Origin of the sequence: Mucilaginibacter sp. UYP27 (genome assembly GCF_040547175.1) — a bacterium.
Lineage (GTDB): Bacteria > Bacteroidota > Bacteroidia > Sphingobacteriales > Sphingobacteriaceae > Mucilaginibacter.
In genome coordinates, this window is the sequence record NZ_JBEPPE010000002.1 from 1 (window position 1) to 115,343 (window position 115,343).

Annotated in this window: 101 protein-coding genes and 6 tRNA genes (1 of these 107 running past the window's edge); 78 read left to right on the forward strand and 29 right to left on the reverse strand. The window is 42.9% G+C overall.

Translation table 11 applies throughout. The features are described 5' to 3' along the window. The coding region (locus tag ABIB39_RS07830; protein ID WP_502916188.1) for a type I restriction endonuclease subunit R, EcoR124 family at positions 1 to 1,488 on the forward strand (1,488 nt) is incomplete at its 5' end. Between the two features lie 363 nt (positions 1,489 to 1,851). Here the strand turns inward: ABIB39_RS07830 and ABIB39_RS07835 are convergent. The 4 genes from ABIB39_RS07835 to ABIB39_RS07850 form a co-directional block, all read right to left on the reverse strand. Further along, a complete protein-coding gene (locus tag ABIB39_RS07835; RefSeq protein WP_354428806.1) occupies positions 1,852 to 3,345 on the reverse strand; it encodes a Fic family protein in 1,494 nt (497 codons plus the stop codon). 79 nt (positions 3,346 to 3,424) lie between these two features. Beyond that, complete coding sequence (locus tag ABIB39_RS07840; RefSeq protein WP_354428808.1) at positions 3,425 to 3,880, reverse strand: helix-turn-helix domain-containing protein; 456 nt, start codon at positions 3,878 to 3,880, stop codon at positions 3,425 to 3,427. 1 nt (position 3,881) lies between these two features. After that, positions 3,882 to 4,214: a type II toxin-antitoxin system HigB family toxin gene (locus ABIB39_RS07845; protein ID WP_354428810.1), complete on the reverse strand. Its 333-nt coding sequence runs from the start codon at positions 4,212 to 4,214 to the stop codon at positions 3,882 to 3,884. A 52-nt stretch (positions 4,215 to 4,266) separates the two neighbouring features. Next, positions 4,267 to 5,508, reverse strand: coding sequence for a tyrosine-type recombinase/integrase (locus ABIB39_RS07850; RefSeq protein WP_354428812.1), 1,242 nt, complete (start codon positions 5,506 to 5,508; stop codon positions 4,267 to 4,269). A gap of 548 nt (positions 5,509 to 6,056) precedes the next feature. Here ABIB39_RS07850 and ABIB39_RS07855 point away from each other — a divergent pair. The 7 genes from ABIB39_RS07855 to ABIB39_RS07885 all read left to right on the forward strand — a co-directional run bounded on the left by ABIB39_RS07855 (position 6,057) and on the right by ABIB39_RS07885 (position 15,007). After that, the gene (locus ABIB39_RS07855) at positions 6,057 to 7,397 is read left to right on the forward strand and encodes a sigma-54-dependent transcriptional regulator (protein WP_354428814.1); all 1,341 of its coding nucleotides are present in this window, start codon (positions 6,057 to 6,059) and stop codon (positions 7,395 to 7,397) included. Between the two features lie 282 nt (positions 7,398 to 7,679). Next, positions 7,680 to 7,757 carry a K(+)-transporting ATPase subunit F gene (kdpF, locus tag ABIB39_RS07860; protein WP_169611101.1) on the forward strand — a complete coding sequence of 26 codons (78 nt, stop codon included), beginning with the start codon at positions 7,680 to 7,682 and terminating at the stop codon, positions 7,755 to 7,757. 3 nt (positions 7,758 to 7,760) lie between these two features. Beyond that, a complete protein-coding gene (gene kdpA / locus ABIB39_RS07865; RefSeq protein ID WP_354428816.1) occupies positions 7,761 to 9,476 on the forward strand; it encodes a potassium-transporting ATPase subunit KdpA in 1,716 nt (571 codons plus the stop codon). A gap of 17 nt (positions 9,477 to 9,493) precedes the next feature. Then, a complete protein-coding gene (gene kdpB / locus ABIB39_RS07870; RefSeq protein WP_354428818.1) occupies positions 9,494 to 11,524 on the forward strand; it encodes a potassium-transporting ATPase subunit KdpB in 2,031 nt (676 codons plus the stop codon). Between the two features lie 16 nt (positions 11,525 to 11,540). Continuing rightward, entirely contained in the window at positions 11,541 to 12,107 is a 567-nt protein-coding gene (locus ABIB39_RS07875) for a K(+)-transporting ATPase subunit C (RefSeq protein WP_354428820.1), read from the forward strand. 60 nt (positions 12,108 to 12,167) lie between these two features. Further along, positions 12,168 to 13,298, forward strand: a complete 1,131-nt coding sequence (locus ABIB39_RS07880; protein WP_354428822.1) for a sensor protein KdpD — start codon at positions 12,168 to 12,170, stop codon at positions 13,296 to 13,298. Between the two features lie 2 nt (positions 13,299 to 13,300). After that, positions 13,301 to 15,007, forward strand: coding sequence for a HAMP domain-containing sensor histidine kinase (locus ABIB39_RS07885; protein ID WP_354428823.1), 1,707 nt, complete (start codon positions 13,301 to 13,303; stop codon positions 15,005 to 15,007). A gap of 34 nt (positions 15,008 to 15,041) precedes the next feature. On the opposite strand, the gene ABIB39_RS07890 is transcribed toward ABIB39_RS07885, so the two are convergent. After that, entirely contained in the window at positions 15,042 to 15,887 is an 846-nt protein-coding gene (locus ABIB39_RS07890; RefSeq protein WP_354428825.1) for a hypothetical protein, read from the reverse strand. Between the two features lie 180 nt (positions 15,888 to 16,067). On the opposite strand from ABIB39_RS07890, the gene ABIB39_RS07895 reads away from it, so the two are divergent. Both ABIB39_RS07895 and ABIB39_RS07900 read left to right on the forward strand, forming a co-directional pair. Then, positions 16,068 to 16,886 carry an SDR family NAD(P)-dependent oxidoreductase gene (locus ABIB39_RS07895; protein ID WP_354428827.1) on the forward strand — a complete coding sequence of 273 codons (819 nt, stop codon included), beginning with the start codon at positions 16,068 to 16,070 and terminating at the stop codon, positions 16,884 to 16,886. Positions 16,887 to 16,962: 76 nt separating this feature from the next. After that, positions 16,963 to 17,859, forward strand: coding sequence for a helix-turn-helix domain-containing protein (locus ABIB39_RS07900; RefSeq protein ID WP_354428829.1), 897 nt, complete (start codon positions 16,963 to 16,965; stop codon positions 17,857 to 17,859). A gap of 48 nt (positions 17,860 to 17,907) precedes the next feature. On the opposite strand, the gene ABIB39_RS07905 is transcribed toward ABIB39_RS07900, so the two are convergent. Continuing rightward, positions 17,908 to 18,174, reverse strand: a complete 267-nt coding sequence (locus ABIB39_RS07905) for a PAS domain-containing protein (RefSeq protein WP_354428830.1) — start codon at positions 18,172 to 18,174, stop codon at positions 17,908 to 17,910. 99 nt (positions 18,175 to 18,273) lie between these two features. On the opposite strand from ABIB39_RS07905, the gene ABIB39_RS07910 reads away from it, so the two are divergent. After that, the gene (locus tag ABIB39_RS07910; protein WP_354428832.1) at positions 18,274 to 19,116 is read left to right on the forward strand and encodes an SDR family NAD(P)-dependent oxidoreductase; all 843 of its coding nucleotides are present in this window, start codon (positions 18,274 to 18,276) and stop codon (positions 19,114 to 19,116) included. Positions 19,117 to 19,186: 70 nt separating this feature from the next. After that, complete coding sequence (locus tag ABIB39_RS07915; RefSeq protein ID WP_354428833.1) at positions 19,187 to 20,107, forward strand: helix-turn-helix domain-containing protein; 921 nt, start codon at positions 19,187 to 19,189, stop codon at positions 20,105 to 20,107. 113 nt (positions 20,108 to 20,220) lie between these two features. Here the strand turns inward: ABIB39_RS07915 and ABIB39_RS07920 are convergent, their stop codons facing one another. After that, a complete protein-coding gene (locus tag ABIB39_RS07920; protein ID WP_354428834.1) occupies positions 20,221 to 20,529 on the reverse strand; it encodes a DNA alkylation repair protein in 309 nt (102 codons plus the stop codon). Positions 20,530 to 20,647: 118 nt separating this feature from the next. Here ABIB39_RS07920 and ABIB39_RS07925 point away from each other — a divergent pair, with 118 nt between their 5' ends. The 3 genes from ABIB39_RS07925 to ABIB39_RS07935 all read left to right on the forward strand — a co-directional run bounded on the left by ABIB39_RS07925 (position 20,648) and on the right by ABIB39_RS07935 (position 24,543). Beyond that, entirely contained in the window at positions 20,648 to 21,226 is a 579-nt protein-coding gene (locus ABIB39_RS07925; RefSeq protein ID WP_354428836.1) for a Crp/Fnr family transcriptional regulator, read from the forward strand. 93 nt (positions 21,227 to 21,319) lie between these two features. Further along, the gene (locus tag ABIB39_RS07930; protein WP_354428837.1) at positions 21,320 to 22,219 is read left to right on the forward strand and encodes an SDR family oxidoreductase; all 900 of its coding nucleotides are present in this window, start codon (positions 21,320 to 21,322) and stop codon (positions 22,217 to 22,219) included. Positions 22,220 to 22,389: 170 nt separating this feature from the next. Then, positions 22,390 to 24,543, forward strand: a complete 2,154-nt coding sequence (locus ABIB39_RS07935) for a GH92 family glycosyl hydrolase (protein WP_354428838.1) — start codon at positions 22,390 to 22,392, stop codon at positions 24,541 to 24,543. Between the two features lie 37 nt (positions 24,544 to 24,580). Here ABIB39_RS07935 and ABIB39_RS07940 read toward each other — a convergent pair whose 3' ends face one another. Beyond that, positions 24,581 to 24,883 carry a hypothetical protein gene (locus tag ABIB39_RS07940; RefSeq protein WP_354428840.1) on the reverse strand — a complete coding sequence of 101 codons (303 nt, stop codon included), beginning with the start codon at positions 24,881 to 24,883 and terminating at the stop codon, positions 24,581 to 24,583. A gap of 113 nt (positions 24,884 to 24,996) precedes the next feature. Here ABIB39_RS07940 and ABIB39_RS07945 point away from each other — a divergent pair, with 113 nt between their 5' ends. Further along, positions 24,997 to 26,862 carry a M1 family metallopeptidase gene (locus tag ABIB39_RS07945; protein WP_354428842.1) on the forward strand — a complete coding sequence of 622 codons (1,866 nt, stop codon included), beginning with the start codon at positions 24,997 to 24,999 and terminating at the stop codon, positions 26,860 to 26,862. 212 nt (positions 26,863 to 27,074) lie between these two features. Beyond that, positions 27,075 to 27,668 carry a 2OG-Fe(II) oxygenase gene (locus ABIB39_RS07950; RefSeq protein ID WP_354428843.1) on the forward strand — a complete coding sequence of 198 codons (594 nt, stop codon included), beginning with the start codon at positions 27,075 to 27,077 and terminating at the stop codon, positions 27,666 to 27,668. Between the two features lie 9 nt (positions 27,669 to 27,677). Here ABIB39_RS07950 and ABIB39_RS07955 read toward each other — a convergent pair whose 3' ends face one another. Continuing rightward, entirely contained in the window at positions 27,678 to 28,928 is a 1,251-nt protein-coding gene (locus tag ABIB39_RS07955) for a Na+/H+ antiporter (RefSeq protein ID WP_354428845.1), read from the reverse strand. A 68-nt stretch (positions 28,929 to 28,996) separates the two neighbouring features. Here ABIB39_RS07955 and ABIB39_RS07960 point away from each other — a divergent pair, with 68 nt between their 5' ends. Beyond that, positions 28,997 to 29,968 carry a hypothetical protein gene (locus ABIB39_RS07960; protein WP_354428846.1) on the forward strand — a complete coding sequence of 324 codons (972 nt, stop codon included), beginning with the start codon at positions 28,997 to 28,999 and terminating at the stop codon, positions 29,966 to 29,968. A 76-nt stretch (positions 29,969 to 30,044) separates the two neighbouring features. Here ABIB39_RS07960 and ABIB39_RS07965 read toward each other — a convergent pair whose 3' ends face one another. Continuing rightward, positions 30,045 to 30,842, reverse strand: a complete 798-nt coding sequence (locus tag ABIB39_RS07965; protein ID WP_354428848.1) for a DoxX family protein — start codon at positions 30,840 to 30,842, stop codon at positions 30,045 to 30,047. 78 nt (positions 30,843 to 30,920) lie between these two features. Beyond that, a complete protein-coding gene (locus ABIB39_RS07970) occupies positions 30,921 to 31,529 on the reverse strand; it encodes a DUF1684 domain-containing protein (RefSeq protein ID WP_354428850.1) in 609 nt (202 codons plus the stop codon). A 131-nt stretch (positions 31,530 to 31,660) separates the two neighbouring features. On the opposite strand from ABIB39_RS07970, the gene ABIB39_RS07975 reads away from it, so the two are divergent. The 18 genes from ABIB39_RS07975 to nagB all read left to right on the forward strand — a co-directional run bounded on the left by ABIB39_RS07975 (position 31,661) and on the right by nagB (position 56,996). Next, positions 31,661 to 32,896: a hypothetical protein gene (locus ABIB39_RS07975; protein ID WP_354428851.1), complete on the forward strand. Its 1,236-nt coding sequence runs from the start codon at positions 31,661 to 31,663 to the stop codon at positions 32,894 to 32,896. Positions 32,897 to 32,906: 10 nt separating this feature from the next. After that, entirely contained in the window at positions 32,907 to 33,329 is a 423-nt protein-coding gene (locus ABIB39_RS07980) for a QcrA and Rieske domain-containing protein (RefSeq protein WP_354428853.1), read from the forward strand. A gap of 6 nt (positions 33,330 to 33,335) precedes the next feature. Next, the gene (locus tag ABIB39_RS07985) at positions 33,336 to 34,403 is read left to right on the forward strand and encodes an imelysin family protein (RefSeq protein ID WP_354428854.1); all 1,068 of its coding nucleotides are present in this window, start codon (positions 33,336 to 33,338) and stop codon (positions 34,401 to 34,403) included. 26 nt (positions 34,404 to 34,429) lie between these two features. Continuing rightward, entirely contained in the window at positions 34,430 to 35,824 is a 1,395-nt protein-coding gene (locus ABIB39_RS07990) for a di-heme oxidoreductase family protein (RefSeq protein WP_354428855.1), read from the forward strand. Between the two features lie 154 nt (positions 35,825 to 35,978). Then, the gene (locus tag ABIB39_RS07995) at positions 35,979 to 37,415 is read left to right on the forward strand and encodes an FISUMP domain-containing protein (protein WP_354428857.1); all 1,437 of its coding nucleotides are present in this window, start codon (positions 35,979 to 35,981) and stop codon (positions 37,413 to 37,415) included. A 276-nt stretch (positions 37,416 to 37,691) separates the two neighbouring features. Continuing rightward, complete coding sequence (locus ABIB39_RS08000) at positions 37,692 to 38,726, forward strand: LacI family DNA-binding transcriptional regulator (protein WP_354428859.1); 1,035 nt, start codon at positions 37,692 to 37,694, stop codon at positions 38,724 to 38,726. Positions 38,727 to 38,991: 265 nt separating this feature from the next. Further along, entirely contained in the window at positions 38,992 to 42,006 is a 3,015-nt protein-coding gene (locus tag ABIB39_RS08005) for a SusC/RagA family TonB-linked outer membrane protein (protein WP_354428861.1), read from the forward strand. A 30-nt stretch (positions 42,007 to 42,036) separates the two neighbouring features. After that, complete coding sequence (locus ABIB39_RS08010; RefSeq protein ID WP_354428862.1) at positions 42,037 to 43,554, forward strand: RagB/SusD family nutrient uptake outer membrane protein; 1,518 nt, start codon at positions 42,037 to 42,039, stop codon at positions 43,552 to 43,554. A gap of 30 nt (positions 43,555 to 43,584) precedes the next feature. Beyond that, positions 43,585 to 44,454, forward strand: coding sequence for a PKD domain-containing protein (locus tag ABIB39_RS08015; protein WP_354428864.1), 870 nt, complete (start codon positions 43,585 to 43,587; stop codon positions 44,452 to 44,454). A 54-nt stretch (positions 44,455 to 44,508) separates the two neighbouring features. Further along, positions 44,509 to 45,633: an acyltransferase family protein gene (locus ABIB39_RS08020; RefSeq protein ID WP_354428865.1), complete on the forward strand. Its 1,125-nt coding sequence runs from the start codon at positions 44,509 to 44,511 to the stop codon at positions 45,631 to 45,633. A gap of 26 nt (positions 45,634 to 45,659) precedes the next feature. Further along, on the forward strand, positions 45,660 to 47,207 hold the full coding sequence (locus ABIB39_RS08025) for a DUF4832 domain-containing protein (protein ID WP_354428867.1): 1,548 nt from the start codon (positions 45,660 to 45,662) through the stop codon (positions 47,205 to 47,207). 14 nt (positions 47,208 to 47,221) lie between these two features. Then, positions 47,222 to 48,826, forward strand: coding sequence for a glycoside hydrolase family 31 protein (locus tag ABIB39_RS08030; RefSeq protein ID WP_354428869.1), 1,605 nt, complete (start codon positions 47,222 to 47,224; stop codon positions 48,824 to 48,826). Between the two features lie 31 nt (positions 48,827 to 48,857). After that, positions 48,858 to 50,417: a hypothetical protein gene (locus ABIB39_RS08035; RefSeq protein WP_354428870.1), complete on the forward strand. Its 1,560-nt coding sequence runs from the start codon at positions 48,858 to 48,860 to the stop codon at positions 50,415 to 50,417. 68 nt (positions 50,418 to 50,485) lie between these two features. Then, the gene (locus tag ABIB39_RS08040; RefSeq protein ID WP_354428872.1) at positions 50,486 to 51,610 is read left to right on the forward strand and encodes a phosphotransferase enzyme family protein; all 1,125 of its coding nucleotides are present in this window, start codon (positions 50,486 to 50,488) and stop codon (positions 51,608 to 51,610) included. After that, positions 51,610 to 52,269: a carbohydrate-binding family 9-like protein gene (locus tag ABIB39_RS08045; protein ID WP_354428874.1), complete on the forward strand. Its 660-nt coding sequence runs from the start codon at positions 51,610 to 51,612 to the stop codon at positions 52,267 to 52,269. Before ABIB39_RS08040 ends, ABIB39_RS08045 begins: the two co-directional genes overlap by 1 nt. A 23-nt stretch (positions 52,270 to 52,292) precedes the next feature. Further along, a complete protein-coding gene (locus ABIB39_RS08050; protein WP_354428876.1) occupies positions 52,293 to 53,588 on the forward strand; it encodes a sugar MFS transporter in 1,296 nt (431 codons plus the stop codon). A 26-nt stretch (positions 53,589 to 53,614) separates the two neighbouring features. Then, the gene (locus tag ABIB39_RS08055) at positions 53,615 to 54,964 is read left to right on the forward strand and encodes a Gfo/Idh/MocA family protein (protein ID WP_354428877.1); all 1,350 of its coding nucleotides are present in this window, start codon (positions 53,615 to 53,617) and stop codon (positions 54,962 to 54,964) included. Positions 54,965 to 55,076: 112 nt separating this feature from the next. Further along, positions 55,077 to 56,996, forward strand: coding sequence for a glucosamine-6-phosphate deaminase (nagB, locus tag ABIB39_RS08060; RefSeq protein WP_354428879.1), 1,920 nt, complete (start codon positions 55,077 to 55,079; stop codon positions 56,994 to 56,996). Positions 56,997 to 57,068: 72 nt separating this feature from the next. Here nagB and ABIB39_RS08065 read toward each other — a convergent pair whose 3' ends face one another. The 3 genes from ABIB39_RS08065 to ABIB39_RS08075 all read right to left on the reverse strand — a co-directional run bounded on the left by ABIB39_RS08065 (position 57,069) and on the right by ABIB39_RS08075 (position 59,038). Continuing rightward, a complete protein-coding gene (locus ABIB39_RS08065; protein ID WP_354428881.1) occupies positions 57,069 to 57,968 on the reverse strand; it encodes a helix-turn-helix domain-containing protein in 900 nt (299 codons plus the stop codon). A 5-nt stretch (positions 57,969 to 57,973) separates the two neighbouring features. Further along, positions 57,974 to 58,390: a DUF1348 family protein gene (locus tag ABIB39_RS08070; RefSeq protein WP_354428882.1), complete on the reverse strand. Its 417-nt coding sequence runs from the start codon at positions 58,388 to 58,390 to the stop codon at positions 57,974 to 57,976. A 93-nt stretch (positions 58,391 to 58,483) separates the two neighbouring features. Beyond that, a complete protein-coding gene (locus ABIB39_RS08075; RefSeq protein ID WP_354428884.1) occupies positions 58,484 to 59,038 on the reverse strand; it encodes a carboxymuconolactone decarboxylase family protein in 555 nt (184 codons plus the stop codon). Between the two features lie 137 nt (positions 59,039 to 59,175). Between ABIB39_RS08075 and ABIB39_RS08080 the strand changes: the two genes are divergently transcribed. After that, positions 59,176 to 60,030 carry a helix-turn-helix domain-containing protein gene (locus ABIB39_RS08080; protein ID WP_354428886.1) on the forward strand — a complete coding sequence of 285 codons (855 nt, stop codon included), beginning with the start codon at positions 59,176 to 59,178 and terminating at the stop codon, positions 60,028 to 60,030. A gap of 75 nt (positions 60,031 to 60,105) precedes the next feature. Next, a complete protein-coding gene (locus tag ABIB39_RS08085; RefSeq protein ID WP_354428888.1) occupies positions 60,106 to 60,822 on the forward strand; it encodes an SIP domain-containing protein in 717 nt (238 codons plus the stop codon). A gap of 4 nt (positions 60,823 to 60,826) precedes the next feature. Here ABIB39_RS08085 and ABIB39_RS08090 read toward each other — a convergent pair whose 3' ends face one another. After that, positions 60,827 to 61,291, reverse strand: coding sequence for a hypothetical protein (locus ABIB39_RS08090; protein WP_354428890.1), 465 nt, complete (start codon positions 61,289 to 61,291; stop codon positions 60,827 to 60,829). Positions 61,292 to 61,376: 85 nt separating this feature from the next. On the opposite strand from ABIB39_RS08090, the gene ABIB39_RS08095 reads away from it, so the two are divergent. After that, positions 61,377 to 62,135 (forward strand): DUF72 domain-containing protein, encoded by a 759-nt coding sequence (locus tag ABIB39_RS08095; RefSeq protein WP_354428892.1) that lies wholly within the window; start codon positions 61,377 to 61,379, stop codon positions 62,133 to 62,135. A gap of 87 nt (positions 62,136 to 62,222) precedes the next feature. Then, positions 62,223 to 62,915 (forward strand): DUF4890 domain-containing protein, encoded by a 693-nt coding sequence (locus tag ABIB39_RS08100; protein ID WP_354428894.1) that lies wholly within the window; start codon positions 62,223 to 62,225, stop codon positions 62,913 to 62,915. A gap of 149 nt (positions 62,916 to 63,064) precedes the next feature. Here ABIB39_RS08100 and ABIB39_RS08105 read toward each other — a convergent pair whose 3' ends face one another. From ABIB39_RS08105 to ABIB39_RS08120, 4 genes are all read right to left on the reverse strand, one after another. Continuing rightward, positions 63,065 to 64,525, reverse strand: a complete 1,461-nt coding sequence (locus ABIB39_RS08105; protein WP_354428896.1) for a glycoside hydrolase family 30 protein — start codon at positions 64,523 to 64,525, stop codon at positions 63,065 to 63,067. A 71-nt stretch (positions 64,526 to 64,596) separates the two neighbouring features. Next, positions 64,597 to 65,439 carry a ThuA domain-containing protein gene (locus ABIB39_RS08110; protein ID WP_354428898.1) on the reverse strand — a complete coding sequence of 281 codons (843 nt, stop codon included), beginning with the start codon at positions 65,437 to 65,439 and terminating at the stop codon, positions 64,597 to 64,599. 121 nt (positions 65,440 to 65,560) lie between these two features. Beyond that, positions 65,561 to 65,944, reverse strand: a complete 384-nt coding sequence (locus ABIB39_RS08115) for a DUF3037 domain-containing protein (RefSeq protein ID WP_354428900.1) — start codon at positions 65,942 to 65,944, stop codon at positions 65,561 to 65,563. Then, positions 65,922 to 66,716 (reverse strand): HipA family kinase, encoded by a 795-nt coding sequence (locus tag ABIB39_RS08120; protein ID WP_354428901.1) that lies wholly within the window; start codon positions 66,714 to 66,716, stop codon positions 65,922 to 65,924. The genes ABIB39_RS08115 and ABIB39_RS08120 overlap by 23 nt, the downstream gene beginning before the upstream one ends. 169 nt (positions 66,717 to 66,885) lie before the next feature. Here ABIB39_RS08120 and ABIB39_RS08125 point away from each other — a divergent pair, with 169 nt between their 5' ends. Continuing rightward, complete coding sequence (locus ABIB39_RS08125; protein WP_354428903.1) at positions 66,886 to 69,315, forward strand: AsmA family protein; 2,430 nt, start codon at positions 66,886 to 66,888, stop codon at positions 69,313 to 69,315. Between the two features lie 35 nt (positions 69,316 to 69,350). Here the strand turns inward: ABIB39_RS08125 and ABIB39_RS08130 are convergent, their stop codons facing one another. Together ABIB39_RS08130 and ABIB39_RS08135 are read right to left on the reverse strand one after the other, a co-directional pair. Next, positions 69,351 to 69,803: a hypothetical protein gene (locus ABIB39_RS08130; protein WP_354428905.1), complete on the reverse strand. Its 453-nt coding sequence runs from the start codon at positions 69,801 to 69,803 to the stop codon at positions 69,351 to 69,353. Positions 69,804 to 69,874: 71 nt separating this feature from the next. Then, entirely contained in the window at positions 69,875 to 70,861 is a 987-nt protein-coding gene (locus tag ABIB39_RS08135; protein ID WP_354428907.1) for an aldo/keto reductase, read from the reverse strand. A 275-nt stretch (positions 70,862 to 71,136) separates the two neighbouring features. Between ABIB39_RS08135 and ABIB39_RS08140 the strand changes: the two genes are divergently transcribed. From ABIB39_RS08140 to ABIB39_RS08155, 4 genes are all read left to right on the forward strand, one after another. After that, positions 71,137 to 72,270, forward strand: a complete 1,134-nt coding sequence (locus tag ABIB39_RS08140; RefSeq protein ID WP_354428909.1) for an alpha/beta hydrolase — start codon at positions 71,137 to 71,139, stop codon at positions 72,268 to 72,270. A gap of 134 nt (positions 72,271 to 72,404) precedes the next feature. Beyond that, positions 72,405 to 74,156, forward strand: a complete 1,752-nt coding sequence (locus ABIB39_RS08145) for a family 43 glycosylhydrolase (RefSeq protein ID WP_354428911.1) — start codon at positions 72,405 to 72,407, stop codon at positions 74,154 to 74,156. 746 nt (positions 74,157 to 74,902) lie between these two features. Then, on the forward strand, positions 74,903 to 75,397 hold the full coding sequence (locus ABIB39_RS08150) for a hypothetical protein (RefSeq protein WP_354428912.1): 495 nt from the start codon (positions 74,903 to 74,905) through the stop codon (positions 75,395 to 75,397). 55 nt (positions 75,398 to 75,452) lie between these two features. After that, positions 75,453 to 76,409 (forward strand): acetyl-CoA carboxylase carboxyltransferase subunit alpha, encoded by a 957-nt coding sequence (locus ABIB39_RS08155; protein ID WP_354428914.1) that lies wholly within the window; start codon positions 75,453 to 75,455, stop codon positions 76,407 to 76,409. A 260-nt stretch (positions 76,410 to 76,669) separates the two neighbouring features. Here ABIB39_RS08155 and ABIB39_RS08160 read toward each other — a convergent pair whose 3' ends face one another. Together ABIB39_RS08160 and ABIB39_RS08165 are read right to left on the reverse strand one after the other, a co-directional pair. After that, positions 76,670 to 78,046 carry a serine hydrolase gene (locus tag ABIB39_RS08160; RefSeq protein WP_354428917.1) on the reverse strand — a complete coding sequence of 459 codons (1,377 nt, stop codon included), beginning with the start codon at positions 78,044 to 78,046 and terminating at the stop codon, positions 76,670 to 76,672. Positions 78,047 to 78,154: 108 nt separating this feature from the next. After that, the gene (locus tag ABIB39_RS08165) at positions 78,155 to 81,295 is read right to left on the reverse strand and encodes a protein O-mannosyl-transferase family (protein ID WP_354428918.1); all 3,141 of its coding nucleotides are present in this window, start codon (positions 81,293 to 81,295) and stop codon (positions 78,155 to 78,157) included. Between the two features lie 212 nt (positions 81,296 to 81,507). Between ABIB39_RS08165 and ABIB39_RS08170 the strand changes: the two genes are divergently transcribed. The 31 genes from ABIB39_RS08170 (at position 81,508) to rfbA (ending at position 108,456) form a co-directional block, all read left to right on the forward strand. Further along, a tRNA-Gln gene (locus ABIB39_RS08170) sits at positions 81,508 to 81,578 on the forward strand. A 154-nt stretch (positions 81,579 to 81,732) separates the two neighbouring features. Further along, the gene (locus ABIB39_RS08175; protein WP_354428919.1) at positions 81,733 to 82,677 is read left to right on the forward strand and encodes a ribose-phosphate pyrophosphokinase; all 945 of its coding nucleotides are present in this window, start codon (positions 81,733 to 81,735) and stop codon (positions 82,675 to 82,677) included. A gap of 42 nt (positions 82,678 to 82,719) precedes the next feature. Beyond that, positions 82,720 to 83,298: a 50S ribosomal protein L25/general stress protein Ctc gene (locus tag ABIB39_RS08180; RefSeq protein WP_354428921.1), complete on the forward strand. Its 579-nt coding sequence runs from the start codon at positions 82,720 to 82,722 to the stop codon at positions 83,296 to 83,298. Between the two features lie 171 nt (positions 83,299 to 83,469). Continuing rightward, the gene (locus ABIB39_RS08185; RefSeq protein ID WP_354428923.1) at positions 83,470 to 85,326 is read left to right on the forward strand and encodes a DUF5005 domain-containing protein; all 1,857 of its coding nucleotides are present in this window, start codon (positions 83,470 to 83,472) and stop codon (positions 85,324 to 85,326) included. Positions 85,327 to 85,425: 99 nt separating this feature from the next. Then, a complete protein-coding gene (gene pth / locus ABIB39_RS08190) occupies positions 85,426 to 85,986 on the forward strand; it encodes an aminoacyl-tRNA hydrolase (RefSeq protein WP_354428925.1) in 561 nt (186 codons plus the stop codon). A 77-nt stretch (positions 85,987 to 86,063) separates the two neighbouring features. Then, on the forward strand, positions 86,064 to 86,261 hold the full coding sequence (locus tag ABIB39_RS08195) for a DUF2683 family protein (RefSeq protein ID WP_354428926.1): 198 nt from the start codon (positions 86,064 to 86,066) through the stop codon (positions 86,259 to 86,261). Further along, on the forward strand, positions 86,237 to 86,518 hold the full coding sequence (locus ABIB39_RS08200; RefSeq protein WP_354428928.1) for a Txe/YoeB family addiction module toxin: 282 nt from the start codon (positions 86,237 to 86,239) through the stop codon (positions 86,516 to 86,518). Before ABIB39_RS08195 ends, ABIB39_RS08200 begins: the two co-directional genes overlap by 25 nt. Before the next feature lie 45 nt (positions 86,519 to 86,563). Next, positions 86,564 to 86,908, forward strand: a complete 345-nt coding sequence (locus tag ABIB39_RS08205) for a Spx/MgsR family RNA polymerase-binding regulatory protein (RefSeq protein WP_354428930.1) — start codon at positions 86,564 to 86,566, stop codon at positions 86,906 to 86,908. Between the two features lie 148 nt (positions 86,909 to 87,056). Further along, entirely contained in the window at positions 87,057 to 89,009 is a 1,953-nt protein-coding gene (locus ABIB39_RS08210; RefSeq protein WP_354428931.1) for a M1 family metallopeptidase, read from the forward strand. A 106-nt stretch (positions 89,010 to 89,115) separates the two neighbouring features. Next, complete coding sequence (locus ABIB39_RS08215; protein WP_354428933.1) at positions 89,116 to 89,799, forward strand: peptidase associated/transthyretin-like domain-containing protein; 684 nt, start codon at positions 89,116 to 89,118, stop codon at positions 89,797 to 89,799. A 95-nt stretch (positions 89,800 to 89,894) separates the two neighbouring features. After that, positions 89,895 to 90,089, forward strand: coding sequence for a 30S ribosomal protein S21 (gene rpsU, locus ABIB39_RS08220; protein WP_354428935.1), 195 nt, complete (start codon positions 89,895 to 89,897; stop codon positions 90,087 to 90,089). Between the two features lie 89 nt (positions 90,090 to 90,178). Continuing rightward, the gene (locus tag ABIB39_RS08225) at positions 90,179 to 91,093 is read left to right on the forward strand and encodes a phage lytic cycle repressor MrpR family protein (protein ID WP_354428936.1); all 915 of its coding nucleotides are present in this window, start codon (positions 90,179 to 90,181) and stop codon (positions 91,091 to 91,093) included. A gap of 12 nt (positions 91,094 to 91,105) precedes the next feature. Continuing rightward, positions 91,106 to 91,453, forward strand: a complete 348-nt coding sequence (gene hpf, locus ABIB39_RS08230; RefSeq protein WP_354428937.1) for a ribosome hibernation-promoting factor, HPF/YfiA family — start codon at positions 91,106 to 91,108, stop codon at positions 91,451 to 91,453. Positions 91,454 to 91,693: 240 nt separating this feature from the next. After that, positions 91,694 to 91,766, forward strand: a tRNA-Thr gene (locus ABIB39_RS08235). Positions 91,767 to 91,830: 64 nt separating this feature from the next. Further along, positions 91,831 to 91,911 (forward strand) — tRNA-Tyr (locus ABIB39_RS08240). A gap of 83 nt (positions 91,912 to 91,994) precedes the next feature. Continuing rightward, positions 91,995 to 92,067, forward strand: a tRNA-Gly gene (locus ABIB39_RS08245). A gap of 86 nt (positions 92,068 to 92,153) precedes the next feature. Then, positions 92,154 to 92,225 (forward strand) — tRNA-Thr (locus ABIB39_RS08250). 58 nt (positions 92,226 to 92,283) lie between these two features. Beyond that, the gene (gene tuf, locus ABIB39_RS08255) at positions 92,284 to 93,471 is read left to right on the forward strand and encodes an elongation factor Tu (protein ID WP_354428939.1); all 1,188 of its coding nucleotides are present in this window, start codon (positions 92,284 to 92,286) and stop codon (positions 93,469 to 93,471) included. 122 nt (positions 93,472 to 93,593) lie between these two features. After that, positions 93,594 to 93,664, forward strand: a tRNA-Trp gene (locus ABIB39_RS08260). Positions 93,665 to 93,681: 17 nt separating this feature from the next. Beyond that, positions 93,682 to 93,876: a preprotein translocase subunit SecE gene (secE, locus tag ABIB39_RS08265; protein WP_067059686.1), complete on the forward strand. Its 195-nt coding sequence runs from the start codon at positions 93,682 to 93,684 to the stop codon at positions 93,874 to 93,876. Positions 93,877 to 93,889: 13 nt separating this feature from the next. After that, on the forward strand, positions 93,890 to 94,432 hold the full coding sequence (gene nusG / locus ABIB39_RS08270) for a transcription termination/antitermination protein NusG (protein ID WP_354428941.1): 543 nt from the start codon (positions 93,890 to 93,892) through the stop codon (positions 94,430 to 94,432). 177 nt (positions 94,433 to 94,609) lie between these two features. Then, entirely contained in the window at positions 94,610 to 95,053 is a 444-nt protein-coding gene (gene rplK / locus ABIB39_RS08275; RefSeq protein ID WP_354428943.1) for a 50S ribosomal protein L11, read from the forward strand. Between the two features lie 23 nt (positions 95,054 to 95,076). Further along, on the forward strand, positions 95,077 to 95,775 hold the full coding sequence (rplA, locus tag ABIB39_RS08280; protein WP_354428945.1) for a 50S ribosomal protein L1: 699 nt from the start codon (positions 95,077 to 95,079) through the stop codon (positions 95,773 to 95,775). 2 nt (positions 95,776 to 95,777) lie between these two features. After that, on the forward strand, positions 95,778 to 96,296 hold the full coding sequence (gene rplJ / locus ABIB39_RS08285; protein WP_354428946.1) for a 50S ribosomal protein L10: 519 nt from the start codon (positions 95,778 to 95,780) through the stop codon (positions 96,294 to 96,296). A 57-nt stretch (positions 96,297 to 96,353) separates the two neighbouring features. Next, on the forward strand, positions 96,354 to 96,737 hold the full coding sequence (gene rplL, locus ABIB39_RS08290) for a 50S ribosomal protein L7/L12 (protein ID WP_354428948.1): 384 nt from the start codon (positions 96,354 to 96,356) through the stop codon (positions 96,735 to 96,737). Positions 96,738 to 96,949: 212 nt separating this feature from the next. After that, the gene (gene rpoB / locus ABIB39_RS08295; RefSeq protein WP_354428950.1) at positions 96,950 to 100,753 is read left to right on the forward strand and encodes a DNA-directed RNA polymerase subunit beta; all 3,804 of its coding nucleotides are present in this window, start codon (positions 96,950 to 96,952) and stop codon (positions 100,751 to 100,753) included. A gap of 121 nt (positions 100,754 to 100,874) precedes the next feature. Next, positions 100,875 to 105,161: a DNA-directed RNA polymerase subunit beta' gene (gene rpoC / locus ABIB39_RS08300; RefSeq protein ID WP_354428952.1), complete on the forward strand. Its 4,287-nt coding sequence runs from the start codon at positions 100,875 to 100,877 to the stop codon at positions 105,159 to 105,161. Positions 105,162 to 105,229: 68 nt separating this feature from the next. Further along, a complete protein-coding gene (locus ABIB39_RS08305) occupies positions 105,230 to 105,541 on the forward strand; it encodes a DUF3467 domain-containing protein (RefSeq protein WP_354428955.1) in 312 nt (103 codons plus the stop codon). Positions 105,542 to 105,649: 108 nt separating this feature from the next. Then, positions 105,650 to 106,579: a GDP-L-fucose synthase gene (gene fcl / locus ABIB39_RS08310; protein ID WP_354428957.1), complete on the forward strand. Its 930-nt coding sequence runs from the start codon at positions 105,650 to 105,652 to the stop codon at positions 106,577 to 106,579. A gap of 52 nt (positions 106,580 to 106,631) precedes the next feature. Then, on the forward strand, positions 106,632 to 107,498 hold the full coding sequence (rfbD, locus tag ABIB39_RS08315) for a dTDP-4-dehydrorhamnose reductase (RefSeq protein WP_354428959.1): 867 nt from the start codon (positions 106,632 to 106,634) through the stop codon (positions 107,496 to 107,498). 91 nt (positions 107,499 to 107,589) lie between these two features. Further along, entirely contained in the window at positions 107,590 to 108,456 is an 867-nt protein-coding gene (gene rfbA, locus ABIB39_RS08320; RefSeq protein ID WP_354428961.1) for a glucose-1-phosphate thymidylyltransferase RfbA, read from the forward strand. Positions 108,457 to 108,701: 245 nt separating this feature from the next. Here the strand turns inward: rfbA and miaA are convergent, their stop codons facing one another. From miaA to ABIB39_RS08350, 6 genes are all read right to left on the reverse strand, one after another. Then, positions 108,702 to 109,628, reverse strand: a complete 927-nt coding sequence (gene miaA / locus ABIB39_RS08325) for a tRNA (adenosine(37)-N6)-dimethylallyltransferase MiaA (RefSeq protein ID WP_354428962.1) — start codon at positions 109,626 to 109,628, stop codon at positions 108,702 to 108,704. Between the two features lie 77 nt (positions 109,629 to 109,705). Then, a complete protein-coding gene (locus ABIB39_RS08330; RefSeq protein WP_354428964.1) occupies positions 109,706 to 110,347 on the reverse strand; it encodes an IS1096 element passenger TnpR family protein in 642 nt (213 codons plus the stop codon). A gap of 37 nt (positions 110,348 to 110,384) precedes the next feature. Further along, positions 110,385 to 111,797 (reverse strand): CCA tRNA nucleotidyltransferase, encoded by a 1,413-nt coding sequence (locus ABIB39_RS08335; RefSeq protein ID WP_354428966.1) that lies wholly within the window; start codon positions 111,795 to 111,797, stop codon positions 110,385 to 110,387. Positions 111,798 to 111,852: 55 nt separating this feature from the next. Beyond that, positions 111,853 to 112,419: an L-threonylcarbamoyladenylate synthase gene (locus ABIB39_RS08340; RefSeq protein WP_354428967.1), complete on the reverse strand. Its 567-nt coding sequence runs from the start codon at positions 112,417 to 112,419 to the stop codon at positions 111,853 to 111,855. After that, a complete protein-coding gene (locus tag ABIB39_RS08345; RefSeq protein ID WP_354428968.1) occupies positions 112,412 to 113,437 on the reverse strand; it encodes a glycosyltransferase family 9 protein in 1,026 nt (341 codons plus the stop codon). Before ABIB39_RS08345 ends, ABIB39_RS08340 begins: the two co-directional genes overlap by 8 nt. 69 nt (positions 113,438 to 113,506) lie before the next feature. Beyond that, positions 113,507 to 114,322, reverse strand: a complete 816-nt coding sequence (locus tag ABIB39_RS08350; protein ID WP_354428970.1) for a 2,3,4,5-tetrahydropyridine-2,6-dicarboxylate N-succinyltransferase — start codon at positions 114,320 to 114,322, stop codon at positions 113,507 to 113,509. Between the two features lie 80 nt (positions 114,323 to 114,402). Here ABIB39_RS08350 and ABIB39_RS08355 point away from each other — a divergent pair, with 80 nt between their 5' ends. Next, positions 114,403 to 114,795, forward strand: coding sequence for an RNA-binding S4 domain-containing protein (locus ABIB39_RS08355; RefSeq protein ID WP_354428973.1), 393 nt, complete (start codon positions 114,403 to 114,405; stop codon positions 114,793 to 114,795). Positions 114,796 to 115,019: 224 nt separating this feature from the next. Next, on the forward strand, positions 115,020 to 115,343 hold the beginning of the coding sequence (locus ABIB39_RS08360) for a polysaccharide biosynthesis/export family protein (RefSeq protein ID WP_354428974.1). The gene runs 480 nt beyond the window's last position; 324 of the gene's 804 nt are visible here — the first part of the coding sequence; the start codon lies at positions 115,020 to 115,022; its stop codon lies off the right edge, out of view.

The following is a 115,343-nucleotide window of genomic DNA, read 5'->3' on the forward strand; positions in this document are numbered from 1 at the left end:
GAAACTGCTATAGATATTGAGGTTGAAGATATTGATACAAGGGAGTTAATGGAAGATGAAAATCGCTTAACGAAGATTACGGACTATATCATCGCACATCATGACCGAAAAACACAAAGCAAACGTTTTACAGCGATGTTCTGTGTGGATAGTGTGAAAACGTTGATTAAATATTATGGTCTTTTTCAACGTCGAAAAGAAGAGGGAGCCCATCAATTAAAAGTAGCTACTATTTTTAGTTATGCGAATAACGAAGAAGATGCCGAAGCGAATGGTTTTATCCCCGAAGAAGTTTCGGTAGTTCAGGAACCGCAAGCTATTTACAATTTGCGACCACATGCCAGGGAAAAGTTAGACGAGTTTATTAATGATTACAATCAAATGTTTGGCTGTGCCTACAGCACGAAGGACAGCGAAAGTTTTTACAATTATTACAATGATATTTCCAAGCAGGTAAAGGACGGAAAAATTGACATATTGTTAGTAGTGAACATGTTTTTAACTGGTTTTGATAGCAAAACGTTAAATACGTTATACGTAGATAAAAACCTTAAATATCATGGTTTAATACAAGCATACAGCCGTACAAACAGAATATTGAATGAACAAAAATCCCAAGGAAATATCGTTGCCTTTCGTAATCTCAAAAATAGAACTGATGAAGCTATAACCTTATTCAGTAACAAGGATGCTATTGAAGTAATCATTATGCAGCCGTACGAGGATTATGCAAAAGAATTTGAAGAAGCTTTCGAAAAGCTAAAGGATATTACATCATCGCCAAATGATGTAAATGATCTACAAAGTGAAGATGACGAGCTGGAATTTGTAAAAGCCTTTCGAAATTTGATGAGGCTTAAAAATATCCTTACCTCTTTTGCGGATTTTACCTGGGATGATCTGCAAATGCCTGAGCAGGAGTTTGAGGATTTTAAAAGCAAATACCTTGATATTTATGAAGGTACCAAAGAAACGAAAGAAAGGGTCTCTATTTTAGAAGACGTAGATTTTGAATTAGAGCTTATACATCGTGACGAGATAAACGTCAATTATATCATTCAATTACTGATTAAACTCAAGTCACAGAATAAAGGCGATACAGAAAAGACGAAAAGAGAGATTGCTAATTTATTGTCTACAGAAACTACGTTACGTAGTAAACGTGAATTGATAGAACGTTTTATCGAAGAAAACCTACCACTGATTACAGATACTGATGAAGTAACCACGGAGTTTGACAGATACTGGGATAAAGAACAGAAGCTGGCTTTTGAGCGATTGATTAGCGAAGAAAAGCTTTCTAAGGAAAAAACAGAAAAATTGATTGAAGACTATCTTTTTGCAGAAAGGGAGCCTTTAAGGGATGACCTACTGGATTTGATAGATGGGGAAAAGCCAAGTGTACTACTACGTAAAAAAAGAGGTGATAGTATTTTAATACGCATAAAAGACTTTGTAGAGACGTTTATTAATGGAATGGTTGGGTAGGATTAAATAGTCTTATGACTTGTATAATTGAAGTCAACTGGATTTTAATTAACATCCTTTAATTATGAGTGGTCAGTTTCCAGGGGAATAACTGGTCAATTTGAACCGGAATATTATTTTATAAACTGAAAATAATCCATATTCACCACATCCGCGAAGATAGCCCACCACCGGGATAAAAAGTAAAGGCCATGCAGAGCGGGCCATTTTTGTTTGTTTTTTAGCGGTGGCCCGGCCTTGACTATTTACCCGGCTCGCGCTGTTGGTTGCTTAAGCGGTAAATATGGGGTGGTGAGTTCAAAGGTTGTCGCTTCTATATCAAGGCGGCACTGCCTGTCGGAGTATAAAAGGATTAAGCTTTGCTTACCCTTTATAGTTTAATTTTCCCAAAGCCGGTTCCTCAAACGCATCACATTCCTTCAAATATAATTCCATCTTATCCATATCTTCATGATGTACGGTAGCGCTAAATTCGTAGGCGCGTAATAACATTCTGATATAGGCCCCGGATTCCCCTTGTTTGGTCAACTTTTTTAAAGCACCCATATAATCTTCACGGTAAACAGTTGGGATGATAATTTTAGATAACCCTTTTGATGTTAATTCGGCATTCATCATCACCCTGGCTATTCTTCCGTTACCGTCTAAAAACGGGTGGACTTCACTAATCAGGAACATCATATAGGCAGCTTTTGCAAACGGATTTCTTAGTATAGAATACAATTCAAATCCTTTTTTAAGCGTGCCCTGCACCAGTTGCCAGTCTACAAATTCGGTGCTGCCTGCCCGGTTATTTTTATCTTTAAAATGACCAGGCGTTTTAGAAGTCCGGGCACTTAGTAAAATGGAGTGCCTATGCCGGAGGATGCTGATTAACTGTTCTGCCGTATCCGGGCAACGGCTCATTTCTTTTTTGTCGGATACAATTTGGTAAGTCCCCAATACGTCATGTGAATCTTCATCCCTCGACGGCATAGGAGTAGCCGTTAAAACAATCTCCTTGGCTTCCTCTATTTCAAAAATGGTACCTTCTATATAATTGGAAAAGTAACTTTCATAAAAAGCAAAGTTCTGATAAGCGTGGATTGAGCTATTTTGATCTTTATAAACAGGATATTCGTTTGACGCAAGTTGTTCATACAGGTGATTAAACAAATCGATGCGGGAGGGATCATAGGGAAAGCCTGAAAGCCTTGCCTTGGTTAACGGTGATGATAGTAGTTTAATACTGTTGCTCGAAAGTAAAGCGCCAATGAGCTTATTAAGCCGCTCAAACTCCCTACCCATATCAAGCTCCTCCGCAACAATTTTCGCTCGGTCACGCAAGCTATTTAGCCCCTCTTCACCCCTGATGCGAACAATGGCATCCAGTTTATCTTCTATAGCTTCTTTAGGAAGAATTTTCGAGCTATCCTCTTTTTGCGTGGAAGATTGCATATTTTCCAAATATGCCCTTGCTTCCTGCGAAACATACAAGTCTTTAAAAAATGAAGCATCGCCATTAATAGGCCCTTTACCTTTTAACGACCGTATGGTAATGCCGGGTAATACAATGTTTTTGGTGTATTTGTACGTTATAAAAATTTCGCCCGATAGGGAAGGCTTAAATTCCAAAGCACTGCGGTGACTTAATAATGCTCCCGGATATTGATGGGCAAGTATTTTATACCAGTTTCTTTTTATTAATACTTCAGGTTGTTCATTTAGGTTTGAGGTATAAATGCGTGGTGCTATCTTTTTGATTTTACCGGCTTTTTCCAATCGACTAATTTGTTGGGAAAGCGTCTTATCAGAACTTCCGAATAGGATTTCATCTATGGATGATTGTAGATTTTTTTTTATTAGTTGCTTTGCCACATGCTAATTTGTAGAATATTTTCTATTAAAACAAATTATGTGTAGAATATTTTCTATAAAAAAATCTAATATCGAGCTTTTAATGTTTAATAAATTGCAGCTGTTTGGTTGTATTCATAACACTCGCATTCCTCAGGTGTGTGTTTACGGGTGAAACAAGTTTGTACTGGCGATTAAAAGCCTCCTGTCTTACTTTGAAGTAGTCAGCCAGCTTTCTTATTACTTCTTTAGACAAACCTTTTTTATAATTTAAAATATCAGATACGTAGCTTTTGCCAATTCCTAATATTTTAGTCATATCTTGAGGCTTCAAATTATGGTCTTGCATAAAAGACCGTAATAACGCTATAGGGTCAACTTCCTTAAACGTATTATGCTCTTCATCATACTTTTCGATTAATAGCGTTAGAAGATCGATTTCATCTTGTACAGATTCATTGTTTTCTTGAGTAAGTAAGGTCTCCAATTGGTTACAATATTGTTGGTATTGATCTTTGCCCCTGATAATCGTATATTTTAGTGTCGCTGTTTCCATGTTAATAAAGATTAATTGTGTACTGGTTGCCCAGTTTGCAAATTTTATCGTATTCCCCATGAGTTCCCATCCAACAAACGAATAAATGCGCCTGTTTTTCGCCGAACACAAATTTGCAGATCATTCGGTAATTATTACCGGCAATATCAAAAACAACCCGGTTGCTGCTTTTACCTAAGATATCAGCAGTATTATATGTTTGTTTCATATCACCTGGTTGCTCCCAGTCTGCAAGCTTTAGTTTTTCTGTCCAGTCTTCCAGCGAAGTTTTACTCCTTGGATGCCTGTGTGCAAAATCTTCTAAAGTCTGTTTTTTAATCAAATGGACTTTCATGTATCCTAATAACAAATATAAGTATAAGTTCACGAAAAGTGAACTTTAATTTTTATCCAAAGTCCATCAATTTATCCGCTATCTCCTGTTTTACATTATCTTCGAAACCTGCCCAATAGTTTTGCGTAGTGTTCAAACTACGATGGCCTAAACTTTCTTGTATCAGTTCCATTTTAGCGCCATTACGAATAGCAGCAGTTGTGAATGAGTGCCGTGCGTAATAGGTAGATATATCGGCATCCAATTCCAAATCCTTCGCTAAGTTTTGAATATGCTGATTGACAAAGCGAATAAAATTTTGGTTTACCCTTAGCTTCTCTGCTTCATCCATCTTTTTAGTTAATATCGGAAATACGTAATTATCAGGCAGAAAAGGACGTGTTCCATAGCGTTCTATAATCGCCTTTATTGTTTCTGTTAAAGGGATAATGATCGGTCTGGGTTTGTCCTTAGTGGTATGAAGCGTTTTATGTCGCAAAAATGAAATAGATTTTTTGTTGATATTTTTATACTTTAATTCTGCAATGTCACGGAAATTCATCCCGTTGCACTGGTAACTGAAAAACCAAAAGTCCCTTGCTTTTTCTTTCGGGCTACCTGGTTCAACTGGAGCAGTATATAATTTCTTTAATTCGTCTTTACTTAATGCCTTCTTTATGTTTTGACCGGTAGGTATTTTGTATTTTTTGAAAGGATATAGTTCAGCAGCTACGCTTCCTTCCTCAATAGCTTTATTGAATATAGCCCTTAAAGGCCGTAAGTAGATGCCTACTGTTGTCTTGGATTTATTGGCGGCTACCATCCAGTTTTCATACCTGTTTAGAAAATCAACCGTAACACGAGAAAATGCAAGGCTCGATGCTGGTCTATTATCCTTTCCGGCAAACTCCAGTATGGATTTTAAACTCAAACGGTAGTTGGAAGCCGTACCGGCGCGACCATATCTGGTCAGCTCATCTATGTAATCCTGGTAGTAGGCACATACATCCGTTGTACTGGCTTGAGAACGAAACATTTCGCGCTCAAATTTATCGAGGATAAATAGGCCATCCATTTTGGTAATGATCTTATTTGCGCGAGCCTCTATCGCACTTAACGATATTTTAATTTCCTGAAATGCCTTTTTAGGTTTTTCGGTTAAATAAGATTGTTGGAATTGTTGAGCCGTCAGGTGGATGTCTGTAGGGTAGTGCCTGATATCGGTACGGGAGATGTATAACCTGATTTTTACCGGTGCCTTTTTACCAGTTTCAACCTTCCGTTCATCTAAATATAAGTTAACTTTTACTGCCATTTTCATTAAAATTAGGAAAAACGCCTATTTCTCTCACACAAATTTTTTAGAACATGCGAAATTACGCAAATTTCCCACAAAATCACCTGTTTTACTCTCACACATTTCTCACACAAATGGGCAAAAAATGGCAAAAAACAGCAAAATATCACAAAATTGATTTTTGATAAATATCTGATATATAAGTATTTATCAAAAAAACAAAGTATTGAAAAGTGCCTCCCATAGACTGTTAATCAGAGGGTCCCTGGTTCGAGTCCAGGCTCAGGAGCAAAGCCCCGCACGTCCGCGGGGCTTTTTTTTGCCCAAAAATCTTATTATTGTTTCGCCAGTTCAATGAGCAAAGCGGCATCATCCAACGGGGCATGTAATCTTATATTACATTGACTGCCGCATTCAATAAAATTATTTCCAATACGTATTTGAAAGTTACAACGGAGATCAGACGCCTGCCAATAATAAACTGGAGTTTATAAACGCTACCATCGTAATCTCTGGCGATACTGGTTTTAGGCAACTTTGGCAGAAAAAAAATATAATTTTATAAAATGCAACAAACGATACTCATTATTGACGATGAGAAAAAATTAAACGGCCTACTTACCCGGATAATTGAGCTGGAAGGATATAGAGTTTTTCAGGCATACACGGGCAAAGAAGGCCTTAAATTATTAACGCAGGAAGACATCTTGGCCGTTATCAGCGATGTTAAATTACCTGATATAAACGGTGTGGAACTGGTTAAACAGATCAAGGATAAAAAACCATACGTTGAAGTGATCAACTTAACGGCTTTTGGCACCATTGCCGATGGTGTATTGGCTATTAAAAACGGCGCTTTTGATTATATAACCAAAGGAGACGATAACGATAAGATATTGCCGATGCTGAGCAAGGCAATAGATAAGGCAAAATTACAACTACAGCTCTTTCAACTTCAGAGAAAAATTGTTAAGCAATTTACGTTCGAGGGAATCATCGGGCATTCAAAAGCAATAGGCGCGGCTATCGACCTTGCAAAAAAAGTTTCCGTAACTGATACTACTGTTTTATTATTAGGAGAAACAGGCACAGGTAAAGAGGTCTTTGCAAACGCTATCCATTATAACAGCGCCCGGAAAAACCTAAACTTTGTAGCTGTAAATTGTAGCTCGTTTAGTAAGGAACTATTGGAAAGTGAAATATTCGGCTATAAGGCCGGTGCATTTACGGGTGCCGCCAAAGATAAAAAAGGCTTGTTTGAAGAAGCCGATAACGGGACTCTTTTCCTGGACGAAATAGGCGAAATGAATATAGACCTGCAAGCAAAGATATTGCGGGTTATAGAACAGGGGGAATTTATTAAGGTTGGTGATACAAAAACAACTAAAGTAAACGTGAGGATAATTGCCGCTACCAACAGAAAACTGGAGACAGAAATTAAAAGTGGCCATTTCAGGGAAGATCTGTTTTATCGCTTATCTGTTTTTCAGATCAACCTGCCATCGCTGAATGAACGTAAAGATGACATCGGCTTATTAGCCAACCACTACCTGAAAGAGTATACCCGGAAGGTAGGGCAGAGGATCAATGATATAAATCCGGATTTTTTGCACCGACTGGAAAAACATAAGTGGAAAGGGAATATCAGGGAGTTAAAAAACATTATAGAACGTGCAGTAATAATTTGCGACGGTGCCATACTGACGCCTGATTTACTCCCGCTGAATTTTTATGATGACGTAGAAGCAATCGCCTCATCTTATACACTCGCTGCTATCGAAAAAAACCACGTTAATAAGATGTTGCATTTTACCAAAGGAAATAAAGCAGAAACCGCACGCCTTTTAGATATAGGGCTGACGACACTTTACCGAAAGATCGACGAGTACCAGTTAGGCAAAGAATAATCCTCAAAATTGGCTTTGTTTCATTACCGATATGAAAAAACCCTTCCAAATTGGAAGGGTTTTTTTTATGTCTTTTATTTTGGGGCGAAAGAATTAAGTGTTAATCTGTTGATTTATAGGAAACTAATTGAACCGCCGTTTTTGTGGCACCTCTTTGGTAAAGCGGCTTGTAAATTAATTAAACATCATGGATGTAATACTAACAATAGCCTATGTGCTTGTCTTTATCGCCTTCTTTTGGCTGCTTTTTAAAACCGTTAACTACTTCGAAACCATCTGATCATGATCGCATTATTCATCGTTGCAATTGCCGTGTTTATTTACATGGTTTATGTACTGCTTAAACCCGAAAAATTTTAAACTATGAACACCGAATTATCCGGAGTAGTGGTCATGTACATGATCACCATCCTTTTAGCCATCCCTCTTGGCAGGTACATTGCAAAAATATTTAACGGCGAAAGCACATGGCTTAATTTTATGGCCTCGCCGGAGCGCTTCATCTTTAAATTAAGCGGGATTAATGCTGAAAAGGAAATGAACTGGAAACAGCACCTTAAAGCGTTGCTCACCATAAATTCGCTTTGGTTGTTCTATGCTTTTTTCTGCCTGCTGTTTCAAAATCATTTGCCTTTAAATCCAGACGGTAACCCAAATCAAACGCCAGACCTGGCATTTAATACGGCGATAAGTTTTATAACCAACACCAATTTGCAGGATTATTCGGGCGAGACCGGCGCCACCTATTACACGCAGTTATTTGTATTTACCTTTTTGCACTTTGTAAGCGCGGCCACCGGCTTTGCAGCCATGATGGTAGTATTTAAAGCAATGAAAGATAAGGTGACCGATAAGTTGGGCAACTTTTGGGATTTCTTTTTAAAGAGCATAACAAGAGTGTTATTACCTATAAGTATCGTGCTAGCTATTATCCTTTCATTTAACGGTACGCCAACCAGTTATAAGGGGAAAGATACCCTTATAACTTTACAGGGTGATACAGCGCGGGTATCTCGCGGCCCGGCTGCCGCCATGATTGCCATTAAACAGGTAGGGACAAATGGCGGCGGTTGGTTTGGTGCCAATTCTTCACACCCTTTAGAGAATCCAAATTACCTGACCAACATGGTAAAGAACATCAGCATTACATTAATACCTATAGCGTTGGTGTTTTCATTAGGTTTTTACCTAAAAAGAAGAAAACTATCATGGGTGATATTTGGTGTGATGACGGCAGGCTTTTTTATAATGCTTATTCCGTCTATTAATGCCGAGCTGAAAGGCAGCCCTGCTATAACAAATATGGGTATTGACCAACGTGGTGGCGCCATGGAAGGTAAAGAAGTACGCTTTGGCGCTATCGCATCCGCCTATTGGGGCATATGCACCACCGCTACCTCCAACGGATCTGTTAACGCCATGCATGATAGCATGATGCCCATAACTGGTGTATGCCAGATGTTTGATATGATGATCAACGCGTTTTATGGAGGTATTGGCGTAGGGTATCTGAATTTTTACATTTTTATCATCATCGCGGTATTTATCTCCGGGTTGATGGTTGGGCGAACCCCCGAATTTATGGGCAGGAAGATAGAAACCCGGGAAATGAAAATCGCATCCCTGATAGCACTTTTGCACCCATTTATGATCTTGGTAAGTACAGCCACGGCATCATACTTACTTGTTCATTATCCTAATGCGGGTTGGGCGGTTAAACCGGGAGCATGGCTGGCTAACCCGTCGTTTCACGGCTTTTCCGAAATGCTTTATCAATTCACATCCAGCGCCGCCAATAACGGTTCCGGTTACGAAGGTTTAGCCGATAACACGATATTTTGGAATATTGGGTCGGGGGTTGTAATGTTTATCAGTAGGTTTTTACCAATCATCGGGCCACTTGCTATTGCCGGTTTATTGGCTAATAAAAAGTTCATTCCGCAATCTGCGGGTACATTGAAAAGTGACAGCGTCACATTTGGCATCATGATATTTGCCGTGATCTTTATTGTTGCTGCGCTATCATTTTTCCCGGCGCTGGCATTGGGCCCTATAGCCGAGCATGTTTCCGTTAAATAATTTTAGATCTAAAGAAAATGAAATTAAATCAAAATACATTGTTCCAGGGCGATCAGGTAAGGGAGGCTTTCAAGCAATCTCTTATCAAACTGGATCCCCGAATATTAGTTCGCAACCCGGTAATGTTTACAGTAGAGGTTGGTACTTTAGTAATGCTGTTTGTAACCTTATACTCGGTAGTTAATAAGGGCCAGGGGAGCTTTGGTTACAACCTTTCTATCTTTATAGTATTACTGCTTACTGTATTGTTTGCCAATTTTGCCGAAGCTATTGCCGAAGCCAGGGGAAAGGCCCAGGCCGAAAGTTTGCGAAAAACCCGCGAAGAAACACCTGCCCGTTTGTTGGTGAATGGTAAAGAAACGCAGGTAATGTCTTCCCAATTAAAAAAAGGTGACGTGTTTATTTGCGAAACCGGCGATAATATCCCTACTGATGGCGAGATCATCGAAGGTATCGCTACTATCGATGAGTCAGCAATTACCGGCGAATCAGCCCCGGTGATACGCGAGTCGGGTGGTGATAAATCATCCGTAACCGGGGGTACCAAAGTATTGTCAGACCGCATAAAAGTAAGGGTAACTACCCAACCCGGCGAAAGCTTCCTGGATAAAATGATAGCGCTGGTTGAAGGAGCATCGCGTCAAAAAACACCAAATGAAATTGCCCTTACAATTTTATTAGCCGGCTTTACGCTGATCTTTGTTATTGTTTGCGTTACCTTACAACCTTTTGCCAGTTATGCCAATACGCCAATTAGCATAGCGGCATTTATCTCGCTCTTTGTTTGCTTGATACCTACAACTATCGGCGGCCTTTTATCTGCCATTGGTATTGCGGGTATGGATAGGGCGTTACGTGCAAACGTGATAACAAAATCAGGTAAAGCGGTAGAAACCGCCGGCGATTTAGATACACTGTTATTAGATAAAACAGGAACAATTACCATCGGTAACAGGAAGGCGACCAATTTTTATCCGGCAAATGGTGTTGACGAAATCGCGTTTAGCAAAGCCTGCATATTAAGTTCACTGGCTGATGAAACCCCGGAAGGTAAATCAATAGTTGAACTTGCCGAGACCTCGAAAAATATACTATCGGTTGTGGCACCTAAAAATTCGGTGTTCATCAAATTTACTGCCGAAACCCGTTCAAGCGGCTTAGATACGCCTGATGGCTTACGCATCCGGAAAGGGGCATTTGACTCTATTCGTAATATAGCTGAAAAAGCCGGAAACGTTTTTCCTGCCGAAACTGCTGAGCAAGTTCGTGTAATATCTTCTAAAGGTGGTACACCCCTGGTAGTTTCTGAAAACGAACAAATATTAGGTGTGATAGAACTGCAGGACATTATTAAACCCGGCATAGCCGAGCGTTTTGAGCGCCTGCGCAGGATGGGCGTAAAAACGGTAATGGTAACGGGTGATAACCCGCTTACTGCCCGGTTTATTGCCGAAAAGGCGGGCGTTGATGATTTTATTGCCGAGGCCAAACCCGAGGATAAAATGAACTACATTAAACTGGAGCAGCAAGATGGTAAACTGGTAGCTATGATGGGCGACGGTACCAACGATGCCCCGGCACTTGCCCAGGCTGATGTTGGCGTAGCCATGAACAGCGGCACGCAAGCCGCCAAAGAAGCGGGTAATATGGTAGACCTGGATAATGATCCAACCAAACTGATCGAGATTGTAGAGATTGGCAAACAGTTGCTGATGACGCGTGGTACATTAACCACGTTCTCTATAGCCAATGATGTAGCAAAATACTTCGCCATTGTTCCGGCTTTATTTATGGTATCTATACCCGCTTTAAAAACCCTAAATATCATGGGATTGCACAGCCCGCAGTCGGCCATCCTTTCTGCTGTTATTTTTAACGCGTTGATCATACCCATGCTTATTCCGCTGGCACTAAGGGGGGTTGAATATAAGCCCATTGGAGCCAGTGCATTGTTGCGCCGCAATCTCTTCATCTACGGTTTAGGCGGTATTCTTATTCCTTTTATCGGAATAAAACTTATAGATCTCGCTGTAGCATTATTTATCTAATACTAACATTCAAATTATGAAAACTTATTTTTTGCCATCCCTGAAAATCACAGTTATACTGATTGTATTATTAGGGGGTTTATACCCATTATTTATATTCGCCATAGGCAAGTTAACCCCCGGTGATGGCAATGGTGTTACCGTTGTGTTGAACGGTAAAGTAGTTGGTTATGCCAACGTAGGTCAAAAATTCACCAAGGACGAATATTTTTCTACACGCCCCTCTGCCGTTGATTACCACGCCGACGGCTCGGCGGGTTCAAATAAAGGCTCTAATAATCCCGACTATCTAAAAGATGTTCAAGCACGTATCGATACGTTTGCAAAGCACAACCCCGATATTAAACGCGAAGCAATACCCGCCGAGTTAGTTACTGCTTCAGGTAGTGGTTTAGATCCCGATTTGTCCCCAACCGCGGCGCATGTACAGGTTGCCCGTATTGCAAAAATGCGCAACCTCCCTGCTGATGAGATCACCGCTTTAGTTAACGAACATACCGAAAAGCCCCTGTGGGGTATGTTTGGCCCATCAAAGATCAATGTATTAAAACTAAATGTCGCTTTAGATCAGCTTAAAAAATAGATACACGCGTTTATAAAAATAATATTGCCAGCTTTAAATACCTCCTTATTAAATAACAAAATGGGCGACAGCGATAAAGACCGGTCGGTTGAGCATTTCCTGGAGTTGATCAAGCGGTCAAAAAGGGGAAAATTTAAAATATACATCGGGATGAGTGCCGGTGTGGGCAAAACCTACCGGATGCTGGTGGAGGCCCATGCTTTACTCCGTAATGGTATTGATGTAAAAATAGGTTATATTGAAACCCATAAACGTTTTGAAACAGAAGCTCAATTACAGGATCTACCTGTGATTCCACGCCGTAAACTTTTTTATAAAGGCAAGGAACTGGAAGAAATGAACCTGAAAGAGATCATCAACAACCACCCGGATGTGGTAATTGTTGACGAACTGGCACATACTAATATAGGGGGCAGCAGTAACGAGAAACGCTGGCAGGATGTTATAGAAATATTAAACGCCGGTATAAATGTAATTAGCGCCGTTAACATTCAGCATATAGAAAGCCTCAATGAAGAAGTCGAAGCCATAACAGGGGTAGCCATTACCGAGCGCGTGCCCGACCGTGTGTTACAAATGGCCGATGAAGTGGTTAATATTGACCTGACGGCTGATGAGTTGATAGACAGGTTAAAAGCCGGTAAGATATACGACTTTAAAAAAGTGCCCACCGCGCTGAATAACTTTTTTCAGTCGGAACGCATTTTACAATTACGCGAGCTGGCTTTAAAAGAAGTAGCTCGCCAGGTGGAACGAAAGATAAGCATTGAAATACCTAAGAACTTTAAATTGCGGCCAGAACTGTTTATGGCCTGTATTAGTACTAACGAAGAAACCGCTAAAGTAATTATCCGAAAAACGGCCCGGCTTGCTTCTTACTATCACTCAAAATGGTATGTTCTGTATGTGCAAAAAGATAACGAAAGCAGCGACAAGATAAATTTGGCGGCGCAGCGGCATTTAATTAATAACTTTAAGCTGGCTACACAATTAGGCGGCGAGTTATTAAAGGTTAAGAGCAATCATGTCGCTAAAACTATTTGGGAAACCGCCGAAACGCATAACATTACCACCATATGTTTAGGTAAACCTCAATTTAAGTTTTATCAGTTAATTTTAAAAACGGCTGTGTTTACCCAATTGTTAAATAAGATGTCAAAAACACACATCGACATTGTTATACTATCGTAATCATGAGCATTAAAAATAAACTCCGCGCTGGTATCAGCTTTTTATTTTTGTTGGCTTTACTATGTTCAGGGCTTGCTATTTACTATCTGCAGCAATTATCAAACGATACCAGAGAAATATTAAAAGACAACTATCATACGCTTACCTACACAAAAAACATTAATAAGCTACTGGATGCGCCGGATAGCAAATATCCGAACAGGCTCAAAGATATTCAAACCAATATTTCGGCGCAGCAGCGTAATATTACCGAAAATGGCGAACGTGTTTTGACGGATTCTTTGCAGTCTTTATTTGTGCAATATCAACTTGCCCCTTCAAACCAGGAGAAACGATCTGCGATTAGCCTGCACCTCCGGAATTTGATGGATGAGATCAATACTTTAAATATGAATGCCATTCAAATAAAAGACAATAAGGCCAATAATACTTCTAAAAACGCGCTTATTTTGATCGCTTTTATCGGTACATTCTGTTTTTTGGTGGCTTTTACGTTTATGGTAAATTTCCCAGGTTATATAGCAACGCCGATCCGCGAACTAACTACCAGTATGCTGGCCATCGCTAATAAAAACTACAACAGGCGTTTGGTATTCAATTCAAAGGACGAGTATGGTGATTTAGCGGACGCCTTTAACCAAATGGCCTCAAAATTAAGTGAGTATGAAACCAGTAATCTGGCAGAGCTGTTGTTTGAAAAAACACGAATTGAAACAATCATTAATTCGATGCATGACGCGCTGATCGGTTTAGACGATAAGCAAAGTATTATTTTCGTAAACGATATAGCCTGTAGCCTTATCGGAATCCCGAAGGGTAAATTGCTTAATAAGCTTGCACATCATGTCGCAAAAGAAAACGACTTGCTGCGCAACATCATGGCAACCAATACCGTGAAAATGAAGATCTTTGCAGATGGTAAAGAAAGTTTTTTTACTAAAGAGGTTTTGGATGTAACAAACGAAAGGAAATTTTTAGGAAAGGTTATCATCCTAAAAAACATTACCGAATTCCAGCAACTGGACGAAGCAAAAACCAATTTTATAGCTACCATTTCTCATGAATTAAAAACGCCAATATCATCTATAAAAATGAGTTTGAAGTTATTGGAGGATATACGTGTTGGCGAGGTAAATGCCGAACAGCGTTCCTTATTAGAGAACATAGAAGATGATACCAAACGTTTATTACAAATAACCGGGGAGTTATTGGATATGGGGCAGTTAGAGACCGGCAAAATTCAACTGAATTTTGGAAGTACGCATCCAAAAAATATTGTTGAATACGCTGTTAAAGCGGTAAAGTCTATTGCCGATCAGCGCCATGTGAGCATAAAGGTGAACTGTAATGATGTTTTACCAAATGTAAGGGCAGATCTGGATAAATCTACCTGGGTGCTTATTAACTTGTTATCTAACGCTATAAAGTATAGCCGCGAAAACGGCGAAGTTGAATTGTTAGTAAAGAAACTGAAAAAGGACATGATAGAGTTTTCTGTTCAGGACCATGGGCAGGGGATTGAGAAAATATACTTGGCCAGGATATTTGACCGCTATTTTAAAATCCCGGGTGCAACCGGCGAACAAACAGGCACTGGTTTGGGATTGGCAATAGCCAAAGATTTTATAGAAGCACAAGCTGGAAAAATTAGTGTAGAAAGTGAACTGGGTGATGGGAGTACATTTAGATTTTTGCTACCGGTAGAGTAACTACTCGTTTAGTGCGATTGTCTGCTTGTTAGCACTATCCAATAAGTTTTCTTATTTTATGTAAAACTCCACCTATCATCATCTTTAATCCCTTTTTAGCAGGTTGATTATTATCACTTGCTACAAAGTCCTGATTGATAAGCTTCTCATGTATATAAAACGCATGGTTACTGGTAATACGGGTCAATTGCTGGCTGTTTATGAAGCTATCTACGCGCTTCTCAAATAAATTGCCTGCATATAGTGGAAACCGTTCTGACAGTTGATGGTAAAAATTATACACATCACCATACAGTCGCGCTGTTTCAACTAAAAAGCATTGATCTGAAAAAGAATGGCTATAAAACCAATTATCTTCTTCTTTAAAACTTTCTGTTCGGGCCTCCTCAACGTTATTATTCCATACAGGGTTCGCTATCAATACAGTACTATCGGCATTGAACTTGTCAATAGCGCTGTTTATCCAGTTAGAGGTACTGTTTTCGGGTAAAATACAGTCGCACGTAAAGTAAAGCAGGTACTTACTTTTGCAAAAGTAAACCGCACTTAAAGGCCCCATACTATACCAATAACCATCATAATTGCCCCGGTAAAAGCTTTTGCGGGTAATTGAGAATGTCGGTAGAATCTGGTCGGCATAATCTTCACTGAAATAGTAAGCATCTATTATTTTATTTTCTACAGCTTGTTGTGCGTGTTTAGCTACAAGGTCACGGTCATAAACGTTATTTATAATCAACACTTTTTCCTTAAAACGTACATTACAGCGCTGTATCATCAATTCTAATCGATTTTCTAATAATACGCGTTTCCAATCACCCTCGTAGCAATTTGTAAAAAATGAAACGTCCGGAGATAATGGTGATTCGGTATTTGACATATGCCTTTTGTATTTATTCAGGTGCTTAAATTAGGATAAAAAGACAAATTATGTAAATGGTATTTAATTTGTCGTTCACCATCTCATGCATCTTGGAAATGTGCTAATACTGCCGTGTTTTGTATAAACCTAAGTGATGGCGTGCCGATACCTTTGTTTAACAATTAACAAAGAAAAAAAATGTCAAAAATAATTTTAATTACCGGCGCCTCTCGTGGCTTTGGCAAAATTTGGGCAAAGGCCCTTTTAGAACGTGGCGATAAAGTTGCAGCAACCGCCAGGAACCTGGCCGATTTAAACGACCTGGTAGCGGCTTACGGCGATGCCTTGTTACCTGTTAAACTGGATGTAAATGACAGAGAAGCTGGCTTTGCAGCGGTTAAGCAGGTAAAAGACCACTTTGGCCATATAGATGTATTGATAAATAATGCAGGCTTTGGCTTATTTGGGGCTATTGAAGAAACTACCGAACAGCAAGCCCGTTCACAAATGGAAACCAACTTTTTTGGTTTGCTTTGGCTAACGCAGGCAGTTGTGCCAATAATGAGGGAGCAAAAAAGCGGGCATATTATACAGGTATCAAGCTTTTTGGGCTTGGTTAAATTGCCTGTACTGGGCCTTTACAATGCATCAAAATATGCAGTTAACGGTTTAAGCGAAACATTGGCATCCGAAGTTAAAGGCTTTGGCATCAATGTAAGTTTAATTGAACCCAACGGCTTCTCTACAGATTGGTCGGGCGCTTCTGCATTCCAAACAGAGGCTACAGAAACTTACGCACCTATTAAGAAGGCCTTTTTTGAAGCTGCTACGCCGGATAGCTGGGGTAACCCGGATGCAACTACACCTGCTGTACTTGCTTTAATTGACAGCGAAAACCCACCGCTACACTTCCTGTTAGGTAAAATAGCGTATGCCGGTGTTAAACAGGTTTATGCTGATCGTTTAGCGGAGTTCGAAGCCTGGAAAGAGGTTTCTGCCGATGCCCACGGTCATTAATTAATCATATAAATATTGAGCCACAATTTGCACATGCTTAATGTGTAGATTGTGGTTTATTAATCTTTTCGTTACGATGCGCCATTACAAAAGTTTAAGTGATTTACATAAAGGGAATGGGTTTCCACCTCCCGAAAATCCATTGTTCAGTGTTTATCAATGCAATGGAGGTACATCTTGCACAATAGGCGACCGCGAATTTACCAGCGACTTTTACATGATCGGGTTTAAAAAGATCATCTCGGGCGTAGTGCTTTATGGCCGCACCAAATATGACCATCAATCGGGTTCTATGATGTTTTTTAAACCAAGGCAGATTATCGAAATGAAAAACCTTGAGATGGATGAAGATGGCTTTTTGATGTTTGTACACGAAGATTATTTGAACGGGCACATCCTGCATGATGATATTAAGAAATACCATTATTTTGATTACGAAACCAATGAGGCGTTGCACTTATCTCCCAGCGAAAAAAAAACAATATGGCAACTATATCATAAAATAGAAACCGAATACCGCAATAATCAGGACGAATACAGCCGCGAACTGATCCTGGCTAATGTTGATACCATGTTAAAATACAGCCAGCGTTTTTATAAAAGGCAATTCATTAGCCGCACGGATATTTCTGGCAAAACGGTAACTAAATTTAACGACGAACTTGACCGTTATGTAGCTGGTGGAATGCTGGATACCAAAGGCCTGCCATCTGTACATGATATTGCCGGCAGGCTTAATATATCTGCAGGATATTTAACAGACGTGTTAAAGCAGGAAAGCGGAAAAACCGCGTTAGAGCATATCCATATCTATTTAATTTCCGAAGCAAAGCACAAATTGACGGGAGGGGACAAATCAGTTTCTGAAATTGCGTATGCCCTTGGGTTCGAAAATTTATCTTACTTCTCGCGTCTTTTTAAAAAGGAGGTAGGCATCAGCCCCAACCTGTTTAAAAAGCAATTGCTGAATTAAGATTTTTAAGCAATTTAAACCGGCAAACTAAAGTAAAAGGTAGAGCCCTTAATGGTCGGTATTATCAGTTGCCGTGCCAAACCATTCTATCATTTCGCCTTTATCATCCAAAATAGGTACCGCGCGCGAAAATGTCCAGCCCATGGTTCCATCAACCCGGATCACCCTATGCTCCAGTTCAAATATTTTTTTCCCGCTGATAGCTTCGGCTATAGCTGATAATACTTTTTCTTTATCCTCGGGGTGGAGGTTTTTAGAATGCCAATCTGTTGTAGGCTCATGGGAAAAAGTGATATTTTGTTTCGGTAAGGGCAATTTTTTGCTTCCTCATTTTGGCTACAACCATCCTCAATTAGGCTACACTTCCCGAATGAGATCTGCCCACCTTTGATGTATCATTAATAAATAATAAAAATGGAAAATCAACAAAATAATAAAGTTTGGTTCATTACAGGTGCGTCACGTGGTTTTGGCCGTGTTTGGGCCGATGCAGCACTTAAACGTGGCGACAAAGTTGCAGCTACTGCACGTAACCTTGCAAGTATTGCCGAACTAAAAGAAAAATATGGCGACAACGTTTTAACGTTAGAGCTTGACGTAACCAATACCGAACAGGTAAAAGAAGTGGTTGCGCAGGCACATGCACATTTTGGAAGGTTGGATATTGTACTTAATAACGCGGGCTACTCATTAGTTGGCACAATTGAAGAAGCCAGTGCCGATGATGTGAAAGCGATGTACGATACCAATATTTTCGGCACGCTGGCGGTTATTCAGGCGGCTTTGCCATTATTGCGCCAGCAGGGGTTCGGTCATATTTTGGGTACATCAAGCAACCTTGGCCACGTAGTGTTGCCGGTTATAGGCTATTATTGTTCTTCAAAATGGGCGTTTGAGGCTATTCACGAAAGCCTTGCTTTAGAGGTTAAAGCTTTCGGGATAAAAGTAACTATTATAGAACCGGGTGCTTATGCTACTGAGTTTGGCAGCCCCGAGTCGTTAAAGTTTGCACCGGGACTGGATATTTATAAAGATTTTAAAGAGAACTTCTTTGGCACTTTAAAAGACCTGGAAAGGGGCGACCCTAATGCAACGCCACAAGCGCTGTTCCAGGTGGTAGATGCCGAACACCCGCCGCTAAGGTTTAATTTGGGCAGCCATAACTTGGCGTGGACCCGTGGCGCTTACCAGGAGCGTTTAGCCCTGTGGGAAGAATGGGATGCGGTTTCCAGTTCGGCTCAGGGCGATACAAAGTAATTGCCCTGTAATATTTATTTGTAACCGGCAATGGAAAGCGTTGCCGGTTATAATTACTTAACTTTAATAAATGAAGAAGGACGAAAAAAACCTGCTTAAATTTGAGACACTGTCTGATGCCCATCGGGTTTTTGGCTTGCCTCAACCTAAGCATCCGTTGATCAGTATGATAAATGGGGCGCCTGCCTGGCCGGAATCGCTATCGGCACCGCATAACCATGTATTAAGCTTTTATAAAATATCTTACAAGCCAAAGCTTGGTGGCAAATTAAAATATGGACAGGGTTATTATGATTTTGATGAAGGCGGCCTGCTGTTTGCGGCCCCCGGCCAAATAATGGGTAGTATAGAAAGTGAAGGGGTTGTATGCTCTCAATACACCTTACTTATTCATCCGGATTTTTTTTGGAATCATTCTTTAGCCAAAAAGATCAAAGCTTATGGCTTTTTCTCATACAGCACCAACGAAGGCCTGCACCTATCCGAAGAGGAGAAGGCAACCATCATGTCGGTTTTTAAAATGATAGATGAGGAACTAAATAGCCGCATAGACGATCTGAGCCAGGATGTGATTATTTCACAAATAGAGCTATTACTAACCTATGCAGATCGGTTTTACAAACGCCAGTTTATTACCCGCAAAGCAGTTAACAGCACCTTGCTACAACAATTAGAAAGTGTTTTGGAGGGATATTTCGCCAACGAGGATTCGTTAAGCGGAGGCATACCTACGGTTCATTACCTGGCAGAAAAGCTAAACCTGTCGCCAAGTTATTTGAGTGATATGCTGCGGTCGCTTACCGGGCAAAATGCACAGCAACACATCCACCAAAAACTAATAGAAAAAGCAAAGGAGAAATTATCAACCACCAGTTTATCCGTTAGTGAAGTGGCGTATGCCTTAGGCTTCGAGCACCCGCAATCGTTTAGTAAGCTATTCAAAACAAAAACCAACCTTTCGCCGCTGGAGTTCAGGCGCTCGTTTAATTAATACTATCCCTGCCTGCTTACCATCTCGTTGATCCAGATGGGGGCAAATGGCGATGTGCATCCTTTAGGTGTTGGATAATTTTTCGCGTAGTGCTTCTTTATCTGCGTGCTCCTTTACAACATAAGCATATAACCAGTCCATAACCTGTGCAAACCTTTCAGACCGTACCATGCTGTCAAGTTCGGCAATCGATAAAGCCTTGGGTTGATGATCAGCGTCGCCAAAAAACTGGCTTCGATATTGCCGGTTGTCCATAACTCTTTTGCCAGTTCGTGGTTCATCTTTATTGGCTTTGCCATGGCCCTGATATCACCCATTTTTACGCCAAATTGGTTAGCATGCGCTCCCCATTTGATGTTGTGCCGGCGAACTTTTTCATCACCGAGTGATTCGAGTTTGTCAAGAATTTCCGAAGTTATCATCTGCCATTTCGATTAGTTAATTCGAATTTAAGCCATCGGAAAAACAAATCAAACATTAATGTGAACTTTAAAAACCGGTGACTATTCACCACTATATTTTTCTCTATTTTTGATTTATATGTTTGCCGAATTTGAGAACTACATAAAAGCACATGCTGGCGTAACCAACGATGAGGTTGAATTATTTCGCGCTACAGCTATTGAAAAATCCCTGCGCCGTAAAGATTCATTGTTGAACCAGGGCGAAATTTGCCGGTACAAAATATTTGTTTGCAAAGGTTTGTTGCGCACGTACCGCACAACAGAAAATGGTAACGAACATATCCTGCAATTTTCGCCGGAGAATAGCTGGACTACCGACCCTGAAAGCTATAATAACCTCACCACCTCGGTCTATAATATTGATGCGCTTGAACCCAGCGAGGTTGTAATGTGGACTAAAAAGGATTTTGATGCACTGTTTGAGCAGCTTCCTAAATTAAAGGCTTACTCGGATAACCTTATCCAACGTAACCTGTACCGCACGCGCGACCGTATGTTTTTTAACCAAACATCTACTGCCGAAGAAAAGTATGACAATTTTGTAAAGACTTTCCCCGGTATTATGGCGCGTGTACCGCTGCACATGGTAGCATCTTTTCTGGGCGTATCGCGCGAAACGCTTAGCCGTATCAGGCACACGCAGGTTAGGCCTTAATTTAAAACGGTGACCTATGTCCTCGTTTTGCGGTTTCGCATTGGTGACCTTTGTATTGTTTAAAACAACAATCGTTTACCAAAAAATTAAAACATGCGTGTATTTGTTACCGGCGCAACGGGCTTTATCGGCTCGGCCATTGTAAAAGACTTAATTGAAGCAGGCCACCAGGTGCTTGGCCTCACCCGTTCAGATGAAGGAACAAAATCGCTTATCGCTGCAGGTGCCGAAGCGCATCGAGGTACTCTTGAAGACCTGGAGAGCCTGAAGAGCGGAGTAGCTGCCTGCGATGGCGTTATCCACACCGCTTTTATTCATGATTTCTCTAAATTTCAGGAAAACTGTGAAACCGACAGGCATGCCATAGCAGCCATGGGCGAGGTATTGGCGGGCACAAACAAACCGCTGATCGTTACATCGGGTACCGGGCTGGGCGCTTACGCACCCGGCGAAATGGCCTTAGAAAAAAATGTAGCTACCTCTAAAACTACGCACCACCCGCGTGTGGCGTCAGAAGAGGCCGCCGCCGCACTAACTGCAAAAGGTTTAAACGCGTCTATTATGCGCTTGCCTCCGTCCGTACATGATAAAGGCGACCAGGGTTTTGTACCGATGTTGATCGGGATCGCCCGCGAAAGAGGAATTTCGGCCTATATCAGCGATGGTAACAACCGCTGGCCCGCCGTGCACCGTTTAGATGCCGCCCGTTTATTCAGGCTGGCATTAGAAAAGGGCGAAGCAACAACCTACCATGCCGTTGGCGATGGAGGCATCCCCACCCGCCAGATCGCTGAAATAATTGGTAAGCACTTGAATTTGCCTGTTAAAAGTGTTTCTGCCGAAGATGCACCTGCCCATTTTGGCTGGTTTGCAGGTTTCTTTGGTTCTGATGTTCCCGCCTCGGCCAAATCAACCGAAGAACGTTTGAATTACAAGCCAAGCCACCCCGGCCTTATTGCAGACCTGGAAGAAGGGCATTATTTCGGGGCATAAAATTCTGTTCGTAAATAAGTAGGCCCCGAATATTATGCGGGGCTTACTTATTCTACAAATTAGCTTTGCCGATAATATTTCTTTAAAATAAAACTCGATGGTTTGGGGGATAAGCTCATAAATTGCATCTTATAATAAACCGGCGCACACCAATTACGCCGTATAAACCTATGATGAACAAATTTACAAAGTCTATTCTTTTGGCCTCGTTGGCGTTATTTACATTGGGGAACGTTGCCAATTCCCAAACGGTACAGTACACCAAATACGTAAATACCTTTATCGGTACCGCGCCACTTAACGACCCTAAAATATTAGGGTACGAGTTACCTAAAGACTGGCGTTCGTGGGCTGGTTTAACTTTCCCCGGCAGCTCGTTGCCAAACGCTATGGTGCAATTAAGCCCTATGACGGCCTACGGATCCGGCGCTGGTTATCAGTACGAAGATTCGGTTATCCTTGGGTTTACCCATACCAATAAAGGGCATTGGAACCTTTGTAATATCCCTATCCTGCCTATGTCAAACCGCAGCACTAAATTTGGTTCGAGGTTTAGCCACAAAAAAGAAAGTTCATCGCCAGGCTTTTACCAAGTTTATTTGGATGATTACGGCATCAACGTAAGTTTAACATCTACCCTAAGGGCGGGTTACCACAAATACGAGTTTAAGAATAACAAGAACCGCGAGATCCTTTTCGATCTGGGTAAAGCCAATAGCCGTGTAACTACATGGAAAATTGAGCAAGATGGCACCTCGGCGGTACAGGGTTTTCAGGGTGGCGAGAACGTATATTTCTATGCTACCCTAAACGCCAAAATTGAAAAGCTGGATAAAACGGATGAAGGTAAACGCACAGGTTACGCCATTTTGCATTTAGCTGATGGCAGCACCGGCCCGGTTGAATTGAAGATAGGTCTATCGTTCGTTAGCGTTAAAAACGCTAAGGAAAACCTGGAGAAAGAGATAGGCGCTAAAAGTTTTGAAGTGGTCCGTAAAGAGGCTAACCAGAAATGGGAAACGCTGCTATCAACCATACAAGTAAAGGGTGGTACGGCTAAACAAAGGGGTATGTTCTACTCATGCTTTTACAGGTCGTTTTTGTGGCCGGCGTTGCGAAGCGATATCAACGGCGATTATACCGATGCCAAGCATCAGGTAGGCAAAGTTGATTTTAATTATTATACCGAGCCATCGCTATGGGATACCTACCGCAATAAGGATGTGCTCTTAGGCCTGGTTACACCAAAGGTGACCCTAAATGTCATCAAATCTATGAAGGATGTAGGTGATAAAACCGGGTTCATCCCAACTTTTTTCCATGGAGATCATGGGGCATCTTCTATCGCGGGTGCTTATTTAAGGGGTATTACTGATTTTGATATACAAGGCACTTATAAAATTTTATTGAGGAACGCCAATGTAGACGGCGGTGCCCGTCCGTATATAAAAGAATATATAGAGAAAGGTTATATCTCTGATCCGGATATCGCGCACCCTGAAGTAGAAACCAAGGCAAAAGCGGGCGTTTCAAAGACATTAGAATACGCTTACGATGACTATTCGGTAGCACAGATAGCCAAAAAATTGGGCGATACGGCCAATTACCGCATCCTGATGGCGAGGTCGAAAAACTATAAAAATATGTTCGACCCGTCTACCCGTTTTATGCGCGGGCGATTGGATAATGGCGACTGGATAAAGCCGTTTGACCCGCAGCAACCTTATTACGAGTATATGTACCGCGAAGCAAATGCATGGCAGGTGTCGTTTTTTGCACCGCATGATATGCCGGGACTGATCAAACTATATGGCGGGCCAAAAGGTTTCGAATCCAAGCTGGATTCGTTATTTACTTTACCATGGAACCCTAAACACATTGCCCGCAACATAGAAACCATGGTGGGCCAATACTGCCAGGGCAACCAGCCGGACCATGAAGCACCTTTCGCTTATACTTTTATAGGTAAGCCCGAGAAAACCCAGAAAGTACTTGATAATATCCTAAATAACCTTTACGGCATAGGCGACGAAGGCCTGGAGTTAAGCGGTATGGATGATGCAGGCGAAATGTCGTCCTGGTATGTATTCAGCGCTATGGGTTTATACCCGTTCTCGGCAACCGACCCAAAGTACATCGTTACCGCGCCGTTGTTTGACGAGGTAAAATGGAAAACCAGCAGCGGTAAGGTGCTAACCATTACCAAACCCGGCAAGGGCAGGGGCATCACCGCCATTAAAGTGAACGGCAAGAAAATAAACGGTTATTTTGTATCGCACGATCTGTTTAAAACCGGTGGAAATATCAACATCGTAACCAAATAAAACGCATGCAGCCCATCCCATCGGATTGGCTTTTTGTTTACATTTTATCGCCTTTTATCAGTACAACCGATTCTATAGATTGCTCTTTCAGGTGCAGGAATTTTTTGCGTTCTTCATCCTTCATAAAATCTTGCAAGTCCTGCTCCGCCGTAAACTCCACTACGTGGATCTCGTAAGGATGTTTTGTATTGCTTGCTATGATGGTCTGTTTATCAGGTCGTATCCTTAGCAGCAACGTGCCGTTATATTTTGCTATCAGAGGTATAGCCACATCTTCAAACTGATGAAAAGCGGCTTCCTGCCCCGGCTTTATGTAGATGAGTTGTGTGATGTAAAGCATATGAAGTAAGTTTTAGGGTTAAACTTATTAAATTTTTAGCTTTCTTTTATTTCCCGACGCTCTAAACTAATGGCTTAGCTTTGTCGTTATAAAGGGCCATCACAATTTATCTTATGCTTAATAAAATACCTGTTGCTGTATTATTGCTCCTTTTTGTTGTTTTTACAGCCACGGCGCAGCAACTGCCTATTGCTACCAATATAAAAAAGGCATATATCAATAGTACCCGTAGCAACAACGGTGCCCCCGGCAAAAGCTACTGGCAAAATACGGCCGACTACACCATTAAAATAAAATTCGACCCGCAAACCCGCGAGTTAAAAGGCACCGTTGGTATCGATTATATAAACAACAGCCCCGATACGCTTAAATCTATCCTGTTCAAATTATATCCCAACGTTTTCCAAAAAAGTTCGCCAAAGGCTATTGCTATCGCTGCAGAAGATCAAATAGATGGCGTGGAAATCGAGCGTATCAGCCGCGATGGGGAATTGCCCGATTCAACAAAGCTTAGCATACGTGGTACAAATATGATTGTCCGCGGTAAAAAGCTACTGCCGGGTGCAAAAGCGCATTTCGATATTACCTACGCTTACACGCTTAATAAAGGCTCGTTCTTCCGTACAGGGCAAATAGATAGCGGCGCGTTTTTTTTGGCTTATTTCTTCCCGAGGATAGCCGTTTACGATGATATTGATGGATGGAACACGTACCCCTACACAGGGCAGGTAGAATTTTATAACGATTACGGGCACTTTAATGTTGATATTACTGTACCGGGCAATTACCAGGTTTGGGCAACCGGCGACTTAAAAAATCAGCATGAGGTTTACCAACCCAAATTTGCAGCGCTGATCGATAAAGCAGGCGTTAGCGACAGCGTTATCAATATTATCACTCCTGCCGATATTAAAGCAGGCAACATCACCCGGAACAGTAAATTAAACAATTGGAAGTTTGAGGCCGATAACGTTACTGATTTTGCCTTTGGCATTAGTAATCACTATGTGTGGAAGTCGACGAGTTTGGTGGTTGACCCGGCAACCCAAAGGCGTACACGGGTAGATGCCGTTTACAACCCGGAGCATAAAACGTATGAACCGATAATCGGCTACGCCCGCAAAACGGTGGAGGCTATCAGCTATAAATTCCCGCAGGTGCCATATCCATATCCGCACGAAACGGTGTTTGATGGGCCCGACGAAATGGAGTTCCCGATGATGGTGGATAATAAGCCTTTCGAGCGTACCAAAGATGCTATCCAACTTACCGCGCACGAGATCTTCCACACTATATTTCCGTTTTATGTAGGCGTTAACGAAACCAAATATTCATTTATGGACGAGGGCTGGGCAACCATGGCCGAGTTTTATCTGCACCCGATGATTGACACTACTATCCCGGTAGATTATGATATGAGCGACATTAACACCCAATCGGGCACCGAAACCGATTTGCCGGTAATGGCGCTTACGCCGCAACTTGCCGGTGCCGCTCGCTTTATGGATAAAGACCAAAAGCCTGCCCTCGCGTACCTGTATGTAAAAGAAATGCTGGGCGATAAATTATTCCTGAAAGCCCTGCACTATTACATCGACAACTGGAAAGGCAAACACCCCACCCCATACGATTTTTTCAACAGCATCAACACCGGATCTGGCGTTAACTTAAACTGGTTTTGGAAAAACTGGTTCTTTGAAAAAGGTGTGCCCGACTTAGCTATTGGCAAGGTTATACATACAGGTAAAAACCACACAGTTACCGTTAGTAATTTAGGGACTGAAGCAGTACCGATCCATCTTGACGTTTTTTACAGCGATGGAAGTAAAGAAACGCTGACCAAAACAATTGCATGCTGGGCAACAGGTGCTAAATCGGTTACGCTTAATTTTGCGGCTAAAAAACCTGTAAAAAATATGGTATTAGGCACCGCTTATGACGCCGATAATGATAAAAGTAATAATAGCTGGAAGCCCTGAGCTAAGTATAATCGATAACAAAAAACATGCGAAATGCCATCAAATGTTCACGTTCACGGCCGTGAACGCAAGCAAGTATTTTCAAATAACTGATTGTTAGCGCATTGTGTTTTTTGCTAACTGACAAAATGGTGCCACCACTTTATATTGATAAAACTATATAAAGCAAATAAGCTGTAATGGCGCGCTTATTAAGTGTACCTTACTGCAATTTGGAAATCATCTTCAACGAACTTATAGATAGTTACCTGGCCACCAACGTAGGTACAGTTAAAAACTTCCTCACTAAAGCCTTATCTGCCCACCTTGTAAATAATATTGACGCGCTTTATGCCGGCGACAAATTACTCGCAGCCGGTACAGGCAATAATAAACTGGTAAACCATGATATGCTGGTACGTGGCGATAAGATCTATTGGCTGGACAGGGTGCACAACGATATACACGAGAATAGTTTTTTTGATGTGATGGATAGCTTTGTAACTCATTTAAACAGCAGTTGCTATGCGGGGATAACCGGCTATGAGTTCCACTACACGCTTTACGAAAAAGGAAGTTATTATAAACGCCACCTTGATAATTTTAAGCAGAACGGAACGCGGGCTTTCTCCATGATTATATACCTGAATACCGAGGTTGATGGCGGCTCTTTGCGTATTTACCAGGGCAATGAATCGCAGGATATTACTCCAAACTCGGGTAAAAGCGTATTCTTTAAAAGCACCGAACTGGAGCACGAAGTTTTGATAACTAACCTGCCGCGGATGAGCATTACAGGATGGTTGAAGGTTGCTGCTGTAAATTAGTTGTAAAGGTTAACCATCTTCGGTTTTCAACTTTTTAACCAGCCATGGTAAGCTTAAACCTTGCCCTATCAGCGTAAACAATACCACCACTACAGATATAAAGATGATTGCATTGCGCTCGGGGAACGGTCGGCCATCTGCAAGGGTAACAGGCAAACCTATCGCGATAGCTAAGGAAACTATCCCCCGCATGCCCGACCAACTGATGATCAAACTGTTCTTAAAATCGAGCAATGCGTCTTCGGTGATCTTCCCTTTGCCTTTTTTAAAGGCTTGCTGCAAGTTGAACTTTTGCGAAAACACGCGTGCCATCCTCAACAATAAAGCAATAACGGTAATTGCAAATGCATAGCCTACATATGGCCATATCATGGCGCTATCCATGCTTTTTATTACAAGCGGAAATTGCAAGCCGATGAGGATAAATATCAAACCGTTCAATAAAAAGATGATGATATCCCAAATGGATTTAGACTGGTCTTTCAGTTTCTGCGGAAAAACCATTTGGCTTAAACGGGCTATGGATAAACCCAATAACACTACAGCCATCACGCCCGATACATGTAATTCTTCGGCAATTAGATAAGTTACAAACGGCATCAGCAACATAAAACCAACGGTTGCCATTATGTTGCGATGGATCCGTTTAAGTATAAAACCTAAAATAGCGCCCATTGCCATACCTACCAACACACCACCCACCATCAGTATAACAAATTGTAAGGTGGCGCTCCAAAACATAAAAGCTGTACCCGTAACTGCAGCTACTGCAAAGCGGTAAGCGACCAGTGCCGAGGCATCGTTTACTAAGCTTTCGCCTTCTAAAATAGTGTTGGTACTATGCGAGAGGCCAAGTCCTTTAGTGATGCTCATGGCAGCTACAGCGTCGGTTGCGGATAAGATGGCACCCAGCACGAATGCCAGCGGCCAGGTCATGCCGGGGATGATGTAATGTGCAAACACCGCGATGCCTGATGCAGTTAAAAATACCAGCGAAATTGCCAGCGCGCCTATGGTATTGATATTTGTTGTGAATGTTTTAAAAGAGATATTAAAAGCGGCATCATAAAGCAAAGGCGGTAAAAATATCAGGAAAATAATGTCTGGATTGAGCGCTATATGCGGCAGCGAAGGGATAAATCCCACACCGATACCGGCTACAATTAGTAATACAGGGTAGGGTAGTTTTATCTTGTCGGCAATTGCCGACAGGCCTATCATAATGGCAAGGATAAATATTACGATGCTGTAGTTTTCCATACTTTGCGCTAAAGTAACACTAATCAAACAAAATGACTATTTTAGCACGTACCTCAAAATCAGTATAAATGGCAATGCTTAAACGTATTTTATTAGCAGTTACTTTTGCAATAATACTATTTACCCAAACTGCAGAGGCACAAAAAGAGCACCCCGATACTGTAAAGGCAGGCGTTTATATCACCAGCATCCACGACATCAATTTTAAAGATAAAGAGTACACCGTAAGCCTTTGGTTATGGCTAAAGTATAAGAACAAGAAATTCGATTTTTTGCATAACCTGGAGGTGCCGCAGGCTAAAACCGTTACCCAATCTTACTCCACGGTGGATTCGAGCGATAACAAGGTCTATATCCTGATGAAATTACAATGTGTTATGAAAGATTCATGGGCGATAGACAATTTTCCTTTCGATAAGCAGAAATTGCGCTTCTCTATAGAAAATTCGCAGTTTGACTCAGAGTCGCTTGTGTTTGCCGCTGATACTTTGGGTAAGGCGTTCGACCCAAGGTTTGTACTTAGGGGATGGAACATCGATAGCCTGAATATTACAACCGGCATTAAAAAATACGAAACCGCTTTTGGCGATGACAGCATGGCCAAGCCCCATACCGAATACAGTAATTTTAAAGTCCGCCTAACGGTTGCCCGCGATGCGATGGGCCTGTTCTGGAAAATGTTTCTGGGGATGTACGTTGCCTTCCTTATCGCCTACATGTGTTTTTATATCCATACGGATAGCATCGATTCGAGGTTTGGCCTGAGCGTGGGCGCTTTGTTTGCGGTGATTGGTAACAAGTACATCGTCGATTCCGCCCTGCCCGAATCCACCACCTTCACACTGGTAGATACTTTGCACGGGCTTACGTTATTGTTTATCCTATCGGTAATTATCGGTACGTCATACTCCCTTAAACTCATCAAGTGCAACCAGGTAGAAAAGGCCAAAAAGTTTGATTTTGTAGCTGCCCAGGTTTTGCTGGTTACTTACGTTGTACTTAACGCCTGGTTTATTTTTGAAGCCACAAGGGTAAAATAAACGTCCCACCGATACATCAAACTACTCTAACGCGAAGTAGTTGGAAGGGAACTTTATAAACACGGTTAGCAAGATGTTAACCCTTTTTTGTTTTCGACCTTGCCGTTATAGGGATAACATTTGTTTTATTCACCAAGGCCAATACAAACGCACCACAGCTAAAGGCCAAAGCCTCAAATGCGCTTATGATCTCGTTACCGTTTAGGCCGTGCGGATCGGCCAGGGCGCGGGGAATGTGGAGCATCACAAACCAGATCAAGATCATAATACCAAGCAACTGTGCTGCAAGCCTGCGTTTGATATTTAATATAATGCCAAGCCCCGCGGCAATAAGCGCTGTGCCCGTAAGATAAGTCCAGAACAGGTGGCCGGGCAGGCCTTTAGGTACCAGGTTTTTCACAAAATCGGCATACACAAAATGTTCTACACCAAATACCAGCATGGTTATAGCCAGGAAATATTTACCTGCAGGTAAGATGCCCTCAAACCCGGTGGTGTAATTGCCCTGCGGTAATGCCGATGCTATAATAAAGCAACACCCGCTTAGCGCAAATATTTTAAGGCTGTTGGCCCAGCTACCCAAGAATTTGGGCGTGGTTAAAAATTGATTTGGTATATGGAATATGACGAGTAATAGCAGGAACAGCAACCCCAGATAAATAGCGGCAGGCCGTGCCTTGTTATCAACTATAACGAATACTGCTATAGTTGCCAGTACAACGCTGCCCACCCAAACGGCAAGCTTTGAAGTAGCGATATCTGCAGGCCAGGGAATAATGACCGGCATAAAGGTTGAAAACACAACTTGTTGTATAGCAATGGCAACGATGGACAGCGCAAAAAGCACACGCCATACTTTAACAGGGTTTTGCATGATAAGGAAAAAAATCTATAATTGGTTTACCTACGCAATTTACAAATTTGCCAAACTATTCATAAAAGAATATTGTGCCTATTGGCGATGCTTTTTCTCCCCTGTAAACTTTTTTTCACCTGCCTCAACCTTTAGCTTTAAATTATTTTCTTCGGGCGGCATGGGGCATTGGTAACCATCGCTGTAGGCGCAGTAGGGGTTGTAGGCTTTATTGAAATCGATAGTTACGTGCCCGTCTTTTATATCGCCGGTTTTAAGATCAATATAGCGGCCGCCACCATAAGTTTCGGCGTTATTCGTATCATCTGTAAAGGGTAAAAACAAATAATCAACCAACGAAGGTACGTTGGCAAACGACACGTTTTTGTAGATGTACAGTTGATAAGGCTTGCCTCCGAGCGCAAATTTTAACAGGGCATATTTTACATAGGCCTGCCTTGCGCCATCAAACGTCGAGATTTGAAAAGTAGTTTGATGGGTTAATACCTCTGCAACAGCATTAACACGATAGGTGCTGTCCGCATCAAAAAACTGCAGGTTAACAAGGTCGGCTTTCTTTAGGGGCGAATGATTATCGGTAACAAAGTCGTTTTTGTAGCTCTCCCGATGCGCGGCAAGCTGCGTCTTATAGTCTTGTGCAATGCTGTTAGTGCTTATTAATATTAAAAGATAAAGAAGGTATTTCATGCATGTTTTTAATGAGTTACTAATGTATAAAATGAATAGCGATATGGCAATCGTAATCAATTTTTAACTGTTCGTTATTTTTAATTAGAATTAATCCAAATAAGAATTATATTTGGGGCCAAATAAACGCTATGCAATTAAAGAAATTTACTTTCATTATATTTTTAATAACGGTGTGTTACGCAGGCAAAACATCGGCACAGGTTTTAACCCAGGAAGATTCACTTTCGGCCGGGTTGATATACAAACAACAGGCAACCGTTATATCAGGTTACGGCGAAGCTAAGTATAGCATCGATACCAAGCGCAAAAGCGCAGAAGCCAGCCTAAAGCGTGTAGTTTTGTTTTTAGGCCATAAATTCAACAATAAAATTTCACTGTTTACCGAGCTTGAAGTTGAAGATGCCTTAGTAGCTAACGGAGGCACCAGCAGCGGCCTCGGCGAGATTTCTATGGAGCAGGCTTTCCTGAAATTCAACTTAAATCCAAACACGTATTTAGTGGCCGGTTTATTTGTACCGAGGGTGGGTTTTATAAACGAGAACCACTTGCCAACCACCTTTAATGGTGTAGACAGGCCATTTTTGGAAGAGCAAATAATTCCTTCAACCTGGCGCGAAGTAGGTGTGGGCCTTTACGGGCAATTCACTCAGATCCCAGGGCTTAATTATAGTGTATCCTTAACTAACGGCTTAAATTCGCAAGGTTTTAGCAGTGCCAATGGTATTGGCGATGGCAGGCAGCTTGGCCAGGCCACTAACGGGATGAACCTTGGTATTAACGCATCCCTGTTATATTACATAAACGATTTCAGGATCCAGGCGTCGGGCTACTATGGTGGATCGACCGCTAAAGAACAGCGTGTGGCGGATAGTTTACAACTAAGCTCGGGTGCTTTTGGTAACCCGGTAAGTTTAGGCGAGATGAACGTGCAATACGCTAAATCGGGTATTACGGTACGCGCTATTGGTACCATCGTCAATATAAAAAATGCCGATGCCATTAACAGGGCATTTGCAAATAACACCCCGCAAACCATGTACGGTGGCTATGCCGAGGTAGGTTACGACCTGCTTTATCCAACCTACAAAGGCGAGAAGGCATTTATCCTTTTTGGCCGTTACGAGTATGTCAACTTAAACGGGAAGATCCCATCTAACGGGTTAGAGAACAAGGCGAACGAAAAACATTATATCGTAGCCGGGGTCACTTACAAACCCATTAGGGGCATAGCAATAAAAGGCGATTACGTGCACCGCAGTACCGGCGACTTTAACCAGGCGCTTGTTGTAACGCCGTTCCCGCAGCAGGTACCGTATTTTAAAAACAATGGCTTTGTAAATTTGGGTGTAGCCTACAATTTCTAAATAGAAAGATATGAGCAGCAGGAGAAGCTTTATAAAATCGGGATGTGCGGCGTGTGTTTTAGCGGCTTCGGGCGTCTCCATGCTGGAGTCGTGCTCAACGCCATTGCCAATGGTTAAAGCAACCGGCGCAAATGCAGGTACAGTTGAGGTAGCTACAAACAGCTTTACTGCCGGCAATATGGTGGTAGTACGTGCCAAACAATTAGAATATGATATCCTGCTGATTAAAAATAGCGAGGGTTACAAAGCGCTTTATTTAAGGTGCACACATGAAGGTGTTGGCCTTACGCCGGCCGCCAATAAAATATTTTGCAGCGCCCATGGCAGTATTTTCGACCTGGATGGGAAAGTTGTTAAAGAGCCCGCCCTGCGCCCGTTAAAAACCTATCAAACAGAGGTTATCAAAAATCAAATCATCATCCACTTAAGTTAAATATATATGAATAAATCTATCAAAAAAACGCTTGCGCTGGTATTGCCGCTTACTTTGCTTGGCTTATCATGTTCAAAGAACGCCCCGACCGATAACAACACAGATTCGGCTACACTTAAAACAGAAGTATTGGCTAATATATCTGCAAACGTTTGTGCAGCATCGTACGAAGATATGTATGCAAAAACACAGGAGCTGCAAATTGCGGTCACTGCTTTAAACACTACCCCAACTGATGCCAACCTGGCAACGGCCCGTACAAAATGGAAAGCCATCCGTACCACATGGGAGCAAACTGAGGCCTGGTTGTTTGGCCCGGTAGAATCAAATAATATCGATCCGCGTATCGATACATGGCCGGTAGATTTTAATGCTCTTAACACTATTATAAACGGAACAGATGTGCTTAACGAGGCTTATGTAGATGGCCTTGATGACGCTTTAAAAGGTTTCCACCCGATTGAGTTTATCCTTTGGGGCCAAAACGGTACCAAAACAGCCGCGCAACTAAAACCGCGCGAAAAGGAATTTTTAGCCGCCCTTACCCAAAACCTTGTAAAACTAAGCCTGGAAGTAAGAGATGTATGGGCAAGCGGTTACAAAGACCAATTGGCTAAAGCCGGTAGTGGGTCTAACGAGTTTACTACACAACAGGCTGCTTTTGTACAAATTGCTGATGCCATGAGTGGTATTGCGGGCGAAGTAGGCGACTCTAAGATAAAAGAACCGTTTGACGCGCAAAATCCATCTTTAGAAGAAAGCCCTTTCGCTAAAAACTCTATTACCGACTTTACCAACAACATCAAGGGTATAATGGTTATTTACCAGGGCAATTTTACTGCTGATGGTAAAGGTGTTGAAGATATTGTTCGTGCTAACAACCTATCGTTAGATAGCGAGATCAAGAGCAAGCATGCTGCTGCCCTTGCTGCTTTACAGGCAATTGATAAACCTTTTGGCGAAGCGATAATATCTGAACAATCTAAAGTGCAAAACGCGATGACCAAGGTTGGCGAACTTGCCACAGTTATCGACGAGAAATTAAAACCATTTTTGGTACAATACACCAAATAACTTATAGGAAGAGGATAGCATCCAACATGAGAAAAACTACTATAGCTGTATTATTTATTCTTGCTACGATGGTTGCTTTGCAGGTAGCATGCAGGAAAGCTGATAGTATCCCGCAAACAGAAAACCCGGATAGTGAGTGGTTAAGCGGCGGTAGCCAAACCGCGTTTGACCAGGGAAGCGGTGCATTTTCGCATGCTTTTTCATCCCTGCCGGGGCACCTTTTACGGATCCACGAAATTGGCGACGGGCAGTTTAACGCGACATTTGTATCGGCACCAGCCCCGTTAAACCCGGGGTTAGGGCCAATATTTAATAACGTATCCTGTGGGTCGTGCCACGTGTCTGACGGGCGCGGTAAAGTGCCCGGTTTGGGTGAGTCGGCGGCAAATATGCTGTTCAGGCTAAGCATCCCCGGCGAGGGCGAGCACGGTAACCCGGTGCCTGTCCCCGGTTACGGCGATCAGTTGCAAACCCGTTCCCTGTTAAACAAACAACGCGAAGGGGATGTAGCCATCACCTATACAGAAACCGTTTATAAGTTTGCCGATGGCAGCACGTATTCGTTAAGGGCGCCTACTTATACTTTTAATAGCCTGTACACTACCATGCCGGGTAACGTTATGTTATCGCCACGTGTGGCAGCGCCGGTATTTGGCTTAGGCTTATTAGAGGCCATTACCGATAACACCATCCTTGGCAATGCGGATCCTGGCGATAAAGACGGCGATGGCATAAGTGGTAAAGCCAATATGGTTTGGGATGTGCTTAAAAGCCAAAAGGTATTGGGTCGTTTTGGTTGGAAGGCAAATCAGTCAAGCTTGTTACAGCAGGTAGGCGCGGCTTACAATGGCGATATTGGTATCACCAATTTTATATTCCCTAAAGAAAGCAGCGATGGCCAAACCCAATTTGACAGCGACCCTAACAGCAAAACATACGAATTGACGGATAGCCTTTTACACAGCGTACAATTTTATGTGCGCACCCTGGCAGTACCTGTTCGCCGCAGCGTTACCGATGCGCAAGTAGTGCAGGGCAAAGGCTTATTTATCTCTGCCGGATGTATTAAATGCCACAAGGCGGATATGCGTACCGGGGTGGATGTTAGCCTGCCGCAGGTAAGTAACCAACTCATCCATCCGTTTACCGATCTGCTGTTGCATGATCTTGGCACCGGCCTTGCCGATAACCGCCCCGATTTTTTAGCGACAGGTACCGAGTGGCGCACAGCACCATTATGGGGCATCGGCCTTACCCAAAAAGTGAACGGGCACACAAACTTTTTACATGACGGCCGCGCGCGTAACCTAACCGAAGCCATTATGTGGCATGGCGGCGAAGCGCTATCAGCCAAGAACAAAGTGAACAATATGTCGAAGATTGAGCGAGCCGCGCTTATCGCGTTTGTAGAATCGTTATAATGATGAATTAAAGCCCTTTTGAGAGCCTTTAGCTATTTGCTAAGGGCTTTTTATTACGCAGATAATATGTTATTGCCCGCTGAAAGATGTGGCGATAAAAAATTATCTTTGGGCCGCCTTAAAGCATTGATATATAGGCATTGTAATTTATTTGATGAAACGATTTTACAAAACAATTTTACTGGCATCTATTTGTTTTATAATTGTTGCCTGCACCAAAAGCATTGAGTACAAACAGCAAACAACGGTAATGACCAATTTTGCCGTGCCTCACAAAATGTTTGAAGATGTTCCGTTTGCAATCACGCCACCGCAAACTAACAGCACTTCACCCATAACTTATAAAAGTAGCGATGCAAGTGTAGCAACGGTAAATGGGTCAACCATAAAAATTACAGGTGTGGGCAGCACCATAATAACCGCTTCGCAAGAAGCATCAGATAAATTTACCGCGGCATTTATCACCGCAACATTAGATGTAAATACCACGCGGTCTTCCATAACAGGCTTTACTATTGGGGCAAAACTTACTACCGATGCCCCCTTTGTTATAACAGCACCTAAAAGCAACAGTGCCGGTAACTTTACTTACGAGAGCAGTAACGCCGCTGTAGCAACGGTAAGCGGCAACAAAATCACCATAAAAGGTGCGGGTACCACCCAAATACGGGCAGAACAGGCCGCTGCGGGTAACTATGGCATTGGCGTAGCAACAGCCACACTAACTGTTAGTGCAGTAAAGCCTACAATAACAGGCTTTACTATATCGGCAAAACTTACTACCGATGCGCCTTTTGTTTTAACAAAGCCAACAAGTAACAGCAAAGGCGCCTTTATCTACACAAGTAGTGATATTACTGTAGCAACAGTAAGCGGTGATAAAGTTACTATCAAAGGTGCAGGTGTGGCCGAGATAAAGGCAGAGCAAGCCGCTGCAGGTAACTATTCCGCAGGCGCGGCAACAGCTACTTTGACAGTTACACCGCCGCCGCCTGTATATGGCAGCATGACGGATGTTGACGGCAATGTTTACAAAACGGTAAAAATTGGCAAACAGACCTGGATGGCAGAAAACCTGAAAGTTACCCATTATAGGGATGGTGCGGGGCTACCTAATATAACCGATGAAAAAGGTTGGCGAAACACCCTCAACGGTGCTTGGTGCGATTATAAAAACGATAAAAGTAATGGTGGCGTTTATGGCTTGCTTTATAATTGGTATGCAATTGCTAACACACACCAGTTGGCGCCTAAAGGATGGCATATACCTACAGAAAACGAATGGTGGATACTTTATCAGAATGTAGGCAACTCGCGCGAAACTGGTATAAAGATGCGTGAGAAAGGCACCAAACACTGGGCGGCAGATATAGGCACTAACGAAACCGGTTTTACAGCCTTAGGCGGCGGCGGGAGAGTGTTTGTTGTTGAGGGCGAGTTTGCTAATTTTGGTTATTGGGCTTATTGGTGGACAGCTACCGAAAAAAGTAGTAATGCTGCCAAAAATATTGATTTTTACGTTAAGGGATATTTTGATTTTGCAGATAAGCCTAAAGCAGATGGCCTATCTATAAGATGTATTAAAGATTAAAGTAATTATAATAATTTATAATTAGCGGGCTGCCCTAAAGGGAGTCCGCTTTTTTGTCAGTGTAAAATTTAAATCAACGTCATTTTTTTTGTCATTAATTGTGGCAGTAAAAGCGGCAGCAATAGGGCAGTACTATATTATCGCAACGCAACCCCATGTTGATGTAAAGACCAGACGGTTAACATCTCCTTTATCCTTTCAGCAAACCGGTAAATTGTTAGCTTTACAATTAATATAGTACTTTAGCCAATATAAGTACTGCTCCACCAGCAACACATGTCGAACAATAAGTTACCTACTATTAAAGAGATAGCCAAGCGGCTCAATGTATCTGCATCTACCGTATCGCGGGCGCTGCACGATCATCCGAGTATTGGTTTGGTAACTACTATGCGGGTGCACAAAGTAGCAAAGGAGCTTGGGTACGAGGCCAATAAAATGGCCATCTATTTTAAGGAGCGTAAAACCTATACTATAGGTGTTATTATCCCTGATCTTTCTGAACCATTTTTCTCGGCCGCGCTAACCGGTGTAGAGGATGCCGCCGAAGCCAGTAACTACAACGTTATTATCGGGCAATCGCTTGATAACTTTGAGCGCGAGAAAAAAATAGTGGAGAACATGAAAGACCACCGGGTAGATGGCGTCCTGGTATCGCTTACCAAAGAAACTTCCACTTACGAACATTTCGACAGCCTGAAAAAATACAACATCCCTGTGGTGTTTTTTGACAGGGTACCTAACCGCAAAGATATAAACTACGTAGCCTGTAACCTGGTATCGGGCATGTTGCAGGCCATCACCAAACTGGTTGGTATTGGTCATAGCCGCATCGGCTTAATTAATGGCCCCGCTAAACTGGCGGCTACGCTGCAAAGGCTGGAGATTTATTTCCGTTGTTTGAAAGAGAATAGCCTGCCGATGGATCAGGACATTATTGTATCTACCACGCTCGCCAAAGCCGATAATGTTAAGGCGATAGATAAACTGCTTGGTTTAGAAGAACCGCCCACCGCCGTTATTGTATTTAACGATTATGTTTTGCTGGATTGCATTGCAGCAGTAAAAGCGGCCGGCCTTGTAGTGAATAAAGATATCAGCTTTATTAGCTTTGCCAACCTGCCTATTTGGGAGTATATGGATAGCGTGCCTTTAGGGTCAATAGAGCAATTTGCAAACAAGCAATCTTCGATGGCCGCGGGTTTCCTTTTCGAGTTAATAAATAATGCAATGCAGCCCAACGCCTCAGAGTTGCCCTTATTACAACATATCATCGATTCGGAGATGATAGATTACTCTTCTGCCAAATAATTAACCCTCCTTTTTGTGTTAACCAAATATTAAATGGTGTTAATGGCCTTTAAAAGCCAATAATAATCTGCTAATCAGCACGTAAGTGAATTTTACGCAACCGTTTGCGTAAAATAGCGCAAACGGTTGCGTAACTCACGCAAACGGTTGCGTAACCATGTTTGCGCTTTACGGTTCTGCCGCACCCTTTCGTTAACAATAATTTTACATCACTTTTACAATAACCAACAAACTATGCTAAACTATTTAAACTAACTCACAGAATATGACCAGGAAAATTTTACTTATCTGTTCTTTCGCACTAATGTTCTGCATGCAGGGTTTCTCGCAAACTTTGCCTGTAACGGGGCATGTAGTATCGGCGCTGGACAAACAACCTATGGCCGGCGTAACCGTTTCGGTTAAAGGTACATCCACCGGTGCCATGACAAATGTAAACGGAGATTTCTCTGTAAATGTGCCGGCGGGCAAAGCAACATTAGTTGTACGCTTTGTAGGCTACCTTCCAAAAGAGGTAGCGGTAACCGGTGGCCAAACCAACATCCAGGTACAACTAACCGAGGATGTGCAACAACTTAACGATGTTGTAGTAGTAGGTTACACCAGCAAAAAACAAAACGAATTAACCAGCGCGGTTACCGTGGTATCGGCCGCTAAACTTAAGGACGTTACCGCGAATGACATAGGTACCATGCTGCAAGGTAAGGTTGCCGGTTTGCAAGTTGTAAACAGCTCTGGCGCGCCGGGTGCGGTAGCCGAAATAAGGCTGCGTGGTGTATCGTCAGTAAATGCTAATCAAAGCCCGCTATTTGTGGTTGATGGTATTATTGGTGGTAATTACGACCCTAACGATGTGGAAAGCATTACCGTATTAAAGGATGCAGGCGCGACAGCGCTTTATGGTTCGCAGGCAAACGCGGGTGTTATCATCGTAACAACTAAAACTGCTAAGCAAGGCGAAACCAGGTTTGAGGCAAAAGTTTCAACTGGTTTCAGGACTGCAGATTTTGGTAAAATGGACCTGATGAACAGCAATGAACTTTATGATTATCAGAAAGAGTTTTACCGTGATTACATTGTAGGCGCCCCTGATAACTCTTACAAGATCGATTTGGCGAAATTTTACGCGGAGCGCCCATTAGCACTGCGTAACCAGGATTACAACTGGTCTAAAGAATCATTTAAAAAAGCCCCTGTATATAATTTCTACCTGTCTGCAAGTGGCAAAACAGAAAAGAACGACTATTATGTGGGCGCATCATACTATAGGGAAAAGGGCACATTCATTAACACCGATTTTGAACGTGTTAACTTACGTGGTAACTCAACCTACCATTTCTCAAAAAAGCTTGATGTAACCAACAATATTAACTTAAGTGCATCGCAGGGTAAAAGCTACGATGGTATGGACGTTTATTACTCATTCCTGAATTTACCTTGGGATAACCCATACGATGCGGCGGGTAACCCGGTTTATGTAGACGGTAACTCTACATTCAAGTGGTGGTCGAGGGATAAAATAAACCCTATCAACACCGTGCAAAATTCAGATCACTCTTACAAAGGGTTTAATATTAACTACGATCTGGGTATCAATTATCGCATCACCAACTGGTTAACATTCGCCAGTACAAACAGGGTAGCAGCATCATTTGACAAAGGCAGGAATTTTGTGTCGCCTTTAGCAGCAGGTACTTACCACGGTACAGGTTACCTTGATGAGCTGAACACGCTTAACTATGGCCTTATCAGTAACCAGTTATTCAAATTTGATTTCAGGCTTGGCGATCATAACATCAGCGGGTTTGTTGGTGGCGCGTTCGAAAGCAGCAAAAGCGAGTACTCAGGTGGTTCTGGTAAAGGTTTGCCCGAAGGTTTAGATGTACTTAATGTAGTATCAAACAACCAGCTTGTTAATGGTGCTAACAATAAATACCTGTTACAATCATTAATCTCACAAGTTAACTACAGTTATAAAGATAAATACTTCCTATCAGGATCTTACAGGTACGATGGGTCATCAAACTTTGCACCAAGCAAACATTATGGTGGTTTCCCATCGGTATCGGCAGCATGGTTAGCCAGCAGCGAGGAGTTTCTTGCGGGTAACAGTGTTATCAACAATTTAAAGCTGCGTGGTAGCTTCGGTATTACCGGGACACAGGATATTGGTGCATCGCGGTTTCTGGGCTTATATTCATTAACAACCCAGTATAATGGACTTGTAGGTGCAATACCTTACCAGTTGGAGAGCCCTAACCTTACCTGGGAGAGCAAACAACAGATAAATGCCGGTATCGATATCGGTTTATTTAAACGCGTTAACTTAACTGTTGATGTTTACCGTAACGATACTAAAGATCTGTTATTACAGGTATCGCAACCGCTTTCGGTTGGCTTTGAAACCAAATGGGAAAACGCAGGTAAAGTTATCAATAAGGGTATCGAATTGGGCATTAACTCTACCAACGTAAAAAGCAAAAACTTTGAATGGACTACTGATTTTACCATCAACTTTAACAAAAATACACTTGATGGCTTCCCTGCCGATATTATCAAAACCAGCTCAAGCACAAGTAATGTATCACAGATCTACCGCAACGGCGGTAACTTATTTGAGTTTTACATGAAAAAATGGACAGGTGTTGATGCACAAACAGGTGCGCCAACCTGGGAAAAGGTGATCTACAACACCGATGGTAATGCTGTAGCTAAAGAACGGACGTTAAATTATGCAGAAGCAACCATCCAGGAAGTTGGTTCGGCATTGCCTAAATTTCAGGGTGGTTTTAACAACAGTTTTAGGTATCAAAACTTCAACTTGCGTGTAAGTACATATTTTAGTGTAGGTAACAAAGTGTTTAGCAATAACTTAAGGTATATGATGAATGATGGACATGAGCCATATTACAACCAGATAAAATTACCTGATGGCGCTAAAGTTTGGACAGGCCCCGGCGATACCCAAGCTACCGAGCCGAGCCCGCAAAATAATGCCAACTCTACAGAAACATCAACCCGTTACTTAAAAGATGGCAGCTATTTCACTATAAGGAACATAGCTTTCTCGTACACCCTGCCAAAAGCGTGGGCTAACAAAATTGCGATGAAAGGTGTAAGCGTTGGTGTAACTGCCGATAACGTTGCCACATTCTCCAAATTTTTAGGTCAGGATCCGCAAACTACCATTACACCGGGCAGTTTTGCAATGCCGGGTATATCAGAATTTAAGTATCCAAACAACCGCCAGTATTTATTAACCCTTAATTTCAACTTTTAAGCAGGCCCCGGCCTATTAAAATTTAAGTATATGAAAAAGAAAATATTCACCTTCGTTACCCTAATGGTTATTGCAGCAAGCAGCTGTAAAAACCTGGATGTAAATCCAAGCGATGCTATTAGCACCGGCACGCTTGTTACCACAACAGATGGTTTAACTAACGCTTTAAATGGCGCATACGCGCTATTAAAAGACCATGTTGAATTTAACGGTTCGGTAGATGCCAATAATATGTACCTGCGCCAATTTTATCACCTGAGCGACTTTGCCAGTGATGACCTTGCTTGCGGCCAGGTAACAACCGACCCATTGTATTATAGCTTTAGCCTGGACCATTCGCCGGCGCAGGGTAACACCCGTTACTTCTGGTATGTTTCTTATAAGATCATCACCGGTGTTAACACCGTAATTGCCGCGGTAGAAAAATCTGGTAAGACAGATGCAACAACCAACCAACTATTGGGCGAATGTTACTTCTTACGCGCATTTTGCCACTTTAACCTGGTGAGGGTGTTTGGCAAAGCCTATACAACAGATCCAAATTCGCCGGGCGTTATATTGCGTACCAACTTAACAGATCCATCAAAAAAAGCACGCTCTAACGTTAAAGAAGTTTATGATTCAGTATTGGCCGATGCTGAAAAAGCTGCAGGTTTAATGACCGCGCCGCGCGGTGTACAATATGCTTCGCAAGCGGCGGCATGGTCATTACTTGCACGGGTTAACCTTTATAAAGAAGATAACGCCAAAGCAATGGACTATGCTAACAAAGTAATTAACTCTGGTAAATACACCTTAGCTACAAAGGCGACTTTCCCAACCATGTTTGCCAACTCGCAAACAGCAAGCGAAACCATTTTTTGCGTAGCGTTTACCCAGGTAGATGATTACGGCAAGTTTGGTTCTATCGCATCAATGATCTACTCGGACGGTAACTCGGGCTGGGGCGAAGAATTCGCGTCATCATCATTACGTGGCTTAATGTCTGCCCATCCCGAGGATGTGCGCTGGTCATACATTGTTCCGTCAAAAGATGGTAGCGGCAACGTTCAAAAAAGGAATGGTATCGAGGTTTATTATGTCAGCAAATTCTCGTTCCAGGGAGGGCTGCCAAATTTAAGCTCGCCAATTATGTTCAGGCTTGCAGAGATGTACCTGATCCGTGCCGAAGCTGAGGCTAAAACCGGCGCAACCGCAGCATCACTTGACGATGTGGACATGATCCGCAAAAACCGTGGATTAGAAGCGTCGCTTTACAACAAAGTTGTACCTGCGGGCAAATCTGCTTTAGACGTTGTATTAGATGAAAAGCGTATCGAGATGGCATTTGAAGGCCACCGTACTTACGATGTGTTCCGCAACAAACGCACTTTAAACAAAGCGTACTGGGGTTACCACATTGCAGGTTTAAAAGAAAGCGACGTAGACTTGTCTAAAACCCCTACAGGTTACCCTAACCTTACGGTGCCGTACACAAGCCCGCGTACCATATACTACATCCCTGTTGATGAAACGCTGAGCAACCCTTTGGCAACACAAAATCCATAATTTAATATCACACATTAACATACAATTGATATGAAAAATTTAAAAGCTTATATGTTCATGCTGTCGGTAGCCGTGGCAAGTTCAATATTCAGCTCTTGTAAAAAAGATAACTACACCCCTAAAACCGACTTGCTTTATGATGTAGCGGTTGACGGGGCTACAGCAACCTTTACAGTAAAAACCGAAGGTGTAACAGATTATAAATGGGATTTTGGTGATGGTACTTCATCTACGGAAGCAAAACCAACCCATATTTACCCGGGTAAAGGAAAATACGTGCCTACTTTAACCGCATCGGTAAACGGTAAAAGTGTTGATGCTTCCACCGTCCTGCGTATCGCAAAGGTGTCTCCGGTTAAAATAAACGATAACTCGCTTGCCGACTGGGATGCCGTTACTAAAGACGTTATAACCTTAGGTGCCCAAAAAGGTGTTTTTAATAAGGTTAAATTTGATTATGATGGTAACTACGTTTACGCATATATAGAAATGGCCAGAAAAAAATCAGATGCTGATATTTTTGATTTTTATATTGACGCCGACAATGATCTTAAAACAGGGCTACTTACCGGGACTTTTACAGATGGCGCGTACGATGTTCTTATGGAAGGATCATTGCTTACAAACGGGATAGATATATTTTATTTCCTCGGAGCCGATCAGAACAATTTTGGAAACTATAAACCGCAATCAATAGCTGAAGCTGTAACGGTTGGTACCGTACAGGAGGCTAATGGTATAACCAAATTTGAAATGCGGATTGCCCGCGGTAAAATAAAAGGTTTAACCGGTTCGGGTACACGTTTAGCTATCCAGATCACCAAAAATGATTACTCGGTACTATACGGAAGCGCGCCTGATACGGGCACCTCAAGCTTTTTCTTAGACATGAGCGAATAAGGTTAATAATTGGTTAGTTGAGGCTGTAAATAAGAATATATATCAAAGCGTTTTATGGTGAATAATTTGAATGCTGATCAATTGGCTAATGGGCGTTTAGTGTCCTTAGACGTTATGCGCGGCATGATCATGATACTGCTTTGCGGCGAAAGCTGCGCGCTTTACGAAGCAATAAGGCATATCGATCCTGCACAGCCTATGGGCGGGTTGATCAACCAATTCTTTCACCATCCGTGGCACGGGCTGCGTTTCTGGGATTTAGTGCAGCCCGCGTTTATGTTCATGGCGGGCGCTGCGATGTATATTTCTTACAGCCGTAAACTGGCAAAAGGCGAAAGCTGGGGGCACAACCTTAAACATGTGCTTATCCGTAGCCTAAAGCTTTTTATATGCGGTGTTGCCCTGCATTGTTTTTACGCGGGCAAGCCCGTTTGGGAACTTTGGAATGTGTTAACACAGTTATCGTTCACTACCATCGTAGCTTACCTGATAATAGACAGATCATACACCTGGCAGTTTGTGTTCACCATTGGCCTGCTCATCTTAACCGAAGTACTGTATCGCACGGTACTGATGCCGGGTTTCGACCAGCCATTTGCAGAAGGCAAAAACTTTGGGGCATATGTAGATACGCTGCTAATGGGTAAAATAAACAGCGACGGGTGGGTAACCATTAATTGCATCCCGACAGCGGCGCATACCATTTGGGGCGTATTATCAGGTAAGCTGCTTATCTCTAACAAAACCATTAGCTACAAAATAAAGGCATTGGTAATAGCAGGCATCCTCGCGTTGGCAATCGGCTTCGGGATGGATTGGACGGGCGTAACGCCTATCATCAAACGTATCAGCACAAGTTCATTCGCATTTGCATCGGTAGGATGGGTGCTGCTGATATTGGCCGCGGTTTACTGGCTGGTCGATGTAAAACAAAATATCAAATACGCCTGGGTTTTTACCGTGGTAGGTATGAATGCCATATTCATTTACCTGTTCTTCGAAACGATGGGTGTGCAATGGGTAAACGCCAAAGTAGCCGTTTTTACCGGCGATATGTTACACATGTTCTTAAACGTACCGCTAAGTATAGCGGCTGTAATATCAGCCATGGCCGCACTCATATTAGAATGGGGCTTATGCTACTGGCTTTATACCCGAAAGATCTTTTTTAAACTATAACAAACCTCTACTTAAAAAATATTGTCATGATCAAAAAAATTACAGGCTACGCCCTGGGCACTTGTTTAGCTGCCGTGCTGCTTTCTTCATCGTGTAAGGATAAAGAAGCCAACCTGGTACGAATTGAAAAAGCAAACGTTGCGTACACCGAAAGTGCCGAAGATTTTCCTAACCCCGAGCGTGGTTTTTACCGCTACTCTGAGGTGCACTCCAGCAACTACACGGTATTAACTGCCGGGGAGTTGAAAGGCTATCGTTCGCCGCAATCCATACAATCGGCAAACTACCAGGTAGCAAGCACGCTGGTATTCAGGTATTATATATTGGATGATGTGGTTAATACCGCCATATCTGCAAGTTTTATCACCAACCTTAAAAAAGATTTTGAAGCCGCACGTACCGCGGGTGTTAAATTGATCCCCCGCTTTGTTTACACCGCGACAGCAAAGCCGGGTAACTGCCCGGAAGGGTTTATATGTCCGCTTTATGGTGATGCACCAAAGGCTATCATCCTAAACCACATCGCGCAGCTAAAACCTGTATTGCATGATAATGCCGATGTTATTGCCTGTGTGCAATTGGGCTTTATTGGTACCTGGGGCGAGCAATACTACAGCGACTTTTTTGGCGATGCTTCCCCAAATGCAGCGCAAGGCAAATTGCTTGATCAGAACTGGAAAGACAGGATAGAAGTTATCAAAGCCATGCTTGATGCCGTACCTGCCGATAGAATGATCCAGTTGCGTTACCCGCAATTAAAGCAACGTTACATTTACGGTGTTAACGCGCCGCTAACATCTGCACCATTAACAGAAAGCGGTGCTTTTACCCAAACCGATATTGCCCGCTTAGGTTACCATAACGATTGTTTTATGGCAAGTGTTGATGATTTTGGTACGTACACTGATTATGGTAACTCGTCAAGCCCACGTGAATCTGGTGGTGCAGCTTTAAACACGCTTAAAGATTATTTTAAAGCCGATAGCAAGTTTGTAGTTGTTGGCGGCGAAACTTGTTCTGACGGCTACAGCCCAACCAACGATTGCGAGCCGGCAGGTAAGATCCAGGCGGAGTTTGCAGCGTTGCACTACAGCTTCATCAATGCGCACTACAACACCGATGTTACTAGCGACTGGCAGGATGGCGGTTGTATGGATAACATTAAACGCAACCTGGGTTACCGTTTTGTATTGCAAAGCGCCGTATTGCCGGATAATGTTGTTAAAGGCACTGATATGAACATCACCCTGAATGTGAAAAACAGAGGATATGCTTCACCATACAATAAACGCACAGTTAAATTATTGCTGCGCAACACCAAAACAAACGAGGTAAAATCATTTGACCTGGCTACTGATGTAAGGAAATGGTACAGCGGCGATAACACAATTACCGAAACTGTTAAGATCCCTGCAGATCTTGCTGCCGGCGATTACGAAATGTTGTTGAGCCTGCCTGATGCGTACGCGAGCATCGCTGCAAAGCCCGAATTCAGCATCCGTTTGGCTAATAACGATACCTGGGAAGCTGCTACGGGTTACAACAAGCTAAACCACAACATTAAAGTAAACTAACTACCATACTGTACATGATAAAGGCCTTTAAAAAATGTTTGTTAGCGATAATGTTTTGCGCCGCCGGTGCGCAACTACACGCCCAAACGAGCATCAGAATAAAAGACGGAGAGAAATGGTTTGGCGGCGCTACTAACGAAGCGCACCTGGCACCCTTTAAGGATGGCTATAGCTACGATATGTTTGCCGATACCCGCGGTAACCAGGCCGCCCCATTGCTGGTGTCAACCAAGGGTCGTTTTATCTGGAGCGAGGAGCCTTTTACGTTTACAGTAGTAAAAAACACGCTTGTAATAAGCAATACGAAAGGTGCGGTAACTATTGATTCGGCAGGGAAGAATTTGCGCGAGGCGTTTAGTAATGCTTCAAAGCGTTTCTTCCCGTCGAAAGGCAAAATGCCAGATACGCTGTTGTTCAGCAAGCCACAATACAATACCTGGATCGAGCTGGTTTACAACCAAAATCAAAAGGATATTTTAAAGTATGCACACTCGATCATAGACAATGGTTTCCCGCCGGGAGTGATCATGATAGACGATAACTGGGCTGATTATTACGGCAGGTTCGATTTCAGGTCGGACAGGTTTACCAATGCAGCTGCTATGATTGATACCCTGCATAGGATGGGCTTTAAAGTGATGCTATGGGTAAGCCCTTTTGTGTCGCCGGATACCGAAGTTGCCAGAGAGTTACTTGCGAAAAAGCTGTTGCTTTTAGGTAACAAGGTAAAAACCGGGAATCCGGAAAAAGACGCAGATGAGCCTGCCATAATTACCTGGTGGAACGGATACAGCTCTGTGCTTGACTTTACCAACCCAGATGCCATAAAATGGTTCAAAGGCCGCTTAGATCATATGGTAAATACTTATCACCTGGATGGTTTTAAGTTTGACGCCGGCGACGCTGATTTTTACCCGCCCAACGCGGTGTCATTTAAACCAGCCACACCAAACGAGCACAGCAGGCTTTGGGGCGAATTAGGCCTTTACTACCCGCTGAACGAATACCGCGCTATGTGGAAAATGGGTGGCGAACCATTAGTACAACGCTTGCGCGATAAAAAACATAACTGGGAAGACCTGCAAAAGCTGATCCCCGATCTAACTACGGCCGGCTTGTTGGGCTACCAGTTTACCTGCCCGGATATGATAGGTGGCGGCGAATACGGTTCATTCATCGGCCGCGATAAACTGGATGAACAACTGGTGGTGCGCTCGGCGCAATGCTCGGCACTTATGCCAATGATGCAGTTTTCGGTAGCGCCATGGAGGGTGTTATCAAAACAAAACCTGGCAGCCGTTAAAAAGGCGGTAGATGTACGTGCTAAATACACACCATACATTATGCAACTGGTAAAGCAAGCCGCCAAAACAGGCGAGCCTATTGCCCGTAGCATGGAGTACGAGTTCCCTAACCAGGGCCTGGCGGATGTAAATGGCCAGTTTATGCTGGGCAGTAAATATTTGGTGGCGCCAATAGTGGCCAGCGGTACCACAAAAACGGTGTACCTGCCAAAAGGAAAATGGAAGAATGATTTAGGGAAAACCGTAAAAGGCCCCGCGAAGATAGAGATAGAGGTAGCAGCCGACAGGTTGCCTGTGTTTGAGTTAATGAAATAGTTATTACACCAACTTACAAAACATACACACTATGAAAAATTTATTCCTGATCGGATTGTTTGCCATCACCTTGGCATCATGTTCCAAAAACAACGAAATGAAAAGCCTGCCCGCGCAAGATGCCGCAGCCGGGTCAAAATTGCGCACATCGGCGTTAGCCAATTACTACGTGAACGGTACATCAGGTAGTGATGCGGCAGCTGGTACATCTACCGCGACCGCTTTAAAAACCATCCAGGCGGCGTTGTACAAAACAACCAATGGCGTTGGTGCCAACATCTACGTTTTGGCGGGTACTTATAAAGAAAGACTTTACTGGCCAACTTCAGGCGCATCAAGCGCGGCCCCTATTACCCTAACAAATTACAACGGCAGCGTGGTGACCTTAGATGGGGTTAACGCCACCAACAACGCGCAAAACGAGATGCTCGCTATCCCCAGCAGGAGCCATATCCGGATAGACCATATTAATATTACCAACAATACCCGGGCAAATGCCAAAGGTATTTACGTAGTAGGGAATGGTACCGATATACAGGTTACCTACTGTAAGATCTCAAACATCGGCTGGACAACAAATGGCAGTGCCACCCCTGCAAGTACCGATAACGCAAGCCCTTTTATTATTGTGGGTTCTACATCAACTTCATACTCCGAAATTTATATCGGCAGTAACGAGGTCTTCAATTGTAACACCGGCTACAGCGAAGGCCTTACCCTAACCGGTAACGTAGAGAATTTCCTGATAGAGAATAACAAGGTGCACGATATTAAAAACATAGGCATGGATATGTCCGGTAATTATACCTGGACAGGTGCACCGGCCGCGGTTAACTATGCCCGCAACGGTAACGTAAAAAACAATACCGTTTACAATTGTATCTCGCCGATAGCAACATCAGCCGGTATTTATGTTGACGGTGGTAAATGGATAAATATAGAAGGTAACACTGTATACGGTAATTATGCAGGTATCAGCGCCGGTTGCGAAAACAATAACTACACCACCGAAGGGATAAATATCCGCAGCAACTTTATTTATAACAGTATCGAGGCCGGCTTATTAATAGGCTCTAACCAGCCAAACAGCAAGGTTATCAATTCAACCATCAGCAACAATACGGTATTTAAAAACTACTCGAAAGGTGGTTACGGAAGCGAGATCGCCTTACAGAATACCAATAACGTTAAGTTCATCAATAACATCATTCAATCGCGCAGCAACATTGTCACTATCGTATTGTTGGGCTATACTTCAACAGCTTTAAGTTTCGACTACAATAAGTATTACACCCTATCCGGCGTAGCAACCAATATCACATTTGATTGGGGCGGTAACAATGGCATGGGTTATTACACCCTACAGGATTTTAAAACGGCTACCGGTTTAGATGCTAATTCTACTTACGGTAACCCGGGATTTGTAACCAATACGCTGCCAAGCCCTAACCTGCATTTAACCAATACATCGGCTTGTGTTAATGCCGGTTTACCATCATACGTACTACAAAGCGGCGAACTTGATATTGATAAAGCGGCCAGGATAGTAAACTCGAGAGTGGATATAGGAGCAGACGAGTCAACGTATTAATAAAATACCCCTTACTAACAAAGCCCCGCGCAAGCGGGGCTATATATACATCATAATTATAAAGTATAGTGCAAAGTTCTAAAAACATAGCTGAGGTTGTATCGCATTTTAAATGTGCGGCAGATGTGGGTTCGCAAAAAGCTTATGGGTCGGGGCATATTAACGATACGTTCAAATTAACGAATGTAAACGCCGGTGGCACCGACTACCTGTTGCAGCGTATAAATCATAAGATATTTACCGATGTAGAAAAACTTACCGATAACATGCGTAAGGTAACCGAGCACCTTAAAAGTAAAATAAAGGCCTATGGGTATGGCGACCCACTGAAGGAGGTGATGACCTTAATACCAACAGACGATAACCGCTTTTTTTACCGTGACAGTGCCGGCGATTACTGGCGCATGTTTTACTTTTTAAACGATACCAAAAGTTATGATATTGTAGAAACGCAAAAACAGGCTTACGAAGGTGGTAAGGCATTTGGTAAGTTTCAGCAGATGTTATCGGATATCCCTGCAGGAGAGATGTTTGAGGTAATCCCCGATTTTCATAACATCCAGAAACGTTTACAGCACCTGGACGAGGCCATCGCTAAAGATGCATGCGGCCGTGTAGCATCAATCGTTGCCGAGTTGGAGATAGTTAAAAAATACGCCGAAAGGATGCAGTACTTTCAGCAACCGGAGCAGGTGGCGGCATTGCCCAAACGGGTTATTCATAACGATACCAAGTTTAATAACGTACTGCTGGATAGTAATGACGAAGCACAATGCGTGATAGACCTGGAAACCGTAATGGATGGCTATGTAGCCTATGATTTTGGCGACGCTATCCGTACTATAATCAACACCACTACCGAGGACGAAGCAGATCTGAGCAAGATTCAGCTAAACATGCCGCTGTTTGAAGCCTATGTAAAAGGTTATCTGAAAGAAGCCTCAAAATTCCTGACAGATGCCGAGGTTAACTCGCTGATGAAAGGCGCATTGCTTTTACCTTATATGCAGGCGGTACGTTTCTTAACAGACCATATTAATGGCGATACCTATTTCAAAACAAAGTTTGACGGCCATAACCTGCAACGCGCCAGGGCGCAATTCCAGCTGGTGAAAATGCTGGATGCCAATGCCGCGCAGATGCATCAAGTAATAATAAACGAAATGGACAGCTATAAAACCGCGCAATACTAATGGATGCAGCTATATCGGTAAATATCCCGTATCTTAATGGCTTTGATGACCTGCGCACGGTGGAGGATATATCAAGGGTGTTGGATGCCCACGAACGGAGGCCTATTGTGCACGCACCATGGTCGGCAGGTAATAAGCAGCCCGAGGTTGCATTTGCCTTGGCTTATGGCACCGATGATATCTATCTAAAATATTACGTAAACGAACACACTTTAAAAGCTGAATACAGTAAATTTAACGACCCGGTGTTTGAAGATAGCTGTGTGGAGTTTTTTATCGCATTTAATGATGATGCCAGCTACTATAATCTGGAATTTAATTGCATGGGCACCAGCAGGGCACAGTTTGGGGAGCACAAAAACGGGCGTACTTTCATTCCCGTAAACTTGCTAAAAACCATACGGCACCAAACGCATGTTAAAAGCAACGTGGTAGGTAACATACAGTGGGAACTTACATTATGCATCCCAAAAACGATCTTTAAGTTTCATCCGGCACTGTCATTAGAACAGAGCAAGGCAAAAGTTAACCTTTTTAAATGCGGCGATGGCCTGCCCGAACCGCACTTTTTATGCTGGAACAACATAGAGGCACAGCAGCCCGAGTTTCACCTAAGCAGGTTTTTTAAAGAGATAACTTTTAGCAGGCGGGCGTCTTAAAATAGAAAATCAAATCCCAATATATGTCAGATACAGCAGCAGTAAGTAACAAAAAAGCAACCCTCAGCCCCATTTTTATAATCGGGATGTTGTTCTTTATTTTCGGGTTCATCACCTGGTTAAATTCAGTTTTGATCCCGTATCTGAAACTGGCCTGCGAGCTTACCACGGTTGAAGCATATTTGGTGACTTTCGCCTTTTATATTTCCTATTTTGTGCTGGCTATCCCATCGGCCTGGATCCTGAAAATTACGGGTTTCAAAAAAGGCATGTCGGTTGGGCTTGCCGTAATTGCTGTGGGCGCGTTGATATTTATCCCCGCTGCTATGACCCGTTTTTACGGGTTGTTCCTGTTAGGCCTGTTTATACAGGGCTCGGGCTTAGCCTTACTACAAACCGCATCAAATCCATACATTACCATACTTGGCCCGCCGGAAAGTGCTGCAAAACGGATCAGCATAATGGGTATCAGCAATAAGATAGCAGGTGCTTTGGCCCCGATAGTACTTGGCGCTATCACCCTTAAAAATGCCGATGGGTTTAAAGAGCGTTTAGCCACCATGGCAACCGATGTGAAAAATGCCGAACTGAACGAGCTGGCCTCACGTGTTATTACTCCTTACATCGTTATTTTTATTGTTTTAGTAATACTAGCGGTAATCATCTACTACTCCAGCCTGCCCGAAATTGATACCGATCAGGAAGATGAAACAACCGCTATCAGCAATAGCGGCAAAACAAGTATCACACAATTCCCGCACTTGCTGTTGGGTGTGTTAACCTTATTCTTTTATGTAGGTGTTGAAGTTATTGCCGGCGATACCATTATCAATTATGGCAACACCCAAGGTATCGTATTAGGCACGGCAAAATTCTTTACTACCGGCACATTGATTTTTATGCTGGTAGGTTACGGCGTGGGCATCCTTTGCATCCCCAAATACCTTAGCCAGGAGAAGGCCATGAAACTATCGGCAGGATTAGGGTTAGTCTTGTCCGCGGTAGCGATACTAACAACGGGCTATGTTTCGGTGGCGGCTATAGCATTACTGGGCCTGGCAAACTCGCTCGTATGGCCGGCTATCTGGCCAATGGCATTATCGGGTTTGGGCAGGTTTACCAAAATAGGGTCGTCATTATTAATTATGGGGATAGCAGGCGGGGCAATTGTACCGTTGGCTTATGGGGCGTTGGCGCAGGCCTTGAACCCAAGCCATGGCTACATTATTTTGATCCCGGCTTACCTCATCATTTTATACTACGCCATTAGCGGGCATAAAGTGGGCAAGGCCAAAACTTTATCACAAGAACAATTATAATTATCAATTAATAAAATCTAAAAATTATGGATCGCAGACAATTTGTTACAAACAGTGCCGTAGGAATGGCAGGTTTAACAATTTTGCCTTCAGGGTTATTATTCGCAAAAAATGCAGGTAAGGTAAGGTTGGGTTATATTGGTGTAGGCTTGCGTGGCCGTAACCATATAGGTGAGGGTTTGCTTCGCGATGACGTGGAGATAGTAGCCATTTGCGACATACAGGAAAGTTCCCTGAAGTACTGCCGCGCACAATTTGTAAATGCTAAAAAGAAGTTGCCTGCAGAATATACAGGCGGCCTTGATGCCTATAAAAAATTGCTGGACCGTAAAGATATTGACGCCGTTATAATTGCCACCCCGTGGCAATTCCACAAAGACCAGGCTATTGACGCCATGCGTGCCGGCAAGTATGTTGGCTGCGAGGTTATTGCCGGGATTACCGAGAAAGACCACTGGGATATTTTAAAAGTGCACGAAGAAACAAAGGTGCCTTACATGACGCTGGAAAACGTTTGTTACCGCCGCGATGTAATGGCCGCCCTAAATATGGCACGCCAAAATGTATTTGGCGAACTGATACATTTGGAGGGTGGTTACCAGCACGATTTACGTGGCGTGTTATTTAACGATGGTAAAAATTTTAGCGGCAAAGGTGCCGAGTTTGGCCCAAACACCGTAGGCGAAGCCCAATGGCGTACCCAATGGAATGTTGACCGTGATGGTGATATATATCCAACCCATGGCGCAGGCCCGGTAATGAACTACATTGATATTAACCGCGGTAACCGGTTCACCAACCTGGTATCGTTCTCATCAAAATCAATTGGTTTGAATAAATATATCGACAAGGTATCGCCGGGTAATAAGAATTCAAAGATCAAATTTAACAATGGCGACGTAACCACCACCATGCTTAATTGCGCTAACGGGGAAACGGTTGTTTTGAGCCACGATACACACTTGCCAAGGCCATATTCGTTAGGCTTTAGGGTACAGGGTACCGAGGGGATCTGGATGGATGTTGCCGAATCGGTTTACATTGAGGGTAAATCAAAAAGCTACGACCAGTGGGACAAAGCCAGCGAATGGTTCGAGAAATACGACCACCCGCTTTGGAAAAAGTATGAAAAATTTGCCGAAGGCGCAGGCCACGGCGGTATGGACTGGTTTGTGTTTAACGGCTTTATTGAGGCTGTAAAACAGAAGAAACAAACCCCGATAGACGTTTACGATTCTTTAACCATGAGCGTGATCACACCACTTTCCGAAAAATCCCTTAAAGAAGGTAACGCCCCGCAGGCATTCCCAGATTTTACGAAAGGTAAATGGAAAGACCGCAAGAATACCTTCGCGTTAGACGATAGCGGGTTCTAAACAAACAACAAAACATTTAAAATAACACATACCGGCGGGCCTGCTGAAAAGCAGGCCTCCGCATGGTAATGGAATTGATATGCCCAAATCAAAATAAAATATACCCCAAAAGATGCTACTCAATTTATTAGAAGAAACCCGTTACGAGAAAGTACCCGTAAAGATCTACGACACCGATAGCGGGGCAAGCCTTGATGTTGCCAAGCGCATTGCCATTATCATCAAGCAGAAACAGGCCGAAGGCAAAATAGCGGTACTGGGCCTGGCAACCGGTGTATCGCCGATAAAAGTTTATAAGGAATTGATCAGGTTGCATAAAGAGGAAGGCCTAAGCTTTAAAAATGTAGTAACCTTTAACCTGGATGAATATTACCCCATCCAACCGGACTCTGACCAAAGCTACGTGCGCTTTATGAAAGAGCAATTGTTCGACCATATAGACATTGATATGGCGAATGTAAACATTCCCGACGGCACATTGGATGAGAAAGACATTGCACCGTTTTGCCTTGCCTACGAGCAAAAGATAAACAGCTATGGCGGTATAGATATACAGATCTTGGGTATTGGCCGTACCGGTCATATCGGTTTTAACGAGCCGGGGTCTGCTCCAAATTCGGGTACACGATTGGTTACCTTAAATGACCTTACCCGCCGCGACGCTTCCAAAGATTTTGGTGGGAAAGAGAATGTGCCCACCAAAGCCATCACCATGGGTGTAGGTACCATATTTAAGGCCCGCGAAATTATCCTGATGGCTTGGAACGGTAAAAAAGCATCCATCATTAAAAAAGCTATAGAGGGTGTGATCTCGCCGGAGATCCCTGCCACCTACCTGCAAAATTCAGACAATGTTGAATTTGTGATCGACCGCGATGCATCTGTAGGGCTTACCCGTTTTGATACTCCGTGGTTGGTTAAAGATTGTATTTGGGATGACGTGCTCATTAAAAAGGCAGTGATATGGCTTGCAAAAACATTGGGTAAACCCATTCTTAAATTAACCGAAAGCGATTACAACACCAACGGCATGGCGCAGCTGGCAACCCAGTTTGGTCCGGTTTATAACATCAACATCAGCATATTCAACAATATACAGCACACCATTACCGGTTGGCCGGGTGGTAAGTTTAATGCTGACGACAGTCAGCGCCCCGAGCGTGCAAACCCTGCTGTAAAGCGTTCAATCGTTTTTTCGCCACACCCGGATGATGACGTGATCTCAATGGGAGGTACCTTCATCCGCCTGGCAGACCAGGGTCACGAGGTGCATGTGGCCTACCAAACATCGGGCAATACCGCCGTTTGGGATGATGAAATGCTGCGTTATGTAGAATTTGCAATGGACTTTGCCCGTTCGCAATCTCAGGATGCTGCATACCTGGAAGGGCTGTACACAAGCATGGTTGGTTTCCTTAAAACCAAACGCCCCAATCAAAGCGATACCGAAGCTATCCGCACCGTAAAAGGTTTGATCCGCAAGGGTGAGGCTATTGCAGGAGCAAGGTTGGCCGGTTTACAAGATCAACGCATCCACTTTATGGACCTGCCCTTTTACGACCGCAGCAAGATTGAAAAGAACGTATCTTTTGAAGATGATATTCAACAAACCATGCAGCTATTGCAGGAAGTAAAACCCCACCAAATCTTCGCAGCAGGTGATTTTGCCGACCCGCATGGTACGCACAAAATTTGTTTTGAGATCATGCTCGAAGCCTTTAGCCGCCTTCGCCAGATAGAAGACTGGGCGAAGGGTTGCTGGATCTGGCTGTACCGCGGTGCATGGCACGAGTTTGAGATTCACGAGATTGAAATGGCCGTACCGCTTTCACCGCAGGAAGTGTTGCGAAAACGTTTGGCGATATTTAAACATCAATCACAAAAGGATATCCCTGTTTTCCCGGGAGATGACGCGCGCGAGTTTTGGGTTAGGGCAGAAGATCGCACCCAGGAAACCGCCCGCCTGTACAATCAGCTTGGCCTTGCCGAGTATGCTGCGATTGAAGCATTTGTACGCTGGAAATTTGATTAAAGGCCCCCTATATCTATACCTGAAACGGATCGCTGAAAGGTGGTCCGTTTTTTTGTGGCTAACTAATCATTTCTAATTTATCACCAGTTTGCCATTTACCACCGCTTTGGCAAAGCCTACTTTATCGCGGTATTGTTGGGGCGATACATCGGCGTTGGTTTTGAAAAACCGACTGAAGTAATACTCATCCTCGTAACCTAATTGGTACGCTATTTCTTTAATGGGTTTATTGGTAAGGTAAAGTTCACGTTTGGCTTCTATAACAATCCGCTCTGCTATGAGGTTACTAATGGTTTTATTGAAGTGTATTTTAGTGATCCGGGCCAGGGCCTTTGCAGATATGTTGAGCATGTCGGCATAATCGCTGGCGGTATGTTTGGTTTTAAAATTTAGCTCTATCGATTCCTTCAGATTTTGTAAAACAGAAATTTTGGTGTCGGTTTCCTGCCCGCGTACATCCTGTTGTGCTGCTTTTAAGCGGGATGCGGTTATCAGGAATATTTTAAGATATGATATCAGGATCTCGTATTGCGCCATTGCCTCGTTCTCCATCTCGGCCTTGATCTGGCCAAGCAGCATATCGAGTATCACAGCCGTATTGCTATCGATGTTTACAAAAGGCGGATGATAAATGTTGTTGAACAAAACCCCGCTGCAAGAAACCTCTTTATCGTGTTTATGAATGCAGAAAAAATCGGGGTGGAATTCGATGCAAACGCCACTTACAGGTTTGTTTTCTGTAAGCATAAACGGTTGGTAAGGGGTAAAAGCCAGCAGGTCGTTATCCGTAAACTCGTATTCCGAAAAATCAGACCTCAGTTTACCCGCGCCCTGCTTAAGCCATATCACCGAATAATAATTATTACGGCGCAGGTAATTAAACTGACTGTTATCATCAAATGTAAACCACCTGAACAGGAAGTGGCCGTTTGCAGGATCAATAAGGGTAAGGGTGTTTTGCTTATCGCTCATTGCTCTTAAAATAAGGTACGCTCGGTTTCGGCAATAGGCATATCATTAATGCTGGCAAAGCGTTTTTGCATGTAGCCATTGGCGTCAAACTCCCAAAGTTCGTTGCCGTAGCTGCGGTACCACTGGCCGGCCGCATCGTGCCATTCGTACTCAAACCTAACTGCCATGCGGTTGTCTTTGAAGCCCCAAAGCTCTTTCTTTAGCTTATAATCCAGTTCCTTTTCCCACTTCGCTTTTAAGAACGCTTTTGCTTCTTCGCGGCCGTTAATAAAATCGGTACGGTTGCGCCATTCGGTATCAATGGTATAAGCCATGCTCACCTTTTCGGGGTCGCGGGTGTTCCAGGCATCTTCTGCTGCCTGTACTTTTTGCAATGCGGTTTCCATGTTAAATGGCGGGAGCGGGTATCTTGGGTTTTCCATAATTGTTATGCTTAAATAAAGGTAAACAATACAGCAAAAGCCGGGGCATCATTGCCCCGACTTTTACTGTTAGCTGATATTTCAATTTAGCGCTTACGCCTCAACAGCATCTAATGCTTTTACAGCGGGGAAATCAATTTCGGTATTGGCAGTGTTGTTAAAGTAATTGGTAAGGATGTTTAAAGCTACATGCCCAACAATTTCGCCAATCTCACCATCGTTGTAACCGGCAGCTTTTATAGTGTCCACATCGGCGCTGCTAACTATGCCTTTTTTATCTACAAGGGTAACAGCAAATTTTAAAGCGGCATCGGTTTTAGCGTCTGCCGCGTTTGCCTTGCGTGCGTCTTTCAAGGTATCGGCATCAATGTGGGCTAATTTTTCGCCGATGTAAGAGTGGGCAGATACACAGTAATCACAACTATTATTCTGGCTTACGGCTAATGCCAAAAGTTCGCCGGTTTTAGCGCCTAAAGTACCATGTGATAGCGCGCCGCTTAGGTTTAAATAACCTTCTAACAAAGCAGGTGAGTTACCCATTGTGCGCATCATGTTGGGTATCACACCCAGTTTGCCCTTTATTGCTGTAAATAATTCTTTTGTTTTGCCTGTTGCTTCATCAGGGCTTAAAGCTATTAAACGTGCCATTGTGTTATGTTTTTTGTTTGTCGTTATTGACAATACAAATGTGCAAACAGCCGCCTCCCTCTACCATGGAAGATGTTCGCCAACAGATGGACAATTTTCCCAATCGTATCATTTAATCGTTTACTTTTACACCGTAAATGAGCGATATCCCTGTACATCAGTTAAAAAAGCGCACCAGCATTGGCCTGGAGATCTGGCGGTATAACGTGGGTGATATCCGTTTAGATAAAACCACGTTGGAAGCCCATCGGGATGATCATTACATATTTTTTGTGGTTGAAGCAGGTAACGCTTCTTTGATGATAGATTTTAGCGAAATCACTTTTTTTCCTAATGCGCTTTATTATGTTTTGCCGGGCCAGGTACATCACGGGCTAAAAGAAACGGAGAGGGCCGCGGGTTGGTTTTTGGCGGTAGATACCATGCTGATACCGCCCGATTACCGCAAGGTGTTTGAAGGGCAGCTTGCTTTACAACTGCCTTTTGCGTTAGCTGATATACAAATGCAGCAATGTGTAGAATTGCTGGGCCTCCTGCAACAACGTTTTTTAGGACACGAAAATAATACCTTTAATACATCAATAGTGCTTTCGTTACTACAATCATTTATCGGTATTGCCGCCGGTTGTTATGCCGATAGTAATTGCCACTCCATAAAAGTATCAAGGCCCGTTGCGTTATCGCAGCAGTTTAAAAAGCTATTGGTTGATAATTATGTGACGGTAAAAAGCCCCTCGGCTTATGCGGGCATGCTTAATGTATCCGAAACGTACCTGAACGAGGCGCTCAAAAAGGTAACCGGCTTCTCAGTAAGTTACTGGATCAAGAACGAAGTAATGCTGGAAGGCAAGCGACTGCTTTATTACGGTAGCCAAAATGTGAAGGAGATAGCGCATACTTTGGGATACGAAGATCATGCCTATTTCTCGCGCCTGTTTAAGAAACATGAAGGGGTAACACCACTTTCATTCCGTGCCGAATACCGTAAATAGTCCAATCAATACCGTAGGTATGCTATTGATTTCGGTTGATTTGCAACGTTTCTTTGTATTATTAATTTACATCACATGGAAACATCCACTTTAAGCAAACTAAAAAGAAAGGCCGGTGAACTAATCGAATCGCGTATGTTACAAACAGGTACGGTACTGGAAGTGCGCCCCTGGAACCCATCAACCTTAATAGAAATAGACCTGCATTTGCCTCTTGCCGATATGAGCAACTGGGAGCAGGTGCCTTACATGAAATTCAAGGTAGATGGTTTTACTTTCCGCGATTATACTCCATCCGGCTGGGACGCCGAAACACATACCTGTACCATTTATGTTGATGCCGTGCACAACGGCCCCGGCAGTAAATGGGCACGCGTTTTAAAAAAGGGCGATACCATCAGCTATATGAAAAAGATCGGCTTTACCCATCACCAACCCGATAAAACATCTGCCGTTATTGCACTGGGCGATGAAAGCAGCATGGGGCATTTATTGGCCCTGCAAAAAATGGTATTGCCTAACACCCGCTTTTCGGGCGGTGTAATAATTGGTGAAGAAGGGCACCGCAAACTATTTAACGAATACTTTTGGACACCGATAGAACCCGTTGCCCGCAAAGATGTTTACGGCCACAACAGCCTGATGGAATGGGTATTAAACCAGCATTACAGTTTAGAAAATACCATATTTTACCTGGCCGGCAACAATACAATGGTAGCCCAGCTGCGCAAAATGCTAAAACAGCAGGGCTATCCATCGGCACAAATAAAGGCGCAGGGTTTTTGGTCGTAAGCTATTATTTCTGCTTAACGTAGGTTTCTATTATCTCGTGGTTAATATTAAGGCTGTCTATCTTCTCTATGCCTTTTTGGATCAGCGTATCGCCGCTAAATTTAACGGTAAAATCAAAACTACGGCCTTCCCATTCGCGTGCGTTCAGGTAGGCAAGGTGCTCGGTATATTTGTCGCCTTTAAAGTCGTAAGTGCCGCCGCCGGCGGTGTAAGTGGCGTCTTTGCCCTTGCCTTTGCTTAAATCGTGGCGCATAAAGGCGAAGTGTGTGGCATTCAATACTTTTATCATTTCCTGGTTGGGTACGGGGTAATCTTTAACGGTATCGCCCTTGGTAACGGTAATGGCAGCTACCAACTTCCAGGTGCCTACCATAGCAGATGAAGGTGCTTCGGTAACAGTAGCGGCAGGTTTTGGCGTGCATGCTGCAAGGGCAAGCGCCGAGAAAAGGAAAAGTCCGGTAAGTTTCATGTGAGATATGTTTTGAGGTTTATATTGGTAATAAAACGCTAATATAAGCGCAACAATAGTAAATGCAAGTTTGTTAAGCTATTGTATGCAAAACGCCAGGCAAAATTTCTATTCGGGTATCAGCGGGTTGGTGCTGCCCGTCGCTAATAAATCTTTATACCCACCGGAGTTTCAGGATAAGCCCCGGCTTACCTATTATGGCTCGCTGTTTAACAGTATCGAGATCAATAGCTCCTTTTACAAGCTCCCGCAGGTATCCACCGTAAAAAAATGGACTACTGAAGTACCGGATGACTTCCGGTTTACTTACAAACTTTGGCGCGACGTTACTCACAATAAACAACTGCTTTTTAAACCCGAAGATGTTGACCGCTTTATGCAGGTGATAGATGCCGCGGGCAATAAAAAGGGCAGCCTGCTCATCCAGTTCCCCGGGAGTAATGATGTAGCTAACATCAGGCAGTTAGAAAAATTGCTGGTCAACATTCAGGATACCGGGTTGCAGATTGGGTGGGATATAGCCATCGAATTTCGCAATCGCAGTTGGTATAAAGATGAGGTTTACGAGATGCTGGATGGTTATACTGCGTGCATGGTGATCCAGGATATGCCCAAATCATTAACGCCTATGATTGATATGGCAGCTGATTTTATTTACCTGCGTTTCCACGGACCCAACGGCGGTTATCGCGGCAGCTATGCCGACGATTTTTTATATGAGTATTCTCAATACATTAAAGAGTGGCTTAACGATGGTAAACGGGTTTATGCCTACTTTAATAATACCATGGGCGATGCCATCAATAATTTGATCACGCTGGACAGGTTTGTGGGTGAGGAGTAGAAATGTTTCTGTAATGACAATGTGACGATACACCCGATTAAACCCTGCGCTAATAAATAGTGTCATACCATCAAAATTAATTAAAACATGAAAAAGGCACTATTGATGATAACATTCCTGGCAGGTACCGCTGTATTTGCACAGGCACAAACCCAAACGATTGCAAAATCGCCGGAGCAGAAAGCTAAGCACAGAACAGAAATGCTGAGCAAGAAATTAAACTTGTCTGCGGATCAGTCTAAAAAAGTGGATGCTATTTTTGCTAAAAGCGCTGCCAGTATGGATAGCCTGGAAGCTACCAAAGGTACCGACCGCAAAGCAAACCACGCAAGCCATAAAGCAATTAGCGCCACCACCGATGCAAATTTGAAAACCGTTTTAAATGCAGACCAGCAAGCTAAATATGCGGACCTGAAAGCAAACTTTAAAGGCAGAATGCACGGCAAACGTGGCGATCATAAAAATATAGCGCCCGAGCAAAAAGCACAGCGCATGTCAAAGGTCTTGCAGCAAAAGTTAACGCTGAACCAGGATCAGTACGCTAAAGTAAATACCATTTTACTGAAACGTGCCACACAAATGGACAGCTTAAAAGCTAACCGTTCTACTACCGACCGTAAGTTGAACCACGAAAGCCGCAAAGCGATTTTCATGCAGACTGATGGCGAATTGAAAGCGGTATTTACTGCCGACCAATTAAAAAACTACACTGAGCTTAAAGCACAGTTAAAAGAAAGAATGAAAAACAGAAGAGGCCCTAAAGCCCCAACTGCCGGATAGTTTTTGTGAGTGAGTGATGAGTGATGAGTGATGAGTGAGTGATGAAGCGGGATGTCCAAATGGCGCCCGCTTTTTTATTGCGTAAAAACAAGGATCGTGTATAAAACAAAAGCCCCCGTTTCCGGAGGCTTTTGTTTAGTTGACCTTAATTATTGCACTACCAAAGTAGCTATAGAATGCGGTTCGCTCACGGTTTTGGCGGCTTTGCCTTTTATCCATAAGCTATATTCTATTTTCTCATCAGTGCGGTTCATCACCACTACGGCTATAGAGCCGTTAGGGTTTTGATAAGCCGTGGTTAACAGTTTGTCGCGGCTTGCGGCTGCGGCAATGCGTTTTGCACCCGGTTGGATAAATTTAGAGAAATGACCTATGTAGTAGTACGAGTTGGTATATAACAACTGCCCATTGCGTGTATCGGCATGTACCGGCGCAAAGCAAAAGTTGCCTACATGGTTAGGGCCACCTTTTTCATCTAACAGGATGTTCCAATCGGTCCAGCCTACAGTGCCTGCATTAAAGTCGTTGATCATAGACAGCCCGTAACGTTCGCCAAGGTTCCAGTCATCCAAACGTGCGAAATCGAATTTTTCTACACAACCTTCGGTAAATATCAGGTTCTTATCAGGGAAGGCTGCGTGGGTTAAACGGGTGTTCTCAAAGTTTTGGCCTGCGCCCGTCCAGGTCTCGTACCAGTGAAAGCCGATACCCCAGATGTATTTAGCGGCGGCCTGGTCTTCTAAAATCGTGCTTGCGCGTTGGTAAAGCAAATCGCGGTTATGGTCCCACACGATCAGTTTTTTAGCTTTTAATCCTTGTTTCCAAAGTGTTGGGCCTAAATAATTTTTTACAAAATCGCGTTCTTCTTCGGCGGTGTATTTACAAGATTCCCACGTTTGGGTTGCCATGGGCTCGTTCTGTACCGATAAACCCCAGATAGGGATGCCCAGCTTTTCGTATTCTTTAATGAATTTGATGTAGAAGTTTGCCCAACTTTGCGCAAACTCTGCTTTCAATTTACCGCCGTGTAATACATCATTATTATCCTTCATAAAAGCAGGGGGGCTCCATGGCGATACAAACATGGTAAGTTTACCACCCGCGGCAGCAGTTGCCGCTTTAATAAACGGAATGCGGTATTTTTTATCGTGGCTTACATCAAATGTCGACAGACTTTTATCGCTGTTGCTTACGTAGCTATAGCTGCCGCTGCTAAAATCGCAGCTTTGTATATTGGTACGTGCAAGCGTAAAGCCAATGCCCTTTGTTTTGCTGTAATACGCATCTAAAAGTTCAGCTTGTTTATCTTTGGGCAACTTGTAAAAAGTTTCGGCAACGGCATCTGTTAATGCACCGCCGATACCCAGCATGGTTTGAAATTTCTTTTCCGGGTCAACAAATACCAGGGTTTCTGTTTCGGGCGGTTGTGCTTCGGTTACAAACTTCAACTCACCCGCTGGGGCAAGCCTTTTGGTGGAACCTTTTTCGGTAACGTACATTTTCACCGTTTTGTTGGCTGCTGAGTACGGTGCTTTTTTTACCGTTTTTATCTGGCTAAACGCGCTTGCGGTGAAGCATAAAAGGCCGGCTATTATAAATGCTTTCTTCATTGGGTTATTTGAAAGTTATTGGGTTAAAAATTAATTTGGACAAATCTATTAATATTGGTAAACCGGTAATGCTATTCTGCACTTCCCAGCCAAAGCAAGGTGTTTAAAATAAGCTTATCCTCCGCCGGGTTGCCAAAGGTGTGCGACAGGTCCTTATTGGTTTTATGTTCGTAATCGATATCGTTATGTCCCATATTAAAATAAACCATCTTGTAGTTTTTATTAGCCCACACAACAGGGTAGTAACCGCTATGCCAGATCTCGTTCGGTTTTGGCCCGGTACCTAACGGGAAACTTACCGGATCTATAGATGCTAAAATTTGAATATCGGGATTTTTGGCAAGGTCTTTTTCCCAGCGGTACCATTCGTTTGGCGATGCTTTAAATGTTGCTGCCTGTCCTTTCATAGCGGGATGGTCGTGGCCTTCAACCTTTAGAATGGCTGACGTTGGCCGCCAGGTGTTGCTGCCATACTCGCCCGATCCTAAGAACACGTTATGATACCAGTCCCAATTTTGCGGCACTGCCGATTGGTTAAGCGCAAACGCCGAGAAATGGAAACCCATCCATCCGCCGCCGCCTTTCATGTATTTTTCGAATGCCACGCGTTGCAGCGAATCCTCGGGGCGGGTATCTAAAAAAATTACCACTTTATACGTCGCCAAAAAAGCTGTGTTAAGGTTACCCCAGTTGTTAGTAGAATCGTAAGTGAAATTGTATTTTTTTGCCATTGCCGGGAACCATTTGTTAGCCTCGTGCATAAAGCTGATGTGCGCCTGGTCTTCCTTGCCGGTGTAAAAAGCTATTACCTTAAATTTCGGCGATGCGGCCTTTTTTTGCGCTTGCGCGTTATTTAAAAAGCACAGGCAAATTATGCAAAGTGCATAGATTTTTATCCTGACAGATAGATTCATGAAGCGGCTTAATTGGTTTATGAAAAGCTAATGTAACACATATAGTGTACATTTTACATGCCCCTATAATTTAAACTGCGAAAACGATTGAGAAGGAGCGAAATATAACACAGTCAGCGGTTTACTTCACTAACTGATCATATAACCGGGTAAGCGAGTCATCACCATCCAAACAAAAGCCCGGGTGCACTTTTGAGGTTTGTACAACTGTGCTGCGGGTTGCCGTTAACCACCTAAAGCGCGATGCGGCATCCAGTTCTCCAATTGGGCCGGAACCTTTAGCACCATTAGCTATTCGTTGAAATGAGAGCAGGTTTTCTTCGATCGCTTCAATATCCAAATCTTTTGAAAATGCCTGCAGGCGTTCGCGGTCTACCTGGTACATCATTTTTAGGTATTTCTGTTTGCTGCATAGCAAAACCACCCCTACGTTCAGGAACTCCTCGCGCTCTACCCTGGGTACAACGCGGATAACGGCGTACTCAAATAAGTGTCTGTCTTGCATTTTGCGCTTCGGTTACAAAAATATTTGAGTTGGCTAATCGGGTGTTCAGGAATTGGGCGTAGATCTGGCGCTGCTCATCTTCGGTCTCAAAAGAGCGGTCGGTAAGCCAGGCATCGGGTATCAGGTCCACAACAGATTGTATAAATTCCGGAGTAAGTATCGCTTTAAATTTGGTGTCAATTTCGTCCAGTTCGGACGCTTTGCGCAGCAGCACGTGGTCTTTAATTTGGGTGAAAGGGCGTTTAGCCTGCTCTTCCCACTTCTCCATACTGTGGTGAAAATATAGTGCCGCGCCATGGTCTATCAGCCAAAGCTCGCGGTTAAACATCAGCATATTGGTATTGCGGGCAGTTCGGTCAACATTCATCAGCAGGGCGTCCATCCACACAATTTTAGATGCCATTTCGGTAGTCACAAAGGTAACCGTAGGGTCGAACGTGATGGAGCCCGAAAGGTAATGCAGTGCCAGGTTAAGGCCCACGCTAAACTTCAGCAGGTCCTGGATCTCTTCGTCGGGTTCGGTACGGCCAAAGGCTTCGTCAAGGTTGGCAAACACCAGCTCGGGTACTTTAAAGCCCAGTTTACGGGCAATTTCGGCACCAATTAAATCGGCAATAAGAGCTTTTGGACCCTGGCCGGCACCACGAAATTTTAATACATAAAGGAAACTGTCATCTGCCTCGGCAATAGCCGGTAACGAGCCACCCTCGCGCAATGGCGTAACATAGCGGGTAACGTTAACGGTGCGTAATTGGGGTGCGGTATCAGCCATGGTTGTGTGGGCTAATATAGCGATAATTGGTAAATTGATTTGTGTACGGGTTTTTCTAAATCTCTTGTGGTGAGAGCCGTGAGAGGCTTTATTCCTCTTCGCTATTAACCATTCTGTTACAAAGCAAACAAAACAAGGCATTTAGCTATTTACCTGTAAAACTGTTGATATGCCTAAGTGGTTAAAACTTTCCCTGAAAATATTTGCCGGCCTGGTGCTGCTGGTGGTACTGATACTGGTTGGCGCTACCTTATACATCACCTTTAACAAAGCCAAGGTGCTTAAAATGGTGAATGAGCAGCTTGATAAAAGTGTGGATGGCACCCTGGTTATCGGCGATATGACGCCCAACTTTTTCCGTGGTTTCCCGGCTGTTTCGCTTACGCTGCATAACGTTCTGATTCGCGATAAACAGTTTGACCGCCATAAGCACACGCTGCTAAACGCTAAAGATTTTAATGTGTCCATCAATACCATGGCCCTTTTTAGGGGCGCGATAGATATCAACCATATTGATATCCGAAATGCCGCCATTGACTTGTTTACAGATAGCACGGGATACAGTAATACCGCCGTTTTTAAGAAAGATCATAAACAAGTAAAGGATAACCCGTCAGAAAGTAGTTCATCTACCCAATTAAAAAAGTTTACGCTGAGCAATGTTACATTTACAATTGACGACCGCAAGGCAAACAAGTTATTCAACTTTGGTGTAAATGAACTAAGCGGCAAAATGCAATATCCGGATAGCGGATGGCGCTCTGATTTCCACCTGGATGTACTGGCAAAAAGTATGGCGTTTAATAGCAAGCGCGGCAGCTTTATTAAAAATCAAAAATTAGAAGGCGATTTTGTTGCAGGATATAACGAGAAGACAGGTAAGGTAAATGTATCAGTGCAACCTTTGAATATTGGCGAAACCCCTTTCAAAATCAATGCTGTTTTTTCCACTAAGGATAAGCCCTCAGCAAACTTTGCCATTAATATCGTTGCCGACCAGATCCTATGGCGACGTGCATCAGGCTTACTTGCGCCGAACATCACCATGGTGCTAAATCGCTTCAACATCAGTAAGCCTATGGATGTTACCTGTAACCTAAATGGAAGCTTCGGCGGTAGCGACGGCGGGCCAAAATTGTATGTTACTGCCAAGGTGAGAGACAGCAAGATTACTATCCCGGGGGGCGAACTGGATAATTGCAGTTTTAACGGGATCTTTACCAATAATTACGTAAAAGATAAAGGGTACGGCGATGATAATTCGGCCATCAAGCTTATAGCCATGAAGGGTACCTATAATCATTTGCCATTTAATATCGATACGGGCAGCATTATTAATCTGGTAAAACCTACTGCCACGGGTAATTTCAGATCAAATTTCCCGGCCGCCGATCTTAATTATTTGCTGGATGATAACATTGCCAAATTTGCCAACGGCGAAGCAGATATGAAACTCCATTACACTGCAGATGTAGTTGATTACAAAATAAACAAGCCTATTATTAAAGGGGCGATAGTGTTGCGTAATACAGATATTTCCTATCTGCCGCGTAACCTCAAGCTTAAAAACTCTTCTATATTCTTAAACTTTGTTGGCGACGACCTGATACTTAGCAACATTCGCTTGCAAAGCGGCCGAAGTATTGTAAATATGGATGGCCGGATCAACAACTTCCTTAACTTGTATTACAACTCACCCGAAAAGATCTTGCTCACCTGGCAGATCCGTAGTCCGCAATTATACCTTGGCGAATTTTTAGGTTTTCTGAGCGAGCGTAAACAAGCCCCTACAACTAAAAGCAGGGCAAATAGCGGCAATATTGTAGACCAGCTAAGCAACGTGCTGGAAAAAGGTAAGGCCGAAATGCATATGAAGGTGGCTAAGGTTTACTATAAAAAATTCCTGGCCACGGATGCCACAGCCGATCTGCTGACCACCGATAACGGGATCATTATACAAAATATTGGCGTTAAACATGCCGGTGGTTTTTTAAAGATGAACGGTAAGATGATGCAGGGCAAATCGTTAAATAGCTTTGCGGTGAATACCGTGGTTAGCAACGTAAACATGCGCGAGTTTTTCAACGCGTTCAATAACTTTGGTTTGCAGGATTTTACCGCCGAAAATTTGAAAGGGTTTTTATCGGCCAAAACAAGTATTACCGGGGGGATAACCGATGCGGGTAACCTTGTGCCAAACTCTATTAACGGTAATTTAGACCTGAGCCTGCGCGATGCGGCTTTGATAAACTTTAAGCCATTGGTGAGTGTGGGTAAATTCGCCTTTCCTTTCCGCAATCTAAAAAATATAAGCATCCCCAAAATGGACGGGCACTTTTTGCTTCGTGGCGATATGATCACTATTAAACCGTTGCAAATAAGCAGCAGTGTTTTAAATGTGGATGTGGAAGGCATTTACGGTTTAACCAAAGGGACAGATATAGCACTGGACGTACCGCTAAGAAACCCCGGCAAGGATAGCCTGATAACCGACAAGGCAGAACTTGACAAAAAGCGTTTTAAAGGGATTGTGCTCCATATCCGCGCGCATGAGGAAGGCGGCAAAATGAAGATAGGATGGAATAAAAACCATAAATAAAAATAAAGGCCCCGATTATAATCCGGGCCTTTATACTATAATATCTTTTTACAGGTAGCTACCAATATGCCTTTATCATATAAAAGCAGGTTGCCTTTTTTGTCAACTTTGTAGCTTTCGTCGGGGCGTTCTACACTTACGTAACCATCACCTTCTTTCCTGATCTCGGATGCTGAAGCAGTGATAGGCGGGGTGTCGTTCAATTTCAGATCGGTGCCTTTAAAAGTAATTGCTTGTATAAAAACCTTATGGCCGCTGCTAACTATCTCGTAGGCTATACTTTCGCCATTATCTGTTTTAATGGTTTCATCGTGCCATGCGCCAACTAATTTACCTGTATCAATAGCGGCAGGTACACTTGAAGCCACCGCAGCTTTGGGAATGGTATTAGTTGCAGGTGCTTTATCTTTTTTGGCTGATGTATCGCAAGAGGCGAAGGCTAACATGGCTATAGCAACTATCGCGAAGCGGCTTAAATTTTTGTGCATAAGTGTTTTGTTTGAAAAGGCCGAAGATACTAAATAGCTGTTTAGCGAATCTTCGGCACAATGTCAGTTTATCAATTCTTATCTACAAATTTCAAATTACCCTCGTTGTAACGGTCGCCTGTGTTAGGGAATCTTTTAAGCAGGGCATCTATACTGTTGAGCGTATCAGCATTTAATTCGACATCAACGCTGCCTGCATTTTCTTGTAGATAATTGCGCTTTTTAGTGCCGGGGATTGGGATGATGTTGTCGCCCTGGTTAAGTACCCATGCAATAGCCAGTTGGGCAGGCGTTGCGCCAATGCTTTCGGCTATCCCCGCAAATCCATCTGCCAGTTGGTTGTTATTGTCTGCATGGCCTTGCTGGTAGCGGGGCAGCGTTTTGCGGAAATCGCCTTCTTTAAGCTCACTTACATCAAGTTTGTTAGTCATTAAGCCGCGGGCAAGGGGGCTAAACGGGATGAATGAGATCCCCAATTCTTTAGTAAGCGGTAATATTTCCGTCTCCACGTCACGAGTTAATAACGAGTATTCGCTTTGTAAGGCGGCTATAGGGTGTACGGCATGTGCCCTGCGGATGCTGTTTGCCGATGCTTCGGATAAGCCGAGGTATTTTACTTTGCCTTCCTTCACCAGGTCGGCCATGGCGCCAACGGTTTCTTCGATGGGTATGTTAGGGTCTACCCGATGCGCGTAGTAAAGATCGATAACATCAGTTTGCAAGCGTTTTAAACTTGCTTCAACAGCTTTTTTGATATAAGCCGGAGAGCCGTCAAATCCCGAGAGTTTACCGGTGCCATCCGCAGTAAAACCAAATTTGGTAGCCAGGAAGATCTTATCGCGGTTGGGTTTTAATACCTGCGAGATCAGTTTTTCGTTTTGGCCGCTGCCATAAACATCGGCAGTATCCCAAAAGTTAATGCCCAGTTCAATAGCTTTATTTAGTGTTGCTATAGATTCATCGTCGTCGGGTTCGCCGTAAGCATGGCTCATGCCCATGCAGCCTAACCCAATTGCTGATAGCTGTACATCGGTGGTGCCTAAAGTTCTGTATTTCATAGTATAGTATTGTAAAATGTTTTATGAAGATACGGGTCAAAACGCCTAATGTGACACAAGTTTCCTTTTGATCCCCGTAATATTTCACTATCCTGACAGACTGTACAAAAAGAAGCCATGACCACCAAGCGAAAAATCCGCCCAGATCGAAATTTCCCTCAAATTAAATACTTTACAACTAATCGCTATTTTCATAACTAATAGTAAAGTTTAATCATTTATAGCACAGTTGTTGTACTTGATGGGATGTGAAACTTAACAAATCATCTACTAAAATGAGAATCAGATCAATTACCTATGTAGCACTATTCTGTATGATGGGCACCGCAGCATGTACCGGCAGCGCGTCTAAAAGTGCCGGGGATAGCACCGCTAAAGATACTAACCTGGCACCGGCCGATACTGCTAAACCGGTAACATTAAAACCAAAAGGCCCTGCACCTGCATGGGCACCGGATATAAAACCGGAAATGCAGGCCGTTATCGAAAAATTAGCAAGCTATGGCGATAAGCCTATTCCGCAATTAACCGCGGTTGAGGCCCGTAAAAACAACACTCCTACCGACGCGGTGATGGACCTGATGAAAGAGAACAACATACCAAAGCCTGTATTTAACGTAGATACTATTGGTAAAGAGCTGCCTGTTGAGGGCGGTAACATCCATGTACGCATTTACACCCCAAAAACAGGTAAAGCAGCTTATCCGGTAATTGTGTACTACCACGGTGGCGGTTTTGTAATAGCCAACCTTGATGTATATGATGCATCAGCAAACGTATTGGCTGATAAAACGGATGCCATAGTGGTATCGGTAGCGTACCGCTTAGCACCGGAGCATAAGTTCCCGGTAGCGCATAACGATGCATTTGCCGCTTACAAATGGGTGGTAAATAATGCCGCGTCTATAAAAGGTGATCCAAAAAAGATTGCCGTTGCAGGCGAAAGTGCGGGTGGTAATCTTGCTATCAACACTGCTATTAAAGCCCGCGATAGTAAGATCATGATCCCAACCGCGATTGTTGCGGTGTACCCCATTGCAGGATCAGACATGGCAACACCATCATACACCAAAAATGCCGCTGCCAAACCTTTGGATAAGCCAATGATGATGTGGTTTGTAAAAAACTATCTTAATAATATGGCCGAAGGTAAAGACCCCCGTATTAACTTGATCGCCGCCAACCTTAAAGGCCTGCCGCCAACAACTGTTATTACAGATGAGATAGATCCCTTGCAAAGCGAAGGCATGACTTTAGTTGAGAAATTGAAGGCTGCCGGTGTAACCGTTGATAGTAAAAACTGGGACGGCGTAACGCACGAGTTTTTTGGCATGGGTGCAGTAGTTCCACAAGCCAAAGAAGCAGAAATGTACGCTGTTGACCAACTAAAAAAAGCTTTCGGGATGTAATAGTTCCGACTGGTCTTATAATGAGGACGGCCGCCTGAGAAGGTGGCCGTCCTTTTTTATACTAAACCGGCGGCTGTTTCTTTTATCGCCATAAAAACTGATATTTGATTCGCTAACCAATTACATTACCTGTTATGAAGTTTCGCATTTCATTAGTTGCCCTGATTGTATTCTGTGCTGTATCCGTATCAGCACAAACCAAACGCTTAACCTATTGCAACCCGCTTAATCTTGATTATGGTTATACGCCGTTCGAGACCTTTGCCGCATGGGGCAAGCACCGCGCCACTGCCGATCCAACCGTTACGCTATTTAAAGGCAATTATTACCTGTTTAGTACCAACCAGTTTGGTTACTGGTGGAGCAGCGATATGCTGAACTGGAAGTTTGTGTCGCGCAAGTTTGTGAGGCCCTACAACGAGGTTAAAGGCGATGAACTTTGCGCGCCCGGTACACTGGTTTTGGGCGATACGCTACTGGTTATTGGCTCTACCTATAATAAAGATTTTACCCTGTGGATGAGTACCGACCCAACTCACGATACCTGGAAAGCTGCCAAAGATTACTTTAAAGTTGGCGCGTGGGATCCGGGGCTATTTGCGGATGATGACGGCCGCGTGTATATCTACCATGGAAGCAGCAACACCCTGCCCATGTACGGGCAGGAGATAGACCGTAAAACTTTTGAACCCATTGGCCCAAAAAAGGAAATGATCAAACTGGACTGGAAAGAGCACGGCTGGGAGCGCTTTGGCGAGAATAATGATAACGTATTCCTGACCGGGTTTATGGAAGGCGGCTGGATGAATAAACATAACGGAAAATACTACCTGCAATATGCCTCACCCGGCACCGAAGGGCGTGGCTACGGCGATGGCGTTTACGTGGGCGATAAACCGCTTGGTCCGTTCACTTATCAAAAACATAACCCATTTAGCTACAAGCCCGGCGGCTTTGCTAAAGGGGCGGGGCATGGTGCAACCTGGGCCGATAAATTTGGTAACTATTGGCACATCAGTACCATGGTTATTAACGTAAAAAATAATTTTGAACGCCGCAACGGTTTTTGGCCGGCCGGTTTTGATAAGGATGGCGTGCTGTACACCAATACCGCTTATGGCGATTACCCGCATTACTTAGCCGCAGGCAAGGAAGACCACCTTAAAAGTAATTTTACAGGCTGGATGTTGCTGAACTACAACAAGCCTGTGCAAGTATCGTCAACCCTTGGCGCTTACGTACCTAACCTGGCGGTGGATGAGGATATTAAAACCTACTGGAGCGCCAAAACAGCCAACAAAGGCGAGTGGTTTAAAACGGATCTGGGCGATGTAAGCACCGTTAGGGCTATACAAGTAAACTACGCTGACCAGGATGCTACGTTCATGGGTAAATCGTTAGGGGTGTTTCATCAGTATGTTATCTCTTCATCAATAGATGGTAAAACATGGAAAACGCTGGTAGATAAAAGCAAAAACAAAACCGATGTACCGCACGATTACGTCGAACTGAAAACCCCTGCTAAAGCGCGTTACTTGAAAATAACCAACCTGCACATGCCAACGGGTAAGTTTGCTCTATCAGGATTTAGGGTATTTGGGAAAGCAGGAGGTGCAGCGCCGGATACGGTAAGGAATATGATCGTTCTTCGTGGCGATGCCGAGCGCCGTAACTCGTGGATCCGCTGGCGGCAAACCGACGGGGCCGTGGGTTATACCATCTACTTTGGTACCGAGCCGGATAAACTGTACAGTAACATTATGGTTTACAATATCACCGAGTACTACTTTAACGGCATGGAAAAAGGCCTGCCATATTACTTCCAGATAGAGGCTTTTAACGAGAACGGGATAAGTAAGAGGACTAAGGTAATGAAGGTGGAGTAAGGTTGCTTTCTCCACCGTGTTATTTCGCTGGAAGCGCAGCGGCGAGAAAACTTGTTAGATAAGACAAGTAGGATACGTGCATGGAGTAACAAGATTTCTCCTCGTACCCGTTCAAAATGAGAAGCTAATTTGTAAAAGTTAATTTACTAATAGTTTACCTTACTCCGTAACACAATTTACTGTTTCTATTATGCGGTCTGCGAGGCCGTCTGGAATCAACAGTTTATTTTGTATCGTGTACTTTGAATCCGAACCTAATGTTATCGAAACTATTCTGTTTTTTTTAAAATCATCGATATACTCGGTGATGTTGTTTGATATAAAAGTGACAAACATCGTATCGGAAGTACTATCACCATTGATATGTGATAGCTTAGAGGCTAAAATATCCCTTTTTATACCGTTGCCAAATTCAAAAAGAACATGGAGGCTATCGGAAGCAAATAATTGTTTAGGTTTTGACAACAGCGTTATATAATTCACTGTTTAATTATCACCTTGTTAAATGAAGTTTAAGTTAGACGAATTCGCGCTAAACATTTGAACAATCCCGATCTTATTTATTTTACCTGTTATACTATTTTTTATTTCAACACAGTTTTTTTGGGCTTTTAAAGTAAAGGGAAGAAGGATAGATAGAAGGAATAGTTGTATTTTCATCTGAAGTATAAATGTATTAATATTTTGAAATTATATAACACTAGCTTTAGATTAAAAAAATTGCGTCTTATAATCAAACTAATACTATGTATAAACTATTATCTGCCGTTGCTTTCGTGTTTGTTTTTAGTTTAGCGGCATTTGCCCAAACACCGGACAGCACCCTCAAACCATCGCCAGTAAAAACCTTTAGCGAGGTGCAATACAACGCTTTAATTAAAGGAGATGACCTTTACGAAATGAATAAGGTGGCCGAAATGAACAATTACCCGTCGGCAGATAAGGCTTTGAAGTTTAAGAAAGAGATAGATCTAAGTCCGTCGCAAGCGGCAGCGTTAGCCAAAATAAGTACCGAGTTAAAGCGCAAGAAGATAGAAATGGGCAACTTTATTGTAACTAACGAAACCAAGCTTGACGCGCTGTTCCGCGCCAAAAAGATAAACGAAAGCGACCTCATCTACTATACAAACCGCTATGGCTTATACCAGGGCGAACTTCGTAATGCCATTTTAAATGCGGCTGTAAAAACGTATTATTTACTGTCGCCACAGCAGTTAAATAAATTGCGTACATTCAAGTAAGGATATTAAACAATATGCCGATGGATTTATTTAATTTAGCGGCCAATAAAATTGTATGAAGATTACATTTGATTTTGAAAAACCACTTGCCGAATTGCAAGGCCAGATAGAAAAAGTTAAGCAGGTTGAAGAAAAAAACAAGCTCGACATGTCTGCCACCGTTGCCGAGTTAGAGGCCAAGATGGAAAACACCAAGAAAGAGATTTATGCCAACCTTACCGGATGGCAAAAAGTACAGATATCCCGCCACCCCGAGCGCCCTTATACTTTACAATACCTTGAGCTGATGTGCGATGATTTCATCGAAATGCATGGCGACCGTACTGTGGGTGATGATAAAGCGATAATAGGTGGTTTTGGGACGTTAAATGGCCAAACGGTGATGTTTATTGGTCACCAAAAAGGGCGTAACACCAAGGAACGCCAATACCGTAATTTTGGTATGGCCAACCCCGAAGGTTACCGCAAAGCTTTAAGGCTGATGAAAATAGCCGAGAAGTTTGGCAAGCCTGTTGTTACTTTAATAGATACCCCCGGAGCATTTCCGGGCCTTGAGGCTGAAGAGCGGGGACAGGGCGAGGCTATTGCCCGTAATCTGCTGGAAATGTCGGTATTGAAAGTGCCTATAATTTGCGTGGTAATTGGCGAAGGTGCATCCGGTGGTGCATTGGGTATTGGTATTGGCGATAAAGTGATGATGTTGGATAACTCGTGGTATTCGGTTATCTCGCCTGAGAACTGTTCTACCATCCTGTTCAAAACCTGGGAGCATAAAGAACGCGCTGCCGAAATGCTGAAACTAACATCGACAGAAATGTTGAAGAACAAGCTAATTGATGGTGTTATTAAAGAACCACTTGGTGGAGCACACCAGGACCCGGTTACTATGGCTGCCACATTAAAAAAGCAATTAATTAAAGACCTTAAAACCTTAACCGAACGTAACGTCGACGAACTGGTTACCGAGCGTATCGACAAATTCTGCAGCATGGGTGTTGTAGAAGAGGATTAAGTTTTAGATAAAGACAAAACGAAAAAGCGGCTGCATGGCCGCTTTTTTCGTTTTGTACCGCTTACTGTCCCGTTTTTTATGCTACTATGTAAATTAAAAAACGTAAATTGTTGGTAATCAGTTTTTTGCGATTTCTGGTGCGTGAGACAGTGTCAAGTGTCGTTTATTTAATGATTTGTAAATTAAGGCTTTAACTAAATTTGAGGGCGTTCCACTTTTAAAAAAATGGGACAGAGTGGTACACCGTGAGACAGGCCTAATTATTTCTTCTCTAACTCGGCAATTACAGCCTTTGCCGCTTCGTTTTTAGGGTCGAGTTGAAGTGATTTTTTATAGTTTATCAGGGCCTTTGCTTTATCGCCTTTGGCATAATACGCTTCGCCCAGGCTGTCAAATAAATTGCCCGATGTTGGGAACAGGGTAGTGTTATATTCAAAAACTATCAGTGCATCTTCCATGCGGTTCTTATTCTTAAAATAGTAGCCTATCTCATTTAACGACGACTCGTTTTCAAAACCATAATCGGCAGCGTATTTTTTTTTCAGGTTATTATAAAAGCTGATGATCTGTGCGCCTTTGAGGCTATCCAACTGCGGCCCAAAAGCCACCAATACCGATTTTTTAAGCTGTTGAAAAGGCTTGCCATCTAAAATAGCTTGGATAGCTCTGTTTATATCGTATAAATTATTCTGCTTGTTATTGGTCATCAGGATAACCGTGCGGCCCTGTGATGTGTTAGCTGTTAGCAAGGCCTGATAATTTAAGCTCGTGCCATCGTGCTCATGGGTCAGTATCTTGCGGCCTGCCATACTGCCACCACCTAAACCGCATTGTTTGTTAGGCGCAAAAGGGGTAATGATCTCTTTTGTCGACTCCGGGTTTATCAGTTTAAAACCCTCCAAAGCCAACTCCCATTTATAAAAGTCGTCCAGCGTAACAGCTGTCCAACCGGTAATTGGGTAGATTAGGGATGACTGTTGCAGCTTATTGTTATATGATTTGGCCATTAGCGTTGTACTATCGTCAGGGTCGATCAAAGCATTGGTCATGTTTAGGGGTTTTAGCATTTTTTGCTCTACAAACTCAGTGAAAGTTAAGCCGGTTATCTTTTCAATTATGCGGCGCTGTAAAAATGTGTTGCTGTTATTGTAGGCATATTGCGTCCCTGGTTCAAAATCAAGTTTATCAAGTTTTTGCAGGCCGGCCCAGATGTCTGCATCATTTTTTATGGTTTTCCATTTAAGGTCGGGCAGGCCGCTGGTATATTGCAGCAGGTTTTTAATGCTGATCTGTTTTGCCCACGCCGGTAAATTGGGGAAGTATTCAGATACCTTATTATCAATGCTTAATTTACCCTGCTCTTTAAGCATCATTATACCTACTGCATTAAACTCTTTAGCTATGGAGCCAATGTGAAACCGGTATTGTGTTGTTAGCGCAGTTGTTTGCGATGCATCGGTAAAGCCTATCGCTCCTTTGTAAATTATCTTCCCCTTATCTGCCACTAAAATATTCCCCTTAAACAAGCCCGGGCGATTGGTGCGGTGCAGCATAGAATCTATAACAGCCGCCTTGTTTTGGGCTGATGAAATATTGCTGAGGATGAGTAAAGAGAGCAGGAGGTAGGCGTGTTTCATATTCTTAAGTTGTACTACTAAGACGATGCTAAGGTTGATATGTTACTCGTTTTAAACAAGAAAAGCGGCTAATTGCCGCTTTCTTGTTATCTATAAAATTAAGTATCCTTACTGTGGTTGTGGTGCCTGCATACCGCCAAATTTGGTGCCGTAGTCTTTCAACTGGGCGCTTATTTTGGCGCTAAGGGCATCCTGCTTGTAGCTTTTGGTTAGGTTAACCATCCCGTTCAATAACGAAAGATACAGCTGTACATCGCGGCTGTTTAGGCTGCCATCGCTTTTTTGATAAAGTATGTAGCTGTAGTTCAGTTGGTCAACTATGTAATTATCAATTTGTGTAGCAAGCTTGATGCCTAAAGTAGCATCACCCATACGGAACAAGCTTTCGGCCATGTAATATTTACGTACGGCCAATTCAGATGATATGATTACCGATGGCATTACATCATCATATTTCTTTAAAGCGTTTTTAGCCAGGTCCTGGTGGCCTTCTTTTAAAAGGTTATCGGCAAGGGTAGCGTACAAGCGGGTTATCAAAGGGTAAAACAGGTTTAGCGATTCGTGATCTAAATACTTTGCATTTTTGAAATTGCCATATTTGTACTTCTTGATCATGTTATCGTACATTTTCAGGGTGTTGCTATTCTCTTGTGCCGCAGCGGTTGTATCCGGTTTATACGGCATCAAGCGGTAACTTAAACCTTCGCTGTACAGGTATTTGTCAAGCCCAAGCATATTGTCGCTTGGCACGGTAGATGCAAAGTACACCGGGCGTTTCCAGTTGTTATGCGCCAGGATATCCATCATAGCCAGGTTATCCTTAGTTACATATTTACCGGGATACGTCCAGTCCATTTCTGGTACTATCTTGTCTTTTTTATCGGCAGGCACCGTTCCGTATTTAACTACATCATCGGCATTAACCGTCAATTTAAAGTTTTTGCTTGGCAGGTAGTTAGCGCTTTCGCCGCTTTGATACTGCACCATGTTGTCCTTACTGTCTGACGTAATAAAGTCGAACACTTCTTTCAACTCCACATTGCCTGCAAGTTTCGCGTCGTTATAATAAATAACATCGCGCACACCGGCTTCAAACTTTTTGTTATCCATGGTGATAGGCAGCGGTGCCGAGTTGTTCATTTTGCCCTTCATCTGGCGGATATACCAGTCTGTACCCAATAAACTTAAATTTACGATACGTACATCCGGGCGAACGTTCTCAACCTCCTGGATATACCAAAGCGGGTAAGTATCGTTATCGGCATAGGTAAACAGGATGGCATTTGGCGCACACGAGTTTAGGTAATCGTAAGCAATATCATGCGGGGTAAGCTTGGTAGAGCGGTCATGGTCGTCCCATTCCTGGTTGGCCATAAGCGCAGGCGCGGCAAGCAAACATATTACGGTAGCGGCAATAGCGCTGGTTTTAGGATTGATCTTTTTGCTCAGCAAGTCGGCAATGAACAAGACGCCAAGGCCTATCCAGATAGCGAACGCATAGAACGAGCCTGCATAAGCATAATCACGCTCACGTGGCTGTAATGGGTCTTGGTTTAGGTAAAGCACAATGGCTAAACCCGTAAAAAAGAACAGGATCACTACCACCCCCGCATCGCGCTGGTTGCGTTGAAAGTGGAATACCATCCCCAATAAACCTATTATAAGCGGTAGGAAATATAGCCTGTTGTATGATTTGCTTAGCGTGACGGTACTTGGCAGGTCTTTATTGCTAAAGCCGCTTAACCAGCTGCCATCTGCACCCTGCGCGGTTTGCCCGTCCATTTCGTTTGCCCGTCCTACAAAGTTCCACAAAAAATAGCGGGTATACATCTGCGTAACCTGCCAGCTGGTAAAAAAGCCAATATTGGTGCCCATGGTTGGGTGTTCCTCGGCGCCAAGGTTGCTCCACATCCTGTAAAACTCAGCGTGATTTGGCTTTTGGCTAAACATACGCGGGAACAGGGTGTTCCTGTCGTAAATGGTATTCAGCTTTTTACCTGCAATCTCGTATTGTTTTTCGCCACGGCGATATATCTTGGCACCCTCGGTCTGGTCGGTAACCTGCGAATCAAAATACTCGCCATACATTAAAGGCGTATCGCCGTACTGGTCGCGGTTTAAATAACTGTTAACGGCAAACGGGTCTTGCGGGTCGCTATTGTTCAGGTTGGTACCCGCTTTAGCACGAATAACGATCATCACGAACGAGCTATAACCGAACAATATGAACGCTGCACATATCAAAACGCGGTTTAATGCAACACGTTTTTCACGTACTTTTAAAACATATTCTAATAGAGCTAAAATAGCGGCAGCGCCAATCAAGCCAACAATGCCTGCGCTAATGGTAAGTAAGGCAACAAAGCAAAGTACTGCAATGCCTAAAAAAGTTGTAGATGGTTTTATGGTGTAATAGATCCCCGATGCCAGGGTGCCTATAACCAATATGAAGAACACGATAGCGCCACTGCCGAAGCCCATGCCCAGGGTGTTTACAAAAAGCAGATCAGAAAAGGCCGCGCCTTTAACCGTGAACTGTATAACCCCCCAAAGTATTAAGGCAACCGTAATGACACCTAATACAAACGACCAGATGGTACCGCCGGTTGTAACTTGTTTTGCCCTGCGGAAGTAAATAACCAATGCAATGGCAGGTATAACCAGTAAGTTTAATAAGTGGATACCGATGGATAGGCCCATTACATAGGCGATGAAAATGATCCATTTATCAGCATGGGCTTCATCTGTATGGTTTTCCCATTTCAATATGGCCCAAAAAACGATGGCGGTACAAAGGGATGATTGCGCGTAAACCTCGCTCTCAACAGCCGAGAACCAGAATGTGTCTGACCAGGTATAAGCTAACGAACCCACTAAACCTGCACCTATAATTTGGATGATATTGGTTTGGGTGATCTCCTGACCGGCCTTAACAACCAACTTTTTAGCAAGCGCGGTTATCGTCCAAAAAAGGAACAATATGGTTGCGCCGCTGGCAAGTGCTGATGCCATGTTGGTGAAGTAAGCCACTTTCATGTTATCACCAAAAGATAATAACGAAAACACCTTACCTATCATGGTAAATAACGGCGCACCGGGTTGGTGAGCTACCTGCAGTCGGTAAATACAAGCTATAAATTCGCCGCAATCCCAAAAACTGGTAGATGGTTCGAGCGTTAAAATGTAGGTGATGGATGCAATAATGCCGGCTGCCCAGCCAAAAATATTGTTGATCTTATTGTATTTCATGCTGTTTATTACAAGCTAAATCAGGTTTAAGCAGCCGAAAATAAGAAAAACATTACGATGTTTATGTTAAAAGCGGTAAACCTTAACACTTTTTAACGCATGGTTTGGCTGCTGAAATAATTTCAAAACTTTTTTAAATTTTGCTTTTGAGTTCTCAAAAATCGTCCTATATTTGCATTCCTTTTCGGGATGGCTTACAAACCAAAGGAGATTGCCTGATAGTATAAAGGTAGTACGACGGTTTTTGGTACCGTTTGTCTAGGTTCGAATCCTGGTCGGGCAACATAGAAATTTCGGATTTCGGATTTTTAATTTCGGATTTACTTCCAAGATGAAAATCGAAATCCGATTGTTTTTTATACGGGGTTGGTGTACTTGGACTAACGAAATAGGATGTTAAAATCCGAAATCGTAAATCGTAAATCCGAAATAAGAAGATGCCTTTACAGTTTAATACAGTTAAGCTATTTGCAGGGTCGGGTTCTAAGGAACTGTCAGAACACATTGCTACATCATACGGGCAACCGCTTGGCGATGTAGTTTTGTCTCGTTTTAGCGATGGCGAATTTCAGCCCCATTTTAACGAAAGTATCCGTGGATGTGATGTGTTTTTGATACAAAGCACACACCAGCCTACCGATAACCTGATGGAACTGCTGATGATGATAGATGCCGCGCGCCGCGCATCTGCTCATTACATCATTGCGGTTATCCCTTACTTCGGTTTGGCCCGCCAGGACAGGAAAGATAAGCCGCGTGTTGCCATAGGCTCGAAACTGGTAGCAAATTTATTAGTAGCAGCAGGTATTAACCGTATTATGACGATGGACCTGCACGCTGCACAGATCCAGGCATTTTTTGATGTACCGGTAGATCACTTAGATGCATCTATCATATTTGTACCTTATATAAAAAGCCTTGGTTTGGGTAACATAACCATTGCATCGCCGGATATGGGTGGCTCTTACAGGGCGCGCAGTTTCGCGAAGTTTTTTAATGCCGAAGTTGTAATTTGTGACAAACGCCGCAAGCGCGCAAACGAAATTGAAAGCATGACCATCATTGGAGATGTTACCGATCAGGATATTGTACTGATAGATGACATTTGCGATACAGCAGGTACGCTTGCAAAAGCAGCCGGCTTAATTATGGAGCGTGGTGCACGCAGCGTTCGCGCGGTATGTACACACCCGGTATTATCAGGTAAGGCCTATGAAACTATCGAAAACTCGGCATTAACCGAACTGATAGTGACCGATACCATACCATTAAAACATAGCAGCCCTAAAATAAGGGTACTTACCACCGCCGATTTGTTTGCAAAAGCAATAAGCAACGTAAACGAGCATGGCTCGATAAGCCAGCTTTTTAAAGTAGATTAAAAATATCCATACCATGTTGGTGTGGCTTTGAATAAATAAATAATGAAATCATTTGCTATTAGCGGTTCTCCAAGAGAGAACGTAGGGAAAAGAGACGCTAAAGGACTGCGTTACCAGGGCTTAGTGCCTGCAGTACTTTACGGTGGTGCAACACAAACCCACTTTGCAGTGTCCGCAGCTGATTTGAGAGCCGTAGTTTATACTCCGGTTGTTCATTTCATCGAAATTGAAGTTGCTGGTGTTAAATCACAAGCCATCATTAAAGATATGCAGTTCCACCCGTTAACGGAACAACTTATCCACATCGACTTTTTATTGTTAGATGAAAAGAAACCTATCACTATTGAAATTCCTGTAAAATTAACAGGTACTTCTCCGGGTGTTAAAGTGGGTGGTAAATTAGTTCAAAAACTAAGGAAACTGCGTGTTAAAGCATTACCGAAAGATCACTTGGATAACATCGAAGTGAGCATCGAAGCCCTTGAGGTTGGTAAATCAGTAAAAGTTAACGAGATCAACTTGCCTAACCTTACTATCACCAATTCACAAGAAGATACAATTGTATCTGTAACCACTTCACGTGCATTACGCCAGGCTGAGCAAGAGGCAGGCAAAAAATAATTTATCGGAATTTAACCGATTTGAATTTATTGAAAAGCGACGGTATCTACCGTCGCTTTTTTTATGCGTATGGTTTTCTCTAAAACAGTTTATAAAAATATCTTTCAAAAAGTTTGCTAAAACGATTTACATTTATAAATTTGCTAAACCAATTTAGCATAGACCGTCATCATGAAGAAAGTATTACTACTGCTTACAGCAATTGTACTAACTATGTCCTGTTCTAAGGATAATTACAAGAGATTCCCCAGCCCGGGAAGAATGATCAAACAATTCGCGCTTGCCGAGGGGCAAATGGGCCCGGCAGTGTTTGATAACGTTAAACATACAATAACCGTTACCGTGTATAAAGGGGCTAACATGGCCGCTTTAAAAGCCAACATGGTTATCTCCGATGGGTCGACAGTGTCGCCTGCATCGGGGGCAAGCTTTAACGCTACTTCGCAAAAGCAGGTATTTGTAGTCACCGCCGAATCCGGCGAAAAAATCGACTGGAATGTTGAATTTAAAGTATTTGATTTTAATAATTCGGACTATGGCGTATTTGCCATTGCAGCTACTAATGGCAAGATGCTACAGGTAGCGGGCAATTACACCTACAATGAGAAATATAAGGATAATCAAAAGATAGAAGCCGGAACAAGTTTAAATGTAATGCCGCTTTGGCAAAAATGGCACCTCATCTATAATAGCACGGCCGGGGGGGTAAGATATTACCAGATCCGGAATTTATACACCGGTAAGTTTATAAATGCAGGTACGGGCGCCCTGGCGGGTGCCGAGGCTGAGCAATACCGTGAATCGGCCGCTGCAGGCGAGTTGTGGACAGTTGGGCAATCATCAACTGTAGGTGTATTTAATATCATTAATAAAAATACAGGTTTGGCACTAAGCACATCGGCCGCAGACGTTAAAGTAACACTGGAAAAGGCGGATGATAAAAGCGGCAATCAACAATTTACCTTTATGCCATTGCCCGAACAAGCCTACAGAGATGATGCGGCAATTGGGTTTTTTGAGAGAAATAACTCAAGCCAGGGTTCGGTAGCGTTTGATCAGGGTACCAGTGTGCCGCTAAGCAATGGCAAAGTTCTGTGGATCACCCAAGATGCGTGGGACGGATCGAGACTGCGCGATAATCATAAATTTGCGTGTTCGGACTTCTTTAATTACAACAACTCGGTAATGATACAGCCAACGGCAACCGACTGGAACCCCGATCATACCACTAACATGACGATACCAAACAGCGCGCATGGCCGCCCAAGGCAGATCTTTAATAACCAGCCGGGTACAGATTGGTCATGGCCGGGATTAGGTGTGCAGATAGGCAACGACGTTTGGGTACAGTGCGGCGAGGGCAGGGGCTTGGGTGCCACCAACCAGTCGCTGTACAAGCTTACTCCTAACGCAGGCGACGAATGGTCGGCTGTACGTAATACTCCAGCCGGTATGTCGGGTCAAACAGATATAAGCTATTCATCAGGTATGGTAAAGGGTAACGATGGCTATGTGTACTCTTTCGGTTCGCAGGGTTTTAACTTTGGCTATGGCCAAAATATTTTTGTAGCCAGGTTTAAACAAACCGATCCATTGACGTGGGCGTTTTGGGACGGCACTTCATGGGTAAACACGCCTACTACCAGCGATGCGGCAAAAATTGCCGTAGGGCCGGGTAATAATAGTATCTCATACCTCAATGGTAAATACATTATGATGTCAATGGATCAGGGTTTTAACTGCGAAACTAAGCGCGATATTTATATATCCACGTCGACCAGCCCAACGGGCCCGTTCACCGCGCAAAAATATATTTATACGGTTAGCGAATATTTTGGCGGTAAATATGCGCGTTACTATACGCCGTCTATTCACCCGGAATCGGTTAACGGCCATAACGAACTGTTATTAACCTTTTGTTTGAACTTCTCGGGCTGTGGCGTTACAGATTGCCAGGAAGGTTATCTCGACCCTTATTACTACCGTGTAAAAAACATCCGTGTGCCTTATTCGGTAGTAGGATTGTAGACAGTAAGTAACTGATAAGCAAAATATGATAGCGATGGGGTTTAAACCCATCGCTATTTTTGTATAATTGCGCTTTAAATCCCTGTTAAGGGTAGGCTTATGAAATATTTGATAGTTGGGTTAGGAAACATTGGGCCGGAATATGCCGATACCAGGCATAACATAGGTTTTATGGTGCTTGATGAAATGGCAAAGCAGGAAGGGGCAAAGTTTTATACCATGCGCCTGGCTGCTTACACCGAAGTGAACCATAAAGGCCGCACCCTTCACCTTATTAAGCCTACCACCTACATGAACCTTAGCGGCAAGGCCTTAAATTATTGGATGAAGGAACTGAAGATCCCTGTTGAAAATGTACTGGTTATTGTGGATGATATTGCTTTGCCATTGGGCACGCTCCGCCTTAAACCAAAAGGTAGCGCCGCGGGGCATAATGGTTTAAAACACATTGAGGCGACCCTGGGTAATAACGAATATGCACGCCTGCGTTTTGGTGTGAGCGATAACTACCCTAAAGGCCGCCAGGTTGATTACGTGCTAAGCGGTTTTGATGATGACGAGAAACCCGAACTGCCTGCATTGATAGACCGCTCGATAGAAATGATTAAAAGTTTTGCCACCATCGGTACGGAGCTTACGATGACCAAGTTTAATAAATAAGATTATCCTCGAAGCTTCGTGTAAATATGCCTGATATTTGAGGTTTAAGCTTTGGATATAATTGATTAAATTTGAATATGACAACATTAATAATGCATCCTCAAAATAAAGAGCAGTTAAGTGCTTTAAAGGCTGTTGCTAAAGCATTAAAAGTAACTGTGGAAACAAGCCCTTATGACCCTGAATTTGTATCAATGGTAAAGAAGGCAAGTAAAAATGGTAATTACATAGAGGTTGATCCAAAAGACATATGGGGCAGTTTAAACTTAAAGTAGAGGAACTGGCCCAAAAACACCTAAAACAGCATTACACATCAGGTGATAAAGGAACAATCAAAAAGATTGAGAAAATACTAGTCGAACTTTCACAAGATCCATATACAGGTATTGGTAATCCAGAACAGTTAAAGTATGAGCTTGCCGGATTTTGGTCAAGGCGCATCAATCGAAAAGACAGATTAATTTATAAAGTTGAAGAAGACATTGTAACGGTTTTTGTTGTATCGGCGATGGGACATTATAATAGCAAATAGTCGTTTCTATTCAACCTTAAAAAAGATTATATCCAAGTAATATTAATGAAAGTTTACGGCATTACAAACTGCAATACGGTAAAAAAAGCGCTCGATTGGTTTAAGGCCAATAATGTAGCTTACGAGTTTCACGATTTTAAGAAACTGGGCGTTAGTGCCGATAAACTGACCGAGTGGGATAGCAAGGCCGGCTACGAAAAGTTCATGAACAAGCAAGGCCTTACTTACAAGCAGCTGGACCCCGAAGTTAAGGCGGGTGTCAAAACCAAAGATGATGCTCTGAAGCTACTACAAGAAAAAACCAGCATGATCAAGCGCCCGGTTGTAGAGAATGGCGATTTTCTTTCCTTTGGTTTTGACGAGCAGGTTTACAACAGTAATTTGAAATAATCATACAAATTATAGCTGTGGTGCCCAAAACACTAATCGCCTAACAATCAGCTATCGTAATTTAATTATTACAGATAAATAAATCTCGTAATAGCTAATCCAATAATTAGTATAATTGTCCTTGTTTTTACCAAATCATTAAAAAATTATGAAATTTAAACTAATTGCCGGTTTTACGCTGGCATTTATGTCTGTAAACGGCATTAGCCAGGCGCAGCAGGCCCCGGTAAGTAATTATAATTACCATGAGGCATTCGCGCCGTTCTTCTATAGTAAAAATGGTAACGAGTTCCGCGCAGCAGATGGCCAGCCGGGCGCTAAATACTGGCAAAACCGTGCCGACTACCAATTGTCGGCCACCCTTAACGATCAAAACAACGAGGTTACAGGTGCCGAAGTCTTAACGTACACCAACAACAGCCCGCAGAAACTGGATTTCTTGTGGATGCAGTTAGACCAAAACTTATTTAAATCAGACTCTCGTGGTACAGCTATAATACCGCCAAGCGGAAGCCGTAACGGCGGCCGTGGCGCTTTATCAGGCGGTGGCTACAATATCAAATCGGTTAAAGTGGGCGATACCCCCGTTAAGTTTTTGATAAATGATACTCGTATGCAGGTGTTTTTGCCAACGGGCGTTAACCCTAACGGTGGCCAGGTAAAACTAAATATCGAATACTCATTTGTAGTTCCTGAATATGGGTCTGACCGTACCGGGATCCAAAATACAAAAAATGGTAAGATATACACAGTAGCCCAATGGTACCCGCGCATGTACGTTTATGACGATATCATGGGCTGGAATACGTTGCCTTATACCGGCCCCGCAGAGTTTTACCTGGAGTATGGTGATTTTGACCTGAGCATTACTGCCCCGGCAAATCACATTGTAGTAGCATCGGGCGAGTTGCAAAACCCACAGGATGTATATACCCCAGAGCAAGTGAAACGTTGGGCACAGGCTGAGAAAAGCGAAGCAACAGTAATTATCCGTTCGGCAAGCGAGGTTACCGAGGCATCATCGCGTCCGGCCGGTAAAAAACAACTTACCTGGAAATTCAAAATAAAGAATGCCCGTGATGCTTCTTGGGGTTCATCCGCATCATTTATTGTTGATGCAGCCAAAATGGTTTTACCAAGCGGTAAAAAATCAACAGCAATATCTGCCTACCCGGTAGAAAGCAATGGCAATGATGCTTGGGGCCGTTCTACCGAGTACGTAAAAAAATCAATAGAGTTTAACTCGCAAAAATGGTTCGAATACCCTTACCCTGCTGCTACTGCTGTTGCCGGTGTTGTTGGTGGTATGGAGTACCCGGGCATTGTATTTTGTAGCTGGAAAGCAAAAAAACGTGATTTGTGGGGCGTTAACGACCATGAATTTGGCCACACCTGGTTCCCGATGATAGTTGGTTCTAATGAACGCTTATATGGTTGGATGGACGAAGGCTTTAATACCTTTATCAACACGCTTAGTACCGCCGACTTTAATAAAGGCGAGTATGCGGGCAAAAAGCAGGATATGGAAAAAATGGGCGCGTTTTTAACCAGCGATGCCATGGAGTCTATCATGAGCTCCCCGGAGAACCTAAAAGAAGCAAATACAGGTTTAATGCTATACTTTAAACCCGGTACAGGCTTAACCTTATTGCGCGAGCAGATCTTAGGCCCCGAGCGTTTTGATTATGCTTTCCGTACGTATGTGGCGCGTTGGGCATTCAAACACCCTACACCTGATGATTTTTTCCGTACAATGGAGAACGCAAGCGGCGAAACCTTACAATGGTTCTGGAGAGGCTGGTTCATTAACAACTGGCGCCATGATGTTGGCGTGCGCGACGTTAAATACGTTAGTGGCGATGCATCAAAAGGTGCTTTGATCACTTTAGATAACCTTGATAAACTGGTTATGCCGGGTATCCTTGAAATTAAAACCGTTAGCGGAAAGGTAGAGCGCCTTAAACTACCTGTTGAGATCTGGGAACGCAACTCCACGTTTGTGGTAAAGTACCCGTCGACAGAAGAGATCCAATCTGTTACCTACGACCCTGATAAAGTATTGCCGGATTATAACCCCGACAACAATGTTTGGAAAAAGTAATAATATTGAAAAACCCGGCTTAGGCCGGGTTTTTTGTTGATTTGAAGTTTTAATTTGAAACCTTTGCCCGGCAAAACAGGTTTAACTGTTAGCTAATCCATCAGCCATGAAAAAACTACTTCCCCTTATCATTCTGTTAGTAACCGTAACGTCGCTTGCCGGTGCGCAAGGTACATTTAAAGGTACTGTTTACGAACATGGCACCAACACACGTTTACCCGATGTTTTTATAAAGGATATCACCAATAAGCAAGTAAGCATTACGGATAAGAAGGGGAACTTTGGCATCCGCGCCGCGGCGGGCCACACGCTTATATTTAACTCGCCGGGATATGTATCAGATACTTTGTATTTGGTTGATATGGCTCCAAAAAAGATAGAACTGGTAACCTCAATGATATCTTTAAGAGCGGTAAACATTACGGCTACCCGCACTACATTTAACCCAAGGGAAGAATACCCGGATGTTTACGAGAAAAGCAAGGTGTATGCCTTTTCGCCATCTACCTGGTTTAGCGGCGAAGGTAAAAAAGCCCGTAGGTTAAAACGCTACTTTCAGCGCGAATCTGAAGAGCGGGCAATTGATGCCGCCTTTAGCCCGGCTTATGTAACCAGCCTGGTGCCTTTAAAAGGGAACGACCTGGAAAACTTTATGACTATGTTTAGGCCCAGCTATGCCTTTTTGCGCGGGAATAACAACGAATCGATGGTGGCTTATATAAATGATAGCTACAAAAAATTCATGGCTTTGCCGGTTGATAAACGTGCGCCTCAATCGCTGAAGCAATAGGCTATTAACCGGGCCTAAAAAATATAAAATATTGTATTTCAGAATTAAAAGTAATTTCCTACCTTTGACGTCCCTGAAAGGAGGTATTTGGAATTATGATCATTATTAACGTAAAAGACGGCGAATCATTAGACAAAGCATTAAAACGCTTTAAAAAGAAATTTGAAAAAACGGGTGTTTTAAGAGAACTGCGCAGTCGCCAGGCTTTCGAGAAAAAATCTATTACCCGCAGGCATGAAATTAAACATGCTATCTACAAGCAGAATATGAATTTAGAAACTGCTGTTTAATTCTTCTCCGGAAAGAATTTTACAGATTTTCTTGTCACTATAAAAAAACTATTTGTACATTCAATTTATTGGGTGTTCAAATAGTTTTTATGTTTTTAGACAAGTTTATACAGTACATCAGTTTTGAGAAAAGGTACTCGCCCCATACTATATTAGCTTACCGAAGCGACCTGGAGCAGTTCGTGCTTTTTTTGAACCCTCCCAACACCACACCACAAGTTACCCATCCATCAGAAATTACCCATCACGACATCCGCAATTGGATGGTCGGCCTTATGGATAATAAGCTGCTGGCCCGTTCCGTTAACCGCAAAATTGCCACGTTGCGTAAATATTTTAAGTTTTTATTGCAGGACGGGGTAATAACCACCAACCCAACATCGCGCGTCAACGCGCCAAAAGTGCCCAAGAACCTGCCAACCGTTGTTGACGGGGAAAAACTTATGGGTATGCTTGACGGTAGGATGGATACCGGTGACGAGCACATATTCGCAAACGATTTTCCCGGCCTGCGCGATAAATTGGTTATCGAGATGCTTTTTGGCACAGGCATGCGCCTTGCCGAAATTACGGGTATAAAAGATGAAGATATTAATTGGTACGAAGCCACTGTTAAAGTTTTAGGTAAACGCAACAAACAGAGGATAATACCTCTTAATAACGAGCTTATACAACTGTTAAAACGGTATGATGAGGCAAAAAAAGCTGAAAATTTTCATAACAATTCCTTAACGTTACTCGTTACAAATAAAGGAGCAAGCGCATATCCAAAGCTTATATATTTAATAGTGCAAAAGTATCTGTCATATATATCAACTCAGGATAAACGCAGCCCCCACGTGTTAAGGCATACGTTTGCAACCAGCCTGTTAAATAAAGGTGCCGATTTAAATGCGATAAAGGAGTTGTTGGGCCATGCTAACTTAAGCGCGACGCAAATTTATACGCATAATTCAGTAGAACGACTTAAATCTATTTATAAACAAGCCCATCCAAAGGCATAAAAAGGAGGAAAAATGAAAATTACCACGCAATCTATTCACTTTACAGCAGATCAGAAATTATTGGATTTTATACAAAAAAAGGTGGATAAACTGGAGACCTTTTTTGATAACATCATAAGTGGTGAAGTATATTTGAAATTAGAGAATGTAGATGACGAGGCAAACAAGATAACGGAGATAAAGCTTTTGCTGCCCGGTAGCCAAATTTTTGCAAAAGAGAAGTGCAAAACGTTTGAAGAAGCTACCGATGTGGTGGTTGAAAGCCTTCGTAAGCAGATAGAAAAATATAAAACAAAAAAATCTATAGCTGCCGAAGCTGCTAAAAAAGCGGCCCTTATTACGGAAGAAGATGATTTTTAAGCATATATGAACGCTAAAACTAAGCGTGGATCGGCAGGTTTAAAGCCTGCCGATTTTTTTTGCAAAAATATTTTGTACAGCCTTAAATTTTTGTAGATTTGCAATCCCTTTCAGAGAGGGCTTAACAGCCACTCAGTTTATTGAAAGGGTGGTTCTTTAGAAAGAAAAAAAATAGCGCAAATAATTGCAGCCAAAAACCAAAACGTCCGAAATGGTAAATAGGTGATGGTAACAATTTAAGCCTCCTTAGCTCAGCTGGTAGAGCGACTGACTTGTAATCAGTAGGTCATTGGTTCGATCCCGATAGGAGGCTCTGTTTATTTCGGAAATACGGTACTTAGCTTCCAATTGAGTATTGTAAATCCGAAATCAACAATGGGGGGATACCAGAGCGGTCAAATGGGGCGGACTGTAAATCCGCTGCTTCGGCTACGAAGGTTCGAATCCTTCTCCCCCCACGATGAATATCCAGATATGCTAAATTCTAAATCTTAAAATTTGTTTTAGGGTTTAGAGTTTAGTTTTTGGAGTTTAAAAAATTGCGGAAGTAGCTCAGTTGGTAGAGCGATAGCCTTCCAAGCTATAGGTCGAGAGTTCGAACCTCTTCTTCCGCTCTGAAAAAAAAAGTGAGCAGCGCACGGTTCACAGCAAGCAGGTAACTGCGAACTGATAACTTTTAATTGCGATCTGAACAATACAAGCCGACGTAGCTCAGGGGTAGAGCACTTCCTTGGTAAGGAAGAGGTCATGGGTTCAAATCCCATTGTTGGCTCATAATTTAATAGATTATAATTTTTAAGAATAAATTAACCTACAAACAAATATAAATCATGGCAAAAGAAAAATTTGACCGCAGTAAACCGCACTTAAACATCGGTACAATCGGTCACGTTGACCACGGCAAGACAACTTTAACTGCAGCTATAACCAAAGTGTTAGCAGATGCAGGTTTATCAGAAGCTCGTTCATTTGATTCAATTGACTCGGCTCCTGAAGAAAAAGAACGTGGTATAACGATCAACACAGCACACGTTGAGTATTCAACTGCAAACCGTCACTACGCTCACGTTGACTGTCCAGGTCACGCGGATTACGTGAAAAACATGGTTACAGGTGCGGCTCAGATGGATGGTGCAATCATTGTTGTTGCTGCTACAGATGGTCCAATGCCTCAAACTCGCGAGCACATCCTTTTGGCTCGTCAGGTAGGTGTACCTTCATTGGTTGTATTCATGAATAAAGTGGATATGGTTGATGATCCAGAATTATTAGAATTAGTTGAAATGGAGATCCGTGAATTATTATCATTCTACGATTTCCCTGGCGACGATATCCCTGTTATCCAGGGTTCAGCATTAGGCGGTCTTAACGGCGATGCTCAATGGGTAGGCAAAATTATGGAGTTGATGGATGCTGTAGATAGCTACATTCCAATCCCTCCACGTTTAACTGAGCTTCCTTTCTTGATGCCTGTTGAGGACGTATTCTCGATCACTGGTCGTGGTACTGTTGCAACCGGTCGTATCGAGCGTGGTGTTATTAACTCTGGTGAGCAGGTTGACATCTTGGGTATGGGTGCTGAGAACTTAAAATCAACCGTAACTGGTGTTGAGATGTTCCGCAAGATCCTTGATCGTGGCGAAGCTGGTGACAACGTAGGTTTATTGTTACGTGGTATTGAGAAAACTGATATCCGTCGTGGTATGGTTATCTGTAAACCAGGTTCTGTTAACCCTCACACTGATTTCAAAGCAGAGGTTTACGTATTATCAAAAGCAGAAGGTGGCCGTCACACGCCATTCTTTAATAAATACCGCCCGCAATTCTATTTCCGTACAACAGACGTTACAGGTGAAATCACCTTAGCTGAAGGTGTAGAAATGGTTATGCCTGGTGATAACGTTACAATCAATGTAAAATTGATCAACGCTATCGCTATGGAAAAAGGCTTACGTTTCGCTATCCGTGAAGGTGGCAGAACTGTAGGTGCTGGTCAGGTAACTGAAATAGTAGCATAATTACATCTGCCTATGGCAGAATAAACGGTTAATTTTTGTGTAAAGTACCGGGACTTTTGTCTCGGTACTTTATTCACAATAAGTAAACACAACAAATTTCTCCAATTTTGGAGATAGTATACACGGGAATAGTTCAACGGTAGAATAGAGGTCTCCAAAACCTTTGATCAGGGTTCGAATCCTTGTTCCCGTGCATAAGCAATTAATAAAATGGCAGGCGTAGCTGAATATATTAAAGAATCATACATCGAGTTGACCGAGAAAGTAACCTGGCCAACCTGGAGAGAATTGCAAAACAGCGCCGTATTGGTGTTAATAGCTGCAATTATTATTGCTATGGTCATTTTTGGTATGGACCAGATAATTGGTTATTTGCTTAATCAGTTTTATACTTCACTAACCTAATTATATATAATAGATGAGTGATCAATTAAAATGGTACGTAGTTAGGGCCATCAGTGGTAAAGAAAAAAAGGTAAAACAATATATAGACGCTGAAGTAAGCAGGTTAGGAATTACACATATGGTACCCCAGGTACTTATCCCTACCGAAAAATATTACCAAATGCGCGATGGAAAGAAGATTGCTAAAGAACGCAATTACTTCCCGGGTTATGTATTGATGGAGGCCTCACTTGACGGCGAACTGGAACACATTATCAAAAATGTGAACAGCGTAATTGGTTTCTTAGGCGATAAGCAAGGTAATGCCATCCCTTTACGCCAGGCCGAAGTTAACCGTATTTTAGGTAAGGTTGATGAGATGAGCGCACAAGGCGAAACCATGAACGTGCCATATTACGTTGGAGAAAACGTTAAAGTAATGGACGGTCCATTCAACGGTTTTAGCGGTGTAATTGAAGAGGTTAACGAAGAGAAAAAGAAACTAAAAGTTATGGTAAAGATCTTCGGGCGCCGTACGCCGCTTGAATTGAATTACATGCAAGTAGAGAAAGAATAGTAGTATCAAGTAGCTAGTATCAAGTAGCAAGACATTGCCGCAAGAGATACGCAAATGATACATTAATAAAATATAAGGGATCCTGATACTTGATACTAAGTACTTGATACCAAAACAATCTTAAATGTTACTTAGCTTCCACTTACTAACATTGAGTTATAATTAAAACAAATCAAAATGGCAAAAGAAGTCGGTGCGATGGTAAAGCTACAAGTGAAGGGCGGCGCTGCAAATCCATCTCCTCCAATTGGCCCAGCATTGGGTGCAAAAGGTGTGAACATTATGGAGTTTTGCAAGCAGTTCAACGCACGTACCCAGGATAAACCTGGTAAAGTGTTACCTGTAGTTATTACTGTTTATGTCGACAAGTCTTTCGATTTTATCATTAAAACCCCCCCTGTAGCAATACAACTTTTAGAAGTTACCGGCTTAAAGGGTGGTTCGGCTGAACCCAACCGTAAAAAAGTTGCCAATGTAAATTGGGACCAGGTTGAGACAATAGCCAAAGATAAAATGACTGATTTGAATGCATTTACAGTAGAATCAGCCATGAGAATGGTGGCAGGTACTGCCCGCAGTATGGGGATAACCGTATCAGGTACGGCACCCTGGAATAATTAATTAATACAAATCAGTTAAAGACAGTGGCTAGATTAACAAAAAATCAAAAAGCGGCACTCTCCAAAATTGAGGCTAATAAAACGTACACGTTAGAAGCAGCGTCATCGCTGGTAAAGGAATTAACCAATACCAAATTTGACTCATCTGTAGATATTGATGTACGCTTAGGTGTTGACCCTCGTAAAGCCAATCAAATGGTCCGTGGTATTGCAACATTGCCTCATGGAACCGGCAAAACTGTACGTGTATTGGTGCTTTGTACTCCAGATAAGGAACAAGAAGCAAAAGATGCAGGTGCGGATTTCGTAGGTTTGGATGATTATATTGCCAAGATTGAAAGCGGATGGACTGATGTTGATATTATCATTACTATGCCAAGCGTTATGGCTAAGGTAGGTCGTTTGGGTCGTATATTGGGCCCGCGTAACCTTATGCCAAACCCTAAATCAGGAACAGTAACACCAGAAGTTGGTAAAGCTGTAACTGAGGTAAAAGGTGGTAAGATCGATTTCAAGGTTGATAAAACCGGTATCATCCACACTTCAATAGGAAAAGCATCTTTCACTGCTGAGAAAATTTATGAGAATGCATTAGAAGTTTTGCAAACTATCTCTAAATTAAAACCATCAGCAGCAAAGGGCACATATTTTAAGAGCATACATATCTCTTCAACAATGTCGCCAGGTATTACAATTGAAACTAAATCAGTAACGGGGATCTAATCATGAATAAAGAAGAAAAACACGACCTTGTTCTTGCCCTTGCTGATCAGATTAAAGAGTACGGTAATTTTTACATTACTGATACTGCTGATCTAACAGTTGCAAAAGTGAATAATATCCGTCGTCAATGTTTCGAGGCTGATATCACCATGCTTGTAGCAAAAAACAGCTTGATCAAAAAAGCTATGGAAGCTGCAGAAGGTGATTTTTCCCCGATATATGATGTATTAAAAGGTTCTTCATCAATACTTTTCTCAAAATCAGCAACTGCCCCGGCAAAGTTGATCAAAGCGTTAAGGAAAAAAGGTGACAAACCGCTTTTAAAAGCAGCATACATTGATTCAGCGATATTTATTGGCGATAATCAATTAGATACTTTGACCAAATTGAAGTCAAAAGAACAATTGATCGGCGAGATAATAGGCTTACTACAATCACCAGCAAAAAACGTTATTTCTGCATTACAATCAGGCGGAAACATCTTAGCAGGTGTTGTAAAAACATTACAAGAAAGAGGTTAACAAACACCTTTAAGTTTGATATTAAACAAAAAGAATTAAGTAAAAAAATAAAATAAAATGGCGGATTTAAAAGCGTTTGCTGAACAGTTGGTAAACTTGACAGTAAAGGAAGTAAACGAATTAGCTCAGATCTTGAAAGACGAGTATGGCATTGAGCCTGCTGCTGCAGCTGCTGCTGCTGCACCGGCTGCTGGTGGTGGCGATGACGCTCCTGCTGCTGCTGCTGAGCAAACTGCATTTGACGTGATCCTGAAAGAAGCAGGTGGTTCAAAATTAGCAGTTGTTAAATTAGTAAAAGACTTAACTGGCTTAGGTTTGAAAGAAGCTAAAGATTTAGTTGACGGTGCACCTAAAGAGGTTAAAACCGGCGTAACTAAAGAAGAAGCTCAATCTTTGAAAGCTCAATTAGAAGAAGCTGGAGCAGTAGTTGAGGTTAAATAATTTAACCTAACACCAAATAGCATCAGACTCCGACCATTTTTGGTCGGGGTCTATTGCTGTTTATACACTTTACTAAAAGGTTAAGGGCATTAGATCTGAGATTTGAAACCGCCGTCGTTATCAAATGATAAACACAGGTTTCAATTTAGGCCCTCAAATCTCATCTCATTTCTCACACAGTATACAGGTTTAATAAATTAAATTATAACACCTTGGCAAACAATAATAACCAAAGAGTAAACTTTGCAACCAGCAGAAAGGTACTTGATTACCCCGATTTCCTGGACGTACAGTTACAATCTTTCCAGGAATTTTTTCAATTGGAAACCACGTCAGACAACCGCTACAAAGAGGGGTTGTTTAAAGTATTTGCCGAAAACTTTCCTATTTCAGATTCAAGGAACATCTTCGTTTTAGAGTTTCTTGATTATTTTATTGATCCGCCACGTTACGATATACGCGAGTGTATTGAGCGCGGATTAACTTATAGTGTGCCATTAAAAGCAAAACTTCGCTTATCATGTAATGATGCCGAGCACGAAGATTTTGAAACAATTGTACAGGATGTTTATTTGGGTACAATCCCTTACATGACGCCTAAAGGTACATTTGTTATCAATGGTGCCGAACGCGTAATTGTATCTCAATTACACCGTTCGCCAGGTGTGTTCTTTGGCCAAAGCCGCCACACCAACGGTACAAAATTATACTCGGCCCGTGTTATACCTTTCAAAGGTTCGTGGATTGAGTTTGCTACTGACGTTAATAACGTGATGTATGCATACATTGACCGTAAAAAGAAATTCCCGGTTACCACGCTTCTACGTGCTATAGGCTATGATTCTGATAAAGATATATTAGAATTATTTGAGCTTGCAGACGAAGTTAAGGTAAGCAAAAGCGGCTTGAAGAAATTCATTGGCCGTAAGCTTGCTGCGAGGGTGCTTAAAAAATGGGTGGAAGATTTCGTGGATGAAGATACCGGTGAAGTGGTATCTATTGACCGTAACGAGATTATCCTTGAGCGCGAAACCGTATTGGAAGACGATCACATCGATATGATCATCGACGCGGGTGTTAAAACCATCATCCTTAACAAAGAGGATGCTGCTACCAGCGGTGATTATACTATTATATATAACACGTTACAAAAAGATACTTCGAACTCTGAGAAAGAAGCGGTGGAGCACATCTATCGCCAGTTACGTAACGCTGAACCACCTGATGAGGAAACTGCACGTGGTATCATCGATCGTTTATTCTTCTCTGATAAAAGATATGATTTGGGCGATGTGGGCAGGTACCGCATCAACCGTAAATTAAAGTTGAATACTTCTGATGAAACAAAAGTATTAACCAAACAGGATATCATCGCGATTGTGAAATACCTGATCAAATTGATCAACTCAAAAGCTGAGGTGGATGATATTGATCACTTGTCTAACCGTCGCGTTCGTACCGTTGGTGAGCAACTTTACGCACAATTTGGTGTTGGTTTAGCGCGTATGGCCCGTACCATCCGCGAGCGTATGAATATTCGTGATAACGAAGTGTTCACACCAACCGACCTGATCAATGCACGTACACTATCATCTGTGATCAACTCGTTCTTCGGAACAAACCAGTTATCACAGTTTATGGACCAAACCAATCCACTGGCAGAGATTACGCACAAGCGTCGTCTGTCAGCCTTAGGCCCCGGCGGTCTGTCGCGTGAGCGTGCAGGTTTCGAGGTTCGTGACGTTCACTACACCCACTACGGTAGGTTGTGTACTATCGAAACCCCCGAAGGACCGAACATTGGTTTGATATCATCACTTTGTGTACACGCCAAGATCAATAACTTAGGCTTCATCGAAACCCCGTACAAACGTGTGGTTGAAGGTGTGGTACAGGTTAACGAGCCGGTTATTTACTTATCTGCAGAAGATGAAGATGGTAAAACCATTGGTCAGGCCAACGCTTATTACGATGATAAAGGTGTATTTGCCAACCCACGTGTTAAAGCGCGTTTTGAAGGTGACTTCCCTATTATCGACCCGGATAAGTTAGACTTGATGGATATTGCGCCAAACCAGATCACCTCTATCGCGGCTTCATTAATTCCGTTCCTGGAACATGATGATGCTAACCGTGCATTGATGGGATCTAACATGCAACGCCAGGCTGTGCCATTGTTACGCCCCGAGGCGCCAATTGTAGGTACAGGTTTGGAAGGCCGTGTAGCAAAAGATTCCCGTACCCTTATCAACGCCGAAGGCGATGGTGTGGTTGAGTATGTTGATGCTACCGAGATCAAAATCAAGTATGACCGTAACGACCTTGATCGTCTTATATCTTTTGATGGCGATACAAGAAGCTACTTGTTAACTAAATTTAAAAAGACCAACCAAAGTACTACCATTAACTTGAAACCGATTGTTAAGAAAGGTCAACGAGTTACTAAGGGTGAAGTGCTTTGTGAGGGCTATGCAACCCAGAATGGTGAGCTTGCCTTAGGCCGTAACCTTAAAGTGGCATTCATGCCTTGGCAAGGTTACAACTTTGAGGATGCGATCGTAATATCTGAGCGTGTAGTATCTCAGGATATATTTACATCACTTCACGTTGAAGAATTTGAACTTGAAGTGCGCGATACAAAACGTGGCGAAGAGGAATTGACACCGGATATCCCTAACGTATCAGAAGAAGCTACTAAAGACCTTGACGAAGACGGTATTATCCGTGTAGGTGCCGAGGTTAAAGAAGGCGATATCCTGATAGGTAAGATTACTCCGAAAGGTGAATCAGACCCTTCACCGGAAGAGAAATTGTTACGTGCTATATTTGGTGATAAAGCCGGTGATGTTAAGGATGCATCTTTAAAAACTCCGCCGTCAATTGCTGGTGTTGTTATCGATACAAAATTATTCTCTCGTGCTAAGAAAACCACTAAGGCGGAAGAAAAAGCTCAAATTGAAAAACTTGATGCTAAACATGATAAAGCTGTAAAAGATCTTAAGAACACTCTTATCGAGAAATTATTTGAGATAGTTAACGGCAAAACATCACAAGGTGTTTACAATGTTTACAAAGAGCTGTTTGTAGCTAAAGGCGTTAAATTCACTCAGAAAATTTTGGCTGAGCTTAGCTACGAAAGCATCAATCCAACAAAATGGACAACTGATGATGATAAGAACGACCAGATAAAAACTTTGCTTCACAACTATAACATTAAAGTGAACGAAGAACTGGGTGCTTACCGTCGCGATAAGTTTGCCATTAGTGTAGGTGATGAGCTTCCATCAGGTATCGTACAAATGGCTAAAGTTTACATCGCTAAAAAGCGTAAGCTTAAAGTAGGTGATAAAATGGCGGGCCGCCACGGTAACAAAGGTATTGTTGCACGTATTGTACGTGACGAGGACATGCCTTTCTTAGAAGATGGTACCCCGGTTGATATTGTGTTGAACCCATTGGGTGTACCTTCACGTATGAACCTTGGCCAGATCTATGAAACAGTATTAGGTTGGGCAGGTAAAGAACTTGGCGTAAAATTCGCAACCCCTATTTTTGATGGTGCGAGCCATACCGAAGTAGAGGAGTGGGTTAAAAAGGCAAATTTACCGGAATCTGGCCGTACCTATTTATACAATGGTTTAACCGGCGACCGTTTTGACCAGCAAACAACTGTAGGTATTATCTACATGCTTAAACTGGGCCACATGGTTGACGATAAGATGCACGCGCGTTCTATCGGGCCATACTCACTTATTACACAACAGCCATTGGGTGGTAAAGCCCAGTTTGGTGGTCAGCGTTTTGGTGAGATGGAGGTTTGGGCATTGGAGGCATTTGGTGCATCAAACATCTTACAGGAAATATTAACCGTTAAATCGGATGATGTTGTTGGCCGTGCCAAAACTTATGAAGCTATTGTTAAAGGTGAAAACTTGCCTACCCCATCAGTTCCTGAATCATTCAACGTATTGGTTCATGAGTTAAGAGGTTTAGGTTTGGATATCACATTAGAATAAAGGTTGTTGTAAAGTTGTAAGGTTTGAATGTTGAAAGGTTAACGCCAAAACATTCCAACCTTATAACATTTCAACTTTGCAACATTCCACCTTTCATCAACTTTAAAAATCAAAGTAGACTATGTCTTACAAAAAGGATAATAAAATCAAGAGTAATTTCACCACAATTACCATCAGTTTAGCCTCTCCGGAGTCTATCCTTGAGCGTTCAAGCGGTGAAGTTTTGAAACCTGAGACCATTAACTACCGTACCTACAAACCCGAGCGTGACGGTTTGTTCTGCGAGCGTATTTTCGGTCCGGTTAAAGATTACGAATGCCACTGTGGTAAATACAAACGTATCCGTTACAAGGGTATAGTGTGTGACCGTTGTGGTGTTGAAGTAACTGAGAAAAAGGTACGCCGCGAGCGTATGGGCCACATCAATTTGGTGGTGCCTGTTGCGCACATCTGGTATTTCCGTTCGTTACCAAACAAAATTGGCTATTTACTGGGCTTACCAACAAAACGGTTAGACCTGATCATCTATTACGAAAGATATGTAGTTATACAGCCTGGTGTTAAAGAATCTGACGGGATCTCTAAAATGGATTTCCTGACAGAAGAAGAATACCTGGATATATTGGATACTTTACCAAAAGAAAACCAATACCTGGATGATAAAGATCCACAAAAATTTGTGGCTAAAATGGGTGCAGAGGCATTAGAAGAATTGTTGCGCCGCATCAATTTAGATGAGCTTTCATACAACCTACGCCACCAGGCAGCTAACGAAACTTCACAACAACGTAAAAACGAAGCGCTAAAACGCTTGCAGGTTGTTGAGGCTTTCCGCGGGGCAGCTACCCGTATCGAGAATAACCCATCTTGGATGATCGTTAAGATCGTTCCGGTTATCCCGCCGGAATTGCGCCCGTTGGTACCATTGGAAGGTGGCCGTTTCGCTACTTCCGATCTGAACGATTTATACCGCCGTGTAATTATCCGTAACAACCGTTTAAAACGTTTGATCGAGATAAAAGCACCGGAAGTTATATTACGTAACGAAAAACGTATGTTACAGGAAGCTGTAGATTCGTTATTTGACAACTCACGTAAAGTTAACGCGGTAAAAACTGAAGGTAACCGTGCCCTAAAATCACTTTCAGATATCCTGAAAGGTAAACAAGGTCGTTTCCGTCAAAACTTACTTGGTAAACGTGTGGATTACTCGGCACGTTCGGTAATTGTTGTAGGCCCTAACTTAAAACTGCACGAGTGTGGTTTGCCAAAAGATATGGCTGCTGAGTTATTCAAACCATTTATCATTCGTAAGATGATAGAGCGTGGTGTGGTTAAAACAGTAAAGTCTGCAAAGAAAATCGTTGACCGTAAAGACCCATTAGTTTGGGACATTTTGGAAAACGTATTAAAAGGCCACCCTGTATTACTAAACCGTGCGCCAACGCTGCACAGGTTAGGTATTCAGGCTTTCCAACCAAAACTGGTAGAAGGTAAGGCTATACAATTGCACCCGTTAACCTGTACCGCCTTCAACGCGGATTTTGATGGTGACCAGATGGCTGTGCACGTACCACTTGGTAACGCAGCAATTTTGGAAGCCCAGGTGTTAATGCTTGCATCACACAACATCTTGAACCCTGCCAACGGTACGCCTATTACAGTACCTTCGCAAGACATGGTGCTTGGTTTGTACTACATAACCAAAGGCCGTAAAACAGATGAAGGACGTGTGGTAAAAGGCCAGGATCTAACTTTCTACTCGTCTGAAGAAGTGATCATCGCTTACAACGAAAGAAAGATCGACCTGCACGCCTTTATCAAGGTTAAAGGAAAAATTAAAGATCGCGATGGTGTAATCGTATCTAAAATAATTGAAACCACCGTAGGCCGTGTGTTATTTAACCAACACGTGCCCGAAGAAGTAGGTTACATTAACGAACTATTGACCAAAAAATCATTACGTGATATTATTGGCGAGGTGGTTAAAATAACCGGTATGGCACGTGCTGCCCAGTTCCTTGATGATATTAAGGAGTTAGGTTTCCTTATGGCATTCCAGGGTGGTTTATCATTTAACTTAAAGGATATTAATATCCCTGAAGAAAAAGTGACTTTAATTGCCCAGGCTTCTAAAGAAGTGGAAGATGTTATGGGTAACTATAACATGGGTTTCATTACCAACAACGAGCGTTACAACCAAATTATCGATATCTGGACACGTATCAACAACCGCTTAACCGCGAATGTGATGAACATCCTGAGCAACGATAACCAGGGCTTCAACTCGGTTTACATGATGCTTGACTCTGGTGCACGTGGTTCTAAAGAGCAGATCCGTCAGCTTGCAGGTATGCGTGGTTTGATGGCTAAGCCTCAAAAATCAGGTTCGGGTGGTGAGATCATCGAAAACCCGATCTTATCTAACTTTAAAGAAGGATTGTCGGTATTAGAGTACTTTATCTCTACCCACGGTGCGCGTAAAGGTTTGGCGGATACAGCGTTAAAAACTGCGGATGCTGGTTACTTAACCCGTAGGTTGCATGATGTTGCGCAAGACATGATCGTAGGTGAGGTTGATTGTGGTACCCTGCGTGGTATTTACACAACTGCATTAAAAGATAATGAGGATGTTGTTGAGCCGTTATATGACCGTATCCTGGGCCGTACTACATTACATGATGTACATGACCCTATCACTAACGAATTATTGATCAAAGCTGGTGAAGATATCACCGAAGAGATCGGTAAAAGAGTAGAGAACTCACCTTTAGAAGGTGTTGAGATCCGTTCGGTATTAACATGCGAAAGCAAACGTGGTGTATGTGCATTATGTTATGGCCGTAACCTTGCAAGCGGTAAACGCGTGCAAATGGGTGAGGCTGTAGGTGTAATTGCTGCACAATCGATCGGTGAGCCGGGTACACAGTTAACGTTACGTACATTCCACGTGGGTGGTACGGCGTCTAACATCGCGGCCGAGTCTCAGATCAACGCTAAATTTGATGGTGTTATCGAGTTTGAGAACGTACGTACAGTAGAATACAAAACAGAAGAAGGTATAGTTGACGTGGTATTGGGTCGTTCAGGCGAGTTCCGTATCATCGAAACCGGTACAAATAAGGTTATTGTTACCAACAACATCCCATACGGTTCATACCTGTATATCAAGGATGGTGCTAACATTACCAAAGGCGAACGTATATGTTCATGGGATCCGTACAATGCGGTTATTATCTCTGAATTTGCCGGTATCACCACATTCGAGGCAGTATTGGAAGGTATCACATTCCGCGAGGAAAGTGATGAGCAGACCGGTCACCGCGAAAAGGTAATTATCGATACCAGGGATAAAACTAAAAACCCTGTTATACAGATAGCCGATACAAAAGGTAACATCATTAAAGGTTACAACATCCCGGTAGGTGCCCACATTTCTGTTGAAGAAGGTGAGAAACTACAAACAGGGCAGGTTATTGCTAAAATTCCTCGTTCAACCGGTAAAACGCGAGATATTACAGGTGGTTTACCACGTGTAACCGAGTTATTCGAAGCACGTAACCCATCTAATCCGGCTGTAGTAACCGAGATTGATGGTGTGGTAACTTTAGGTGGCGTTAAACGTGGTAACCGCGAAATGACTATCGAAAGTAAAGACGGCCAGGTAAAAAAATACCTTGTGCCATTGTCTAAACACATCCTTGTACAGGATAACGACTTTGTTAAAGCAGGTATGCCATTGTCTGATGGTTCTATCTCTCCGGCAGATATCCTTGCAATTAAAGGCCCTGCTGCAGTACAAGAGTACCTTGTTAACGGTATCCAGGAAGTTTACCGCTTACAGGGTGTAAAAATTAACGATAAGCACTTTGAGGTGATTGTTCACCAGATGATGCAGAAAGTTGCCATTGAAGATGCCGGCGATACCCGTTTCCTTGAAAGGGAAGCAGTTGACAGCTGGGATTTCATGACCGAAAATGATGAGATGTTCGACAAGAAAGTTGTTGTTGAGCCGGGTGAATCAGCATCTTTAAAAGCTGGCCAGATCATATCATTGAGGAAACTAAGGGACGAAAACTCTATCCTGAAACGTAAAGATTTAGCTTTAGTTGAAGTTAGGGATGCTATTGCAGCAACGTCGAGCCCGATGTTACAAGGTATCACAAGAGCATCATTAGGTACCAAATCGTTCATCTCAGCGGCATCGTTCCAGGAAACTACAAAAGTACTGAACGAAGCAGCCATAGCAGGTAAGAAAGATTTAATGCTTGGCCTGAAAGAAAACGTTATTGTTGGTCACTTAATTCCGTCAGGAACCGGTTTACGCGAATACGAAAATATCCGTGTAGGTTCTCAGGAAGAGTTTGATCGCCTGATGGCTTCAAAAACTGAGGAAGTGGAAGCTTAATCAGATTTTTTAAATACTTTTGCAAAGCCTTCTGTGAAAACGGGAGGCTTTGCTATTTTTATACAATTATGGAAGAACAAAACGAAAACCAGATCAACATCGAGCTTACCGAAGAGGTGGCAGAAGGTGTTTACGCCAACCTGGCCATTATAACTCATTCCAGTTCGGAGTTTGTATTAGATTTTATTCGGGTGATGCCGGGTGTACCAAAGGCAAAAGTAAAATCGCGCATTGTGCTTACACCGGAACATGCTAAGCGTTTGTTAGCCGCATTAGAAGATAATTTAGAAAAATTTGAAGCCGCTAATGGCCGCATCAAGATCCAGAACGAACCAACCGGTTTCCCGATGAATTTTGGCGGGACGATGGGGCAAGCTTAAGTAGTAAGTTAGTTCACTTGTTCATTGGTTTATTAGTGTAAAGTTTACTTAATATTCACCGTATATTACCAATGAACTAATGAGCTAATGAGCCAATGAACCAACCAAATGAAAAAAGACGATAAAATATACATTGCAGGGCATAGGGGTATGGTGGGGTCTGCTATTATGCGTAAGTTGCAGGCTGAGGGGTTTACAAACTTTGTTACCCGCACATCTGCCGACCTTGACCTGCGCGACCAGCCTGCTGTTACGGCCTTTTTTGAGCAGGAAAAACCCGACTACGTTTTTTTGGCAGCAGCTAAGGTAGGTGGCATTGTAGCCAATAATACCTATCGCGCCGAATTTTTGTACGATAACCTGCAGATCCAAAATAACATTATCAACTCGGCGCATGTCAGCAGTGTTAAAAAGCTGATGTTTTTGGGGTCGAGCTGTATCTATCCAAAATTGGCGCCGCAACCTTTGCATGAAGATGCTTTATTGACCGGATTGCTCGAGCCTACAAACGAGCCTTATGCCATCGCTAAAATAGCGGGTATTAAAATGTGCGATGCTTACCGCGCGCAATACGGCAGTAATTTTATATCGGTTATGCCTACCAATTTGTATGGCTATAACGACAACTATCACCCACAAAATTCACACGTGTTGCCGGCGCTTATCCGCAGGTTTCACGAAGCTAAAACAAATGGCGCGCCCGAGGTTGTGATTTGGGGAAGCGGCTCGCCACTACGCGAGTTTTTATTTGCCGATGATCTTGCTGAAGCTTGCTACTACCTGATGCAGAATTTTGACGAAGCCGGTTTTATCAATATTGGCAGCGGGAAAGAGATCACTATAAAAGACCTCGCCCTGCTCATTAAAAAAATTATAGGTTACGAAGGCGAGTTAACTTTTGATAGCACCAAACCCGATGGCACGCCACGCAAACTGATGGATGTGTCAAAACTGGCCGAAAAGGGATGGACGTATAAAACAGAACTGGAAGACGGCATCCGCCTGGCATACGCTGATTTTCTGAGCAAAAATAAATAGTAAGAGTTTAGCAAATTGCATTATTGCAAAAGCTTATCCATATTAGCGCTATATGAGTAAAACAATCGTTTTTGGTGCTTCGGGCCAGTTAGGGCAATGTTTTAAAAGGCTTGTCGCCGATAGGGGTTTAGATTTTTTTATCTTCCCCGAAGAGGGCCGGGCCAATATATTAGACGTTGAGGGTTTGGAGAAATTATTCACCGAACATCAGCCCGATTACGCGATTAACTGCGCCGCATACACGGCTGTAGACAAAGCCGAAGACGATGCCGAAACCGCCGCTAAAGTAAACGTAAACGGGGTAGAAAACCTGGCAAGGTTATGCAGCAAGTACGACGCCACGCTTATTCATACCTCTACCGATTTTGTATTTAAGGGCGATAAGTCGTCTCCACTAAAAGAAGACAGTGAAGCTAAACCCATAAACGTTTACGGCCAAACTAAACTGGATGGCGAGCGTGTGATCCCGGTTTTACTGGATAAATATTTCACCATTCGTACGGGGTGGTTGTACTCCGAATTTGCAAATAACTTTGTAAAAACCATGCTTAAGCTTGGTGCCGAACGCGACGAACTTAAAGTAATTGCCGACCAGGCAGGTACGCCAACCTACGCTATCGATTTGGCGGAAGCCATTATTCATATTATCCAGTCGGATAGCACGGCATATGGGGTTTATCATTACAGCAACGAGGGCATCGCATCCTGGTACGACTTCGCCAAGGCTATATTCCAACTTTCGGCAACTGATGTGAAGGTTATACCGGTGCCAACCAGCGAATACAAAACACGCGCGGTAAGGCCGGCCTATTCGGTAATGGATAAAAGTAAGGTAAAACAAACATTTGGGCTACAAATTCCGTATTGGAGGGACAGCCTTGCAGTTTGCATTGGCAGGTTAAGACAACAAAACTTATAGATGTAGATTACAGATGTGCAGATGCGAAATGATGACTGGCACCCATTCGTCGTACCAATTACTAAATTAATAAATCACTAATTATCTTCATATGAAAGGTATCATATTAGCAGGCGGATCGGGCACAAGGCTTTACCCGATAACCAAGGCTATAAGTAAGCAATTGATGCCTATTTATGATAAGCCGATGATCTATTACCCGTTATCGGTTTTGATGCTGGCCGGTATAAACGAGATATTAATCATTACTACAGCCGAAGATAACCCCGGCTTTGTGCGCCTTTTAGGTAACGGTGAAGAGATAGGCTGCCGCTTTGAATACGCAATACAAGAAACACCAAACGGACTTGCTCAGGCTTTTGTCATAGGCGAGAAATTTATTGGTGATGATAAAGTAGCGCTGGTTTTGGGCGATAATATCTTTTACGGCTCGGGCTTTAGTAAACTGATCCAAAGCTTTAATGATGTAAACGGCGCTGCCATATTTGCATACCCAGTTGCCGACCCCGAACGTTATGGTGTGGTGGAGTTTGATAAGGATAATATTGCCGTATCTATCGAAGAGAAACCTGAAAACCCAAAATCTAAGTTTGCGGTACCGGGGCTTTACTTTTATGATAACAGCGTCGTAGAAATAGCTAAAAATATACAGCCATCCCCACGTGGCGAATACGAGATAACCGACGTGAACCGTGTTTACCTGGAACAGGGCAATTTGCATGTAGGTGTTATGGATAGGGGCACAGCCTGGCTGGATACCGGCACATTTGATTCGCTAAGCGATGCCACCGAGTTTGTGCGCGTGATAGAAAAACGCCAGGCAAAAAAGATTGGATGTATAGAAGAAGTTGCCTACCTGATGGGCTACATAAATGCCGAACAACTACAAGTATTGGCAAATAAGTACATCAAAAGCGGTTATGGGGCGTATATCCAATCGGTGCTGGATAACAGGTAACCTAAGTCAAGTAAAAGTGATGAGTAGAGGCAATTCCAAGTAGCTTTTAAAACATACGTAGCTAAGGAAGTATTTCAACATTTGTCCAAATGTTCACGCAATTTCGTTTTTTATAACTCGCTTGTAATCAACTATATATAGACACTTTTTGCGAGCTTAAAACGCAAATCACTAACAATCAGCTACTTGCGGTAAATGCACCGTGTGTTCATGCGTGAACGTGAACAAGCATGATAAACAATAAGTTAAATATTCTTGTTGGCGATCTCCAACAGTATATTTTCTACAAGCTTTTCGTCGCTTGCATCCATCCAGATCACTTCTTTATCTTTACGAAACCAGGTGAGTTGCCTTTTGGCAAAGCGGCGGGTGTTTTGTTTGATCTTGTCGATAGCCGTATCCATATCGGTTTTGCCGTCAAAAAAGTCGAACAGTTCTGAGTAACCCACCGTGTTTAAGGCGTTGTATTCACGAAATGGTTTTAATGCGGCAACTTCCTCCGGTAAACCATCTTTCACCATTAAATCTACCCGGCGGTTTATCCTAACATACAATTTATCGCGCTGCATGTCCAACCCAAACTTAATGATATTAAAAGGCCGGTGGATGATTTTAGAAGTGCGGTAAAATGAAATTGGCTTGCCCGTGGCCTCAAAGACTTCCAAAGCTCTTATAACGCGCTGTGGGTTGCTTATGTCTACTTCGTTGTAATATGTGGGGTCAACTTCTTTTAGTCGTTCCTGAAGGGCTGTGATACCGTTTTCGGCAAGCTCGGTATTCAGACGGTCGCGAATGTCGGGGTCAGCCGTAGGTAATTCATCAAATCCTTCGGTAATGGCACGGATGTACAAGCCAGAGCCACCTGCCATAATAACCACATCGTGTTTCTCAAATAATCCCGTGAGGAGTTTCATCCCCTCGCGCTCAAAATCGCCTACGGAGAATGGCTCGGTTATACTATGCGAATTAATAAAATAATGCACAGCTGCAGCCAATTCTTCATTAGTAGGCTTAGCTGTGCCGATAGACATTTCGCGAAAAAATTGCCTGGAATCTGCAGAAACAACAACCGTATTAAAATGTTGCGCCAGGCTAATAGCCGCCGCGGTTTTACCTGACGCCGTAGGGCCGGAAATTACAATAAGGGTTTTATTTGTGAGTTGATGGTTCATAGTTGAAAGATCATGGTAATTGCCATGTTAATATTTTTAGGGTTTGCTATGAACCATGAACTATAGGTTGTCGACCATTAATAATCGTCGCGGCCCGGTTTATCTTCATCTTCAAATTCAGCATCATCGCCAAAGCCAAATTCGTCTCCTTCTTCCTCTTCTTTCTTTTCTTCTTCGTCTCCGGCACCGGTATCGGTTACTTCAGAAAATTCGTCAGCGTCATCATGGTTATATGCCATTTCATTTAAGAAATCGAAATCCCCGTCTGGCGCCTCAACTGTTTCAACAGCAGAGTTAAATACATTGCCAAATTGCTTAGGCGCTTCGCCAACCGAACGTACAACAGCAGGGTAGGTAACACCCGGCGCGTCGTCAAGTATAATTTTCATCAGCTCCACATGAAAATCAAATGGCCTGTCGAAATTGAAGGTATAGTAGAACTTTTGGTGCGGATCGTCAATAAAGCTGCTCAATTTTATTTTTTCCATCAACGGCACCTTACGGTCGATACGTTTTTGGTTTGGCATGTAGGTGATCTCTTCACCCTTCATCCATTGGTCGTTGCTGATATAAAAAGAGGACGGAAATTCGGGGCTATAACCTGTAGACTGATGTATCGCCTTATGAAGATCTTCGAATGTTTGGTTTGATTTTACATCGATATCCCGGGAAACGTCGTCATAATCTTCAAAAGTAACCCTGAACCTGTATAGTGCCATTTTATAAGTAGTTTTTTGTCAAAAATAGTAATGATGATTAATTTGTGTTTGCAACAACTTTCAAGCCAATTTCTTGCCCTTTTGCAATTGTAAAGTTTATTGCTGCTTCGCGTTGGTTCGGGATCTCGCCTTCCAGTATCGCTTCGCGGATCTTATTTTTAATAATACCCACCTCACGCCCTTCGCCAATACCAAAAAGTTGCATGATATCCAGCCCGGTTACCGGCGGCTGCCAGTTACGGATATTATCGCGTTCTTCAACATCTTTCAGCTTTTGCTGTACCAGTTCAAAGTTGTTGCGGTATTTTTTAACCTTATATTCGTTTTTAGTAGTAATATCTGCCTTGCATAGTAGCATCAGTGCTTCTATGTCATCGCCAGCCTCGAACAATAATCGGCGCACAGCAGAATCTGTAACGATAGATTGCGACAGTACGATTGGCCTCAAATGCAGCTGCACCAGCTTTTGCACCAGTTTCATTTTCTCGTTAAGCGGCAGCTTTAGCTGCGCGAAGATCTTAGGGACCATACGTGCGCCTTTGTCCTCGTGCCCGTGAAACGTCCACCCGTGGCTTGGTTCGAAGCGTTTGGTTGGCGGCTTGGCAATATCATGCAATATAGCCGACCATCGCAGCCAAAGGTCATCGGTAGTTTCGCAGATGTTATCGAGCACCTGCAGGGTATGGTAAAAGTTATCCTTATGCCCTTTGCCGTTGATGATCTCTACGCCGTAAAGCGCAACCATCTGTGGGAAGATAATGTTTAGCATCCCGGTATCAAACAGGTAGTTAAAACCTATTGATGGTTTGGGTGACAGGATGATCTTGTTCAATTCGTCGGTTATGCGTTCCTGAGATACTATTTTGATGCGGTGCAGGTTGCTTTTAATGGCAGCTAACGCCTTGTCGTCGATTGTAAAATCCAACTGACTGGCAAACCGGATAGCCCGCATCATGCGGAGCGGATCGTCAGAAAAAGTTTCGACGGGGTTTAACGGGGTACGGATGAGTTTTGCCTCAAGGTCTGCAATGCCACCAAAAGGGTCTATTAATTCCCCAAATTGTGAACTATGGAGAGCGATAGCGAGTGCATTTATGGTGAAATCGCGACGCTTTTGGTCGTCCTCAAGCGTTCCATTTTCAACAATTGGCTTTCGCGAGTCTGAACGGTAGCTTTCTTTGCGGGCACCTACAAATTCAACCTCAACATCCTGGTAGCGTAGCATGGCAGTACCAAAGTTTTTAAATACCGATATCTTAACGTTTAACTTTGCGGCTACTGCTTCTGCAAATTCTATCCCATTACCTAAAATTACAATATCGATGTCTTTAGAGGGGCGATTAAGGAAAATATCACGCACGTAACCGCCAATTGCGTAGGCCTGTACATTTTGTTCGGCAGCAAGTTTAGAAATAACAGAAAATACCGGATGTTGCAGGTGTTGTTTCATAAGGATGCTGCGAACAGGCTTGTATTACGCCGCAAATTTAGCGATTATATAAAAATTAACGGCGAATAAATTCGAAACCGCCATTTGGGTTCAACCTCATGATGGTTGATGGCTTCTTTATCTCGGTGCTATATTGGTCAATGTCAACCACATAATCAACCCCATCAATGATATCCTGGTCTATTTTTCCAAAGTATTGTGGCGATGGCTGGCCGCTTATATTGGCTGACGTGCTTACCAAAGGCTTGCGTAAACGCTGTATTAGTTGCTGGCAAAAAGGGTGGCTGGTTACCCTGACGCCTACACTGCCATCCCCGGCAATCAGCGCGGGCGAAATATTTTTAGCGCCCGGCATCACCAAGGTAAGGGGGCTTTCGGCGTATTCTATCAGGTCGTAAGCAATATCGGGCACCTCGCCAATGTAGGTTTGCAGCTTATTGTCGATATCCAGGAGGATGATCATGCTTTTACTTTCCTCGCGCTGTTTAAGGGCGTAGATCTTTTTTACGGCATCGGTATTGGTAGCATCACAGCCAATACCCCAGATGGTATCGGTAGGGTACAGGATGATTCCGCCATCCTGCAAAATTTTTAGCGCCTTGTTTACTTCGTCTTTAAGCATGATTGAGGTGCAAACTTAATGCTTTTATTATTTTTATTTCATCAAGCATCTGCATGCACTTGGGTACCCCATATAATTTGCAGGTATTGCGCACGCACGGCTCACATATCAACCCACCATAACGGATGATTTGCAAATTCTGTTTATTGTAGGGGGCGGTGTTGGTTTCATCGCCCGCGCCAAACAAAACCACGGTAGGTGTACCCAAAGCATTTGCAAGATGCGCCGGGCCGGAGTCGGTAGTCAAAACGGCTTTGCTTGCGGCCATGGTTTCGGCAAGGCCTTTTAAATTGGTTTTACCCGCCAGGTTTTGTAACCTGTCGGGATTATCAAGGCCTGCCAGTAACTTATCAATAAATGCAGTTTCATTTGGGGAGCCAACAAATAAGAAGGTAATATTTTTAAATGTATTGGTAAGTGTATTGATAATACTGCGCCCTTTCTCCACAGGCATCCTGCGTGATGAAGCTTCGGAATTGAAGTTGATGATAACAGTTTCTTTAGCATCGCCAATTTGCACGGCATCCAACTTAATAGTTTTGTGGGTGATGATCTTACCTGTGAATTGTTCCAGTAGGTAAACGTACTCATCCACTCGATGCAGGTTGACAGGTTTCTTAAACGACCGTGTTAGCAGGAACATGCCGCCCTCCTTATTAAAACCGACGCGTTGCCTGGCGCCGGTTGCCCATGCCATTACGAATGACGAAAGGGAGTGAGGTAGGTTGAAAAAGACATCATACCGTTCGGCACGCAGGGTTTTACCAAAGCGATAAACACCTCCAAGGCCTTTGTATTCTTGTTTCGAAAAAAGGTGAATCTTATTTAAACCGGGGATAAGCGAGGCAATACCTCCCAATTCTTTTTTGATGATTACATCTATCAATGCATCAGGGTAAAGCTGCTTTACTGCATTAATAAACGCGGTACTCATTACCACATCACCAAGCCAGTTAGGCAGGCGGATGAGAATTTTTGGATTTGAGACTTGGGATATGAGATTTGAGACAGGCTGCATAATCTAAGCTTTGTAAGAACATGCTAAAGCGAATCTCAAATCTAATATCTCACATCTCATATATATGTATTATACTGCTACGTTATTCTCCCTTAAAGCATCATTTAAAGACGTTTTTTTATCGGTCGAATCTTTTCGTTTACCAATAATTAATGCACAAGGCACCTGGTAATCGCCGGCAGGGAATTTTTTAGTGTATGAACCCGGAATAACTACCGAGCGGGCAGGTACACGGCCTTTATATTCAATTGGCTCGGGGCCGGTTACATCAATAATTTTGGTAGATGCGGTTAATACTACGTTAGCGCCTAAAACGGCTTCGCTTTCTACGTGCACACCTTCAACTACAATTGCACGGGAGCCCAGGAAGCAGTTATCTTCGATAATTACAGGGGCAGCCTGCACAGGCTCTAATACACCACCAATACCAACGCCGCCGCTTAAATGTACATGCTTGCCAATTTGCGCGCATGAACCTACGGTAGCCCAGGTATCAACCATGGTACCTTCATCAACATACGCGCCGATGTTTACGTACGATGGCATCAGGATAACGCCTTTTGCTAAATAAGCGCCGTAGCGGGCAATAGCATGAGGTACCACGCGTACACCAAGTTCTTTATAGTTAGTTTTTAGTTTCATTTTATCATGAAACACAAACGGGCCGGTTTTAATTTCTTCCATAGCGCGTGTAGGGAAGTATAATATAACCGCCTTTTTTATCCAGTCGTTAGTATGCCAGCGGGTGCCAATCAATTCGGCAACGCGTATTTCACCTTTGTCAAGGCGTTCAATAACGGTATTTATGGCATTAATGTAGTCGTTTTCACTCAATAGGCTGCGGTTATCCCAGGCATCCTCAATCATTTTTTTAAGGTCGATCATTACAGAATATAAATTTTGTCAAATTAAAGGAATTTTAAGGAGATTTGTTTGATAGTAGTGTTAAGAATATAGAGAGCGCCATGGCTGAGAAAGAAAAACTAAGAATTGATAAATATTTATGGTCTATACGTGCGTTTAAAACGCGTACCATGGCGTCTGACGCCTGCAAGGCGGGGCGTGTGAAACTGCAGGGTAATAATATAAAGCCATCGCACGAGGTTAAGGTGGGCGAGGTGTACACCGTTTCTAAAGGCCCCGATAAGCGCACATTAAAAGTAACCGGGTTGCTGGAAAGCCGCACCGATGCCAAAAAAGCCGTTTTGTTTTATGAAGACATCACCCCTGAGGAAGAAACGCATGCGTTTAAATCTGCATTCCACACACCTATTTTAAGCCGCGACAGAGGCACAGGCCGCCCAACAAAACGGGACCGTCGTGAGATCGATGATTTAAAAGACGATTTTTTTAATTAATTGAAACAATTAAATTGTTAAAATGTTTATCGGTCTCATCAACTATGGCATGCTTATAAATTTTACATTTTGTAACTAAGATTGATTGTAATAAAAGCAATAAATATCAGTAATACATATGTATAATATGGGAATATGGTAACGCTGTATAAGGGTAACCAATTAATTATGGTTGATAATTATATAAAAAAGTCTACTTTTGCCCCAAATACCATGAAGAACATATGAAAAAAAATATCTACCTTAACGTTTGTTTGTTTTTAAGTATTACAGCATTATTATCTTCTTGTGTTTCTCAAAAAGAAATAGTTTATTTTCAAAAAGGAATTAATCAGTCAGATACTATAAGCGTATCGCAGGTTTACGTTCCTAAAATACAACCCGGCGATATACTGTCCATACCCGTTAGTTCGTTAAACCCGGCAGCCAGCAGTTTTTTTAACCCATATAGTAATGCAGCGCCAGTTACGCCGGATCCGGGTACATTAAACATCACACCATCATTATCGGCTGCAAATGGTTATCTGGTAGACGCGTCCGGCTTAATT

Bases quoted from the DNA above. Each gene is read 5' to 3' on its own strand.
- ABIB39_RS08110 (WP_354428898.1), bottom strand. From the start codon at position 65,439: ATGAATCTATCTGTCAGGATAAAAATCTATGCACTTTGCATAATTTGC.
- rpsU (WP_354428935.1), top strand. From the start codon at position 89,895: ATGATCATTATTAACGTAAAAGACGGCGAATCATTAGACAAAGCATTA.
- kdpA (WP_354428816.1), top strand. From the start codon at position 7,761: ATGAACACCGAATTATCCGGAGTAGTGGTCATGTACATGATCACCATC.
- ABIB39_RS07945 (WP_354428842.1), top strand. From the start codon at position 24,997: ATGCTTAATAAAATACCTGTTGCTGTATTATTGCTCCTTTTTGTTGTT.
- ABIB39_RS08065 (WP_354428881.1), bottom strand. From the start codon at position 57,968: ATGAGCGATAAGCAAAACACCCTTACCCTTATTGATCCTGCAAACGGC.
- ABIB39_RS08350 (WP_354428970.1), bottom strand. From the start codon at position 114,322: ATGATCGACCTTAAAAAAATGATTGAGGATGCCTGGGATAACCGCAGC.
- ABIB39_RS08120 (WP_354428901.1), bottom strand. From the start codon at position 66,716: ATGGCTGATACCGCACCCCAATTACGCACCGTTAACGTTACCCGCTAT.
- fcl (WP_354428957.1), top strand. From the start codon at position 105,650: ATGAAAAAAGACGATAAAATATACATTGCAGGGCATAGGGGTATGGTG.
- ABIB39_RS08050 (WP_354428876.1), top strand. From the start codon at position 52,293: ATGTCAGATACAGCAGCAGTAAGTAACAAAAAAGCAACCCTCAGCCCC.
- ABIB39_RS07980 (WP_354428853.1), top strand. From the start codon at position 32,907: ATGAGCAGCAGGAGAAGCTTTATAAAATCGGGATGTGCGGCGTGTGTT.
- ABIB39_RS07855 (WP_354428814.1), top strand. From the start codon at position 6,057: ATGCAACAAACGATACTCATTATTGACGATGAGAAAAAATTAAACGGC.
- ABIB39_RS08355 (WP_354428973.1), top strand. From the start codon at position 114,403: ATGGCTGAGAAAGAAAAACTAAGAATTGATAAATATTTATGGTCTATA.
- ABIB39_RS07925 (WP_354428836.1), top strand. From the start codon at position 20,648: ATGTTTGCCGAATTTGAGAACTACATAAAAGCACATGCTGGCGTAACC.
- ABIB39_RS08035 (WP_354428870.1), top strand. From the start codon at position 48,858: ATGAAAAATTTATTCCTGATCGGATTGTTTGCCATCACCTTGGCATCA.
- ABIB39_RS07995 (WP_354428857.1), top strand. From the start codon at position 35,979: ATGAAACGATTTTACAAAACAATTTTACTGGCATCTATTTGTTTTATA.
- ABIB39_RS08340 (WP_354428967.1), bottom strand. From the start codon at position 112,419: ATGCTTAAAGACGAAGTAAACAAGGCGCTAAAAATTTTGCAGGATGGC.
- ABIB39_RS07955 (WP_354428845.1), bottom strand. From the start codon at position 28,928: ATGGAAAACTACAGCATCGTAATATTTATCCTTGCCATTATGATAGGC.
- ABIB39_RS07965 (WP_354428848.1), bottom strand. From the start codon at position 30,842: ATGCAAAACCCTGTTAAAGTATGGCGTGTGCTTTTTGCGCTGTCCATC.
- ABIB39_RS08225 (WP_354428936.1), top strand. From the start codon at position 90,179: ATGTTTTTAGACAAGTTTATACAGTACATCAGTTTTGAGAAAAGGTAC.
- rpoC (WP_354428952.1), top strand. From the start codon at position 100,875: ATGTCTTACAAAAAGGATAATAAAATCAAGAGTAATTTCACCACAATT.
- miaA (WP_354428962.1), bottom strand. From the start codon at position 109,628: ATGAACCATCAACTCACAAATAAAACCCTTATTGTAATTTCCGGCCCT.
- ABIB39_RS08115 (WP_354428900.1), bottom strand. From the start codon at position 65,944: ATGCAAGACAGACACTTATTTGAGTACGCCGTTATCCGCGTTGTACCC.
- rplK (WP_354428943.1), top strand. From the start codon at position 94,610: ATGGCAAAAGAAGTCGGTGCGATGGTAAAGCTACAAGTGAAGGGCGGC.
- ABIB39_RS08070 (WP_354428882.1), bottom strand. From the start codon at position 58,390: ATGGAAAACCCAAGATACCCGCTCCCGCCATTTAACATGGAAACCGCA.
- ABIB39_RS07840 (WP_354428808.1), bottom strand. From the start codon at position 3,880: ATGGAAACAGCGACACTAAAATATACGATTATCAGGGGCAAAGATCAA.
- ABIB39_RS08155 (WP_354428914.1), top strand. From the start codon at position 75,453: ATGAAGATTACATTTGATTTTGAAAAACCACTTGCCGAATTGCAAGGC.
- ABIB39_RS07970 (WP_354428850.1), bottom strand. From the start codon at position 31,529: ATGAAATACCTTCTTTATCTTTTAATATTAATAAGCACTAACAGCATT.
- pth (WP_354428925.1), top strand. From the start codon at position 85,426: ATGAAATATTTGATAGTTGGGTTAGGAAACATTGGGCCGGAATATGCC.
- nagB (WP_354428879.1), top strand. From the start codon at position 55,077: ATGCTACTCAATTTATTAGAAGAAACCCGTTACGAGAAAGTACCCGTA.
- ABIB39_RS08335 (WP_354428966.1), bottom strand. From the start codon at position 111,797: ATGAAACAACACCTGCAACATCCGGTATTTTCTGTTATTTCTAAACTT.
- ABIB39_RS07975 (WP_354428851.1), top strand. From the start codon at position 31,661: ATGCAATTAAAGAAATTTACTTTCATTATATTTTTAATAACGGTGTGT.
- ABIB39_RS07930 (WP_354428837.1), top strand. From the start codon at position 21,320: ATGCGTGTATTTGTTACCGGCGCAACGGGCTTTATCGGCTCGGCCATT.
- ABIB39_RS07900 (WP_354428829.1), top strand. From the start codon at position 16,963: ATGCGCCATTACAAAAGTTTAAGTGATTTACATAAAGGGAATGGGTTT.
- secE (WP_067059686.1), top strand. From the start codon at position 93,682: ATGGCAGGCGTAGCTGAATATATTAAAGAATCATACATCGAGTTGACC.
- ABIB39_RS08000 (WP_354428859.1), top strand. From the start codon at position 37,692: ATGTCGAACAATAAGTTACCTACTATTAAAGAGATAGCCAAGCGGCTC.
- ABIB39_RS08015 (WP_354428864.1), top strand. From the start codon at position 43,585: ATGAAAAATTTAAAAGCTTATATGTTCATGCTGTCGGTAGCCGTGGCA.
- ABIB39_RS08210 (WP_354428931.1), top strand. From the start codon at position 87,057: ATGAAATTTAAACTAATTGCCGGTTTTACGCTGGCATTTATGTCTGTA.
- ABIB39_RS08165 (WP_354428918.1), bottom strand. From the start codon at position 81,295: ATGAAATACAATAAGATCAACAATATTTTTGGCTGGGCAGCCGGCATT.
- ABIB39_RS08330 (WP_354428964.1), bottom strand. From the start codon at position 110,347: ATGGCACTATACAGGTTCAGGGTTACTTTTGAAGATTATGACGACGTT.
- ABIB39_RS07920 (WP_354428834.1), bottom strand. From the start codon at position 20,529: ATGATAACTTCGGAAATTCTTGACAAACTCGAATCACTCGGTGATGAA.
- rplL (WP_354428948.1), top strand. From the start codon at position 96,354: ATGGCGGATTTAAAAGCGTTTGCTGAACAGTTGGTAAACTTGACAGTA.
- ABIB39_RS08005 (WP_354428861.1), top strand. From the start codon at position 38,992: ATGACCAGGAAAATTTTACTTATCTGTTCTTTCGCACTAATGTTCTGC.
- ABIB39_RS08085 (WP_354428888.1), top strand. From the start codon at position 60,106: ATGGAAACATCCACTTTAAGCAAACTAAAAAGAAAGGCCGGTGAACTA.
- ABIB39_RS08145 (WP_354428911.1), top strand. From the start codon at position 72,405: ATGAAGTTTCGCATTTCATTAGTTGCCCTGATTGTATTCTGTGCTGTA.
- ABIB39_RS08185 (WP_354428923.1), top strand. From the start codon at position 83,470: ATGAAGAAAGTATTACTACTGCTTACAGCAATTGTACTAACTATGTCC.
- ABIB39_RS08160 (WP_354428917.1), bottom strand. From the start codon at position 78,046: ATGAAACACGCCTACCTCCTGCTCTCTTTACTCATCCTCAGCAATATT.
- ABIB39_RS07985 (WP_354428854.1), top strand. From the start codon at position 33,336: ATGAATAAATCTATCAAAAAAACGCTTGCGCTGGTATTGCCGCTTACT.
- ABIB39_RS08195 (WP_354428926.1), top strand. From the start codon at position 86,064: ATGACAACATTAATAATGCATCCTCAAAATAAAGAGCAGTTAAGTGCT.
- ABIB39_RS07940 (WP_354428840.1), bottom strand. From the start codon at position 24,883: ATGCTTTACATCACACAACTCATCTACATAAAGCCGGGGCAGGAAGCC.
- ABIB39_RS08100 (WP_354428894.1), top strand. From the start codon at position 62,223: ATGAAAAAGGCACTATTGATGATAACATTCCTGGCAGGTACCGCTGTA.
- ABIB39_RS07890 (WP_354428825.1), bottom strand. From the start codon at position 15,887: ATGTCAAATACCGAATCACCATTATCTCCGGACGTTTCATTTTTTACA.
- ABIB39_RS08305 (WP_354428955.1), top strand. From the start codon at position 105,230: ATGGAAGAACAAAACGAAAACCAGATCAACATCGAGCTTACCGAAGAG.
- nusG (WP_354428941.1), top strand. From the start codon at position 93,890: ATGAGTGATCAATTAAAATGGTACGTAGTTAGGGCCATCAGTGGTAAA.
- ABIB39_RS07915 (WP_354428833.1), top strand. From the start codon at position 19,187: ATGAAGAAGGACGAAAAAAACCTGCTTAAATTTGAGACACTGTCTGAT.
- ABIB39_RS08045 (WP_354428874.1), top strand. From the start codon at position 51,610: ATGGATGCAGCTATATCGGTAAATATCCCGTATCTTAATGGCTTTGAT.
- ABIB39_RS08135 (WP_354428907.1), bottom strand. From the start codon at position 70,861: ATGAAATACAGAACTTTAGGCACCACCGATGTACAGCTATCAGCAATT.
- ABIB39_RS08020 (WP_354428865.1), top strand. From the start codon at position 44,509: ATGGTGAATAATTTGAATGCTGATCAATTGGCTAATGGGCGTTTAGTG.
- ABIB39_RS07880 (WP_354428822.1), top strand. From the start codon at position 12,168: ATGGGCGACAGCGATAAAGACCGGTCGGTTGAGCATTTCCTGGAGTTG.
- ABIB39_RS08130 (WP_354428905.1), bottom strand. From the start codon at position 69,803: ATGCACAAAAATTTAAGCCGCTTCGCGATAGTTGCTATAGCCATGTTA.
- ABIB39_RS08345 (WP_354428968.1), bottom strand. From the start codon at position 113,437: ATGCAGCCTGTCTCAAATCTCATATCCCAAGTCTCAAATCCAAAAATT.
- ABIB39_RS08180 (WP_354428921.1), top strand. From the start codon at position 82,720: ATGAAATCATTTGCTATTAGCGGTTCTCCAAGAGAGAACGTAGGGAAA.
- ABIB39_RS08175 (WP_354428919.1), top strand. From the start codon at position 81,733: ATGCCTTTACAGTTTAATACAGTTAAGCTATTTGCAGGGTCGGGTTCT.
- ABIB39_RS08105 (WP_354428896.1), bottom strand. From the start codon at position 64,525: ATGAAGAAAGCATTTATAATAGCCGGCCTTTTATGCTTCACCGCAAGC.
- ABIB39_RS07960 (WP_354428846.1), top strand. From the start codon at position 28,997: ATGGCAATGCTTAAACGTATTTTATTAGCAGTTACTTTTGCAATAATA.
- ABIB39_RS07845 (WP_354428810.1), bottom strand. From the start codon at position 4,214: ATGAAAGTCCATTTGATTAAAAAACAGACTTTAGAAGATTTTGCACAC.
- rplJ (WP_354428946.1), top strand. From the start codon at position 95,778: ATGAATAAAGAAGAAAAACACGACCTTGTTCTTGCCCTTGCTGATCAG.
- ABIB39_RS08075 (WP_354428884.1), bottom strand. From the start codon at position 59,038: ATGGCACGTTTAATAGCTTTAAGCCCTGATGAAGCAACAGGCAAAACA.
- kdpB (WP_354428818.1), top strand. From the start codon at position 9,494: ATGAAATTAAATCAAAATACATTGTTCCAGGGCGATCAGGTAAGGGAG.
- kdpF (WP_169611101.1), top strand. From the start codon at position 7,680: ATGATCGCATTATTCATCGTTGCAATTGCCGTGTTTATTTACATGGTT.
- ABIB39_RS08140 (WP_354428909.1), top strand. From the start codon at position 71,137: ATGAGAATCAGATCAATTACCTATGTAGCACTATTCTGTATGATGGGC.
- ABIB39_RS08150 (WP_354428912.1), top strand. From the start codon at position 74,903: ATGTATAAACTATTATCTGCCGTTGCTTTCGTGTTTGTTTTTAGTTTA.
- ABIB39_RS07935 (WP_354428838.1), top strand. From the start codon at position 22,390: ATGATGAACAAATTTACAAAGTCTATTCTTTTGGCCTCGTTGGCGTTA.
- ABIB39_RS08215 (WP_354428933.1), top strand. From the start codon at position 89,116: ATGAAAAAACTACTTCCCCTTATCATTCTGTTAGTAACCGTAACGTCG.
- ABIB39_RS08205 (WP_354428930.1), top strand. From the start codon at position 86,564: ATGAAAGTTTACGGCATTACAAACTGCAATACGGTAAAAAAAGCGCTC.
- ABIB39_RS08030 (WP_354428869.1), top strand. From the start codon at position 47,222: ATGATAAAGGCCTTTAAAAAATGTTTGTTAGCGATAATGTTTTGCGCC.
- ABIB39_RS08095 (WP_354428892.1), top strand. From the start codon at position 61,377: ATGCAAAACGCCAGGCAAAATTTCTATTCGGGTATCAGCGGGTTGGTG.
- ABIB39_RS07850 (WP_354428812.1), bottom strand. From the start codon at position 5,508: ATGGCAGTAAAAGTTAACTTATATTTAGATGAACGGAAGGTTGAAACT.
- ABIB39_RS07990 (WP_354428855.1), top strand. From the start codon at position 34,430: ATGAGAAAAACTACTATAGCTGTATTATTTATTCTTGCTACGATGGTT.
- rfbD (WP_354428959.1), top strand. From the start codon at position 106,632: ATGAGTAAAACAATCGTTTTTGGTGCTTCGGGCCAGTTAGGGCAATGT.
- rfbA (WP_354428961.1), top strand. From the start codon at position 107,590: ATGAAAGGTATCATATTAGCAGGCGGATCGGGCACAAGGCTTTACCCG.
- ABIB39_RS08025 (WP_354428867.1), top strand. From the start codon at position 45,660: ATGATCAAAAAAATTACAGGCTACGCCCTGGGCACTTGTTTAGCTGCC.
- ABIB39_RS08090 (WP_354428890.1), bottom strand. From the start codon at position 61,291: ATGAAACTTACCGGACTTTTCCTTTTCTCGGCGCTTGCCCTTGCAGCA.
- ABIB39_RS08080 (WP_354428886.1), top strand. From the start codon at position 59,176: ATGAGCGATATCCCTGTACATCAGTTAAAAAAGCGCACCAGCATTGGC.
- ABIB39_RS07895 (WP_354428827.1), top strand. From the start codon at position 16,068: ATGTCAAAAATAATTTTAATTACCGGCGCCTCTCGTGGCTTTGGCAAA.
- ABIB39_RS08055 (WP_354428877.1), top strand. From the start codon at position 53,615: ATGGATCGCAGACAATTTGTTACAAACAGTGCCGTAGGAATGGCAGGT.
- ABIB39_RS08125 (WP_354428903.1), top strand. From the start codon at position 66,886: ATGCCTAAGTGGTTAAAACTTTCCCTGAAAATATTTGCCGGCCTGGTG.
- ABIB39_RS07875 (WP_354428820.1), top strand. From the start codon at position 11,541: ATGAAAACTTATTTTTTGCCATCCCTGAAAATCACAGTTATACTGATT.
- ABIB39_RS08010 (WP_354428862.1), top strand. From the start codon at position 42,037: ATGAAAAAGAAAATATTCACCTTCGTTACCCTAATGGTTATTGCAGCA.
- ABIB39_RS07910 (WP_354428832.1), top strand. From the start codon at position 18,274: ATGGAAAATCAACAAAATAATAAAGTTTGGTTCATTACAGGTGCGTCA.
- hpf (WP_354428937.1), top strand. From the start codon at position 91,106: ATGAAAATTACCACGCAATCTATTCACTTTACAGCAGATCAGAAATTA.
- ABIB39_RS07885 (WP_354428823.1), top strand. From the start codon at position 13,301: ATGAGCATTAAAAATAAACTCCGCGCTGGTATCAGCTTTTTATTTTTG.
- ABIB39_RS08200 (WP_354428928.1), top strand. From the start codon at position 86,237: ATGGGGCAGTTTAAACTTAAAGTAGAGGAACTGGCCCAAAAACACCTA.
- tuf (WP_354428939.1), top strand. From the start codon at position 92,284: ATGGCAAAAGAAAAATTTGACCGCAGTAAACCGCACTTAAACATCGGT.